Annotated in this window: 95 protein-coding genes, 2 tRNA genes and 3 pseudogenes (1 of these 100 running past the window's edge); 51 read left to right on the top strand and 49 right to left on the bottom strand. The window is 44.5% G+C overall.

What is annotated here, in order from left to right; genetic code table 11:
• Together NBH16_RS06365 and NBH16_RS06360 are read right to left on the bottom strand one after the other, a co-directional pair.
• A protein-coding gene (locus tag NBH16_RS06365; RefSeq protein ID WP_178869909.1) for a metallophosphoesterase crosses the window boundary here: on the bottom strand, positions 1-182 show its 5' portion. It extends 586 nt beyond the left edge of the window; only the first 182 of its 768 coding nucleotides appear in the window; the start codon lies at positions 180-182; its stop codon lies beyond the left edge, outside the window.
• A gap of 1 nt (position 183) precedes the next feature.
• Complete coding sequence (locus NBH16_RS06360; protein ID WP_178869897.1) at positions 184-762, bottom strand: metallophosphoesterase; 579 nt, start codon at positions 760-762, stop codon at positions 184-186.
• 484 nt (positions 763-1,246) lie between these two features.
• On the opposite strand from NBH16_RS06360, the gene NBH16_RS06355 reads away from it, so the two are divergent.
• The 9 genes from NBH16_RS06355 (at position 1,247) to NBH16_RS06315 (ending at position 13,340) form a co-directional block, all read left to right on the top strand.
• Entirely contained in the window at positions 1,247-2,620 is a 1,374-nt protein-coding gene (locus NBH16_RS06355; protein ID WP_178869895.1) for an ATP-binding protein, read from the top strand.
• 20 nt (positions 2,621-2,640) lie between these two features.
• Positions 2,641-3,240 (top strand): hypothetical protein, encoded by a 600-nt coding sequence (locus tag NBH16_RS06350; protein ID WP_178869893.1) that lies wholly within the window; start codon positions 2,641-2,643, stop codon positions 3,238-3,240.
• 13 nt (positions 3,241-3,253) lie between these two features.
• On the top strand, positions 3,254-4,969 hold the full coding sequence (locus NBH16_RS06345) for a hypothetical protein (RefSeq protein ID WP_135947234.1): 1,716 nt from the start codon (positions 3,254-3,256) through the stop codon (positions 4,967-4,969).
• Positions 4,970-5,072: 103 nt separating this feature from the next.
• A complete protein-coding gene (locus NBH16_RS06340; RefSeq protein WP_178869920.1) occupies positions 5,073-5,354 on the top strand; it encodes a helix-turn-helix domain-containing protein in 282 nt (93 codons plus the stop codon).
• A 22-nt stretch (positions 5,355-5,376) separates the two neighbouring features.
• A complete protein-coding gene (locus tag NBH16_RS06335; RefSeq protein WP_178869889.1) occupies positions 5,377-8,205 on the top strand; it encodes a type I restriction endonuclease subunit R in 2,829 nt (942 codons plus the stop codon).
• A gap of 2 nt (positions 8,206-8,207) precedes the next feature.
• Positions 8,208-9,131, top strand: coding sequence for a DUF5655 domain-containing protein (locus NBH16_RS06330; RefSeq protein ID WP_135947237.1), 924 nt, complete (start codon positions 8,208-8,210; stop codon positions 9,129-9,131).
• Between the two features lie 6 nt (positions 9,132-9,137).
• Positions 9,138-10,691 carry a type I restriction-modification system subunit M gene (locus NBH16_RS06325; RefSeq protein ID WP_178869887.1) on the top strand — a complete coding sequence of 518 codons (1,554 nt, stop codon included), beginning with the start codon at positions 9,138-9,140 and terminating at the stop codon, positions 10,689-10,691.
• Positions 10,692-10,710: 19 nt separating this feature from the next.
• Positions 10,711-12,126 (top strand): virulence RhuM family protein, encoded by a 1,416-nt coding sequence (locus tag NBH16_RS06320; RefSeq protein WP_250788238.1) that lies wholly within the window; start codon positions 10,711-10,713, stop codon positions 12,124-12,126.
• A gap of 5 nt (positions 12,127-12,131) precedes the next feature.
• The gene (locus NBH16_RS06315) at positions 12,132-13,340 is read left to right on the top strand and encodes a restriction endonuclease subunit S (protein ID WP_250788237.1); all 1,209 of its coding nucleotides are present in this window, start codon (positions 12,132-12,134) and stop codon (positions 13,338-13,340) included.
• On the opposite strand, the gene NBH16_RS06310 is transcribed toward NBH16_RS06315, so the two are convergent.
• Positions 13,333-13,947 (bottom strand): restriction endonuclease subunit S, encoded by a 615-nt coding sequence (locus NBH16_RS06310; protein ID WP_250788236.1) that lies wholly within the window; start codon positions 13,945-13,947, stop codon positions 13,333-13,335. The two genes, NBH16_RS06315 and NBH16_RS06310, sit on opposite strands and share 8 nt — an antisense overlap.
• A 70-nt stretch (positions 13,948-14,017) precedes the next feature.
• Here NBH16_RS06310 and NBH16_RS06305 point away from each other — a divergent pair, with 70 nt between their 5' ends.
• Positions 14,018-14,500, top strand: coding sequence for a restriction endonuclease subunit S (locus NBH16_RS06305; RefSeq protein ID WP_270616521.1), 483 nt, complete (start codon positions 14,018-14,020; stop codon positions 14,498-14,500).
• On the opposite strand, the gene NBH16_RS06300 is transcribed toward NBH16_RS06305, so the two are convergent.
• Positions 14,493-15,668, bottom strand: a complete 1,176-nt coding sequence (locus NBH16_RS06300) for a restriction endonuclease subunit S (RefSeq protein ID WP_250788234.1) — start codon at positions 15,666-15,668, stop codon at positions 14,493-14,495. The genes NBH16_RS06305 and NBH16_RS06300 overlap by 8 nt on opposite strands.
• A 43-nt stretch (positions 15,669-15,711) precedes the next feature.
• On the opposite strand from NBH16_RS06300, the pseudogene NBH16_RS06295 reads away from it, so the two are divergent.
• Positions 15,712-16,476, top strand: a pseudogene (locus tag NBH16_RS06295) (tyrosine-type recombinase/integrase); the annotation flags it as partial.
• A gap of 335 nt (positions 16,477-16,811) precedes the next feature.
• Here NBH16_RS06295 and NBH16_RS06290 read toward each other — a convergent pair.
• From NBH16_RS06290 to NBH16_RS06275, 4 genes are all read right to left on the bottom strand, one after another.
• The gene (locus tag NBH16_RS06290; RefSeq protein ID WP_230327937.1) at positions 16,812-18,746 is read right to left on the bottom strand and encodes a hypothetical protein; all 1,935 of its coding nucleotides are present in this window, start codon (positions 18,744-18,746) and stop codon (positions 16,812-16,814) included.
• A 6-nt stretch (positions 18,747-18,752) separates the two neighbouring features.
• Positions 18,753-19,733 (bottom strand): DUF4238 domain-containing protein, encoded by a 981-nt coding sequence (locus tag NBH16_RS06285; RefSeq protein ID WP_061315417.1) that lies wholly within the window; start codon positions 19,731-19,733, stop codon positions 18,753-18,755.
• Between the two features lie 208 nt (positions 19,734-19,941).
• The gene (locus tag NBH16_RS06280; RefSeq protein WP_061315418.1) at positions 19,942-20,622 is read right to left on the bottom strand and encodes an HNH endonuclease signature motif containing protein; all 681 of its coding nucleotides are present in this window, start codon (positions 20,620-20,622) and stop codon (positions 19,942-19,944) included.
• A gap of 824 nt (positions 20,623-21,446) precedes the next feature.
• Positions 21,447-21,875: a DUF3408 domain-containing protein gene (locus NBH16_RS06275; protein WP_061315419.1), complete on the bottom strand. Its 429-nt coding sequence runs from the start codon at positions 21,873-21,875 to the stop codon at positions 21,447-21,449.
• 710 nt (positions 21,876-22,585) lie between these two features.
• Between NBH16_RS06275 and mobA the strand changes: the two genes are divergently transcribed.
• Positions 22,586-23,002, top strand: a complete 417-nt coding sequence (mobA, locus tag NBH16_RS06270; protein ID WP_004371349.1) for a conjugal transfer protein MobA — start codon at positions 22,586-22,588, stop codon at positions 23,000-23,002.
• An 87-nt stretch (positions 23,003-23,089) separates the two neighbouring features.
• Here mobA and NBH16_RS06265 read toward each other — a convergent pair whose 3' ends face one another.
• The 5 genes from NBH16_RS06265 to NBH16_RS06245 all read right to left on the bottom strand — a co-directional run bounded on the left by NBH16_RS06265 (position 23,090) and on the right by NBH16_RS06245 (position 28,461).
• Entirely contained in the window at positions 23,090-23,416 is a 327-nt protein-coding gene (locus NBH16_RS06265; RefSeq protein ID WP_196009427.1) for an RteC domain-containing protein, read from the bottom strand.
• Positions 23,417-23,438: 22 nt separating this feature from the next.
• The gene (locus tag NBH16_RS06260; RefSeq protein WP_004371347.1) at positions 23,439-23,672 is read right to left on the bottom strand and encodes a hypothetical protein; all 234 of its coding nucleotides are present in this window, start codon (positions 23,670-23,672) and stop codon (positions 23,439-23,441) included.
• Positions 23,673-23,763: 91 nt separating this feature from the next.
• Positions 23,764-24,744, bottom strand: a complete 981-nt coding sequence (locus NBH16_RS06255; protein ID WP_196009426.1) for a helix-turn-helix domain-containing protein — start codon at positions 24,742-24,744, stop codon at positions 23,764-23,766.
• A gap of 141 nt (positions 24,745-24,885) precedes the next feature.
• Positions 24,886-26,067 carry a DUF4374 domain-containing protein gene (locus NBH16_RS06250; protein WP_006951753.1) on the bottom strand — a complete coding sequence of 394 codons (1,182 nt, stop codon included), beginning with the start codon at positions 26,065-26,067 and terminating at the stop codon, positions 24,886-24,888.
• 18 nt (positions 26,068-26,085) lie between these two features.
• A complete protein-coding gene (locus tag NBH16_RS06245) occupies positions 26,086-28,461 on the bottom strand; it encodes a TonB-dependent receptor (RefSeq protein WP_196009425.1) in 2,376 nt (791 codons plus the stop codon).
• A gap of 201 nt (positions 28,462-28,662) precedes the next feature.
• Here NBH16_RS06245 and NBH16_RS06240 point away from each other — a divergent pair, with 201 nt between their 5' ends.
• Positions 28,663-30,408, top strand: coding sequence for an ABC transporter ATP-binding protein (locus tag NBH16_RS06240; protein WP_196009424.1), 1,746 nt, complete (start codon positions 28,663-28,665; stop codon positions 30,406-30,408).
• A gap of 3 nt (positions 30,409-30,411) precedes the next feature.
• The gene (locus NBH16_RS06235) at positions 30,412-32,109 is read left to right on the top strand and encodes an ABC transporter ATP-binding protein (protein WP_250788233.1); all 1,698 of its coding nucleotides are present in this window, start codon (positions 30,412-30,414) and stop codon (positions 32,107-32,109) included.
• A gap of 159 nt (positions 32,110-32,268) precedes the next feature.
• On the opposite strand, the gene NBH16_RS06230 is transcribed toward NBH16_RS06235, so the two are convergent.
• The 4 genes from NBH16_RS06230 to NBH16_RS06215 all read right to left on the bottom strand — a co-directional run bounded on the left by NBH16_RS06230 (position 32,269) and on the right by NBH16_RS06215 (position 36,326).
• Positions 32,269-33,420, bottom strand: a complete 1,152-nt coding sequence (locus tag NBH16_RS06230; RefSeq protein WP_250788232.1) for an IS256 family transposase — start codon at positions 33,418-33,420, stop codon at positions 32,269-32,271.
• 79 nt (positions 33,421-33,499) lie between these two features.
• Positions 33,500-33,862, bottom strand: a complete 363-nt coding sequence (locus NBH16_RS06225) for a virulence RhuM family protein (RefSeq protein ID WP_006951737.1) — start codon at positions 33,860-33,862, stop codon at positions 33,500-33,502.
• Positions 33,863-33,868: 6 nt separating this feature from the next.
• A complete protein-coding gene (locus NBH16_RS06220; protein WP_250788231.1) occupies positions 33,869-35,071 on the bottom strand; it encodes a site-specific integrase in 1,203 nt (400 codons plus the stop codon).
• A gap of 25 nt (positions 35,072-35,096) precedes the next feature.
• A complete protein-coding gene (locus NBH16_RS06215; RefSeq protein WP_250788230.1) occupies positions 35,097-36,326 on the bottom strand; it encodes a site-specific integrase in 1,230 nt (409 codons plus the stop codon).
• 285 nt (positions 36,327-36,611) lie between these two features.
• On the opposite strand from NBH16_RS06215, the pseudogene NBH16_RS06210 reads away from it, so the two are divergent.
• A pseudogene (locus NBH16_RS06210) lies at positions 36,612-36,791 on the top strand (tyrosine-type recombinase/integrase); the annotation flags it as partial.
• An 858-nt stretch (positions 36,792-37,649) separates the two neighbouring features.
• Here the strand turns inward: NBH16_RS06210 and NBH16_RS06205 are convergent.
• From NBH16_RS06205 to NBH16_RS06185, 5 genes are all read right to left on the bottom strand, one after another.
• Positions 37,650-38,723 (bottom strand): AAA family ATPase, encoded by a 1,074-nt coding sequence (locus NBH16_RS06205; protein WP_250788229.1) that lies wholly within the window; start codon positions 38,721-38,723, stop codon positions 37,650-37,652.
• Positions 38,724-38,725: 2 nt separating this feature from the next.
• A complete protein-coding gene (locus NBH16_RS06200; protein WP_178878809.1) occupies positions 38,726-39,100 on the bottom strand; it encodes a helix-turn-helix domain-containing protein in 375 nt (124 codons plus the stop codon).
• Positions 39,101-39,200: 100 nt separating this feature from the next.
• Positions 39,201-39,959 (bottom strand): hypothetical protein, encoded by a 759-nt coding sequence (locus NBH16_RS06195; protein ID WP_178878807.1) that lies wholly within the window; start codon positions 39,957-39,959, stop codon positions 39,201-39,203.
• Positions 39,960-40,124: 165 nt separating this feature from the next.
• On the bottom strand, positions 40,125-41,243 hold the full coding sequence (locus NBH16_RS06190; RefSeq protein WP_250788228.1) for a tyrosine-type recombinase/integrase: 1,119 nt from the start codon (positions 41,241-41,243) through the stop codon (positions 40,125-40,127).
• Positions 41,244-41,351: 108 nt separating this feature from the next.
• Positions 41,352-42,812 carry a helix-turn-helix domain-containing protein gene (locus tag NBH16_RS06185; protein WP_250788227.1) on the bottom strand — a complete coding sequence of 487 codons (1,461 nt, stop codon included), beginning with the start codon at positions 42,810-42,812 and terminating at the stop codon, positions 41,352-41,354.
• 364 nt (positions 42,813-43,176) lie between these two features.
• Between NBH16_RS06185 and NBH16_RS06180 the strand changes: the two genes are divergently transcribed.
• From NBH16_RS06180 to leuB, 8 genes are all read left to right on the top strand, one after another.
• Positions 43,177-47,271: a T9SS type A sorting domain-containing protein gene (locus NBH16_RS06180; protein WP_250788226.1), complete on the top strand. Its 4,095-nt coding sequence runs from the start codon at positions 43,177-43,179 to the stop codon at positions 47,269-47,271.
• A gap of 3 nt (positions 47,272-47,274) precedes the next feature.
• A complete protein-coding gene (locus NBH16_RS06175; RefSeq protein ID WP_250788225.1) occupies positions 47,275-50,790 on the top strand; it encodes an InlB B-repeat-containing protein in 3,516 nt (1,171 codons plus the stop codon).
• A gap of 429 nt (positions 50,791-51,219) precedes the next feature.
• On the top strand, positions 51,220-52,722 hold the full coding sequence (locus NBH16_RS06170) for a 2-isopropylmalate synthase (RefSeq protein WP_048927576.1): 1,503 nt from the start codon (positions 51,220-51,222) through the stop codon (positions 52,720-52,722).
• 14 nt (positions 52,723-52,736) lie between these two features.
• Positions 52,737-54,134 carry a 3-isopropylmalate dehydratase large subunit gene (leuC, locus tag NBH16_RS06165; RefSeq protein WP_005864399.1) on the top strand — a complete coding sequence of 466 codons (1,398 nt, stop codon included), beginning with the start codon at positions 52,737-52,739 and terminating at the stop codon, positions 54,132-54,134.
• Positions 54,135-54,160: 26 nt separating this feature from the next.
• Positions 54,161-54,748, top strand: coding sequence for a 3-isopropylmalate dehydratase small subunit (leuD, locus tag NBH16_RS06160; protein ID WP_005854475.1), 588 nt, complete (start codon positions 54,161-54,163; stop codon positions 54,746-54,748).
• 2 nt (positions 54,749-54,750) lie between these two features.
• Positions 54,751-56,265: a hydroxymethylglutaryl-CoA lyase-like TIM-barrel protein gene (locus NBH16_RS06155; RefSeq protein WP_008778605.1), complete on the top strand. Its 1,515-nt coding sequence runs from the start codon at positions 54,751-54,753 to the stop codon at positions 56,263-56,265.
• Between the two features lie 20 nt (positions 56,266-56,285).
• Entirely contained in the window at positions 56,286-56,729 is a 444-nt protein-coding gene (locus NBH16_RS06150) for a methylglyoxal synthase (RefSeq protein ID WP_005854477.1), read from the top strand.
• Positions 56,730-56,744: 15 nt separating this feature from the next.
• Positions 56,745-57,806 (top strand): 3-isopropylmalate dehydrogenase, encoded by a 1,062-nt coding sequence (leuB, locus tag NBH16_RS06145; protein ID WP_005854478.1) that lies wholly within the window; start codon positions 56,745-56,747, stop codon positions 57,804-57,806.
• Positions 57,807-57,938: 132 nt separating this feature from the next.
• On the opposite strand, the gene NBH16_RS06140 is transcribed toward leuB, so the two are convergent.
• Positions 57,939-58,760, bottom strand: a complete 822-nt coding sequence (locus tag NBH16_RS06140; protein ID WP_008780061.1) for a tetratricopeptide repeat protein — start codon at positions 58,758-58,760, stop codon at positions 57,939-57,941.
• 158 nt (positions 58,761-58,918) lie between these two features.
• Here NBH16_RS06140 and NBH16_RS06135 point away from each other — a divergent pair, with 158 nt between their 5' ends.
• The 3 genes from NBH16_RS06135 to NBH16_RS06125 all read left to right on the top strand — a co-directional run bounded on the left by NBH16_RS06135 (position 58,919) and on the right by NBH16_RS06125 (position 63,507).
• Entirely contained in the window at positions 58,919-59,764 is an 846-nt protein-coding gene (locus NBH16_RS06135; protein WP_005854480.1) for a mechanosensitive ion channel family protein, read from the top strand.
• A 492-nt stretch (positions 59,765-60,256) separates the two neighbouring features.
• Complete coding sequence (locus NBH16_RS06130; RefSeq protein WP_005864403.1) at positions 60,257-60,586, top strand: hypothetical protein; 330 nt, start codon at positions 60,257-60,259, stop codon at positions 60,584-60,586.
• Positions 60,587-60,852: 266 nt separating this feature from the next.
• Positions 60,853-63,507, top strand: a complete 2,655-nt coding sequence (locus tag NBH16_RS06125) for a DUF6383 domain-containing protein (RefSeq protein WP_122382971.1) — start codon at positions 60,853-60,855, stop codon at positions 63,505-63,507.
• Positions 63,508-63,615: 108 nt separating this feature from the next.
• Here the strand turns inward: NBH16_RS06125 and NBH16_RS06120 are convergent, their stop codons facing one another.
• Positions 63,616-64,440, bottom strand: coding sequence for a hypothetical protein (locus NBH16_RS06120; RefSeq protein ID WP_250788224.1), 825 nt, complete (start codon positions 64,438-64,440; stop codon positions 63,616-63,618).
• A gap of 88 nt (positions 64,441-64,528) precedes the next feature.
• Here NBH16_RS06120 and NBH16_RS06115 point away from each other — a divergent pair, with 88 nt between their 5' ends.
• Entirely contained in the window at positions 64,529-65,959 is a 1,431-nt protein-coding gene (locus NBH16_RS06115) for a CCA tRNA nucleotidyltransferase (protein WP_005854484.1), read from the top strand.
• 129 nt (positions 65,960-66,088) lie between these two features.
• Here the strand turns inward: NBH16_RS06115 and NBH16_RS06110 are convergent, their stop codons facing one another.
• Positions 66,089-68,302 (bottom strand): RelA/SpoT family protein, encoded by a 2,214-nt coding sequence (locus NBH16_RS06110; RefSeq protein ID WP_008780065.1) that lies wholly within the window; start codon positions 68,300-68,302, stop codon positions 66,089-66,091.
• Between the two features lie 176 nt (positions 68,303-68,478).
• Here NBH16_RS06110 and NBH16_RS06105 point away from each other — a divergent pair, with 176 nt between their 5' ends.
• A complete protein-coding gene (locus tag NBH16_RS06105; RefSeq protein ID WP_005854486.1) occupies positions 68,479-69,999 on the top strand; it encodes a DUF4301 family protein in 1,521 nt (506 codons plus the stop codon).
• A gap of 48 nt (positions 70,000-70,047) precedes the next feature.
• Here NBH16_RS06105 and NBH16_RS06100 read toward each other — a convergent pair whose 3' ends face one another.
• Complete coding sequence (locus tag NBH16_RS06100; protein WP_011966673.1) at positions 70,048-71,361, bottom strand: Gfo/Idh/MocA family protein; 1,314 nt, start codon at positions 71,359-71,361, stop codon at positions 70,048-70,050.
• Positions 71,362-71,671: 310 nt separating this feature from the next.
• On the opposite strand from NBH16_RS06100, the gene NBH16_RS06095 reads away from it, so the two are divergent.
• From NBH16_RS06095 to NBH16_RS06070, 6 genes are all read left to right on the top strand, one after another.
• Positions 71,672-72,766, top strand: coding sequence for a PCMD domain-containing protein (locus NBH16_RS06095; protein WP_005854489.1), 1,095 nt, complete (start codon positions 71,672-71,674; stop codon positions 72,764-72,766).
• Between the two features lie 13 nt (positions 72,767-72,779).
• A complete protein-coding gene (locus NBH16_RS06090) occupies positions 72,780-73,562 on the top strand; it encodes a porin family protein (RefSeq protein WP_005864412.1) in 783 nt (260 codons plus the stop codon).
• A 150-nt stretch (positions 73,563-73,712) separates the two neighbouring features.
• Complete coding sequence (locus NBH16_RS06085; protein WP_057317133.1) at positions 73,713-75,161, top strand: Gfo/Idh/MocA family protein; 1,449 nt, start codon at positions 73,713-73,715, stop codon at positions 75,159-75,161.
• A gap of 23 nt (positions 75,162-75,184) precedes the next feature.
• Positions 75,185-76,189, top strand: a complete 1,005-nt coding sequence (locus NBH16_RS06080; protein ID WP_195283820.1) for a sugar phosphate isomerase/epimerase family protein — start codon at positions 75,185-75,187, stop codon at positions 76,187-76,189.
• A gap of 131 nt (positions 76,190-76,320) precedes the next feature.
• Positions 76,321-79,560 carry a DUF748 domain-containing protein gene (locus NBH16_RS06075; RefSeq protein ID WP_250788223.1) on the top strand — a complete coding sequence of 1,080 codons (3,240 nt, stop codon included), beginning with the start codon at positions 76,321-76,323 and terminating at the stop codon, positions 79,558-79,560.
• Between the two features lie 3 nt (positions 79,561-79,563).
• Positions 79,564-79,824 (top strand): GNAT family N-acetyltransferase, encoded by a 261-nt coding sequence (locus tag NBH16_RS06070; RefSeq protein ID WP_005864416.1) that lies wholly within the window; start codon positions 79,564-79,566, stop codon positions 79,822-79,824.
• Here the strand turns inward: NBH16_RS06070 and NBH16_RS06065 are convergent.
• Complete coding sequence (locus NBH16_RS06065) at positions 79,821-80,471, bottom strand: pentapeptide repeat-containing protein (protein WP_005864417.1); 651 nt, start codon at positions 80,469-80,471, stop codon at positions 79,821-79,823. The two genes, NBH16_RS06070 and NBH16_RS06065, sit on opposite strands and share 4 nt — an antisense overlap.
• Positions 80,472-80,618: 147 nt before the next feature.
• Here NBH16_RS06065 and NBH16_RS06060 point away from each other — a divergent pair, with 147 nt between their 5' ends.
• Positions 80,619-81,476 carry an AraC family transcriptional regulator gene (locus NBH16_RS06060; protein ID WP_005864418.1) on the top strand — a complete coding sequence of 286 codons (858 nt, stop codon included), beginning with the start codon at positions 80,619-80,621 and terminating at the stop codon, positions 81,474-81,476.
• Positions 81,477-81,592: 116 nt separating this feature from the next.
• On the opposite strand, the gene NBH16_RS06055 is transcribed toward NBH16_RS06060, so the two are convergent.
• From NBH16_RS06055 to NBH16_RS06035, 5 genes and pseudogenes are all read right to left on the bottom strand, one after another.
• Positions 81,593-82,009 (bottom strand): pyridoxamine 5'-phosphate oxidase family protein, encoded by a 417-nt coding sequence (locus tag NBH16_RS06055; protein WP_227154481.1) that lies wholly within the window; start codon positions 82,007-82,009, stop codon positions 81,593-81,595.
• Positions 82,010-82,024: 15 nt separating this feature from the next.
• A pseudogene (locus tag NBH16_RS06050) lies at positions 82,025-82,462 on the bottom strand (AraC family transcriptional regulator); the annotation flags it as partial.
• 110 nt (positions 82,463-82,572) lie between these two features.
• Positions 82,573-83,382, bottom strand: coding sequence for a helix-turn-helix domain-containing protein (locus NBH16_RS06045; protein ID WP_036613207.1), 810 nt, complete (start codon positions 83,380-83,382; stop codon positions 82,573-82,575).
• Positions 83,383-83,418: 36 nt separating this feature from the next.
• Positions 83,419-84,510, bottom strand: a complete 1,092-nt coding sequence (msrB, locus tag NBH16_RS06040; protein ID WP_005864421.1) for a peptide-methionine (R)-S-oxide reductase MsrB — start codon at positions 84,508-84,510, stop codon at positions 83,419-83,421.
• Between the two features lie 93 nt (positions 84,511-84,603).
• Positions 84,604-85,602, bottom strand: a complete 999-nt coding sequence (locus NBH16_RS06035; RefSeq protein ID WP_005864422.1) for an aldo/keto reductase — start codon at positions 85,600-85,602, stop codon at positions 84,604-84,606.
• Between the two features lie 180 nt (positions 85,603-85,782).
• Here NBH16_RS06035 and NBH16_RS06030 point away from each other — a divergent pair, with 180 nt between their 5' ends.
• From NBH16_RS06030 to NBH16_RS06010, 5 genes are all read left to right on the top strand, one after another.
• Positions 85,783-86,817, top strand: a complete 1,035-nt coding sequence (locus NBH16_RS06030) for an alpha/beta hydrolase (protein ID WP_005864424.1) — start codon at positions 85,783-85,785, stop codon at positions 86,815-86,817.
• Positions 86,818-86,853: 36 nt separating this feature from the next.
• Positions 86,854-87,663 (top strand): helix-turn-helix domain-containing protein, encoded by an 810-nt coding sequence (locus tag NBH16_RS06025; RefSeq protein ID WP_146374962.1) that lies wholly within the window; start codon positions 86,854-86,856, stop codon positions 87,661-87,663.
• Between the two features lie 180 nt (positions 87,664-87,843).
• Complete coding sequence (locus NBH16_RS06020; RefSeq protein WP_034527285.1) at positions 87,844-88,296, top strand: nuclear transport factor 2 family protein; 453 nt, start codon at positions 87,844-87,846, stop codon at positions 88,294-88,296.
• Between the two features lie 12 nt (positions 88,297-88,308).
• Entirely contained in the window at positions 88,309-89,460 is a 1,152-nt protein-coding gene (locus NBH16_RS06015) for a cupin domain-containing carboxymuconolactone decarboxylase family protein (RefSeq protein ID WP_122368793.1), read from the top strand.
• Positions 89,461-89,471: 11 nt separating this feature from the next.
• Entirely contained in the window at positions 89,472-90,530 is a 1,059-nt protein-coding gene (locus tag NBH16_RS06010; protein WP_122368891.1) for an alpha/beta hydrolase, read from the top strand.
• Between the two features lie 52 nt (positions 90,531-90,582).
• Here NBH16_RS06010 and NBH16_RS06005 read toward each other — a convergent pair whose 3' ends face one another.
• The 3 genes from NBH16_RS06005 to ung are packed head-to-tail and all read right to left on the bottom strand — an operon-like array spanning position 90,583 to position 92,287.
• Entirely contained in the window at positions 90,583-90,894 is a 312-nt protein-coding gene (locus NBH16_RS06005) for an MGMT family protein (protein WP_005864435.1), read from the bottom strand.
• The gene (locus tag NBH16_RS06000; protein ID WP_048927592.1) at positions 90,884-91,597 is read right to left on the bottom strand and encodes a DUF169 domain-containing protein; all 714 of its coding nucleotides are present in this window, start codon (positions 91,595-91,597) and stop codon (positions 90,884-90,886) included. The genes NBH16_RS06005 and NBH16_RS06000 overlap by 11 nt, the downstream gene beginning before the upstream one ends.
• 27 nt (positions 91,598-91,624) lie before the next feature.
• Positions 91,625-92,287, bottom strand: coding sequence for a uracil-DNA glycosylase (gene ung, locus NBH16_RS05995; RefSeq protein ID WP_250788222.1), 663 nt, complete (start codon positions 92,285-92,287; stop codon positions 91,625-91,627).
• A 99-nt stretch (positions 92,288-92,386) separates the two neighbouring features.
• Between ung and NBH16_RS05990 the strand changes: the two genes are divergently transcribed.
• From NBH16_RS05990 to NBH16_RS05950, 9 genes are all read left to right on the top strand, one after another.
• Positions 92,387-94,270 carry an ABC-F family ATP-binding cassette domain-containing protein gene (locus tag NBH16_RS05990; protein WP_211738226.1) on the top strand — a complete coding sequence of 628 codons (1,884 nt, stop codon included), beginning with the start codon at positions 92,387-92,389 and terminating at the stop codon, positions 94,268-94,270.
• A 13-nt stretch (positions 94,271-94,283) separates the two neighbouring features.
• Entirely contained in the window at positions 94,284-95,459 is a 1,176-nt protein-coding gene (locus NBH16_RS05985) for an MFS transporter (RefSeq protein WP_250788221.1), read from the top strand.
• Positions 95,460-95,603: 144 nt separating this feature from the next.
• Positions 95,604-95,987, top strand: a complete 384-nt coding sequence (locus NBH16_RS05980; protein WP_008773491.1) for a hypothetical protein — start codon at positions 95,604-95,606, stop codon at positions 95,985-95,987.
• Positions 95,988-96,443: 456 nt separating this feature from the next.
• Entirely contained in the window at positions 96,444-96,827 is a 384-nt protein-coding gene (locus NBH16_RS05975; RefSeq protein WP_005854530.1) for a hypothetical protein, read from the top strand.
• Positions 96,828-96,901: 74 nt separating this feature from the next.
• Positions 96,902-97,294, top strand: coding sequence for a hypothetical protein (locus NBH16_RS05970; RefSeq protein WP_005854532.1), 393 nt, complete (start codon positions 96,902-96,904; stop codon positions 97,292-97,294).
• Positions 97,295-97,436: 142 nt separating this feature from the next.
• The gene (locus NBH16_RS05965; RefSeq protein WP_048927593.1) at positions 97,437-98,336 is read left to right on the top strand and encodes a YitT family protein; all 900 of its coding nucleotides are present in this window, start codon (positions 97,437-97,439) and stop codon (positions 98,334-98,336) included.
• 51 nt (positions 98,337-98,387) lie between these two features.
• Positions 98,388-99,587, top strand: a complete 1,200-nt coding sequence (locus NBH16_RS05960) for a pyridoxal phosphate-dependent aminotransferase (RefSeq protein ID WP_005854538.1) — start codon at positions 98,388-98,390, stop codon at positions 99,585-99,587.
• Complete coding sequence (locus NBH16_RS05955; protein WP_005854540.1) at positions 99,588-100,832, top strand: ABC transporter permease; 1,245 nt, start codon at positions 99,588-99,590, stop codon at positions 100,830-100,832. It begins immediately after the preceding gene.
• A 42-nt stretch (positions 100,833-100,874) separates the two neighbouring features.
• Entirely contained in the window at positions 100,875-101,408 is a 534-nt protein-coding gene (locus tag NBH16_RS05950) for a very short patch repair endonuclease (protein ID WP_121961230.1), read from the top strand.
• Here NBH16_RS05950 and NBH16_RS05945 read toward each other — a convergent pair.
• From NBH16_RS05945 to hisH, 8 genes are all read right to left on the bottom strand, one after another.
• A complete protein-coding gene (locus NBH16_RS05945; RefSeq protein ID WP_250788220.1) occupies positions 101,405-102,568 on the bottom strand; it encodes a glycosyltransferase in 1,164 nt (387 codons plus the stop codon). The genes NBH16_RS05950 and NBH16_RS05945 overlap by 4 nt on opposite strands.
• A 117-nt stretch (positions 102,569-102,685) precedes the next feature.
• The gene (gene lysA, locus NBH16_RS05940) at positions 102,686-103,843 is read right to left on the bottom strand and encodes a diaminopimelate decarboxylase (protein WP_121961865.1); all 1,158 of its coding nucleotides are present in this window, start codon (positions 103,841-103,843) and stop codon (positions 102,686-102,688) included.
• Between the two features lie 62 nt (positions 103,844-103,905).
• Entirely contained in the window at positions 103,906-105,222 is a 1,317-nt protein-coding gene (locus tag NBH16_RS05935) for an aspartate kinase (RefSeq protein ID WP_005854548.1), read from the bottom strand.
• Positions 105,223-105,288: 66 nt separating this feature from the next.
• Positions 105,289-105,966: a cell division ATP-binding protein FtsE gene (locus NBH16_RS05930; protein ID WP_250788219.1), complete on the bottom strand. Its 678-nt coding sequence runs from the start codon at positions 105,964-105,966 to the stop codon at positions 105,289-105,291.
• A gap of 8 nt (positions 105,967-105,974) precedes the next feature.
• Positions 105,975-106,571, bottom strand: coding sequence for a bifunctional phosphoribosyl-AMP cyclohydrolase/phosphoribosyl-ATP diphosphatase HisIE (gene hisIE / locus NBH16_RS05925; RefSeq protein WP_005854554.1), 597 nt, complete (start codon positions 106,569-106,571; stop codon positions 105,975-105,977).
• Between the two features lie 16 nt (positions 106,572-106,587).
• Positions 106,588-107,343, bottom strand: a complete 756-nt coding sequence (gene hisF, locus NBH16_RS05920; protein ID WP_005854556.1) for an imidazole glycerol phosphate synthase subunit HisF — start codon at positions 107,341-107,343, stop codon at positions 106,588-106,590.
• Between the two features lie 17 nt (positions 107,344-107,360).
• Positions 107,361-108,080 carry a 1-(5-phosphoribosyl)-5-[(5-phosphoribosylamino)methylideneamino]imidazole-4-carboxamide isomerase gene (gene hisA / locus NBH16_RS05915; RefSeq protein ID WP_005854558.1) on the bottom strand — a complete coding sequence of 240 codons (720 nt, stop codon included), beginning with the start codon at positions 108,078-108,080 and terminating at the stop codon, positions 107,361-107,363.
• The gene (gene hisH, locus NBH16_RS05910; protein ID WP_008780097.1) at positions 108,077-108,667 is read right to left on the bottom strand and encodes an imidazole glycerol phosphate synthase subunit HisH; all 591 of its coding nucleotides are present in this window, start codon (positions 108,665-108,667) and stop codon (positions 108,077-108,079) included. The genes hisA and hisH overlap by 4 nt, the downstream gene beginning before the upstream one ends.
• A gap of 268 nt (positions 108,668-108,935) precedes the next feature.
• Between hisH and NBH16_RS05905 the strand changes: the two genes are divergently transcribed.
• Both NBH16_RS05905 and NBH16_RS05900 read left to right on the top strand, forming a co-directional pair.
• Positions 108,936-109,009: transfer RNA gene (locus tag NBH16_RS05905), tRNA-Asp, on the top strand.
• Positions 109,010-109,042: 33 nt separating this feature from the next.
• Positions 109,043-109,116, top strand: a tRNA-Asp gene (locus NBH16_RS05900).
• A gap of 810 nt (positions 109,117-109,926) precedes the next feature.
• On the opposite strand, the gene NBH16_RS05895 is transcribed toward NBH16_RS05900, so the two are convergent.
• From NBH16_RS05895 to NBH16_RS05870, 6 genes are all read right to left on the bottom strand, one after another.
• On the bottom strand, positions 109,927-110,334 hold the full coding sequence (locus tag NBH16_RS05895) for a helix-turn-helix domain-containing protein (protein WP_005854563.1): 408 nt from the start codon (positions 110,332-110,334) through the stop codon (positions 109,927-109,929).
• 157 nt (positions 110,335-110,491) lie between these two features.
• Positions 110,492-111,325 carry a DNA-formamidopyrimidine glycosylase family protein gene (locus NBH16_RS05890; RefSeq protein WP_250788218.1) on the bottom strand — a complete coding sequence of 278 codons (834 nt, stop codon included), beginning with the start codon at positions 111,323-111,325 and terminating at the stop codon, positions 110,492-110,494.
• Between the two features lie 87 nt (positions 111,326-111,412).
• Positions 111,413-112,402: a fimbrillin family protein gene (locus NBH16_RS05885; protein WP_250788217.1), complete on the bottom strand. Its 990-nt coding sequence runs from the start codon at positions 112,400-112,402 to the stop codon at positions 111,413-111,415.
• A gap of 43 nt (positions 112,403-112,445) precedes the next feature.
• Complete coding sequence (locus NBH16_RS05880) at positions 112,446-112,910, bottom strand: YybH family protein (protein ID WP_005864625.1); 465 nt, start codon at positions 112,908-112,910, stop codon at positions 112,446-112,448.
• 83 nt (positions 112,911-112,993) lie between these two features.
• Positions 112,994-113,872: an AraC family transcriptional regulator gene (locus NBH16_RS05875; RefSeq protein WP_121961845.1), complete on the bottom strand. Its 879-nt coding sequence runs from the start codon at positions 113,870-113,872 to the stop codon at positions 112,994-112,996.
• A gap of 13 nt (positions 113,873-113,885) precedes the next feature.
• Positions 113,886-115,055, bottom strand: coding sequence for an esterase (locus NBH16_RS05870; protein WP_121961844.1), 1,170 nt, complete (start codon positions 115,053-115,055; stop codon positions 113,886-113,888).
• Positions 115,056-115,343 lie beyond the last annotated feature (288 nt).

Here is a 115,343-nt window from a genome sequence, read left to right as displayed (position 1 = left end):
TGACGATAATTCTCAGATGCCCATTTCCAGAAATTAGCCAAAGGCGCAACTTCGTTTTTCAGATAGAATATATCTCCGGCAAGCACCAGAACATCGCCCGTTACAGGCAATTCATTATGTTTTATCCACCTGCTGTTGTCGCTGAACTCTAAATGCAGGTCGCTCATATATTGTATTTTCATTTTACAGTCCTCCTTTTTCTATTTGTTTGGTTATTATCCTTTTGACCTGTTCAAATGATACAGGTGTAAAATTGTTGTTATCAACACCTACATCGTATTGTGTCGGATAAAGATACTGAAGCCTGTCTGCATCAATACCGGTATTGTTCTTCCGTGTGTGAACGTGCCCGAACAGTTGCCATACATCCTTGTATCCACCATCAAAGCATAGAAAGGGATAATGGTTCAAATATATCCTCTGTTTTCCGATTTCTATGTGCATCTGCATTGCCACATACTCAAATCTGTCAATGTAACCTTGGCGTATATTCTTCAAATCATGGTTGCCCATAATCAGATATATCTTTCCGTTCAACCTGTCAAGGATTTTAGTCCATTCGGCTGAACCGCCAAGACAGAAATCGCCCAAATGAAACACGATATCATCTTGTCCGATTGTATTATTCCAATTGGCTATGATAGTTTCATTCATCATCTCCACATCCTTGAACGGTCTGTTACAGAAACGAATGATATTCCCATGATAAAAATGGGTGTCAGATGTAAAGAACACCTTACTACCGTCAAATTTATAGCTCATTTCTTCTCAATTTATGTGCATCACTGCACGTTAATAATCCGGTTACTAACAGCCCATCAGACGGAAATGGCAGAAGAGCATCGTAAAGGCAACTGTCACAAATGGGCATAACAAAAAAAGTTGGAAAGTTTGGTAAAGACTCTCCAACTATTCAGTTTCTATTCTCTCAAAGTACAATAAAGTACTTGCTATGTTCGCTGGAAAGTATTTACTCTACGAGGTTCAATGCATGAAACATGAACACTCGACACGGATTCTGTGCGTTTATTGCTCAGAATTGCGGTTGTGATTGATAATATGTTCATTCTGTTTCTTTGCATCGTTAATGTTTATATTGTCTCAAAAGCGGTGCAAAATTAGTAAATAAATCCCAATCACACATCATTTTACATTAAATTCTTTTGCCATGCAGAAAATACTTGGCTCAAAATTTTGTGTTATGCTATAAAAACATTATGTTTGCATAGCATAATAAAAGCGTAATATGAACTTCGTTGATAGAATAGAAGAAACAGCACGACTGAGGGATGCTCTTTCAAGAGAGAAGTCCTCGTTGGTCGTAGTGTACGGTCGCAGGCGGTTGGGTAAGTCAACACTTATCAAAAGGGTGTTGTTGGACAGTGATGTATATTTCCTTGCCGACCGTTCCGAAGGGCAACATCAAAGAACTTTGCTTGCAAAGGTGGTAGCACAAGTATTTCCTGATTTTGATAAGCTGACTTATCCGGATTGGGAATCTCTGTTTCGTGCGGTCAATTATCGCACAGACAAGCGTTTCACATTATGCTTGGATGAATATCCATATCTTGTGGAGCAATCCCCGGAACTGCCGTCAGTGTTGCAGAAACTTGTTGATGAGAAGCAGTTGAAGTATAATCTTGTACTTTGTGGTTCATCACAGAATATGATGTATGGACTGTTTCTTGATTCTACTGCACCTCTATATGGGCGTGCTGATGAGATAATGAGACTTACGCCGATACGTTTGCCGTATATTCAGGAGGCTTTGAACCTTGACGCTGTGAGTGCCGTTGAAGAGTATGCTGTATGGGGCGGTGTACCTCGTTATTGGGAACTAAGAGAAAACAGAAACTCACTTTCCGATGCGTTGTGGCACAATATCCTTTCGATAAATGGGACTCTTTACGAGGAGCCGATAAAACTGTTTCAGGATGATGTGAAGGATATTGTCAAGACTTCTACAATCATGTCCTATATCGGCTCCGGTGCAAATCGTCTTTCTGAGATTGCTGCCAGATGTAATGAGCCTGCAACTAATCTGTCGCGTCCGTTGAAGAAACTTATCGATCTCGGATTTTTAGAGAAAGATGTTCCGTTCGGAATTGACGAAAAGAATGCGAAAAAGAGCCTATATAAGATTGCAGACCCATTTATGGCGTTCTATTATCAATTTGTTGTACCAAACCGTTCGTTCATCGAGCTTGGTCGTCGTTTGCCATTAGAACAGGCTTTGGCAGCCCATTTCTCGGAGTATGTGAGTATGCATTGGGAAAAACTATGCAGGGACGCTGTAACGGGAAATATGGTCAATGGAATTGTTTACGGTAAGGCAAAGCGCTGGTGGGGACCGCTTCTCAATGAGGATAAGAAGCCGGAACAAATAGAGATTGATGTGATGGCCGAGTCGCTTGATAAAAAATATTTGTTAGTTGGCGAATGCAAATGGACAAACCAGGAGAATGGCAAACAACTTACAGCCGAGCTTCTCCGTAAAGCCAACCTGCTGCCATTTACCAAGAATTACAATATTCTCCCGGTATTATTTCTTAAGAATGCACCGAAAGATGATGTAAGGAATACGATGTTGCCGGAAAGTGTTGTTGAGTTGATGAAATGAATTGACTAAATTAAAGAACTATGAGTGGAGGATATTTTGATAGGAGCACATACGCAATGCGTGAGATTGCCAATACTATTGAGCGTGATATTGCAAGGGCTTTACAACCAAAGCCGGAGAAAGTTCAAGAGGATTATTGGACTATTTACGAGAAAGATTGCTTTGGCTCATACCATAGTTATAAAGATTTCATGAGTTTTGGGAGCTATGAAGATGCGGAGTCTTTTCTTCTGAGAGATAAAACCATTGTCAAGGCGGAACAAAAATACGCAGACCGACGATTCTTTGATGATGGAGTGATTTTCCAATCGAAAAAGCGATATATGTCAGATGTTCCTGATGACGAACAGATTCCGGTATTGTACTCAATCCATCATTGTTATTATGACCATTATCCGTATAATGCTGATGTATTGGAACTGTCGAATGAGACGATTGATGCGATGAAAGAGGCATATCGGCAAATTCGTATAGCAGAGATATATGCTACTCGTGTAGATTGGATGATGAGTGGCGATGATAGTGAAGAGAGTTTCCGTGAACGTATCAAGGAAGACTTGGAGGAGTTTGAAAAGGAATATGTGTCCAAAGATTGGACAAACTTTTGTGAAGGTGATTAAAAATCTAATTTATATGGCTACAGAGACAAAACGTGTAAAAACCAAGATTTGTTGCTTGGATTTAGATAAGGATTGTTCGGATTACCTCAATGAGAGGTTTGATGTTTATGATGGAAGTTTGGGAAAACCTATTGATGTGTCTGGAAAAAATTACCGGGGTTTGAATTTGTTACTTAATTATAAACTGCCTCAAAATATACATGAGTATGACATATTCATCGAAGATATGGTGAAGTCTGATAAAATTCCGTATAGTATACAAGAGAATACAAGGAAGGAAATCTTGGGAACAAAAGTATACTATTTTGTAAGTAATGCACCTCAAACGGTGTTTGATCCATGTCCATTTGGAAGTTTCGTGTTGAATGAAGATATTCATAAACACAGAAATAAACCTGCAATTAGAATAGCGTTTCAAGCTCCTTATAATTTAGTAGAATATGTTTTTGAGGATATAACTGTTAGTTATTCAGGGCGGAGAGTTGAACACAATAATTACGAACACTTGGGGGATTTTTGTGTGTCTTCTATGGTTGGCTCTGAGGTGAAGTTATGTGAAAGCAATTTATCAAGAATTTTGTTTGAATCTTTCCTTGACGATATCTCCTATTGTCAAGTGTATGAGCATCCAACAAAATGGGATAATGACGGGAAAAGGGTCAAAGATGAGCAATTTTTACCCCTGTTAATGAATAGAGCAGGAGGTATTGTTTCTTACCTTTGGTTAAGCAAGAGCGATATAATTTTGGTGTTGCCTCGAACAAAGAGGAAGCGTGAATTGTTGCAAAAAGTAATGCAAGAATTTGTATTTAAATATTTCTCTGAATATTTTCCGGAAGTGGAAGAGTCATTATGGTTAAATCAGCCAACTTATTATTTACCAAGACAAGAAGAATTGCTTAAAGAAAAAGAGGAGTTAATTGCAAAATATAATGAGAGTCTGGCGGTTTTGGATAAAAGAATAGAAAAGAATAACAATGAATACTCATTTTTGCATAAACTTCTTACAGCAACGGGAGATGAGTTAGTTGAGGCTTGTATAAAATATTTTAAATGGTTGGGGTTTAAAAATGTAATTGATAAAGATAAAGAACTTGATAAAGATTTCAATGAGGAAGATGTTCAAATTGAGACTGAAGACAACGGATTGCTCCTTATAGAAATAAAAGGTATTAATGGAACTTCAACCGATGCTCAATGTAGTCAGATTTTTAAAAATGTTTTTCGAAGAAGAGAGGAACAGCAAAGATTTGACGTTTTTGGCTTGTACATCGTTAATAATGAAAGGGGTGTAGAACCTCTATCAAGAACTATTCCTCCATTTAATCAACAACAGATAAAAGATGCGGTTAATGAAAAAAGAGGCTTGTGCTATACATGGCAATTGTTTAATCTTTATTTTGAGATAGAAGATGGTATCATAAATAAGCAGGAAGTTCAAAGTATGTTATTTGATAAAGGATTGATTGATTTCAGCCCAAAAGTAAGTGAAGTCGCTGTGCCGCATAAGTACTATAAACAGCATACTATAGTTTGCCTGAAAATTGATAATATCAATATCAATGTAGGGGATTATTTCTTCTACAAAGAAGCCGATAGATGGAAGAAAGTGAAAATTTTAACTATCAAGGATGGGGACGAGAATTACCAGACCGTATCAAATGGAAGTTATGGATTTGAACTTGAGGCTCGGTGTCCGAATAATAAAATGCTATACATTCAGGCATAAAATCAGAGGATTCCTTAATTTACAACCTGAAAGTTGTGGATTCCCAATTATTTATAGTACCTTTGTCTGCGATAAGACAAAGGTATTCTGATATTATACAGTGATGGAAGTACAAATTGATGCGTCTTTAGAACAGTCTGAAAATATTATCGCAGATGATGTAGATGCGTGGATGTTGCATTCACAGACTATTGCAACAATTATGTCGAATCGAATGGAGCAGCTCGGTATGACTCAAAAGGCGTTGGCTATGAAGATGAATTGTTCTCAGCAATACATCTCTAAAGTACTGAAAGGACGGGAGAACCTGTCATTGGAAACTCTGTGCAAGATTGAAAAAGCATTGGATATCAAGATACTGAATAGTAATATAAAAGTAAAGTAACCACTCATAATAAGGCAAGGATATGTCAATACAAAGCGAAGCGGCATTGGAAGCCGGACTGATAGCCACTCTTATGCAAATGGACTATGAGTATGTCCAAATCGCAGAAGAGGATAATTTGTATGCCAATTTCAAGCGGCAGTTGGAAATCCACAACCGCAAACGCTTGGAGGAACACGGACGTACCGGGTTTACGGCAGAGGAATTTGAGAAGATTGTCATCTATCTTGAAGGAGGCTCGCGCTTTGAAAAGGCAAAGAAACTTCGTGATTTATATCCGCTTGATACAGCAGACGGACAACGTATATGGGTGGAGTTTCTAAACAGGCAGCAGTGGTGCCAAAACGAGTTTCAGGTTTCCAACCAAATAACCGTAGAAGGACGGAAGAAATGCCGTTATGATGTGACAATCCTTATCAATGGCTTGCCTTTAGTACAGATTGAATTGAAACGTAGAGGAGTGGAGCTGAAACAGGCATACAACCAGATACAGCGTTATCACAAGACTTCGTTTCATGGATTGTTTGACTATATCCAGTTGTTTGTCATCTCAAATGGTGTCAATACCCGTTATTTTGCCAATAATCCAAATAGCGGCTACAAGTTTACATTCAATTGGACTGATGCTCAAAATCATCCATTCAATGAATTGGATATGTTTGCATCATTCTTTTTGGAAAAATGCACGCTTGGTAAAATCATCGGCAAATACATTGTGCTTCATGAGGGTGACAAATGCCTGATGGTGCTTCGCCCATATCAGTTCTATGCCGTAGAAAAGATTTTGGACAGGGTGCAAAACTCCAATGACAACGGTTATATCTGGCATACAACAGGAGCAGGAAAAACGTTGACTTCATTCAAGGCAGCACAGCTTGTATCGGAATTGGATGATGTGGACAAGGTGATGTTCGTAGTTGATCGTCATGACCTCGATACACAGACCCAATCGGAATATGAAGCATTTGAACCGGGTGCGGTTGATAGTACTGATAATACGGATGAACTTGTAAAACGCCTGCAAAGCAATTCCAAGATTATCATCACTACCATTCAGAAACTTAATGCCGCAGTAAGCAAGACATGGTACAGCAGCAAGATTGAGGATATTCGTCATTCCCGTATCGTGATGATATTTGATGAGTGTCATCGCAGTCATTTCGGGGATAGTCATAAGAAGATTATGAAGTTCTTTGACGATGCCCAAATATTCGGCTTTACGGGAACCCCTATCTTTACCGAGAATGCTGTGGATGGTCATACGACTAAAGAAATATTCGGAAATTGTCTTCATAAATATCTCATTAAGGATGCTATTGCCGATGAAAATGTGCTTGGTTTCCTTGTGGAGTATTATCATGCCAATGAAATTGTTGATAACGACAATCAAAGTCGTATGGAAGAAATTGCCAAATTCATTATTAACAATTTCAATAAGTCTACATTTGACGGAGAATTTGATGCGCTGTTTGCCGTGCAGTCCGTACCGATGCTTATCCGCTATTACAAGATATTCAAATCGTTAAAGCCAAGTATTCGTATTGGTGCAGTATTTACCTATGGTGCAAACAGTAGTCAGGATGATGACCAGACAGGTATGGGTACAGGGCAATATGTTAGTGAGAGCGTAGGCGAAGCGGATGAGCTGCAAGCTATCATGGACGATTATAATGAAATGTTTGGTACAGCATTTACTACCGAAAATTTCCGTGCATACTACGATGACATCAACCTGCGTATGAAAAAGAAGAAAGCGGATATGAAACCGCTTGACCTTTGTCTTGTCGTGGGTATGTTCCTTACAGGCTTTGATAGCAAAAAGCTGAACACGCTTTATGTAGATAAGAATATGGAATATCATGGTCTGCTGCAAGCATTCAGCCGTACCAACCGGGTGTTGAACGAGAAGAAACGATTCGGCAAGATTGTGTGTTTCCGTGATTTGAAAAGCAATGTCGATAAGTCTATCAAATTGTTCAGCAACTCAGATAATCCGGAAGATATAATCCGTCCTCCGTTTGAGGATGTAAAAAAGGAATATCAAAGACTGGCGGTAGATTTCTTGCAAAAATATCCTACACCAAGCAGCATAGACCTTTTGCAAAGTGAAAATGACAAGAAGAATTTTGTGCTCGCATTCCGTGATATTATCCGTAAACATGCAGAAATACAGATATACGAAGACTACAATGAGGATGCAGATGACCTTGGAATGACTGAACAACAGTTCAACGATTATAAAAGTAAATATCTTGATATTACAGTTGGGTTTATCGATCCACCGGTAACACCGTCTGTTGTTGCGGAAGATTCTGTGCCTTATGGAAATAGTCAAGGTTTGGAAGATATTGATTTCTGTCTTGAATTGTTGCACAGCGATATCATCAATGTGGCTTACATCCTTGAACTCATTGCGGAACTTGACCCGTATAGCGATGATTATTCAGCAAAACGCCAGCATATCCTTGATACTATGATTAAGGATGCCGGAATGCGAGGCAAGGCTAAACTCATTGACGGCTTTATCCGGAAGAATGTGGATGAAGACAAGGAGAACTTTATGAACGGACGAAATAAGGCTGATGGAACAAATGAGTTGGAGGAACGTTTGAACCAATATATTGTTTCGGAACGCAATAAGGCGGTGAATGATTTGGCCGATGATGAACAAATTTCAGCAGATGTGCTTAATCTTTACATCAAAGAGTATGACTATTTACAAAAGGAGCAGCCGGGAATAATACAGAAAGCCTTGAAAGAGAAGCACCTCGGACTTATCAAAACCCGGAAGGCTTTGACGAGAATAATGGAAAGGCTGCGCAATATAATAAGGACTTTTAATTGGGAGTAGACATGTCAACATATAAAATATATAATGAGCAACTAACGCTTATAAAGGAGAAGCCATTTAAGCTGGAGAAAGAAATTCAAAACATAGTTGAAAAGAATCTCCAGCCACTGCTTGGGCTTGATTTTATTAAAACGGAATTTTCCATTGGTTCTTTCCGTATAGATTCTTTGGCATTTGATTCGGAGAAGAAGTCTTTTGTAATCATAGAATATAAAAGGGATAAGAATTTCAGTGTAATCGACCAAGGTTATGCTTACTTGTCTTTAATGCTAAATAACAAGGCGGAATTCATCTTGGAGTATAACGAATCAAAGTCTGGCATACTCAAACGAAATGATGTGGACTGGTCTCAGTCAAAAGTGTTGTTTGTATCGCCTAATTTTACAACATATCAAAAAGAAGCAATTAATTTCAAGGATTTACCTATAGAACTATGGGAAATCAAACGCTTTACAAATGATACTCTTTCGTTTGAACAGATTGTGAATCGTTCAAGCAAAGAAAGTATTAAAACAGTCTCAAACAACGAGACAATAACAACTGTAAGTAAGGAGATAAAGGTATATAGCGAACAGGATCATTTGGAGAACGTTGAAGATGACTTCCTGAATATATATGCTGAAATTAAAGAATTTTTGCTGTCTTTTGGAGAAGATATTACGATATATCCCAAAAAGAAAACCATTGGTTTCAAGATAGGAGGAAAGGTATTTTGTGATATAGTTATGCAAAACAAGGGCATAAGACTATTTCTAAACGCCAAGAAAGGAACACTCAAAGACCCGGAAGGTATTACCCGTGATGTATCAGAAGTTGGACACTGGGGAAATGGAGCTTATGAGGTTCGTTTTCCTTTGAAAAATGAAACTGAAATAGATTATGTTTTTAACTTGTTACGTCAAACAATAAATAAGAATAAGGAATAAGATATTATGAGCGAAGAATTACAGCAGAAACTCCGTGACCAGCTTTGGGAGGTCGCAAATCGTTTGCGTGGCAATATGTCGGCAAGTGACTTCATGTATTTTACACTGGGGTTCATTTTTTATAAATATCTGTCGGAGAAAATAGAAAAGTATGCCGACAATGCCTTAGCGGATGATGGGGTGAGTTTTAAGGAATTGTGGGAAATGGAGGATGCCGATGCGGTGGAACTGCAAGAGGAGGCCAAGAACCAATGCTTGGAGAATATCGGCTATTTCATAGAGCCGAAATTTTTGTTTTCGTCAATAATAGAGTCTATCAAGCATAAAGAAAACATCTTGCCTATGCTTGAACGTTCTTTGAAGCGTATTGAGGATAGTACATTGGGACAGGATAGTGAAGAGGATTTTGGCGGTTTGTTCTCTGATATAGATTTGGCTTCGCCTAAGTTGGGCAAGACTGCCGATGACAAGAATACGCTTGTCAGCAATGTACTTCTTGCATTGGACGATATAGACTTTGGCGTGGAGGCTTCGCAGGAGATTGATATTTTGGGTGATGCTTACGAATATATGATTTCGCAATTTGCCGCAGGAGCCGGAAAAAAGGCTGGAGAGTTCTATACCCCGCAGGAAGTCAGCCGTATCTTGGCAGAGATTGTTTCCATTGGACATCAGCGTTTACGCAATGTCTATGACCCTACTTGCGGTAGTGGTTCGCTACTTCTTCGTGCTGCCAATATCGGAAATGCTGTTGATATTTACGGACAGGAAAAGAATCCGACAACTTACAATCTTGCCCGAATGAATATGTTGCTGCACGGCATCCGATTCAGCAACTTTAAGATTGAAAATGGTGATACGCTCGAATGGGATGCCTTTGGAGATACCCAGTTTGACGCTGTGGTAGCAAATCCTCCGTTCTCTGCCGAATGGAGTGCTGCCGACAAGTTCAATAACGATGACCGTTTCAGCAAGGCAGGACGGCTTGCTCCACGTAAGACTGCCGACTATGCCTTTATCCTGCACATGATTTATCACTTGAACGAAGGCGGGACAATGGCTTGTGTTGCTCCGCATGGTGTGTTGTTCCGTGGTAATGCAGAAGGTGTTATCCGTCGTTTCCTTATAGAAAAGAAAAATTATGTGGATGCCATTATTGGCTTGCCTGCCAACATCTTCTACGGCACAAGCATCCCGACATGTATTCTTGTGTTCAAGAAGTGCCGCAAAGAAGACGACAATATCCTGTTCATTGATGCCAGCAAGGAGTTTGAAAAAGTTAAGACTCAAAACAAACTCCGAGAGCAGCATATCCAAAAGATTGTCGAGACTTACCGTGACCGCAAGGAAATAGAAAAGTACAGTCATTTGGCTACCTTGAAAGAGGTGGAGGAGAACGATTACAATCTGAATATTCCACGCTACGTTGATACTTTTGAAGAGGAAGAACCTATCGACATCAAGGCTGTAATGGCTGAAATAAAGGAACTGGAAGCCAAGCGTGCTGAGTTGGATAAGGAGATTGAGGTATATCTGAAAGAATTGGGTCTTGTAGAATAAGCTAACGAGTAATTGCAACATGGGAGAAAATGACAATATACCTCAGATGGTTCCATCATTTGAGAATATACTCCGAAAGGACGAGAGCGGAAATGAATATTGGAGTTCCCGTGACCTTTGTGGTGCAATGGGCTATTCTGCTTATTGGAAATTCCAAAGGGTCATAGATAAAGCCATCAAAGTAGCCGGAGAAAAAGGAATGAATGTGGACGAGCATTTCAACCAAGCGGTTGATATGGTCAGGATAGGAAACGGTTCATTCCGCAAGGTAAACATATTCCGTCTCTCTCGTATGGCATGTATGATTATTGCGGAAAATGCTGATGGCAAAAAGTTGCTTGTTCAACAGGCACGAGACTTTTTCTCGCAATCTGTCTCAATGACAGAACTTATGCATAATTCGCTAAGCGCTAATATATTATTGTATAAAACAGCCCAAGGGGAAGCACGTATAGAAGTCATTTTCAACAGCGAAACATTCTGGATGTCCCAGAAAAGAATGGCAGATTTGTTTGGGGTTGATGTCCGCACCATTAACTACCATCTTGGACAGATTTATGAAAGCGGAGAGCTCACCAAAGAGGCAACTATCCGAAAAATTGGGATAGTTCAAACAGAAGGAGACCGGGAAGTGGAGCGTATGCCGCTATTCTACAACCTCGATGCTATTGTAGCGGTGGGGTATAGAGTAAATAGCTATCAAGCTACTCAATTCCGTATTTGGGCAACTTCAGTGCTGAAAGAGTTTATCATTAAAGGATATGCCCTCGATGACGAGAGGCTGAAACAGGGCAAACATTTCGGAAAGGACTATTTTGACGATTTGCTTGAGCGTATTCGTGAAATACGCACCTCAGAGCGCAGATATTACCAAAAGATAACTGACATTTATGCAGAATGCAGTGCGGATTACGACCCGAAATCAGAAGATACAAAGTTGTTCTTCAAGATGGTACAGAATATGATGCACCTTGCCGTTACCCATCATACGGCTGCGGAAATTATCTATCAACGGGCTGATTCCGAGCAACCTTACATGGGACTTACCACATGGAAGAAAGCTCCTGATGGAAGAGTGCAAAAGTCTGATACCATCATTGCAAAAAATTACCTGTCAGATTCTGAATTGTCCCAGTTGAATCTTATCACAACTGCCTTTCTTGATATGGCAGAATCTCGTGCTGCACGTCATATCGTTTCAACTATGGATGATTGGAAAAGGTTCCTTCAACAATATCTTGCAGCGATGGATTACGAGCCGTGCGATACGGCAGGAAAAGTGACACAAGAAGAAGCAAAAGATAAGGCTTATAGTGAATACGAAAAATATAAACTGATTCAAGATAAATCATACATATCAGATTTTGATCGTTTTAATGAGGGTAATGATGAAACTCCATTGCTTCCATTTGATTTGAATCCTACAAAAGAATGACAACTATGGCAATAGATAATAAAGATAAAAAAGTCCTTAATGTTCCCCATTTGAGATTCCCGGAGTTTAGTGGTGAGTGGGAGAAATGTAAGTTCGGTGATATAGCAACAGGATTCGACTATGGTATGAATGCTGCTGCAAAGCCTTTTGATGGCGAGAATAAATATATCCGCATTACAGACATAGATGAAGCATCGTCAACTTATAATGATACGGATATTGTATCTCCTGACGGGACGCTGACAGATAATTATGTGGTAAATGACCGAGATATCCTATTAGCAAGGACAGGGGCAAGTACAGGGAAATCTTATCTATATAGGAAATCTGATGGAAAACTTTATTATGCAGGTTTTTTGATTAGGGCAAATGTGACAGAGCATAATCCATATTTTGTGTTTTCACAATTACATACTCATAGGTATTGGAGATGGGTTTCAATAATGTCTGCACGCTCTGGGCAGCCAGGAATCAACTCACAAGAATATTCTTCCTTTCCTATATTTACGACCTCATTACAAGAAGAAAATAAAATCTCCACATTGTTATCTCTTCTTGATGAGCGCATCGCTACCCAAAACAAAATCATTGAGGATTTAAAGAAACTAAAGTCTGCGATTAGTAAACAGGCATTTGCTCAAAAGCCTAATGGATGGAATAGATTAGACACTTTGTTCTCAAAAGGTAAGGCTGGCGGCACTCCAACTTCTACAAATAAAGAATACTATAATGGAGAAATACCATTCTTGAGTATTAACGATATAACAAAGCAAGGTAAGTATGTCCGATACACGGAAAATCATTTGAGTCGAAGCGGATTAGAGAACTCTTCGGCATGGGTGGTTCCAGAGTATAGTTTAATAATATCAATGTACGCATCGGTTGGCTTGGTAACTATAAATGAAGTACCTATTACTACAAGCCAGGCAATGTTTGCGATGCGGCTCAGAGACAAAGATTTATTGGATTATCTGTACTACTACTTGTCATATTTTAAGTATCGCCACATCCACAAATATCTTGAAACTGGTACACAAAGTAATATTAACGCTGATATTGTTCGCGGAATAATGATTCCAACTTATGGACATAGTCGCAATATGAAAATTGCGTCAACACTGCAAAGCATTGATGCGAAAATCGACAATGAGTTATCTGTACTTAAACTATTCAATAGGCAAAAGAACTATCTTTTGTCCCAGATGTTTATATGAACATCTGGGTAAGGAGGTATTGCTTCTGCATGGTTAACAAGGTTAGTCTTCGCAGCTCATTAATGATGCACTCATCGTATGAGTGTAGTATTTTTGCGACCCAAAGAATGTTATTGCCATTTGAGGAATACGGTAACACATAGTTTTCTACATCCCCTTTACCAATATTCATTTGGGCAGCACCTTGACCACAAGCTATCATACTATTCTCAAATCTTTGAGAAGATAGAATTTGATATAGGAACTCTTGATTTACATTTTTCGCAAGTTGTAACAAACCAACTCGTTGGTTGAGTAAATAGTTCCCATTCTTACAAAGAGAAACACGCCCAACATTACCCGTAAGAGATATTAAAATATCTCCTTCTTTTAATACTTGGTGGTCTTGTATATCGTTCGGCAAGTTGATTATGCAATTGCAATCTTCATCGTTTATATATCGCTCGCCTGGCACATTTGTTATTGTGAGGATTTTCCATTTGCCCAGTGCATTATACTTGCCACTCTGGAATGCGTAACCATTTTTCAATGTCGCAATATTCGACAAGCATATAGTAGTTTCTAACAAATCTTTTCGTGCGAACAAATATTTACTAATCGCAGACATTTCCGTTATTCAATCCTTAATCAAAGGACTTGCAGCACAACTTACACAGTCAGGTACTCCCAATATACGCTTGTGTGATTGCCTTGAATGCCATTCATCCACATTGCAAGAAAATTGCGTATCTGTGACTGGCTCATATCCTGTATATGGTGCAACTGGACTTATTGGCTATACCAACAACTATGCTTATAATGGCGAATCAATTTTAATAGTCAAAGATGGTTCCGGTGTTGGTTCTTTGTCGTATGTTAATGACCATTTTTCTGTAATTGGAACACTCAACTATCTAACAGCCAAAGAAAATTACTCAATTCTTTACCTGTATTATGCACTTATGGCGTTCAATTTCACTCCATATATAACAGGAATGGCTATCCCTCACATCTACTTCAAAGATTATGGGAAGGCAAAATTATTCTACCCATCCATTGAAAAGCGAATAAGGATTGCATCATTGCTACATAACATCGATCAAAAGTTAGTTGCGGAACAAAACCTTGTTATATCACTAAGCGCACAAAAATCTTACCTGTTGCGTATGTTGTTTATATAAACATCATGTGCAATAGATATTGTTTCTGTAAATTCAAGCACCTTAAAAGTTCCTGTTCTATAGACAGTTTTTCCTCTATTGAGGATGTTAAGTTTGTTATATTCTTTTGTTGTGCCATAGATGGTAAAGGACATTTGATATGATTGATGTCCTTAAGATATGCAGTTTTCATTGTTCCCTCTGTAATAATTCTGCTTATTTCTTTTGAGAAGTAAGAAGAAGACATCAGCAAATACAAATACTCTACATTGATATTTGTGTTCGGAACAATGCCCAATATACCTTGCTTGGTACAAACTGGATATTCATTTATAGATATTGCACCTATGGTAGCACCATTGGAGTATATAACAGACTTTGATGGAATAAGCCATGCTGATGATTTTTGCATACCCAGTTCTGTTATAAAGTCTTTATTATTTGTCAGATATTTACAAGACAAGTCTTCAATCTTAATAAATGGAATTGTACCTTCTGTATAATATTCAACTACCGATGTCGTTGGAGTGCCACCTTCACCAGCTTTGATATAGAAAGAAGAAAACGGATAAAGTTTTCCTTTCAAAAGAACTGTCATCAATTCGTCAACAAGTCCTTTGATTAAGGATTGAAGTTTCTCAATGATTTTGTTTTGGGTAGCTATACGTTCATCAATCAACGACAATAATTCCGCTATCCTTTGTTGTTCTACCTCAGTAGGAACAGATACCTGAATCTTACGGACTTCATTTGCGGAAATCTCTAAAAAAGTCGATCCACAAGATTTCCTGATTAAATCCTTTTTCTTTGTTTGTATTAGATAATAAAGAAAATCCGTATTGCACTTTTTTGACACAAGTGATTGGAATCCTTGATTCGTAGCACATTTTCTAAGTGATAGCGAGCATTCTCCGATTGTTGCACGAGTACTTAAAAGTATCGTACCGGAAGGTAAAAGTTTAGCACTAGAATTATTCAACCCTTCTTCTGTTATAGTACGAATACTTAAATCAACGTATTTACTTTTGCCTATCTCAGAAGGTGTAAACCATTGTATTTCTCCATCCCAATATGATTTCACCGTAGTATCAGGAGTTCCTCCACCAATTACATTCGCTAAATCAATTAATGATTTTGAGTTCCATTCCTCCGTAAACTCCGGAAATCTCATATGGGGAACATCGCTCATTATATTTCTCTAATTATAGACATTTATCATTAAATGAAATAATATGAGCAACAAGACAATTAGAGAAATTGTGGTCGCATGGAAAGAGAGCAAGCGACCATTTGTGAAGCAGTCTACAATGGCTGCTTATGTGCTAATCTTGGAGAACCACATCCTTCCCTCTTTTGGAGAGTGTGATTCGCTCCATGAAGAGACTGTGCAGGACTATGTCCTGCGAAAAATCGAGAGTGGATTAAGTGTAAAATCTGTAAAGGACATTCTGATAGTTCTCAAAATGGTGATGAAGTTCGGGGTAAAAAACGAATGGATGGACTATTATGAATGGGACATCAAATATCCGACCATTTCGACAAACAAAGAATTGGAGGTTCTATCAGTAGCCAATCACAAAAAGGTGCTCAACCATATTCAAAACCATTTCTCTTTTGCCGGACTTGGCATTTACATTAGTCTATGTACCGGGCTTCGCATAGGGGAGGTCTGTGCCTTGAAGTGGAGCGACATCAACACAATGGATGGAACTATTACTGTAAACCGCACAATAGAGCGAATATATATTATTGATGGGATACAGAAACATACAGAGTTGGTTATCAATACTCCAAAAACTCAAAATTCCTGTAGAGAGATTCCTATGACAAAGGAATTGCTCGCAATGATGAAGCCTCTGAAAAGGGTAGTCAATGATGATTTTTATATTCTAACCAATGCTGAATATCCGACAGAACCGCGTACCTACCGGAATTATTATACCAAACTAATGGAAAAATTAGGTATCCCAAAACTAAAGTATCATACTGCAAGACATAGAAAATTTCGTAAATATCAACTAACCAATAGATTAGTTTGATTGCCAATAAGGGATGGTAACGATAAGGAAACCAGTGAACTTCTACACTTTACCTCATTTTGCCATTTCAAAGAACCACTTTGTCTGCTGCAAAGATAAGAGTATATCGTGAGAAAAAAGAATTTCCTCTAAGTTATTTTCACAGAGTCGTCTTTTGTATGGCTTTTTGTTTTAGCACAGTCTGTTCTCATGGTAAAGTACAGCCTCAGAAGGTGTATTTTCTGTTTTAGCAAGCATCTTCTTAAATCCCATTTACTTATAAATAAATATGTGTTATGCAAAAGCTTCACTTATTACTCTCCAAAGCCAAAGTCCATAGGAATATAGAAATCTTTAGCATATTCCTCATCAATATCACCAGAACCACCAATAATCTTCATAGGCTTGTCGGAAGTTACCTTGTCAGCAAGATTTTCATTCAAGAACTGCCCCAACAAATCAAGTTCGTCATGAAATGTACTATGATTCGTATTAATTATTTTTCGCATATCAAGATAGGATAAAAACTCATCCTCTGATTCAACAAAATCAGCAACGACCATCAAATCAAACAATGACACAGCCCATGTATCACGGAAATGCTCCTCCATCAAACCAGCAGTCACAAGCTTATCCATCTGTCCAAACAATGAAGAAAAATGTTGGAAGGTTACAGCTATCTTATATATTGGCTTCTTCTTATCAATAATAACTGTTCCTTCTTGTGTGCCAAATTCAGGTTTTGTAGAATTATAAATAAAATCAGCAGCTCTACAGCATTGTTTACATGCCTCAGCAACAGATGCCTTGAACTTACCCTTGGCTCCATCTAACCTAACTCTGTCTTTATAAGAAAGTTCATGGGCTTTAACTTCAATAATATAGATTGCCTTATCAGAAACACCAAGAATATCCAGTTCTGGATTCTTTTTTACCCCTTCCTCCACTATTTTATAATGTACAGAAGGATAAAACGTAACATCTGGCAGAAATGACTTCATGACAGACTTTACTTTACTCTCAATATAAACATCTCGGCTAATCGGAGACGTGTTCTGCTGGAAATTCTTCTGGTAATAGACTCCATTGCGCATCATAAGCTTTTCTGCAATCAAGAACAGATTTCTATGTGGAATCATAGGAGTAAAGCAATAATATTTATCACCATCTTTAACGAACGGCTTCTCAAAAATACTATGACCATTCATAATACTGCCTTTAAATTCGCTTTCTACAAGAAAAGCGGAATTATCACCAAATTTCATAGAAAGAGAATCTAGGACTCTTGTCTCCACCTCGCTTTGAGGATAGACCCAAAATACCATATGAGATCCTCTATAATCATCTGGTTGATACATAAGGAATTGCATGCCATCTTCCGTATGCGGCACATCTGGGTTTGCTTCAAAGAACGCACCAAATATACCTTTTGAGAAATCTTTATTCTCTAATCTAGCTTCATTACCAATAGGTCCAAAAGCCTTTTCTTCCCATTTCACCCACCGATCATGCATCTTTGTTGCACCATAGATAGTATCTTGGCTACATATCTTGCATATAACCCTATTTTCCAGATCCATAAAGAAATCAAATAGTTGGTCAACACTATAGCCGAATTGCTGTTGGTAAAAGGTCGTATGTGGGAAGAACATTTCTTTAAATACTTCATACACATGAACTTGATAACCATCGCCACGAACAGCGATGGTATCCATATGAATCATCCAATCAATAAATTGGGTAGGCTCGTCACCTAATGGCATATCAAGATGCATATAAGCTACAAACAAAGTCTTCAGTTTATCTCTCAAATCCTTTATGACATCATCTGTGGGGGTGTCTTTCCCATCATTGGGTAATGCAAGTCCAAAATTCATAGCATATTCTGCTATCACTTCTGCATTTTCATCCAGACGCATATCTGTGCCATTCATCTGAGCTATAAAGTGCTTTTCAATGTTTGGTAGGTGGTCTAACAAATATAATCCAATGCTTCCAAGTAGCTGAACTGAATCGTATTTTCTAAAATAACCCTCAACTATCTCAATATGCTCCCTTAGAGCAGTTTTAATAGCATCTTTATCTTTAAAGACTTTAAGCAGATACTTGCCCATAGCACGCATTTGCAATTCAAATGGATTTGAAGTATTGGCACATTGCCTAACTACTGTCTTTTTCTTCTTAGCCTTAGGGGGCTGTCTTTTCTTCTTTGTGTGTTTTCTTTTTCTAACCATATGAGTATTTGCCATAAAGTATCAATACTTCCCTAGGCCACTTACAATTTTAGACTTGAAATTAGAGTTGACGAAAATATGATGACCTTCTAATTTATATATCATATCAATAAGTTTAAAGTCCTTCTTAGCACTAAAAACATGTCGTTTAGCATAGAAGTATCTTAACATGTTTTGGCGCCTGATTTCTTTATCAGTTGCAATTGAGAATGTGCAGTCATACTCCTCCTTTTCTTTAAAATACACTCTGTCAAAAACTACTATCATTAGAGTCGGTGATAATGGGAATGTCAACTCTCCTCCATATTGAGCAAGTCCCATATACATAGGACGTGCATTTTTCACATGAGGCTCAACAATAATTGGAAAATCACTTGTATAGAAATCATCATTTTCACTTACGAGAAACATCCATATATTATTTGCTATCGCATTAGCAAAATCCATAAGAGTCTCATCATCTAAATAGGTTAACTGTGCATGGAGAACTGGTGCTTCACATTCTATGTCTATTTCCAGATTATTAATAGATTCATCTCCTTTTTCTTTGGCTAGAAAATATTTCACCATGTCAATTCTTGCTCTCTCCATCCTGAGATAGTCGTCAACTGTTGAATCTTTAAATAGAGGATGTCGAAAAAATTGAGTAACAAGATGCAATGCTAGTTCTCTTTTTTCTTCAAACTGTAAACGGTATTGTTCCTTGCCCGAAATCCATTCGTCCTTTATGACATCTATGGATTGTAAAAGCTGAGAGAGGTTTGGCTCAATTAAATTGGCAAAATGGTCATGCTCTATCGACAATCTATTGAGATTATTCCCGGATTTCTTGTTATTCTTTTCGCCATATGAAACTGAAATAGAGTACATATCATCTTCACAACAGACAGACATCATACTGGCTGGATATACCTTTGATTGCAGCTTATCGTATGTAAAAAGACTCTTGTCGTTATCAGAAAATCTCTTCAGATAGCATCTTGGGATATAGTGTTGTTTCATTATGAATTTACAATAGGTTTAAAATTACACAAAAGAATATGAATAATGAATTTCGATAGGTAATAATTAAGTAGCCTGTCTTTGCAATGGACACAATGCTTTAACGCTTGACATTAGCCTCTACCATATGGTATAAAATACAAAGCTCCAAGCTTACACATTACCACACATATACAAAAATCATATCAAATGCAACTCATTTACTAATCTATTCATCTGCATATTCTGAGAATGTTGAGTAGTTTTTATGTCCTCGCCCTTTCATTTTAGCAAGTGTTGTTTTGTCTATTCGAGTTTGAATATATATTGTTAATTCCTCAAATTTCTCAATTGGTAAATTATAGAGAGTCCTTGTTGGACCTATTTTATATCGTTTTTTTAGATGAGAAGAAAATGCTGCATAGTTCATATTTTCTTTTCCCACCTCATACTCTTTATATTCATTATATCGTTTAATTAGATGTCCGATATAGTTTGCTTTTATCGTATCAAAACCTATACAGCCTTCTGGATATTTTTGTTTTACCGTTTTCTTCGTCTGTTTTATTGAAATATTATTATTGTCCCCGACAATGGCATTTTCTACATTATTGTTAAAGTTTATAATTTTCTCAGAATTACTTTTGTTTGATATCGGAGTGGTTAAAAGCAAAAGTTTCTTTTTGTACACATCAATACTTGTAATATCGCCTTTGGTGATTTTTGAATGACAAGTAGGACAAAGCAAAAGTAAATTCCCTATTTCGTTGTTTGTAGGATTTTCATCTATATGATGAATCTCAAAATGCCCAACATCGTCATTTTGACAAAAAGGACAAACTGATCCGATTTCTTTCTGAAGGATGGCTCTTACTTTTGCCAACTGTGGTATAGCTATTCGTGATTTCATTATACTTTGGGCGAATATATATCAGAAAAGGGGGTAATCTATCTCATAATAAATCTGCGTAATGGGTTATAAACAGCCGAATGAGTTATGAAGTGCAGTAGGTGATGATTTAGCGACCTATCTTCTGCAATGATATACAACGCTTTGCATAACTCGGATAACCCATTGCAAATGGTAATACTATCTACGGAGAAAGACGAAACTTTCTCCGTTTTTTTTCTGACGGCTCTCTATTCAGACAACTGATTATATTTTTCATCTTATTGTTCATTGTTGTGGCAGTCTTACTTGTGAAGACTGCCTTTCATTTTTTCGCTCTGTCCTCTGCCGTGTTCCACTTCACATTCTACTCTATGTATTCGCTTCGGGATCGGTCTTCGTTCTCTTCGGCAAAGGTAGTTCCGGGCTTCTACGGACAAAAAGGTCGAGGCGGCAAGCCGTTTAGACGACAATCTCCACACTTCCATTTCATTGCAGGTAGTATTCTCGCCGTAAAACCTTGTTTGTCCTAAGCCCTACCTTTTTATCGCCTTGAAACGAAAACGACCGACCCGACGGAAATACGCAAAAAAAATGTCGGAAACGAGAGGACAGAGAAAAAGAAAAATTGAAACTCAATCTCCCTCTCCTCTGGAATCCGCATAAAATCAAAAATAATCATTCAAGAAGAACAGATGAAGTAAAGCGGTCGGCAGATTTGCCGACCGCTCCTTTTCTTTTTTATGCTTCGGATGGACAAAGCCCTCCCCAATGAAAAACACTTCGTTACTTTTGACAGTGAGTTGATACGGCTCAAAAGTAACAAAAAGCCATTGCTAAATGCCTCACAACAGCTTCTTGAATTTTATCTCTGCCAATCTGTTGATTTCATCTTTGTAGATCTCAAGATGATGCAGGATGATGTTTTCTACATAGATGCCAATGGTCATATCTCTGTTTCTCATCGACATGACTATCTCCGCCAACGTGTCCTGCAACTCTTTGGCGATATAGATGGTCTTGCGATTTTTCAAAGTGTTGCGACAGATGAAAAGCGACTCATAATCGCCTTTGTCAGCCTTTCGTCTTTCTCTTCTTGGGACTCTTGAAAAATCCTTTGACATAGGTTCGTCATTTGGACGTTCCGATTCAACACACAGCTCTTCAGATTGAGAATGTTTTATCTCACTCTCTTTTCTTTTCATGGGAATACCCTGTGAAATAAGTTCTCGGATGGCAACGGGATCTACCTTGCCGTTTTTGTTCTTTGTCATACTTCCTTAATTTTTATTGTCGTACAATTCACTGTTCATTACGTTGCCAAGATATTTACCGATGGAGATGAATACATCCGTTATCGGAGATATATCCAATAATTGGCTTGTACCAGCAGGGCTATATCCTTTTGTTCATACCCTTTCTGTGGAGATGTTAATTAGCGTCCATCAATACAATCGTTCGATTGTATCTGCTTTCGCACATTCCCACGTTCGAGTGAAAGAATCAAGGATATGTTCTTTGGTATATACCCTCACCTATATCGCTCATCGAAACGTGATGTTATCGAAGACGCACACCCTCACCGACATATTCGACAGTGCAAATATATGGCTCGGTGATGCTGTAATCAGTGTGATTTCCTTTAGTGCGTACTTGTGGCGTCAATTTGGATAGTTGTGGCTTCATATGAGGTAATGGAGTTAGACATGACGCTTAGTAATTTTGCATCCAAGCGGTAAGCCGAAGCTTTCGAGACATAAAGTGCTCTTTTTTGAGTGATACGTTTTCGTCCTTCATGGACAGACTTATTTGCATCGGGCAAATAGCAAGGTATGTTTTATGCAGCACGACTCCGTTTTTGCAGCATAAAACCCTTGCTCTTGCAGAGAGCTGAAAAAACTCCGAAGTCGTTTTTTCTTGGAGGAGAGAATGCCACATTCTGAATGCCGGTTACGCCGTGAAACACTAAAATCCAAAGTAAGAAATGAAAATGAAGAAAATTCGGAGCGCACGCTCCAAAGAGAAGACAGAAAAGCGTGTTTCGGTCAATTTCACGCCGACGGAATACGCTCATTTCCTCACGATGAAAGAGGAAAGCGGTGTGCCAAGTCTGTCACTATTCATCAAGGCAAGGGTCTTTAACGAGACTTTCCGAGTGATAAAAGTGGATCGTTCCTTGCTTGACTATTATCAAAAACTGACGACTTTGTACGGACAATTTCGCAGTGTCGGAGTGAATTACAACCAGACAGTTGTCGCTTTGAAGAGCAACTTTACTGAGAAAAAAGCCTTTGCAATGCTTGCCAAGTTGGAGAAAATGACGTTTGAATTGGCAATAATTGGAGGTGAAATCGTGCAACTCACCCGTGAGTTTCAGGAGAAATGGCAACATCGGCAATAGCCTTTTACTGTGCATTATTATTCCTTAATGAACAAAAATCAGGCTTCCCTCTCATTTCGGGAAGCCTGATTAAGCATTTGAATGCAATTATCGTTTCTTGAACTTTCCGCCTTTCAGGTCACTCTCAACCATTCGTTTGTTCATTTTCTCTCGGAGGTCATCAAGGAAATAGGTGCGACTGTCATCCTTGCGGTGTTTCATGTTCATATAGACGTTGTAGCAGTTCTTGATTTCTACACCCAAGATTTCAGAAAAGGCATCTGCCAATTCTTCTATACCAATTTCACCATCGTTAATACAGCCATAGGTATCGAGTGCATAGAGTGGTTCGACCAAGTCTGTTGCCCTGCCTGTCCAACGGAGTTTCTTCGCAGGTCTGACTGGCAAAGCAGGAAGAAGCCCCTGCATTCGCATCCTCAACAATAGCAACTCTGTGTCAATAACACAGAGCAGTTCCGATACATTTTTTCCCCATTTCGGTTGTTATACCTATTTTTTCAACCATACCTCTTAAATGGAATCGAGTAAAGTTCAATGTGCGAAACAATGAAACAAGATTTTCTTCACTATTCCCCAACTTTATGATTTCTCTGATAAGGTCATCGGTTGCTTCCGTACTTTTATTAGAGAATAGCATCTCAAAAGATGCGTTTTTAATAAGTCTTTTCATATTGCCTGATGGTTTTTGCAGGCAAAGTTCTGAAGATTGTTCAGGGCAAAATAACCCTCAAACGGCAAGTAATATCCCTATTGCATAAAACTCACAAAGAGTCGAGATATTGCTTGGGTTTTATTCTGTGATATTTGCGGAAAGCCTCCGTGAAGTGGCTGAGATTGGCATATCCGATTTTATAGCCTACTTCGGATACAGAGTAAAGACGAGTGGAAAGCAGTCGTTTTGCCCATTCCATCTTTTCGGATAGGGCATACTCGGCAATCGCCTTGCCGATAACCTGCTTGAAGCATTTTTGCAGTTTGGAGCTGCTCATTGCTGCTTCACGTGCCAGTTCGGGAATGCTCGGTACGTTGTTTAAACTTTGTGAAATCCGGCGACGGACACGGAATACTGCTTCCACATCGTTCAAATTCAAGTTGGAAAGAGATTTTACTTCCGAACGCTTTTCGAGTTTTTCAAGGAATATTGTCAGCAGTTCTATTGCCTTTCCGTGCAGATGGAGGGGAGAGAAAGGCGCATCGCTTTTGGCTATCGCCTTGATGCCATCCAATACTTGTTGCATCGCAGGTGTGATAGTCTCGAAGAGATAAAAAGACTTGTCCGACAGGAGCAACCGACCGATATAGGTTTCGTGAGCCGTATCCATTTGCTCTATCCAATCCTTGTTGAAAGTCAATGTGATGTTTTCATACTGCCGTTTAGGCGCGAAAGTCCATTCCGTAGGGATATTGCTCGAAGGCATAAAGATACCGTCAAGTGTATCCACCCCAACCGTTTTCATGCTTGTACCGATAATCTGCTCGTGTTTATGCTCGTTGATATAAAACATCACGGGAATCCATTTCGAGTTTTCCACCGAGCGACGCACCATTGTCATCGGTTCGTATGCCATAAAACTGATGTAGGTCAATGTGAGCCACGGCAACGGGTAGTATTGCTTGAAAAAGCCGCTGCCCACCGAAGGCGGAATGGTAAAACCGTTATCCGTTACCGATGTGCCAAATTGCTCGGCAACCATCTCCATCCAATCTTCAGGCTTATTGATTGCACAAAATTCTATGATCATATCATTATACCTTTCTGCAAATTTACAAATGAACAAGGATAAAAAAGAAGATTTCCTTACACTTTTATCCTTGTTGAATCACATGCTCTATAAAAAAACAAGAGTATTCCTTTTTGAGGGAATACTCTTGCGATATGGGATTTACTCAAACGCGACTAAACTTGAAGGTACTCCCACGGCAGTAACAACGGGTGTTTGCGAGCATTCGCCCGTCTTGGTATTGTAGGTATAGTAGCCCGTTCCGTTATTGCACGTCATACCAAAGACGATGAAATCTTTGTAGCGGGTTATGGCAAAAGAACCGTTACTGTCGGTCATCGGCAAATCGATTTTTTCGATGGTTTTGTTCCAAATGTCGATTTTCACGGGCTGGAAGTCTTTCTTGAGTATTCCGAATTCAGTGTCCGTTACTTTCAGACAACTATATACTATGCCGTTACCTGCATAGTAAGACTTTATCATATATTGCCCGGTCTTGCCCATTCCCTTGATGGTCGTTTTCGACAGGTTGAACAGGTAGTCAGCATCCCATTGGTCGCTTCCCTTGCGGATACGCAGGAATCCTTCCTTATCTGCAACGTTGAAGTTGTTGCCGGCACTGTAAAAGTAGATGTCGCCCCGCTCGTCTATGAATGCATCGGAGTGACGAAACAATCCGACCACACTTGTGCGGCTGTCCTTGATGACCTCGGTCTTTTTCGTTTTAAGGTCAACAACAGCCACCTCTGCCCCCGTCCCCGGTACGGAGGTGTGGGGCGAATTGAGCTGGTTGAGGGCTACATACATCTTTCCGTCTCGAATGACATTGCATCCGGGATCGGGATTATTGTCCTGAACGGCATAAGGCGAGAGGTCGATTTCATCCTCCTTTTGCAACGTAGCGGTATTGATTAGTGCAATCTTGCCCCTTCCGTGCAAAGCAACGTATGCCCGCTGTTCGTCGATGAAGTTGATCTCTCCGGGTTGCGCCATCTGTTCAAAAGTCATCGTACCTGCTTTCTGCAGCTCGCCGTGCACTCCTCTTGTAAACTTGTGTACCTTATCTCCGAATTTCCCTTCGGGCACAAGTACCGTGTTTCCTTTTGCGAATAGATAACACCCAAAGCCGAATTCGAATGCTTTCTTGTTGTCTGTTGCTTGAGGAGTCAAATCGCCGAACGTGCCGACATAAGCACTTTTGTCCACATAATGTACAAAGGCAAAATGCTGTAGCACATCGTTGGGCGTAGGTTTTGGGTCGTCATTCTTGTCGCAAGATGTCAGCCCTATGGAGCCGACCAGCATAGCAGAAAAAGCTATGTTCTTCAATGTTGTTGTTCTCATTCTTATTTATGTTTAGAATTATAAAATACCTTTCGAGAAGACGTATCTGAATTTAAGGTGAAACGTCCGTCCCGCCAACGGCTGACGGAACTGATCCCACACTTCTTTGTTCATCAGGTTGTGGCATTCCAAGGCGATGGAATATTTGTTTTTATAAGTCAGTAACAGACCTATATCATAGACGAAACTGCGAGGAATGCGCCGTTTCTGCAATTCGGTAAGTTCCCAAAAGTAGAAGAACTCTTCCGTGAACTTCCCGTCCCAGAATGCCTTGACATACCAGTTCTTGAACAATCGGTCGCTGTGATATTCCGCTCCGAAGTTGGCAAATAGGTAGGGAATATTCGGCAATCGCAAGCCTTTTGTCGGATTGAGGGCTTGAGTGCCCGGCAAATAGTCCAAGACATCGCGCACATCCTGATAAGTCAGATTTCCGTAGGCATAGAGCGTCGGCGTTATATCCAGTTTCAACTCGGTCTCTATACCCTTGATATGCACCTTTTCCGCATTCACATATCCAGCTGCCATATGTTGTTTCATCAGTTTTATCATATCGCTCACCTGCATATAAAAGCCATTTACTTCAAATTGCAATCGCGACAGTCCGAGTACGCCGTTTTTATCTATCAAGAAGCCCAGATTGAAGTTGTGGCTTTTCTCCGGTTTCAGTCCGGCAGCAGGAAAGGTGATGATACCGTCGCCGAACAACTCTTGCGAATTGGGGAGGCGTATTGCCCGTTGGTAAGATACCTTCAGATGAAAGCCTCTGAACGGTTCGTACTTCATTGCCTCTATCCAGCCGATCTGCGATGTCGTATTGCTCTTTTTTTTCGGAGCCTCAATCATCTCGTATGACGTCAAATCCTCTATCTCGGAGTGGAGATGGAAATACTTTGCAGAGAACATATTCGTCAGTTTCCTGCCGAAGAGTTTCGCCTCCCAAGTCAGTCCCGAAGCGACACTGGTCTTTTTGCTTGGAAATCCTCCGATGACAAAACCAGCATGCTGACTCGCAATGTCATCGCTCGGTTGTCTTCGGGCATAGTTGATAAGCATGTTCAAGTTCAGACTATGATTGGTGGACAATCTGTAATCAAGGTTGAGGCGTTCGTTGATTTCCAAACCTTTGTCGTTCGAGTTGTGAGGGACATCTCCCGTTTCTCCCTGTCCGTTCGGACTCGGATATATGTTTCCCTCGAAATCGTGATTCACCCGTGCCGTATCCACAAAATTGTTCGTTGTATGCGATAGGGAGAAATGCGACTCGAAGTTAAGGCGGTTGTTCAGTACCCCGCTTTTCATCAGCTTGTTTTCGAGCATAAACATTCCTGATTTGTTTTCGGCGTGCTGGATATTCTTCAATACTCCTTGTATCTCATTGAAACGGTTGTAATACCCGAACTCAGTACTAATCTCATCGAACCAAAGTTTTGTGAAAGCGACTTTTCCTTTCAGCATATACGAACGAAAACGGTCGTGGTCTCGCTTTACCAATAGGTTCTCTCTTTCAGGAACTCTAAATGAGTAATCATTCTTTGCCGATGTATAATAACCTCCCGCACCGAGCAGAATACCGCTCTTCGGAAAGTTCTTGCGCGAGAAGACACTTCCCTTGTGTGTCCGGTAAGAACCCAGTTCGTACGAAGCATCCAAATAGTCCGTACTGAACTCCTTCGTGACGATATTGACGGCACCACCCAAGCCATCGCAACCGAAACGTGCAGGGATAATGCTTTTATAGACCTCTATCCGTTCGATAATATCTATCGGAATCTCATCAAGCGAAAAGGCTCCATCCGACGTATTCATCGGAATACCATCCCAAAGAATCTGAATGCGGTTTCCTTCCAATCCGTGAACGATAATCCTCGAACTGCTTCCCAATCCACCTGTCTGCCCGACCTTCAAACCAATGGTCTTGTTCAAGATGGTTTCTAAAGAAACGGAACGACCTTGCAATTCCTTTGCATTTATCACTGAAACCGCTTCGGGCGACTCTCTGATAACCTGTGCTTTTGTTTTTCCAAAGACGACCACATTTGCCAATTCTGTCGATTCCGGACGTAACTTCAGGGTATGACGCTTTTCATTTGCCGTAATTGTGTCGGTAATTGTCTGATAACCTACATAACTCACTCTTAGTACAAGTTTTTGATGGGCATGGATATTTAGTCTCGCCACTCCTTTTCTGTTGGTGGTTGTACCGTTCTTGTACGAAGGATCGTTCAAACCTTTCCATTGCACAGTGGCAAATTCTATACTGTTTCCATTCTCTGCATCAATAACTTTTATTTCGATGGAATGCTGTTGTGCGAACATCGGATAAGCCCACAGCAATAGGATGCTGACGATGAGCACTCTTTTGTATAAATGAACTATTGAGTCGATTGACATATCTTATCTGTTTATGAAAACCCGTGCAAAATTACCCACCTATAAAACAGATAAATAACCCTACTATTCACACTTATACCCCTATTGAGTTTTATATGTGTCAAGTTATCGTTTTCGGGCAGTGTAATGCTCATTCGGGTTATTTTACCCCTGTGCGTCTCCGTACTTTTGCATCTTAGAAAATCAAAACGATACATACATATGAATAAACAAAAAATCAAACCTCTCGATGAGGAACGGGAGAGCCGCAGCCTGCTCTCCAATGCGGTGGTCATACTGCATCTCGTTTTCGGCACACTGCCTCTGCTGCTCGTGGTGGGGGCGGTGGACAGACTGATGAGCGACACGCTCACTTCTACGGCGATATGGATGGTTGGAGCGGCACTGCTGCTGTTCGCCCTGCTTCGCGGCGTGTTTTACGGAACGTCGATCTGGCGGGCGCACCGCTCGGCTTACAACGCCCTCACACGGTTAAGGTTGCGTATCGTGAGCCACTTGCAACGGCTGCCGCTCGGCTTCTTTCAGGAGCGGAAGGTGGGTGACTTGGTGAACATCATCAACCACGACGTGGAGCAAATCGAGATTTATCTGGCACACGGATTGCCCGAAATCCTCTCGGCAACGCTTTTCCCTGCTTTGCTTTGGGTAATTGTTATGGTATTGGACTGGCGGCTGGGACTGTCGCTCATCTCGCTGCTACCGTTGGCATTTCTTTTGCAGATGGCAGTTAAAACGTTTTGGGGCAAGAGTTTCCGACACTTTATGGAAAATACGCAGAAGATGTCGGAAGACCTTCTGGAATATGTGGCTACAATACCAATCATTAAAGCATTCAGCCACGAAGAGACCCGGACAGAGCGAGTTCTCGGAGGTATGCGCGATTATATCCATTGGGTGAAGCGGAGCATGTTCAGCGTTACTGTTCCGATGACGCTCATCACGATGTTCTTGGAGGGCGGTATCGTGGTAATGACCCTTGTCGGGCTAAGGTTGATGAGTTCGGGCGAACTGACCGTAGCACGTTTCATCCTCGCCCTGATATTGGGTGGACTGTTCTCATATTCCTTTGCCAAACTGGCTACGTTCCAGCATTTCAGGATTGTCTATGGTCAATCGTTGGCGAAGGTTCAGTCGATTACCGAAGTACCTGCAAAGGATACGGCAGACAGGGATACGGATGCCATGCAGACCGATGTCTGTTTCGAGCACGTGACATTTGCCTACCCGAATAAGAAAGACTGTGCGTTGTGTGATGTCAATCTGCAATTTCCCAAGGGTAGCCATACGGCTATTGTGGGCGAATCGGGGTCAGGCAAAAGCACACTGGCAAGCCTGATGATGGGTTTCTGGCAACCGCAGTCGGGAACCGTTCGACTGGGCGGCGAGAACCTTGCGGAACTCTCCGAACACAACATTGCCGATTTCTTTTCTATGGTGCAACAAGAGGTATTCCTCTTCAACACGAGCATTCGGGACAATATCCGTATCGGCAAGCCCTCCGCCACGCAAGAGGAGGTGGAAACAGCTGCACGACGTGCACGCATTCACGATTTTATTACGGGGTTACCCAATGGTTACGATACTTTGGCAGGCGAAGCCGGCGTAAAATTCTCCGGCGGAGAGAAACAGCGCATTTCCATTGCACGGATGTTGCTCAAAGACTCGCCGATTGTCATCCTCGACGAAGCCACCGCTGCCTTGGACGGGGAGAACGAGAAACTCATTCAAGAAGCTCTTGATGAATTGCAGCGTAACAAGACCGTCATCACCATCGCCCACCGTCTCAACACCATTCAGGATATGGAACGTATTGTCGTGATGGACAAGGGAAAGGTTGTGGCGACGGGAACACACGGAGAATTGATGGACAACTGCCCACTATATCGCAATATGACGGAAACACAGGAACGGGTAAGCAAATGGCAACTGAAAGAGGAGGAGGTATAAACAATGATACGCAATATATTGAATGAATTGACCGTTCGCGGAGTGCGGCATCTGATAATCTCGGCACTGTTTTTCGTGGTTTATGCCCTTTGCGGAACGGCAATAATGCTTACTGTCCTGTTCCTTATCGACCGCCATATATCGGGCGAAAGTGTTTCGCTCATTTCGGCAGCGTGGATACTCGTTGGTCTGCTGATTTTGAAAACCATATCCAATGCCGTAGCCGATATGAGCAAGCACTTTGCCGGCTTCGATCTCGTGGAGCGCATCCGTGAGAAGATCATCTTGAAACTGAAAATGTTCTCGCTTGGCTTCTACACCAATGAACGGCTGGGCGAGATAAGTACTGTCATTCACAAAGACGTGGACAATATGGAAATGGTGGTGGGGCACCTTTGGACACGGATGTCTGCTGATTTCATCGTGGCGCTGATACTCGGCATCGGGCTGTTCTGGGTGGACTGGCACATGGGGTTGGCGATGATTGCCATCCTTCCTATTGCCCTCTTCTCCTTGTATCGGGGCATCCGTTCGGGAATGAAAGCACAGCAGGAGGCGCAGGACGGTCTGGCGGATATGGTCAGTCTCTTCGTTGAATACGTCAAGGGCATACCTATGCTGAAAGTCTTCGGAGGAAAAGGAATGTTTCGTGACAGACTCGACCACTCTGTTAGTGAATTTGGAGAAAGCAGTAAGAATGCTTCTCGTTTGGCAGCTGTGAGTGTGGGTAGATACACCTTTCTGATAGAATTGGCTTTTGCACTGATGGCAACGCTTGGTCTTTGGTGGACTTGGCGTGGCGAACTTTCCCTTTTCGCTTACCTGATGTTCGTCATCGTATCGAAGGAGTTCTACAAGCCCTTTGTCAATATGGAGAGCCATTGGCTGAACTACATCAAGGTAAAGGACAGCTACGAACGCATTTCCCGTCTGTTGGATGCTCCCGTGATCGTCGATCCCGACCAACCGAAAACGGCGGAACGCTTCGACCTCTCGTTTGATGGTGTCGGTTTCCACTATGAAAAAGAGGGGTTCGAGATGAAAGACCTCACGTTCAACGTACCCGAACGGACGGTAACGGCTCTTGTCGGCTCGTCAGGGTCGGGGAAAACCACCATCACCAATCTGCTGCTCCGCTTCTGGGAACCGCAGGCAGGCTGTATCCGTATCGGCGGAGTGGACATACGGGAAATGGACTACGATTATCTACTCGGCAAAATCAGTGTGGTAATGCAGAACGTCATTCTCTTTTCCGACACCATTGCCAACAATATCAAGGTGGGCAACCGCAATGCCACACAGGGGGAAATCGAGGAAGCCGCACGTCGGGCGATGATACACGACTTCATCGTCAGTCTGCCCGATGGTTACGAAACGAAAATTGGGGAGAACGGTTTGGGACTCTCGGGTGGACAGAAGCAACGCCTCTCCATCGCTCGCGCCTTCCTCAAAGATGCTCCGATCCTCCTTTTAGACGAGATAACGAGCAATGTCGATCCCGTCAATGAGTACAAAATACAGCAAGCAATGTCTGTGCTTATCCGAAAGCGCACGGTCTTGGTCATTGCCCACCATTTGCAGACCATCCGCAATGCCCACCAGATTATCGTGATGGACAAGGGACAGCTTATGGAGAAGGGTATGCACGCCGAACTCGAAGCTAAAGGCGGAATATATTGCAAACTGCTGTCGATGCAGTAAGATCGCTAAAAAAGAACAGGTAGTAAGACGCATTTATCTTACTGCCTGTTCTCATATTCAGGTAGTGTCCGAAAAAGTGTGTAAGCGTAGTTGTTGCTTTTTTACCACAGGGGCATGCCCCTGTGGTAAAAACTTTGTGGTTTTCTTGTTATTATCCATTTATTTGATACTCCGCTCTTGGAAGTAGGGCAACCTCCTAGCATAAGTCCTTTCTGTCATCTCTCGGGCAACAGATCCTAAAAGGAATACGACGGCACCAGCCGAGGGTAAAGCTCCGCGCATACGTAACGTACGCTTATAGCTGCGATTGAGGCGCTCCACCCAGGTCGTGGAGTAAATCATACGACGAACTTCTTCTGGGAATCTCAGATAGGTGAAGTAGCCTATATTGCGAGGGGAAGACAGAGAGAGGAAACTCCTGTAACTCTTACCCCAACGCTCTGCAAATGTACACAATTTCTCAAATGCCTTGATGGGAGTAAGTCCTATATCTCGAATAGGGAATAACTCATCCAACTCCTGTGTCATCTGAGCTTTATCCCTTTTAGACACAACATTAAGGGCTTGTCGTTTGAAATGGACAACACATAACTGATGAGCTGACTGAGGGAAAGCCGAGCAAATAGCGCGTTCAATACCCTGTAAGGCATCTGAGATAATCAGATCTATCCGTTCCACGCCCCGAGTTTTGAGTGCTTTCAACTCCATCTCCCAATTCAACGCTCCCTCTGTGGGATGATTCACCACACAAAGCACCTCGCGACTACCATCAGGAAGTAGACCGAGCATCGTGTAGTAAGCCTCCTTAGAGACACTATCCTCTCGCCGAGTAAAGGCAAACGTTGCATCAATGTACACTGCCAAATAGTGAGGAGACAATTGGCGTTCTAACCACTTGTAGATCTCTGCCTTACTCGTGTTGGACAGGAAGCTAACTTGCTGTTTACTATAGTGATGACCATAGAGGCGTTCGCACACGGCGCCAATATCTTCGCACGAAAGTCCTCGCGTATAAAGTTCATGGAGGAGAAGGGCGCGTTCGCTTTCTTGATGCGAAAGAATGCCCAAAATTAGGGGCTCGAAACTCCCTGAACGAGTACGTGGAATGCGAAGCTCAAAGCTACATCCATAGCCCTGCCATCGACGGGGACGGAAACCATTGCACTGTTCTCCTTTATGCTCTTGGACAAAAAGAGAACGTTCTTGCTTGGAGAAGGTGTTCAATAATATACGAATAAGTTCGTTAATACCTGACTCCGATGATAGCATTTCCGAAATAAATGCCGACTTTTGTGATGTTGTAAGCTCCATTGTTCTTAGTTTGTTTTTCTTGTTACCACAAAGTTAAGAGCTATGGGGCTTACACACTTTTTTAGGACAGTATCCATATTCAACTGTACCATCCACCTTTGCCATAACACACAAGTAGCGGAGGACTTGTTCTCTTCTTTTCGGTCAGTCTTCTGATTATCCATTTACGGAAACTTTTGGCTTGTGGAGAAGCAAAACGAAATGACAGCATCGTTATCATTTCAATATTATATAAATCCACTGCACCACCCTTAAACAATAGCGTTTGCATCACCTCATCTTCTCTGAGTAATCCTTCTTTGAAGATAGACTTGATGTGGCTGTTTACTTTGCCGGAGAATACGCCGAATAAATCGGCTATTTCGCAAGCCGACATCCAAATGGAAGTCGTAGGAACGTGTACGTTCCCATTCTCCTCAATGGTTATGAATTCTCTTTTCATAGTAATTCAATATTCATTGTTTTTTCTTCTTTCGATTAACTTATCCATATCCTCTGCAATCTTCTTCTCTGCAATCTTCGCATAGGTCTGCGTGCTGGTGATGGAGGCGTGTCCCATCATCTTGGCAATGCTCTCCGTACAAATCCCCTCGGAAATCAAGAACGATCCGAAACTGTGCCGGGCTTGATGGTAGGACAGATTCTCTTTGCGTCCGATAATGACGCCCAGTTCGTGTATCTCAAACCACATCATGTCTCTGCTTGGCAAAGGGAAGACCGGCTGCGTGTCATCGGTCGTATTGTACAAATCAAGTATCTGCTCCGCTATCGGATGCAGAGGGATAAATGACTCCACTTTCGTCTTCTTACGGTTGATGCGAATGTATCTTCTATCGTCGGCAGTCCGCCCGATATGGTGTGGATACAGCAGTTGGGTATCGACATAGGCAAGTCCCGTAAAACAGGAGAAGATAAAAGCCCTGCGAGCCAATTCCTTCAATGGGTCATTGGCGGGCAGTTTCAGTTCTAGCAGTTGTTTGAGTTCCGCTTTGCTGATGTGCATTCGTTTGGAGGGCGGTTTATTCTCATACTCCAACTCTTCCAAAGGATTGGCACGGATAATCTCATGGTCTACGGCAAGATATATCAGTCTGTTCAGCCAACAAAGGCAATGGTTGGTCTGCGATGCCCCGAAGTTCTTGTACCGCTTCAGGTATACCTTATATTCCCGTCCGAATTCCTCGGTGATGTCCGAAAAGGCAATGTCCGCCTTGCCTTTCGAGTCCAAGAACTCACGGATATAGCTCTGGTAATACCGAGAACTCCTGTAGGTCGAAGTGGAGTCGATTTCCTTGGAACGGACGGCAAGGCGTTCCCGTTCCCTTTCTCCCATTTGGAGCAGATGGGTAGGAATGACCGCCTGACCTGCTATCCTGTTTTTCAATAGTTCGGCACTGACCACACCCTGCTCTTTGAGCATTTCATCATAAAGCCGCTCCGCATACTTTCGAAACTCTTTCAGGCGGTTGTTCGTCCGCACGTCCGCGGTCTCTGCTTTTTTTGCATTCCATTGTTTGGGATTGCAAGTAATACCCGTGGTTATCGTCGTGCTTTTCCCGTCGATGGAGATTCGGCAAAGTACGGAAGTTGTACCATCCACACGTACCTTGTTGCGATTGATATAGAGTAGTAAAGAAAATGTGCTACGCATAATTCGTTTGTTATCTATGGGGTGTTTATAATATGAGTTTCAAATCCTTTGTCGCTTCGATGTATTTGTCCATATCCTCGAAAAGCTTCTTGGGCGTAACCTTCGCATAGACCTGAGTAGTTTGCAGGTTGGAATGCCCCAGCATCTTGCAGATGGTCTCGATAGGAACGCCGGCTTCCAAGGTAATCAGCGATGCAAACGAGTGCCTGCCGGCATGGTAGGTCAGGTCTTCCTTGATGTCGGCAAGGATAGCCAGACATTTCATGAGGCGGCGCATATTGGGATAGTGCAACATCGGGAAGAGAGTCTGACGGTCGTCATCCCTGTATTTCTCTATCAAGGCAAGGGCTTCGGGCAGCAGCTTGACACAGGCACGAAGCTCGTTTTTCTTGCGGCGGTATTTAAGCCACAGCCCGCCATTCTCATCCGTGAACAGATTGTCACGTGTAACGGAAACGGCATCGGCGTAGGCTGTTCCCGTATAGCAGGCAAAGAGAAAGAGATCTCTTGCCAAGATATGGGAGGCGCGATGTTCGGGGATTGCTAAGTCACGGATTTTCTCGACGGATTCTCGACTTAGGGCTTTCGGCGTTTTTTCCTTTGGTTGGGGAAGACTGAAGTGGGCGAAGAAGCATCTGTCGGCATAACCGTCCTTATAGGCTTTTCGGCATACTTTCTTGACGATAGCCAGATAGTGCCGGCAGGTATCTATGGCAAGTCCTTTCTCGTCCAAGATGAAACTCTGGTAATCGTGGATAAACTGCTCCGTCATCTGACCGAAAGCAACATCTTTGGTGCGAAACTCCTTTTCGATGAACTCTGCCAAGGTTCTCCGGGTATAGATATAGGCAGGATAAGTTCCCTTTGCACGGTCTATCCCGATGCGCTTCCTCAAATCCTCGCAGACAATGTCCGTCATCTCCAGCAGAGTCATCTGTGTTCCGAGACTTCCTTGAAACAGATTCTTGACGCCTTCTGCATCAAAATCGACCTTACGTTCCACCAAGGTATCGAATGCCGTATGGATGGAGAGCATCAGCTTGTCCAGCTTCGCATTGGTCTCCACGGCTTCATGGCTCTTACCTTTCAGACGGCTTTCACGAGGATTCCACAGGTCGGATGTGCAGGAGATTTTGCAACTGAATTGCACCATCGAACGATTGACGGTGATACGTCCCATAATGGGCGCTTTGCCCGACTTGTCGGGTCTGCTCTTTTTGAGGTAGAGCAACACCTTGAATTTCTCTATTTTCATACGCTTTAATTTTATGGGCAAAATTACCCGTTGTTAAAGCGTTCTTTGATAAGCAAAACGTTGTGGAACAGTGAGATAGAACCCATGTCAGAAAAACCTTTCCTTTTTCCGTTACCTCACCACACTAGGGAAACCAACGGATAACGGTTTGGTAACCGAAAGGATTCAATATTCCGTGTTGAACTGCTTTCCTATCATACTCGCAGAATATAGAAAATCGACTAATTCACAACACGTTATCGGTTTATTCTCTATATTCTTCCAAATTCTCAAATGGTAGGTATTTTCCATGGACTCCGCCATAGCTTTGCCACTCGTTGCATAGAAGCCGGATGTGATTACAAGACAGTTAGTGTATTGCTTGGACATTCCAATATCTCAACGACTTTGGATCTCTATGTTCATCCAAATATGGAACAGAAAAAGCGCTGCATTGCAAAAGTATTCAAGTCACTTGGTAAATGACGAATAAAGAGTGGGAGGATATTCAAAGGCAATCCTCTCACTCTCGATTCCAACATGATTGGCGATTTTTGAGTTCGTAAAAGCGAGTCTGCAAATAAGCAACTGGTTGAAATTTATTAGCAAATGTATAACCTTACATTTTACGCAATGGACTGCGTATTTTTTGCGCACTACAAAGAAGATAGGCTATTTCCTATTTTAGGATGCCATTCGGAAGTTGGCAAAATCAATCTTAGGAATCTGGCAGGTTGATGTGGCTAAATTGGCAAGTGTTCGGACAATAGTTCTGTGTTCATCATCTAGTATCTGCATTTATGGTGGCCGACGTTACTCCAGGATACCACTTAAAAGCAAGAACAGAGTTCACAAAAGAGTTCATAAAAGAACTAATAAGGTTCATAAAAGAATTCGTAAAAGCAATCCTGAAATGCGCTTCATAATCGCAAAAGAGCCATATCCTGCTTGCTGGGGGATTGGCAGGTTCTCACGAGCGATTTATCGCTTGGGGTATTGAGTTACCCTAACTCAATAAATGTTGTATAATGGGCAAGCCTAGACGCAATTTAACTAGCAAATTTCGCTTTTGGGCGAGAAAGACGAGGAGAGATGCTGGCGAAAAGAAAAAATGCCCAAATAACGCCTTTTTCTCATTAATCAGCTTGCTGAAGGATTTGGCAATCTCAAACGACCGATTGGTTGCTTGGGGGATTAGGCTACCCATATAAGATAATGTCTGTACAACGGGCAAGCCCAGTCAATGGTAACGACCAGTTCCGTGAATTATCATGAAACCAGTCGTTGCGCTTGAACTTTGACTTATCCCGAATAGACACTTTTAGAATAAAGTCAAGTGGGGGATTAGTAGTGATAATCCGGTATGAACCGATAGATGCCACGGCTTTCCTGAACCACCATCCGTTTGTTCGTGAGAAACTTAATCAGCTCTACAATCTTGTTGTGATTCAATTTCGTTCCTGCCAGTTCGTAGGCAGTGGTCAGTTCTTCTTCCAGAGCCTTATATCCCGAAATAGTTTCTCTTCCCTCAAAAGCTAGTTCGAGAGCTTTGCGATGGATGGCTTCGTGGATATCCTTATAAGGGGAGAACGGTTCCTGTTTGGGACGACCTGCACTCTTCTTTGTCGGCACATAGTCCGGCAGAAGTTCGGGAAGCGATTGGTCATTGATGCAGAAGGCGAATGGCAGGAAGTCCTTTGAGCGGGTATGCACACTTTCCACTTTGCTGATGTTGCTGTCGTCCTTGTCTTTCTCGATTTGGATGACCGTTTCCGCTTTGTTATTGATTTCCGTGCCAATATGCCCACGGGCATTTTCATCGCTTTTGTTCTGGTGAAGGATGGTGTGAAGATGAATCTGGTATTCGTCAGTCCACTGCATAAGTTTGGATATTACACATGTGGCTTCACTCGGTGAATTGATGTCATAAACCAAGTCACGGATTCCGTCAATCACCACGAAGCCGAGACCCTCAATCTGACTGATGGCATCGTCTATGATGGCCAAACGCTCCTTCGGATTGAATTTACGTAGAGCGAGAAAATAGAAACGGCCGCAATCCTCATTGGCCGGCAACTCTGCCAGTTTCATGATACGATGCATCACAATCATACAATGGTTCTGACTCTGCTCGGTGTCAATGTAAAGGATGCGGTCCTTTCCTTCTGGGAAGTCCGTTGTGTAGTTAAGGACTTCCTTTCCGGACAAAGCAGCTGCCACCATAGCAGACACATTGAAAGTCTTTTTGCTTTTAGCCTTGCCTATGGATGCGCTGAAATTTCCCAATGTCCCGACAGGCACTCCTCCTATTTTCAGAACTTCCGGTTCCTGCTTGTACTCCTTTTCCAAGCTGAGCATGGTATCTTGCCATTTTACTGTGACCTGAGCAAGATCTTGAATGGGTGTTGGCGTTTCCATACTCACCAGTTTTTAGGGTTAGGCTTGCGACGATGTGAGGAATACATCGCTTCGTTTTCTTCCTCATAGGTGAGAGGTACTGACGTTTTGCGTGATGCTTCCAGCCATTTGTCGAGCTCGTCACGATAGATATAAAGGTGCTTTCCTTGTTTGATTACCGGAATGCTGTCCTTCTTTATCTTGTAATAAAAGGTGGAGACCGGCATTTTCAGATAAGTACAGGCTTCCTGTACCGTCATAGGTACATGCAGATTCTCCTTTGGTTCGCTTTGACGGTTAAGATTGTCCCTAAGCAAATTTTCCATACTTGCGATTCGCTCGCATAGTTCGCCTACCACTTTCGGCAGGTCGTTAAAAGTTAACTCAGTTGCAGTCATATTATCAATAATTTAAATTAATATGCTGCAAACCAACAGAATGAAATCTTGCAGAAATTCGTCAGCCGGAAGAATGATTACCGTCTGCACGGTTTAATTCTCAAGTATTGTTATGAAAGCGGAAATCCCCTTTGTCCGGCACGTCAATAGGGATGTCGCAAGGGACATTAACACGCAAATTGGCTTCCAGATATTCTATATCAGCGTTTCGCAATTCGTATGGGAAAGATGATTTGATAAATATCGCCCTGTCGCGACGGGAGACTCCAAGCCGTTCTCCGATATTCCAAGCCAAATGTCTTAAAGATGGAGAACTGAGTTTCGCTTCTTTCGTTGAATGGATTGGCTGGCAGTCTGTCCCCCGATTTTCGGCAAGACACTCGATATTGTGGAATAACGTGCTGATATTCTCCTTTGACAGATATTTCGAGGTCTTTTCCACCACATATTCACGGATGGCTATCATGGTATCTCTTTTCCGCTTCACCTCTTTCAGCTGCTCTTCCACGAGAATACTCTCATATTTTTCCAAACTGTCAGGTATTTGTTCCAGTATAACCGGTTGAGTCTCGGTTATAGAATTATTTGAGCTAACCTCTTGCGAACAGTTATTTTGTACTCGCTCATTTATAGCACTATTGTTAATACTCTTATAAAGCCCTGCCATTACTTTGCGGAATACGGCAAAGGTCAAAATGAGCATTACCAAAGAGATAATAAAAATGGTGACATCAAACAGGATATAGTGATTGAACTTTTCACCAAGATTGTATGCGGTGAGTGCTGAGAGTGAAACGATTACCACGCATACCAGACTACTGATGTCCGCGGTTTTCTGAACTTGTACATTATTCTCCATATAGTTGTGATTGTTTACAATTTGCAGGACAAAGTTCAGCACTAATTTCCATATAACCATAAATACTAATGGTTGTTGGACAGATATTTATAAATAATTATGGTTAGAATATGAATCATACTCAGAAATCATACTCTAACCATATAAAAACGGTGTTTATGTCCGTTAGCCCTTACGAATCAGGGAGATTTTATTGCTGGCTTTTCGCTTGTTGCTATCCACCACTTTCATGTATCGTTGGATAGTGGTGATGCTTTTGTGCGCCATGATACTTTGAATGGTCCGGATGTCCGTTCCGGCAGCCGCCTGCAAGGTGGCAAATGTTCTCCGGTACGAGTGGAACGTGATATTTTTGGTGATACCGGCAGTTCGAATCCACTCTTTCATGGGGTACTGTGTCCAGCATCTTTTCAGTCCTTTGAATACCAGTCCTGTCTTTTCCGGGGAATAGCCGATTAATTGCAAGGCCTCATCACTAATGGGGATGATATCTTCTGTCTTTGTCTTTTGAGTGACAGTATATACGCATTTGCCTCCGGCTGCAAAGTCAACGATTTCTTCCCACCGCAATGTGAGAATATCGCTGATTCTCAGACTTGTCAGGCAAGAGAACAACGAGGCGGTTTTCAGTACCGGTATCTTGCAAGGCGTTTCTGCCAATCTGTACAGTTCTTCTACGCTGAGATAATCTTTGACTACATCTTCCGGTTCTATTTTCTCCAAGAAATCGTTTACATTGGAGTGAATCAACTTGTTGCGATAGAGTATTTTGAGGAATCCTCTGAATGTGGACCAATAGCCCACGGCTGAATTGCGTGATATGGGACGCTCCGGACGTCTCAGTTGCTTCGCATTGAGCAGATACTCCCTGAACTTGTTGCATAAGTCCACATCAATCTCCTCGAATGAGCATTTACCACCCACGAAATTGCAGAAATGCAGATAGACAAACTCCCATTTCTGGTCGTGTTTGCGGAGTGTCTTTTTATAATAGGCAAGGAAATCTCCTTTCATCTTGCTCTTGTCAAAGAAATCATACCGTTCATTGACGATGGATTCAAAACGTCGGCATCGGATAGCTTCCGCCTTTTCCGACATGACGGCATTAAAGTTCTGTTCCCGTTGGTTCTTTGGATTGGCATAAATGTAGATGCCCAAAGATTCATGACGGATTACCTTCATACTCTCTTTGTCGCGATAACCGGGATAATAATCCAGATAGAACGACAACATGTTTTTCTTTAGAGGTCTTGTCCTCAATGTTACAGTTTTACATTCGTGCATAATGATATGTTTTTATAATTGGTGATTAATCTGTTGCAAACCAATACAATGAAACAATGCTGATGACTGCCATTGCTGAAAATGATTCTTGTCTGTGCAGAATAATTCTCAGATGACGGATTTTTCAGCCATAACCTTGTCAAAATCCTCTTTCAGCAGGAACATCGACTTGCCGTTGTGCATCTTCCGTATGCTATTGTACCTCGCATAATTGTAGACATCATCCCTGCGAATGCCGTATTTTTCCATCGCTTCGGTTACGCTGTAATACTTTTCCCGTTGGTCGAAGCCACCGTTTTTGATGATGTCGATATGGTCTTTGGAATACTGGACTTTGCCATATACGACACGAGACGGGATTTTATGGCGATACACAAACGAACATCGAGCATCTTTGCTCATGCCGTAGATTTCTTCCATTTGTTCCGCACTAATCCATTCCTTGATATTGTCAGCCGCTTTGTACTTGGCAAAGAATCGGTCAACTGACAGTTGCTCGTAATAGTTGAACCCACCATGACTGATTTTAGGGATGTCGTTTTCACGGCACAGCCTGCAAATGGTTTTCCTGTTCATCTGATAGGTCGTCGCAATTTGTTCGGATGAGTAATAGCCTTCGGGGATTACAAAAGTCTCTTTCGGCCGGTCGCATTTCTTTTCCCGTTTCTTGGGTGTATATGTTCCATCGCGATGCTCAATATAGACTTTGTCAAACTCCGAACGCAGCACCATTGTCCGGCTACCTTGCTTGAATCGCTTGATGTCGTACTTGTTGACATAGTAGCTGATATTAATCTTGGTAAGTCCGTATTTCTCGGTGATTTCATCGTAGGTATAGTAGTCGGGATTCAATTTGTCCTGTTTTTCTTTGATGGCGTCTATATGGGCACGGGAATAATACACCTCGTGGTGGCGGTTGATTCGGGGGATATTGTGCCGCAAGGCAAAGGTGACAACTGCATTACGGCTCATACCGTATTTGTCCATAACCTGCTCCGGAGTATAGTAACTCGCTGGATTGATTTCCTCGGCAAGGTCAGCGAAGTATTTGTCTATAAGACTGCGGTTGTAGAACACCCGATTACCCTCCTCAATCTTCGGAATGTTATACAGCTTGCATCTGCGGTAGAGGGTTTTCTTTTGGATTTGGTACTTCTCCAATACCTCATTCGTGGTGTAATAGAGTGCGGTCTGCTTCCTTCCATAACTCCGTTTCTTATAACCGGGTGCATCATCAAACATTTTTTCAATGTCAGACTTGCGGATAATGGTACGCCCACGAAGTTGTAAAGCCCGGATGATTCCGACAGCCATGTGACGGTAGATGGTCGCACGGCTGATACCTAAAAGGGTAGCGGCTTCGGCAGGGGAGAGATACAACTTGCTTCCCACGATGCCGACTTCCTGCATAGGCTGCTCATTTTGCCGTTCCTCGTATTCCTGTAACCTTTGCTTCCGCTTCTTCTCTTTGTACGCTTTTTCATTGCACGATTTGCTGCAATAGCGTGTTACCATCGTGTGCGCTATAAATGGTTTGCCGCACCACTGGCATTTTCTCTGGATTTCCATATATTCGTCGCCTTTAATTTCGTCGATTCTGTCTCAACGCGTCTCACAATTTCTCACAGCGTCTCACACTGTGTCTTCTATAGCGGTTTGGCACATTCTCATAGCGTCTCACATCGTGCCTAAGATGTCGCTATGATGAGTGCGAAGTGTCCGTTTATTTATTCAGCGGTAGAATTATGGTACAAAATGATGCTGGAAATTCGCAACCAGTCAGAATTGACTGAAAACTACATAAAAAGAAAAGCCGCTGGCTATCAGCGACTTTCTTCTAATTAGCTATGGTTGTTTATGGCTGCTTACAAGCCATCACTTCCCGGACGAGAAGTTGACGGACTATGGATATAGCGTTGGGCTTCGTCTGCAAATGAATAGCTCGAAGGAGTGCGAGGCTGGCTATACCGTGAAAGTGTACAGCTCGCGAGACATGAGCACGGCTGCTTTAGTCTCCACCGGGCAAACGATACGATTTATGCTGGGTGATAAGGCTCCCACTATGGGAGAGTTGTTGCGTACATCCGGTGATTTGAACGAGGATATCCCTTTTGCGATCAACGTGACGAAGGCGGGTTTCCTGCAGGGGCAACACGCTAAGATGAAGATTTATCTGAATGGCCCTTCTGAAGGCTTGACCCTTTCCGGGCAGAACCTAAGTAAAGAGACTGGTCTATATAATGAGCCCATATACGTATTAGATATCCCTTCCTTCTCCGCTACGCAATTCACGTTGATGGCTCACGCCACGGAGGAATGGAACGGAACGGTTCAAGTGGATATTTGTGATGCGGACGGCAATAGGGTAGGGTATGGTAGCCAAGCACCGTTCGCTTTCCCAACCAATAACTCGCAGGACGATATAGCCGCCTTGAAAGCGATCGCCGAGGCCAATCCGCTGAACTCGGACTTGCAGAACTTCATCTCCAACAAGGAGTACCTGAAAGACAGGACGCAGGGTGATGGCTATAACGTGGGCGTGACATGGAATGAAGAATCCACGAGCCGGGTGAAATCCTTCTTTATCAAAGACTATAGAACCCGTACGGTTTCCAAGTTGGATTTATCGGCGTTATCCGGACTGGAAGAGTTGGATTTGGATGGTACCCAAGTTGAGAAATTGGATCTGTCGAAATTGACGAGACTGCGGAACTTGGGGTTGAGTGGTAATAATTCGCTTACTTGGGCTACGGTGACGTTGCCTACTCCGTTACCTCAAAATTTGAACGTTTATGGTTTTACTACAATCAAGGCTGGTACGCAAGTAGACAATAACAATGCTTACGCCGCAGCAGGTACGGAGATCGATCTATCCGCTTACGCTACGGCGGGTGGCGTGAAATCGGTATATCAATGGTACCTTATTGATCGGGCTACTGGTAAACGGACGAAAGCGACTATGCCGGCGGTATCCGGCAAGGAAGGTGCTTTCGTCTTTACCGGAAAGCCGGGTGAATATTATATGTGTTCGATTACCAATTCGAATTACGGCAATTGGTGTATGGAGACACCCCAGATCAAGGTAGCCCGTAACTCGGACAACTACTCCCCTGCAGACATCGCCGGATTGAAGAAGTTGGCTGCCGATAACCCGAATATCACCCAATTAAAGGAGTTCGTGGATAGCAAGGGCTGGGAACGCGAGAATTGGAACTCGTATCAAGACGTGATCCGTACGGACTGGAGCACGGACGAGGTCGGCCGGTTGACACATCTAGCTATTGAGTTTGATTGGAGCTCGAAGGATACGATCTCTCAATTAGACCTAAGCGCTTTCACCGAGCTGAAGTATTTCGATTGTGAGAATTTCATGAATATAGAGAAGCTGGATCTATCGAAGAATACGAAGCTGGAGCACCTGCATGTATATAGTAAGAATCTGGAGTCTCTTGACCTATCTAAATGTCCGGAACTGCAATATTTCGGATTTGGCACGCGATACACGGGCGAGGGATCTTACCAAAAAACGAAGTTGGCGAGACTGAACTTGACTGGTTGCTCGAAGTTGACGGAGCTTTACCTAGAGCATTTATCTTTGACTTCGTTGGATATCTCTTCCTTTAAGCGATTAAATAGGCTGACGATCGAGTATTGCCCAGACTTAAAGGTACAAGGCTTCGATAAGGCTACAAGCTTGACTTATGTGGCCTTGCCGCATACGAAGCAGTTCGCAGATCTGATAAAGAACTTGCCGGCGTTTATCCGTCATCTATATTTGCAAAATACGGAGTATGAGCTTCCTTCTGCGCAAGAGGGAAAGAATCTGGAGTCGTTGGGATTGCCGGAGTATCTGGAAAGTTTCGATCTGGCCCAGTATCCGAGCTTAAAAAACATGACGGTAGGGCATGGGCAATCTCTCTTGAAATATACGGGCTTGAAGAATTATCGGCAAAATGTAAGTTATGATGGACGAAGTGTCTTCCAGCTTACTTCTCCCTCCCATCCTGGAGATAAATATTGGTTCGAGAACGGCGATACGATCGACCTCTCCTCGGAGGCCGTGATCGATGGTATAGAGACCGTATTCTTGTGGGTAAACGCCAAATATAGGACAGAGGAGAAAGAGGCATTGAAGCCCGTGCTAAACCGTCCGGGTGTATTCGTGCTGGATAGCAAGGAGGAAAAATATGGAGACTATTATTGTAAACTGATGAATCCGAAGTTCTGTGAGATCACGGAGATCACTTATTTCTCCGGCTGGCAGATCGAGACCTCGCGCATCCATGTGGAGACCACCGTACCCCAAGTATTCGCCGAAAGCGACGTGGCTACCTTGGTACGTATCGTAGACGCTTCCAACAACAAGGCGTTGAGCGAGTGGTGGAGCAGTGGCGCATGGCAGACGAACGAGAACTCACAGTACGCACAAGCGATCTGGAACGATGAGAACCCCCGCCGCTTGACACATTTATATATGTATCAAATGGGCAATAACTTCGCTAAGGAGGTGGACCTATCTGCCTTGGATAAGCTACAAGAGTTGTCGCTTTACGGCAACCGGGTGGAGAAACTTACCTTGCCGAAGAATAATACCGTATTGCGCTCCTTGATGCTTGCCGGCAATACGCCGCTTTCTACCTTGATCGTCTCTATGTATCCTGCCTTGGAGTATCTGGATGTGGCCAATACTGGCCTAACGGCTATCGACCTGTCTAACAACAAGAACTTGAAAGAGCTATTCTTGAACTGGACGATGATTGAGGCGATGGACGATGAGATCGCCGCTCAATTGATCTCCTATGGCGTGCCGATGCCTACTATGCGGATCGACTTGGCCAAGTTCCCTGTGTTGAAGGCTTTATGCGCCTCTGGATCGCTCTTGGAATTTACCGGCGTGGAGAACCCGCGGCAATTGGAGTCTGCCGATGGTCTCGTGACGTTGCCGGTCGGTGAGGCCCGTGTGGGCGGTTTTGCGGCCTATGGAGAGACTATCGATCTTTCCGCGCAAAAGACCGTGGGAACTTCCGCCTCTCGCTTCGTTTGGACGGTTGGTAGCGATACGATTGCGCATACGGAGAATCGTCTCACGATCACGGACGATCTGCCCGCTAACTATCAAGTGGCTGGTCTCGTAACCAATCCGTTATTTCCGGGCTGGACAGTCCAATATGGAGCATGGATCTACACCTGCGACGGCGACGCGAACCTCGATAAGTCCGTGAACGTGCAGGACGTGACGGCTACGGTAAGCTACATCTTGAAAGACAAGGATAACATGATCCCCAACTTCGGTTTCGCCGAGGCGGACGTGAACTATAATAATAATGTAGAGATCGCTGACGTGATCGGCATCGCCAACATCATTCGCGACGAGCCGATTACCAAGGCCAGTGCGCTGCGTTCCGAGGCTGAGGCTCCCGTACAAATGGAGCTCGACGCTGACAACTTCCTGACCATGAATAGCCAAGTGCCGGTAGCCGGTATCTATCTGGAGTTGGTGGGAGCTATCGACGAGATCCCGTTATTGGGCGACGCCGCCAAGTTCATGCAGGCTTCCAGCTTGAACGGGGATACCTTGCGTGTGATCGCTTATAGCTTGGATGGCCGTACGATTCCTTCGGGCAAGAGCCGTATCATGCGTCTGCCGGCGGGCGTTACCTTGGTAGGGGCCTCCTTCTCCGACGCGAGGGCTAACAGCTTGAGGTCCGGTGGCGACGCGATCGTAACCTCCAATGCCCCGATCGAGGCGATCAGCCGCTTGGAGGCCGTCTCCAACTATCCGAACCCGTTCCGTGGCAGCACGACCTTCTCTTATCAACTGGAGGAACCCGCCCAGACGGTTATGATCCATGTATTCTCCGCGAACGGTGCGTTGACTGCGGTACTGAACGGTTTGCCCGGCGAGGTAGGCGAGAACCGCTATACGGTTGCCCTTCCTTTACCGGCGGGCGTTTACTACTACCGCTTGACGGCGAAGACAGGCCATGGTGTGAAGGCAAGTAATACTAACATCTTTATCTGTAAGTAAATTATGAAAGTGAATCATATAAAACAATTATTCGTAGCCCTCTTCCTGCTGTTATCAGCGGGAACGGCTACCGCCGCCCAGTGGAAATTGGCGAAGACGAACCTGAACGCCGCTGGTAGCAAGGATACGCTCACCTTGAAGGTATCCGATAATACGGTAGATTTCTCCTCATTCCAAGTGGATTTCACCTTGCCGGCGGGCGTATTGCTGAGCGGTACGCCTATCCTCGGCGAGCTGGCGGACGATCATGCGCTCACGTGGAGCAAGCGCACCGATGGCAGCTTCCGCTGCGTGGTATACAGCGTGAGGAATACCGAGATGAAGGCCCCGGGTGCCGTGCTACGCATTCCGGTAGAGCTGGCGGTCTCTTTCGTGGAAGGGACGTTCACGGCGAAGAACGGTCTCTTGTCCGACAAGGCATCCAAGGGACAGCCAGTCACGGATCTCACCGCTACCTTGACCTCTCATAAGGAAAAGGCCAAACTGGTCGTGAACGTATCGGGCTTGGAACAGGTGGTCAATACGGAGAAAGCCGCTGTATTGGACTGTAAGACCATCCCGGCGACCCTTCCTGATGGCAAGACCTTGACGATCGGGTACTATAAGGACGAGAAATGCACAGAAGTCGCAGGCGAATCAGACCGGAAGCAAGAAGGCATCTTCTTTGTCAAGGTATCCTATCCGGAAGACGCTGAATACGAGGCTTTCGAGCAAATCTATACCATGAGCCTGACAAGCAAGAAGGCTATCGCCGAGGGCGACATCACTCCCCCGACTGCCGCAAGCATCAAGGCGGGCCAATCGCTTTCAACCTCCTTGCTGTCCGGCGGTAGCGTTACAGATGAGGGATATCTGGTAGCCGGTACCTTCGCTTGGACATACGGAAACACCGTGGTGCCGGCAGGTACGCATGAGTACTCCGTGACGTTCTATCCGGATAACTCTTCTTATTACAATACGGCGGCGTTGTCCGTGGCGGTCAAGGTAGACACGACCTATAAGGTCACCGCTGTACAGACAACGGGTGGTGCCGTAAACGTATTAGGCAAGGCTGAGGATAACGTGTATGTAAAGGGTCAAAAGATCTCCTTGGTAGCGACCCCTCTACCCAACTATCAGCTTTCAAGCTGGTCGATCGCGGGCGAGAGCGTAGACTTGGGCAAGAAAGACACGCTCACGGTTACGGTAGGTGCGGATCGAACCTATAGCGCCAACTTTACCCCGATCCTGCATAAGGTATCTATCGAGACATTCGGCGATGCCAGCGGCGACCTTAAAGTGACCACGCCGGACGATCAGGCGGCGGATGGGCAGAAGCCGGTCTCAAATGGTGATGAATTGCAGCAAGGCTCGATCCTACAGATTGCGGCAATCCCGAGCGTGAACACCCAGCTGAAATCATTGCAGATAAACGGGGAGTCGCTCAAGGGCGACAAGGTAACGCTGACCGGGCCTTTGACGATCAAAGCCGTATTCGAGCCTAAACCGGTCAACATGGCCCTTGTCACCCTCGAAAAGAAGAACATGGAGCACGGCTCTATCTTATTATATAAGGAAGACGGTACGCTGATCACTTCCGGCTCTACCGTAGCGGTAGGCTCGAAGATTCGGGTAATCTCCCTTCCGGATGCCGGGTATAAGCTGGAGGGTAACGTCGGTCTGTCCGGCGTGACAGGACCCGGCACCGACAATCTATGCGCCGTGACCGGCGATATCACGTTGGTAAATGCCTCTTTCGTTGCGAAAGGATATGCTGTGACCGCCTCCGCCGTAAGCAGCAACCCGAGCCAGACCGCCTCCGGTACGATCACCTTGAGTAAAGAGGGTGAGGATGGTAGTTGGACTGAAGTAGGCAGTGGTGAAGAACTGGCATATGGAACGAGAGTGCGCATAGCTAAAGCGGAAGGGCAAGCCGGCGCAAGCTTGCTTACCATCTTGGCGAACAGCAAGGAAATATCCCAGAGTGATATCTTGACCGTAACCGGCCCCTTGACCGTGACGGCCGTGTTTGACCATCGGGTGAAGATCAAGAGGGAATATATCCTTTGGCCGTATCAGGAATACTACTACAGTGGCGTATCCCGCCCCTTCACGCCTTTCGCCTCGCAGACTTACGCAGGCTTCTCGTTCGATGTCAAGTATAAGATAAATGACGGTGAGGAAACTTCGACGGCTATTGATGCGGGCGATTATACGGTCGTATTGAGGCGTGCCGAGGATGGCTTGTATGAGGCGTTTGAAGAGATCTATCCGGATCCTAATAAGCCGGATGAAGGACGTGTAGGCTTGAAAATTAAAAAGTCTAAAGTGACGATAACGAAGGCTCCTACATCGCATGGAGCGAATCCTGGCACTCGACCGGGTACTGAGTTCGTGAATATTATATCAGAGACGAAGGATAATGTAACGACATACAAGATTACACCGAAAGGTGATGCTCTTAAGAATTACGAGGGTACGACTATTTACTATTATTCAACGAATCCTGTTGTGAACTTCTCTTTAGGTAATAGCACTCCTGTTTTACGTTCGAGTAATGGATCGCAACCGGAGGGTGTGAGGATTACGAATGGTGGTCTTCCTTGTGATTTGAATGATATTCGAGCAGGGGTAACGATCACATTGGAGGCTGTTGCGCCTGTAGGTCAGCACTTCGTTGAGTGGTCAGACAAAAATAGTGACAATCCAAGGGTATACCAAGTAACGGGAGATGTCGAGATTTATCCTATATATGCTCCTAAAGATGAATACCCAGCGTGTACATTGGCTAAGTCATCTGAATATAATGGCATGGCACAAACCGTGGAGGTAAAAGGTAGTGATACTTCTTGCGTGATCTCTTTCTACCAGAATGAAGAAGATTGTAATGCCGAGGTTAATAAAGTGCCATTGAAGAATCCGGGTACATATTATGTACGTGTTGATCGTCCGGAAGATAAAACTTATAAATCTTATACGAAGGTGTTTACTTATGAGATTACTTTGGGTACACCTACGGTTACATGGCCTGCGGCTTCCGATATATTGTCCGGTCAAAAACTATCCGAGTCTGTTTTACAAGGCGGTCACGCCGGTATCGTAGCCGGAACATTCGCTTGGAGCGATCCGGATAAGGAGATTACCGAAAAGGGAATGCAAGAGATTGCCTTCACGCCGACCGATCCGAATTATAAGCCGGTTAGTAGCAAGATAGAGGTGAAGGTTGTCTCCTCTACCTCTTCCTCCACCGATCCGGAAACCCCGGTCATTCCTGTGGATCCCGTAGACCCGGAGAACCCGGACGTGCCTACCGGCGTGGAGTCCATCGAGGAGGGTATGAGCCTGTATACGGCCAACCAATCCATCTTCGTGGATATGCCGCAGGAGGTTGCCTTGAAGGTGGTTGACGTAGCCGGTATCGTTATTTTCGAAGGAAAGGTTTGCGGCAAGATGGAGATTCCGGTAGGTCATGCCGGTGTCTATTTCTTGAAGTGTACCGCTCCAGATGCCTCGTTCGTGAAGAAGGTCGTGGTTCGTTAGCGCGAGCCGTTTTTATCGTATCATAACACTGCCCATCATAAGGTCTTTATGATGGGCATCGTAAGCAGCTTATACTGCCCATCGTTACGACCTAACGATGGGCAGTGTTATTTAGTAACAGATGTAATTGTTTATCTTACGTTTTATAAGAAATATCCTGTAAAAAACTTCGAATTATATTTGGTGGTATCAAAAAAGGCCGTATCTTTGCAACGTTCAAACAAAAACAATAAAGACAAGAACAATGACACGCAACTTGCAAAATAGTCTCATTATTTCTCTAAACATTATTCTACTCTGGGAACGGGATAGGAAGTGAGACTGTATGCTTTGCGAGCATTACGATAGATGAAAGAGCCTTTCTCACTTCCTTGTGAGAGAGGCTTTTTTAGTTAGTATAGGATATTAGTAAATTAAGAATATAAGATTATGTCAGACAGATTATTTATTTTCGACACCACCTTACGTGATGGTGAACAGGTTCCGGGATGCCAGTTGAATACAGTGGAAAAGATTCAAGTAGCTAAGGCATTGGAACAGCTAGGTGTTGATGTGATCGAGGCTGGTTTCCCTGTCTCCAGTCCCGGGGATTTTAAGAGTGTGGTTGAGATCTCAAAGGCCGTGACTTGGCCGACCATCTGTGCCTTGACCCGTGCGGTGGAGAAAGATATCGACGTGGCAGCCGAGGCGTTGAAATTCGCTAAGCGAGGACGTATTCATACGGGTATCGGTACTTCTGATTCTCATATCAAATACAAGTTTAACTCCACGAGAGAGGAGATTATAGAGCGTGCGATCGCCGCCACGAAATACGCTAAAAAGTACGTGGAGGACGTAGAATTCTACTGTGAGGATGCCGGGCGTACGGATAATGAATATCTGGCCCGTGTCGTGGAGGCCGTGATCAAGGCCGGGGCTACCGTAGTGAATATCCCGGATACGACAGGATATTGCTTGCCGGATGAGTACGGGGCGAAGATTAAGTATCTGATGGAACATGTGGATGGCGTACATAACGCTATTCTTTCCACTCATTGCCATAATGACTTGGGTATGGCTACCGCGAATACCGTACAAGGCGTGTTGAACGGAGCCCGTCAGGTGGAGGTAACCGTAAACGGTATCGGTGAGCGTGCGGGTAACACGTCATTGGAAGAAGTCGCCATGGTTTTCAAGAGCCATAAAGAACGTGATATCATCACCAATATCACGACGAATAAGATCTATAGTACGAGCCGTATGGTTTCTAGCTTGATGAATATGCCGGTACAACCGAATAAGGCTATTGTCGGACGTAACGCATTCGCTCACTCCTCCGGTATCCATCAAGATGGCGTTTTGAAGAATGCGCAAACCTACGAGATCATCGATCCGAAGGATGTGGGTATCGATGATAACGCGATCGTATTGACTGCTCGTAGCGGTCGTGCGGCGTTGAAGCATCGCCTGCATGTTTTAGGTGTGGATCTGGAGCAGGAGAAATTGGACAAGGTGTATGATGAGTTCTTGAAACTGGCCGATCGTAAGAAAGATATTAATGATGATGATGTTTTGATGTTGGTCGGAAAGGATCGTACGGCCACACACCGTATTAAATTGGAATATTTACAGGTAACTAGTGGTGTTGGAGTACAATCAGTCGCAAGTATTTGTTTAAATTTGTCGGGAGTAAGAAAATACGAGGCCGCGGCTGGTAACGGTCCGGTTGACGCAGGCATCAAGGCGGTGAAAAAAGCCATTAGTAATAGTGACATGACGATTCAGGAATTCTTGATTCAAGCCATTAATAAAGGTAGCGATGATACGGGCAAGGTGCATATGCAGGTAGAGTATAACGGGGCTACCTATTATGGGTTCTCCGCGAATACCGATATTATCGCCGCTTCCGTGGAGGCTTTCGTGGACGCCATCAATAAGTTTATAGTAGACTAAAAATAGACAAGACAATGAGCAAGACATTATTTGAGAAAATCTGGGACAAACACGTGGTGGACACGTTGCCCGACGGAACCATACAATTGTATATCGACCGTCTGTATTGTCATGAGGTGACTAGCCCGCAGGCTTTCGCCGGATTACGTGCACGTGGATTGAAGCCCTTCCGTCCCGCGCAAATCACTTGTATGCCGGACCACAATATCCCGACATTGAACCAAGATAAGCCTATCGAGGACCCTATATCCAAGAATCAAGTGGATACCTTGGAAGAGAATGCGAAGTATTTCGGCTTGACGTATTACGGTCTTCAACATCCGAAGAATGGTATCATCCATGTGGTAGGTCCGGAGACAGGCTTGACGCAGCCGGGTATGACGATCGTTTGTGGTGACTCCCATACTTCTACGCACGGTGCCATGGGCGCTATCGCCTTCGGTATCGGTACGAGCGAGGTGGAGATGACCTTGGCTACCCAATGTATCATGCAGCGTAAGCCGAAAACGATGCGTATCACGATCGATGGTGTACGCAAACCGGGCGTTACGGCGAAGGACTTTGCTTTATACATTATTAGTAAGATGAGTACCAGCGGTGCTACGGGCTATTTCGTAGAGTACGCTGGCGAGGCGATTCGTAATACGACCATGGAGGAACGTCTGACGATCTGTAACCTTTCGATCGAGATGGGTGCCCGTGGCGGTATGATCGCTCCGGATGATGTTACTTTCGATTATTTGAAAGACCGTGAGTTTGCCCCGAGAGGCGAGGAATGGGAGCGGAAGGTGAGCGAGTGGCGTCAGCTGTATAGTGATCCGGACGCTAAGTTCGATAAGGAGATCGTTTTCCACGCCGAGGATATCGACCCGATGGTTACGTACGGTACGAACCCGGGCATGGGTATGAGTATCAGCAAAGATATTCCCTCCTTAGAAAGCGTGCCCGAGGCAGGCCGTATCTCTTATAAGAAGTCTTTGGATTATATGGGCTTCAAGGCAGGCGAGTCTATGTTGGGTAAGAAAGTGGATTATGTCTTTTTAGGTAGCTGTACGAATGGCCGTATCGAGGATTTCCGTGCTTTCGCCTCTTTGGTGAAAGGAAAGAAGAAAGCGGATGATGTAACGGTTTGGCTGGTTCCCGGCAGTTGGCAGGTAGAGCGGGAGATTCGTGCCGAGGGGATCGACAAGGTTTTGGCCGAGGCCGGCTTCGTCCTTCGTCAACCGGGATGTTCCGCTTGTCTGGCGATGAATGAGGATAAGGTTCCGGCGGGTAAATATGCGGTCTCCACTTCCAACCGTAATTTCGAGGGCCGCCAAGGACCGGGTGCTCGCACCATCTTGGCGGGGCCGCTTGTGGCCGCCGCCGCCGCTGTGACAGGTAAGATCACGGATCCGAGAGAACTGATGTAAAGACTAATCTAATAAAGTAGCATAAGATGAAAACAAAATTCAATATAATCACAAGCACTTGCGTGCCTCTTCCTTTAGAGAACGTGGATACCGACCAGATTATCCCAGCCCGCTTTCTGAAAGCGACTACCAAGGAAGGGTTCGGCGAGAACTTATTCCGGGATTGGCGATATGATAAGGAAGGTAATAAGATCGAATCATTCGTCTTGAACGATCCTACGTATAGCGGAAAGATATTGGTAGCGGGAAAGAACTTCGGTTCCGGTTCCAGCCGTGAGCATGCGGCTTGGGCGATCGCCGATTACGGTTTCCGTGTCGTGGTCTCCAGTTTCTTCGCCGATATTCATAAAAACAACGAGTTGAACAACTTCGTGCTACCGGTTGTTGTGACTGAAGAGTTCCTCGCTGAATTGTTCGATTCGATTTACAAGGACCCGAAAACTGAGGTCGAGGTAAATCTACCGGAGCAAACGATCACGAACAAGGCTACGGGCAAAAGCGAGCATTTCGAGATCAACGCCTATAAAAAGGATTGCCTGATCAACGGATTGGACGATATCGACTATTTACTGGCAAATAAATCAAAGATAGAAGCCTTCGAGGCAGCACGCTGATTATGATAGAAATAATGGATACAACCCTCAGAGATGGGGAGCAAACTTCGGGCGTCTCCTTCGCCGCTCACGAGAAGCTCAGCATAGCGCAAGTGCTGCTGAGCGACTTAGGCGTGAACCGGGTGGAGATCGCCTCCGCCCGTGTGTCGGACGGAGAGTTTGAGGCCGTGAAGCGTGTAGCCGCTTGGGCCGCCCGTTCCGGGAACCTAGACAAATTGGAGGTCTTGGGTTTCGTGGATGGTACGGTCTCTCTCGACTGGATTGAATCCGCAGGTTGCCGTGTCGTGAACTTGCTTTGCAAGGGCTCTTATAAGCATGTCACCGAACAGCTTCGAAAGACTCCCGAGCAACACGTTGACGATATTCGTACGGTCGTATTGGAAGCGGCGAAACGGAAGATCGACGTGAATATCTATTTGGAGGACTGGTCGAACGGTATTAAGCATTCCCCGGATTACGTATTCTTGGTAATCGATGCGTTGAAAGGACTTCCGATCTGCCGTTTCATGCTCCCGGATACCTTGGGAGTCTTGAATCCCGGAAATACCTACGAGTATTGCAAGATGATGGTGGACCGCTACCCGGATTTACGGTTTGACTTCCACGCGCATAACGACTATGATCTTGCCGTAGCGAATGTATATTCCGCCATCCGTGCGGGTATCAAGGGAATCCATACGACCGTGAACGGTTTGGGAGAGCGTGCGGGTAACGCTCCTTTGAGTAGCGTACTTGCCGTTATCAAGGACCAGTTGGGAGAGGAGACGAGCTTGAGGGAGGAAAAGATAAACAAGGCTAGCCGTTTGGTTGAGACCTACTCCGGGGTGCATATCCCGCCCAATAAGCCGATCATCGGAGAGCATGTGTTTACGCAATGCGCCGGTGTCCATGCGGACGGCGATAGCAAGAACAACCTGTATTGCAACGACCTGCTCCCCGAGCGTTTCGGACGGGTTCGCGAGTACGCTTTGGGCAAGACCTCCGGAAAAGCGAATATCCGCAAGAATCTGGAAGCGCTCGGTATCGACATGGATGAGGGCTCGATGCGTAAGGTTACGGAACGGATCATTGAGTTAGGGGATAAGAAAGAAATGGTTACCCCGGAGGATCTTCCTTATATTATCAGCGATGTGCTTCATCATGATAATGCGCTGGAGGATCAGAAAATACGGATCTTGAACTATTCCTTATCCTTGGCCCAAGGGCTGAAACCGGTGGCTACCTTGAAGATCGAGATCAATGGCGAGGCTTACGAGGAATCGGCTTCCGGTGATGGCCAATACGACGCTTTCGTTCGTGCCCTACGCCGGATTTATTCCCGTTTGAACCGCCCGTTCCCGATGTTGACGAACTATTCGGTATCCATCCCGCCGGGAGGACGTACGGATGCGTTCGTGCAGACGGTCATCAGCTGGAATTATGCCGGGGTCGATTTCAAGACTCGTGGCCTGGACGCTGACCAGACCGAGGCGGCGATCAAGGCGACATTGAAGATGCTGAACAAGATAGAGGATTAATAATTAAAAAGGTAAAGGGTATGAAAAAGTTAACTATCGCGCTTGTAGCGCACGACAATCGTAAGGCGGAAATGGTAGAATGGGCGGTACATAACGCTGAGTTCTTGTCTCACCACCATATTGTTTGTACGGGTACGACCGGAAATTTGGTTCGTAAAGCTCTCGAGGAAAAAGGGGTGAACGCGGATATTGCTTGCATGCATTCCGGTCCGATGGGAGGCGATGCTGAGATTGCCGCTATGGTTGTCCGTAAGGAGATCGATTTGGCGGTCTTTTTGATAGACGACTTGAATCCGCAACCGCACGAGGCCGACATCCAGATGTTGCTTCGTCAGTGCCGTGTTCATAACGTACCTATCGCTTGTAACCGTTATAGCGCCGACTTGATGATTACAAGTACCCTGTGGGATGATGACACGTATTTCCCCACGGAGCCTAAGTATGTACATTTTAACAGAGAATAATAACAAACATTTACGATGAAACTGAATATAGCAGTACTTCCCGGAGACGGGATCGGACCAGAGATTTCCGTGCAAGGCGTGGAAGTAATGAGTGCCGTTTGTGAGAAATTTGGACATGAGGTTCACTATGAGTATGCCCTTTGTGGCGCTGACGCGATCGATAAGGTAGGCGATCCTTTCCCGGAGGAGACCTATCGGATTTGTAAGGATGCCGACGCTGTTCTTTTCTCGGCTGTGGGCGATCCTAAGTTTGATAATGATCCGACAGCGAAAGTACGCCCGGAGCAAGGTCTTTTGGCGATGCGTAAGAAGTTGGGCCTGTTCGCTAATATCCGTCCGGTGCAGACCTTCAAATGCCTATTGCATAAATCGCCGTTGCGTGCCGAATTGGTGGATGGCGCGGATTTCTTATGTATCCGTGAGTTGACCGGTGGTATGTATTTCGGTGAGAAATATCAAGACAACGATAAGGCATACGATACGAATATGTATACCCGCCCGGAAATCGAGCGTATCTTGAAAGTGGGCTTCGAGTATGCGATGAAACGGAATAAGCACCTGACGGTTGTTGACAAGGCGAACGTACTTGCCTCTTCCCGTCTATGGCGCCAGATCGCTCAAGAGATGGCTCCTAGCTATCCGGAAGTAACGACAGACTATATGTATGTGGACAACGCCGCTATGCGTATGATCCAAGAGCCGAAATTCTTCGACGTGATGGTAACCGAGAATACGTTTGGTGATATCTTGACGGATGAGGGTTCTTGCATCAGCGGCTCTATGGGCTTGCTGCCTTCCGCTTCTACCGGAGAGAGCACGCCGGTTTTCGAGCCGATTCATGGCTCTTGGCCGCAGGCGAAAGGGCTGAATATTGCGAACCCCTTGGCGCAAATTCTTTCAGTAGCGATGTTATTCGAGTATTTCGACCTCAAAGAAGAGGGAGCCTTGATCCGTGAAGCCGTAGACGCTTCCCTCGATGCGAATGTCCGTACGCCGGAAATCCAAGTGGAAGGTGGAGCGAAATATGGAACGAAAGAAGTGGGTAGTTGGGTTGTCAATTATATCACGGAAAAGTAGTATAAATGGGCCGATTTCGCACCAGTAGTGGCGCAGGCTCACACGTATAGTGGCATCGGCTCACGCGAGTAGTGGCGTAGGCCAATACCACTACTCGCGTGAGCCGATGCTACTATACGTATAAAAACAACCTTAACGAGCCATCTTCATCAACTCGTCGATAGTCGTTTTATCATATCCCATATCCTCAGCTTTCTTGAAGTCTAAGGCGGCCGATGCCTTCTCATATTGGGCGAGTTTTACTTTGCCTCGCAATACATATAAAGCGGCTGTCGGGGTACTTTCCACGAAAACACGATTGATATCGGCCATAGCCCGGGCGTTCTTGCCCATCATGAAGTATAGATCGGCACGGCCTTCGTATAAGATCCATTCACGGGGCATCTCGCTGATCAAGTAATTAAAGATGCGTTCGCTCTCATCGTAATTCCCCCGTAGCTTTTCGAGAATCGCGTGTCCCAGACGTCCTTTCACGGATTTTTCGTTTACTTCCAGTATCTTATCGAAATCCTGCTCGGCCAAAAGATAGTTCTTATGTTGTAAATGAAGCATTGCCCTGCAATATAACGCCTCTTGATGATGGGGGTTCAAGATTAACAGGGCATTGTAATCGTTCGTCGCTTTTTCTATCTCACCCATTTCCGTATATAAGCCGGCACGATTTTCCAGTATGGCCTCATTATTCGGATGGCGGCTTAGGGCGGCGGTATAGGAGAGAAGGGCATCTTCCAGTTTCCCTTGTCTGCGCTGTATCGTCCCGAGATTCATGAGCAAGGCGTAGTTGTTGGGGTTTCCCGGTTCGAGGCGCATGGCGGCTCGTAGGCTCTCTTCGGCGGAGACTAAGTCGTTCTTGTCCAAGAAGTCAAAACTTTTCTCGACAAACTTCTCGTATGTCTGAGCGTGGCCATAGCCTATTGAAAGGAAAAGGGCGGCGAGTATCGCAAGGATTTTCATGCTGTCGAATTTAACGTGTTATTTGATTGATCGCAAAGCTACGTAATTATTTCATGGTTTTACCAGATTAAAAAAACTTTATACCTTTGCTACATTTCATAATATTTTGGAAGATCAGATTGTTATATAATTAATAGATTAATTAAAATAGAAGAGATATGGTATTATTAGCAGCTGTAGAAGCGAGTTCTAAATTAGAGGAAGCTATCAGATCCTTGGTTGAGCATGGCTCCCAATTGGGTTTTACGATTATTAAAGCCCTTATTGTCTTCTTGGTGGGACGATTGGTTATAAACTTACTTAATAAACTGGTTCGGAAGATATTGAGCAAACGGGATATCGATCCTTCTGTCAAGACTTTTGTCGGCAGTTTGGTGAATGTCAGTTTAACCATTTTATTGATTATTTCAGTCGTAGGGGCGTTAGGCGTTCAAACTACGTCGTTTGCCGCCTTGTTGGCTTCCGCCGGTGTCGCTGTCGGTATGGCATTGAGCGGTAACCTGTCAAACTTTGCCGGTGGATTGATCATCCTTCTTTTCAAGCCTTATAAGGTGGGTGATTATATAGAGGCGCAGGGCGTTGGCGGTACCGTGAAAGAGGTCCAGATGTTCCATACCGTATTAGGTACGGTTGATAATAAGGTCATTTATATACCGAACGGCTCTTTGAGCAGTGGCGTTGTGACTAATTTCAGTAACCAGACGACTCGCCGTGTAGACTGGACTTTTGGCGTGGAATACGGCAGCGATTATGAGAAAGTAAAGCAAGTGATAGAGTCTGTATTGGCGAAGGATTCCCGCATCTTGTCCGAGCCGGCCGCTCCGTTTATCGCCTTGACAGCCTTGGCGGACAGCAGCGTAAACGTGGTGGTACGTGTTTGGGTAAACAGTTCCGACTATTGGGGCGTGTATTTCGATATTAACAAGAATATCTACGCGACCTTCAATGAGGTAGGTATCGGTTTCCCATTCCCGCAACTTACCGTACACCAAGCGAAGGATTGAAGTTCGTGATAATCTATGACTTGTCCTTAAAAGGAATCTCTTTGTTCAAAAATCTTTGAGTTTCGTTAGATGTGCGGTTATTTTATAGATGGTTGAACAAAAAGATTTATCTTTGTGAATCGCAAATTAGAGATTAGACACAGAGTGTATACGATATTACGGAACTTTATTTTATTACTTTAGTATTTTTATTTGATTATATTTAAGTAGAATGATTTAAGGCTCATCCTTATATAGATTAAGGGTGGGCCTCGTTTTTTATAGTAGTGTGTAGAGATTCCACACTCTCGTGGGGAAATTTTCCACATTCCACGGTTTGTTCCACACTTTGGCAACCGAATGATTGATTCTTCGCTTTTGGTTAATTGTCGGATTTACAACTTATTATTCTCTTGTCGTTTTTTAGGGTGAGTTTTGGCACGGAGATTGCACCCTATACTGCGAATTTATGATGTAAGAGAAAAAAGGTTTAGGTATTTAGGTTTTTAAGGTATGAAAAAGATTGTTTACGGGGTTATTGTCGCTTTATGTGGCTTATTTATTGCCCCTGATGTAGAAGCGCAAGCCGGGATGGTCGGTAGCGCTAAGGAAACAGTGGCACAGGATAAATTTTATCCGATCGAGGTAACTGATATGCCCCAAGTATTGCGTGATGCGGTAAATACTTCCTATGAGGGATGTATGGTGAAATCAGTTGAGGTGTCAAACAATAGCACGTTTGTGAAGTATAAGGTAGTATTACTTTCCAGAAATGGTAAGATATATAAGGTTTATTTCGATGACAGAGGTCATGTCGTAAAAGAACATGCTTATTTCGAGTAAGCCTGTGAAGATATTTATTGAGTAGATTAGATTTCCAGCCGTTTTGCCTGTGAAGGTGGAGCGGTTTTTCTCCAAAATATATAGTTTCATGATATTACTATATAAATACACTGTTTACATTTTTAGTAGTATAGTCGTCCTGTTCGTGAGAATAGGACGATTTTTGTTATAAGACGCTAAATCGATTGTTAATCTCATACCCCCTCAAAACCTTTTCTAAACAACCCCTGTTTAGACTGTGATTAATAAATAAAATCTATTTGATTATGGACAAAAAATGTACTCTTATTGCTGCGGCCCTGATGGTTGCGGGCGTATTCTCGGCTAATGCTCAGTCGAGTACGACCGTTCCGGAGGCTCAGTGGAAAGCCGGTAACTATTATTATTTAAAGACAGGTTCTTCCGTTTTGTCTTTAAGTGGTGAGAAAGCCGACTCAGTAATTGTTAAAACTTTGGCGTCAGACGCTACCAAAGCCGCTATTGATTCTGCCTTGTGGCAAATCACGAATGCGGGCACGACTCCTGCTGGTCCTGTGTATCAATTCAAGAACAAGAAGACACAGGCCGTTTTGTCGTTTGCGGCTTCATCTACGGCAAAGCCTGTTATCACATCGGGCGTGAATCAGTGGACATTCTCTGACGCTGCCGGTGGTAGCGCTATTCAGGCTTATTTCGGAAACAATCAAATCTTGGCGTTGGATGTAGCTGGGACAGACTTGAGCTTAGGTTCTTCTGCCTCTTCTACGAAATTTACCGTAGAGGCTCCTAGCGACGCTATGTATTTGAGCGCAAGTGAGCTGGGGGATGGTTTCCAAGTCTTTCAATTGACGTTTGGAGGAAATTATCAAGGAAATATCTTCGAGGGTAAGAACTTGATAGCGAAGAATACGGCGGCTCCCGCTACAGGCGCTATTGCGAACGCTAAATATGTGACCTTGCAGATCCAAGGTGACCAAGTATTTAGTGATGGTAAAGCAAAATACTTAGGTGTCGATACATTGAAGAATGTGATAGCCGGTGCTACCGGTGTATATGGGGCTAAGTTTACGGCTGACTCCACCTATGACGCTAGTGGCTTGCATACACTGGGTAACGCTGATTTCCAGAAATTCTATTTCACGATCAACTTGAAGAACGATGCTTTGGCTATGTATGCCGCTGCCGCTCCGACCGTGAACGCAAGTCCGATGACCTCCGTTCCGAACGTACGTGTCGTATATGCCAGCGTGATCGAGACGAAAGCCTTGACCGTATCTGACTTGCAGTCGGGTTCTACTCAACCTGCTCAAGGAGCCGCTCCTGTTATTACCGTAACGAAGGGAACTCCTTCTACGATCGCTACAGGTACAGGCGTATACTTCTTGAAGAGTGCGAGCAAGGGCGATAAGGGCGGACAATACGCTGTCGCTTACGATAAGAGTGCCGCTTCCGATAAATTGGTAACTGCGGCAGGTTTCAAACCTTCTATTTATCAACCGAAGGGACAATGGTATATCAAGGAAAACAACGGAATGTATTCGGTTGTAGACCGTAATACGAATACGACTATTATTTCTAACGAGGAGATCTTCGCCGTTCAAGGTATGGCCAATACCTATACATTTGGGGGTAGCACCGATTCTATTACGGTGGAATATCAAGCGAATGTGGATTTAAAGGATAAATTCTTGGGTACTCGTCACTTCTCTGCGGAGGAACTCGCCGATAATGGTTATGTATTGAACTTGATCTCCGGTACTCCGGGCGTAGACGATCTGTATGCGTTTACTTCAGATTCCGTATTGATGATTAAATCCGGTGACGCAGCGAACGCAGCCGCTCTTCGTATCGTGGTTAGCCAAGATTCCGTACAGAATGTAACGGATGGTTTAGGTGCCCGTGCTTTAGGTGATACCTTGTATCATGCGACTTATATGTTGAAAGAACGTTTCAGCAATGATTTGGTTGCCAGCGAGAATGGTGGGCCGTTGAAATTATCTGATTATACCGCTCCGTTGGAATTCGTATTCAATACGGCTACGACCGGTGGCAAATACCAGATGGCTACAAGGGTAGGCGCGACCACTCAATATGTCTTTATGAACGTGAATACGGCGAACCTGATCCTTTCCGATAAGGTTAACTACTTCGACTTTGTCGCTGTAGAGGCTCCGGAGTACGCTTCTATCGACAATTCTCACAAGCGTTTCGGTACGAATGGTAAGTTCTTGACGATGAATCCGCTGAATTTCTTCGCCGAAGTGAAGAACGAAGGCCAAGATATCTTGAAGTCAACTTATGAGACTGACAACTTCTCTTTGTGGGTTCAAGAAGCCGATACCGTGATCGCTGGTAAACCGTTGTATTTCATCACGACATCGATCTATACGCCGGAGACAACTACCAAAGCTGTTTCTCCTCGCTACTATATGGTATCCTTGCGGGATTCTAACGAGACATTCGTTAGCAATGGCGCTACTTACTACCGTGTAGGCTTCAGCGATAAAGCGAATATCGTTCCGTCTTTGGATAACAACGCTTTGTTCGCCTTCAAGACAACTCAGGATGGTGGTTACTTATTGGAGAACCAGAAAGAGCTGAATCGCACCGTGGCTGCGGGCGAGTTGAAGACTCCTTATGTAGGTGTGGTAAACAATGTTGTGGTAATGTCTAATGTTGGCGTTCCGTTCACGATCGAGAATGCTCCGACTCCGGTTTCCAACGAACAATTGGAAGAGGTTGCCAGCTTCACGGTAATCGCTGGCGAGGCTAGTGTTACGGTCTTGAACGCGGCAGGCAAGACGGTTACATTGTCTAACATCTTAGGTCAGACCACCGCTTCCGCTATCGCTTCTTCAGATAACTTCGTGATGCCGGCATCGAAAGGCATCGTGGTAGTTTCCGTTGATGGCGAGACCGCTCAGAAGGTAGTCGTTAAATGATGAATAACTGATAGTGGATATCAGTTTGTATACTAACACCGGGATTCCTACTGTATGGTAGGGGTCCCGGTGCTTTGTTTATAGGTAGGCCATTTGTATGGAGGAATTCTACTCCTCCAGTTTATTCTTTAGATAAGCGATCTTCTTCTCTGATTTCTCTTTCAAGGTGTTCATGCTCTTGATATCGCTTAATACGGTGGCGAGGTTGAAGGTGTTGACGATCGCTTTCTTGTCGGCGTCCGCCATATATATAATGTAAGGCTTGCCTCCCGTGTATTCCACCTTGATCCGCTCTTTCTCGTTATCGTAGATGAACTTGACGGCATCGACGCAGTGCTCCCCCTTGTAGGTCACTACCTCCGTGGTGCTTCCCATATCCTTGAAGCGGTAATTCAGTCCGCCGTCGTACGGGATGGAAGCGGTCTCGGCGAATTGGCCGTCTTTCAGGCTCAGCTTGATTCCCGTATGCTCGATGGGGCGTCCGCCGTAATATACGCTGGCCAGATACATCTCGCCCTCCTCGTTCACGCCGCAACGTACGTAACAACGTTGCACGTTGCGCTCGATCGTCTGCTGTTTCCAGATATAATTGCCGATTTCCTCGTAAACGGAATCCTTCTCGAAAGCGAAGCCTTTCTTCAATCCCTCTACTTCCTCCAGCTTGATCGGGAGTAAGCTGTCGCAGAAAGCGATGTTTCGCTCCGCCTCCTTTACTTCTACTTGGCGCATAAGCGTTAATCCCTGCTTCAGTACCTTTACTTCCTTGGGATAGAGTGCCCGGATACTGTCTATCTCGTTCTTCGCCCCGAAAAACTCGTTATTCTCGTACATGGCCCGGGCCTTGTCCAAACGGGTCTGAGCCGCTTTCTCGTCTCCGTTACAGCCCGTTAAAATGGCGGCAATGAGCGTTATACAGATCGCTAACTTTTTCATATCTTTCTCGTTCAATGTATTTGATACCGCAAAAGTACATGAAATTTGATTATCTTTGCGCTCTTTATTGGATTTGGAATACATAAATATGTATATAAACGAGGAAGAGATAGTAAATCATATATCCGCGAAGCCTTTCCATTTGATATCGGAGGCGGCGGAAGAGCTAGGTGTTGAGGTATATGTAATAGGCGGATATGTGCGGGATATTTTCTTGAACCGCCCATCTAAGGATATAGATGTGGTAGCGGTTGGCAGCGGTATCGAGTTGGCCAAACGGGTGGCCAAGAAGATCGGGCGTGGTGCTTATCTTTCTGTCTTCAAGAATTTCGGGACGGCGCAGGTGAAAGCCGGCGATCTGGAGCTGGAATTCGTGGGGGCAAGGAAAGAATCCTACAGCCATGACAGCCGTAAGCCAGTCGTGGAAGATGGCACTTTGGAGGATGACCAGAACCGCCGGGATTTCACGATCAACGCCTTGGCCCTTTGCCTGAACAAGGAGCGTTACGGAGAATTGGTCGATCCCTTCGGCGGGTTGGAGGATATGGACGAGCTTACGATCCGTACGCCTTTAGACCCGGATGTTACTTTCAGCGATGATCCGCTCCGGATGATGCGCGCGGTTCGTTTCGCCACTCAATTAGGTTTCTTTATCGATCCCGATACCTTCGACGCCATCATCCGCAACCGGGAGCGTATCTCCATCATCTCCAAGGAGCGTATCGTGGACGAGTTGAACAAGATCGTCCTCTCGCCAAAGCCCTCTATCGGTTTCGACTTGCTGGATAAATGCGGACTGTTGCCATTGATTTTCCCCGAGCTTTGCGCCTTGAAAGGTGTGGAGACCAAGGAGGGGATCGGGCATAAGGATAATTTCGCCCATACCTTGATGGTGCTGGATCGTTTGAGCAAGACTTCCGATAATCTATGGCTGCGTTGGAGCGCCCTCTTCCACGATATCGCCAAGCCTGCCACGAAGCGTTTCGACCCTCGCTTGGGATGGACGTTCCATAATCATAATTTTATCGGTGAGCGGATGATCCCCGGTATTTTTAGGAAGATGAAACTCCCGATGAACGAGAAGATGAAGTACGTGCAGAAGATGGTAAGCCTGCATATGCGTCCGATCGCCTTGTCGGACGATGAGGTGACGGATTCGGCGATCCGCCGTCTGCTGTTTGACGCGGGAGATGATATCGACGATTTGATGAAACTGTGCGAGGCCGATATCACGAGCAAGAACCCGGAGAAGGTTCGCCGTTTCTTGAACAACTTCCGTAAGGTGCGCGAGAAGCTGGCCGATATAGAGGAAAAAGACCGTGTCCGTAACTTCCAACCCCCGGTATCCGGCGAGGAGATCATGGAGACGTTTGGCTTGGCTCCCTCCAAGCCTGTCGGCGTGCTGAAAGAGGCGATCAAGAACGCCATCCTCGACGGCGTGATCCCGAACGAGTATGAGGCGGCCCGGCAGTTCCTAATACAACGTGCGGAGAAGATGGGGCTGAAGCCGATTCTGTGATCCGGGTATAGTCACAAGACCCAGTCTTACAGTTGGCACAGTCCCCTGTACGAAGTACTGCGGTACTTCCTAGAGGGTACTGTAGTACTTCGTGCAGAGTACTACGGTACTTCGTGCACAGTACACTGTCTAAGAATTTAATCGCTCTACCGCTTTCACGCCGTTTACCGCCTTGATCTTTTTCGTCAGCAAGTTTAATGCGGTCGTATCTCTTACCAATACGGTAAAGTTACCTTGGAATAATCCGTCTACCGAGTTGATGTTTAAGGAGCGAAGCGTGACGTTCGATTCTTTTCCGATCACGGAGGTGATGTTGGTGACGATCGCTATATCGTCTCGTCCGATCACCCGCAACGTAACCGTATAGCCATTGTCTCCCTTGCCGCTCCATTTCGCGCGGATGATCCGGTAACCGAAGCGGCTGAACATCTCTTGGGCGTTCGGGCAATCCATACGGTGGATCTTGATACCCTGCGTGGAGACGAAACCGAAAACCTCGTCGCCATAAATCGGGTTGCAGCATTTGGCGAGTTTATATTCGATACCCGTCAGGTTCTTGTCGATCACCAAGACATCCTTGTTTGTCGATATCTCCTCCACCGGAGTCATCGTCACGAATTCCTCTGCGCTACGCACCTCGGTACGCTCGTTCGTCTCCGTCTCCTTGCGGAAAGCCTCCAGATATTCGTCGATTACTTGGTTGGGATCGAGGCGTTCCTCGGCGATCTCGATGTAGAAGTCCGTGACGGTCTTGAATCCTTTCTTCTTGATATAGCGCATCATGGTCGGCTCGTCCATGTCGATCTTCCGGTTCTTGAAGCGGCGCTGCAACATCTCTTTGGCGAATTCCACGGCCTTCACCGTCTCCTCCTTCAAGGCCTGCTTGATCTTCACACGGGCCTTGGAGGTGACGACGAAGTTCAGCCAATCCCGCTTCGGGCTTTGGGCGGGCGACGTGATGACGGATACGCTATCGCCGTTGTTCAAGGTGTATTTGATCGGAACGTTCTTCCCGTTCACTTTCGCCGACACGCATTTGCTTCCCAGCTTCGTGTGGATGGCAAAGGCGAAATCGAGGACCGTCGCTCCCTTGGCCAGCTTGATAAGCTCGCCGGTAGGCGTGAAGACGTAGATCTCATCCTTATATAGATCCATCTTGAAATCCTGCATCAAGTCGAGCGGATTATTCTCCTTGGCCTCCAAGGCGGCACGTACGGTATTCAAGAACTCGTCTAGCCCGCTCTCCGCTTTCACGCCCTTGTATTTCCAATGCGCCGCTAGGCCTCGCTCGGCGATCTCATCCATCCGCCTCGTACGGATCTGCACCTCTACCCATTTATTTTGCGGGCCCATCACCGTGATGTGCAAGCTCTCGTAACCGTTGCTCTTCGGGATAGAGATCCAGTCCTTCATACGCTTCGGGTTGGGCTGGTACATATCGGTGACGATGGAGTAGACTTGCCAGCATTCCGAGCGTTCCTTCTCCAGCGGCGTATCCAATACGATCCGGATAGCGAAAAGATCGTAGATACCCTCGAATTCCACCTGCTGCTTTTTCAGCTTGTTATTAATGGAATGTATGGATTTGGTACGCCCCTTGATATCGAACTTGAATCCTGCCGCTGCCAGCTTCCGCTTGATCGGGGCGATGAACTCGGCGATATAAGCGTCACGGGAACGTTTCGTCTCATTCAGTTTCCGTTTGATGAAGTCATACTGTTTCCTGTCCGTGTATTTCAGGGAAAGGTCTTCCAGCTCGCTCTTGATCGTATATAAGCCCAACCGGTGGGCGAGGGGAGCGTACAAATAAGAGGCCTCGGTAGCCAGCCGGATACGATCATCCTCTTGCATCTGTTTTCCCATACGCATGAGGCAGAGGCGGTCGGCGATCATAAGCAAGATCACACGTACGTCCTCGGCAAACGAGAAAAGCAAATGATGGAAATTCTCCGAGTTGACGGCGGTGTTCCGGGCATACAGGTCGGAGGTCTTCAAGAGGCGACGGATGATCAAGGTCACGTCCGCTCCGAATTTCTGCTCCACTTCCTCTATCGTGATCGCTTTCTTCAATACCGGGCGGTATAATAGGAGGGCGATGACCGAGGTGCGTTTCAAGCCAATCTCCAAGGTGGCGATCAAGGCCGTGTCAATATTTCGCAATAAACCGTTGATACCATTCTTATCCCTGCCGTAGCAATCGAGGGCGACAACCCGCTTCATCAGCTCCTTCATCTTTCGGATATCTTCCCTCTCGAGGAAAGAGTAAAGGTTTCGTAACAGGAGCCTGTATTTGGAGAAGAACAGCTTCTTTTCCTCAGACGTAAAGAATCCAATTGTATCCATAGTTATATCATTTTTATTGCCCGGTTGAGGACAAACCGCAAAACATGCTGTAAAAATACTTTTTTCTATGGAATTTCAACATGTATCTTGCGGTTATTTTATACATTTGCGATACACATAGCGCATAAGTGCCCTGTGGTGTTACTGATGAGATTATTCACATTAAATACTATACTATGTTAAACGCAAACGATTTAGAACAGCTGAAAGCCAAAGGAATCAGCGAAAAACAGATTGAAGAGCAACTCGCTTGCTTCGTAAAAGGTTTCCCTTTCCTTGAGATAGCGGCCTCCGCTTCGGTAGAAAAAGGTATTATGGTAATATCTAAAGAGGAACAGGCTTCTTATATGGATGCTTGGGACGCTTATCTGGCTAAAAACAAGAAAATCGTAAAATTCGTACCTGCCTCCGGCGCTGCTAGCCGTATGTTTAAGAATCTGTACGAGTTCCTTTCTGCGGATTATAAGGAACCGATGAACGCTTTCGAGAAGAAATTCTTTAGCGAGATCGAGAAATTCGCTTTCTATAAGGCTTTGGACAAGAAGTGCGTGGAGAATACAGGGAAAGATATTCCTGCGTTGGTAGCCTTGGGCGAGTACAAGGAGGTGGTATCCAATTTATTGGAGCCGAAAGGCTTGAATTACGGACAGCTACCGAAAGGCTTGTTGCTTTTCCATAAATATGCCGATACGGTTCGTACGGCGATGGAAGAACATTTGGCCGAAGGCGCCATGTACGCCAAGAATAACGCCGGCGAGGTGAATATCCATTTCACGGTATCTCCGGAGCATCAGGCTTTATTCGAGCAATTGGTTGCCGATAAATCTGGCGAGTACGAGGAGAAGTTCTCTGTGAAATACGATGTCTCTTTCAGTATCCAGAAACCGAGTACTGATACGGTAGCGGCCGCTATGGATAACACGCCGTTCCGCGATAAGAATGATAAGTTATTGTTCCGTCCGGGTGGGCATGGAGCCTTGATCGAGAATTTGAACGATGTGGATGCCGACGTGGTATTTATCAAGAATATAGATAACGTGGTTCCGGATAGCTTCAAATGCTCTACGGTTATCTACAAGAAGGTGATCGCCGGTGTCTTGGTAACATTGCAGGAGAAAGCCTTCAGATATCTGGAACAGATCGAGACCGGCAAATATACCCATGCCGAGGTAGAGGAGATGATTCATTTCTTGCAAGACGACCTATGTATCAAGAACCCGGATACGAAATTACTGGAAGACGCCGAGTTAATCCTGTATATCAAGAGCAAACTGCTTCGCCCGTTGCGTGTATGCGGTATGGTGAAGAATGTGGGCGAGCCGGGTGGCGGTCCGTTCCTTGCGGTGAATCCGGACGGTACGGTTTCCTTGCAGGTGCTTGAAAGCTCCCAGATCGATATGAGCGATCCGGCTAAGAAGGCGATGTTTGAGAAGGGTACTCACTTTAATCCCGTGGATTTGGTTTGCGCCGTTAAGAATCACAAGGGAGAGAAATACAACTTGCCGGATTACGTGGATAAGAATACGGGCTTCATCTCTTATAAGAGCAAGGATGGCCGCGAATTGAAAGCGCTGGAATTGCCGGGCTTGTGGAACGGTGCCATGAGCGACTGGAACACGGTATTCGTAGAAGTTCCTATCGAGACATTCAACCCCGTGAAGACGGTGAACGACCTGTTACGCCCCGAACATCAATAAATACCCAGTTGTAGAGACGGGGCGTGCCCCGTCCCTACAACTAGATCCTTATATTTTCGGTAATTCCCACGGTGCCCTGTATTCCTTGCACAATAGTTTATCCGCCTCCGTATCATGGAAACTCTTTCCATCCCACGATAATTTCTTACCCGTGCGATAGGCTATATTCCCTAATTGGGAGAACTTGGCGATATGCGCCCCGATCTCTACGCTGGCATTGCAATTCCGGTTCCGGCTCTTGATACATTCCAAATGATTCTTCGCATGCAAATTCAAGCCACCCTCTCCGTATGACTTCTTCAAGGGAACAGCCTCCATGCGGGCCTGTCCGTTTACCTTTTCCGGAATAACCTCCCAGCCGCCACGATCGATCACCAAGGTACCGTTCTCGCCAACGAATCCTAGGCCATGATTCCGTCCGTAGGCCCCGTCGTCAATGCCGATCGCATGATCCCACATAACGGTGAAGTCCTTGAATGTATAAATGGTTTGCAATAAGTCCGGGGTCTCGCAAGCGTCATCCGGATAACCAAATTTACCTCCGGAAGCCATGATAGACTCCGGTGCGGTGACGTTCATGCCATACAATGCGTAATCCAGTAAATGTACGCCCCAGTCCGTCATCAAACCTCCCGCATAATCCCAGAACCAACGGAATGTGAAATGAAAACGGTTCCGATTGAACGGACGTTTCGGGGCCGGCCCCAGCCACATATCATAGTCCACTCCGGCGGGCACCGCCTCGTCCGGCTTGACGGGGATAGAGGGGCACCAACCTTGATAAGAGAATACACGTACGGTGCGTATCTTACCCAGCTGTCCGCTATGTACGAATTGCATGGCGTCCTGCCAATGCGGATCGCTACGTTGCCATTGGCCTACCTGCACGACCCGGTTGTATTTCTGCGCCGCCCGTACCATGATGTTACATTCCTCGATACTATTTCCCAGCGGTTTCTCACAATACACATCCTTCCCGGCTTGGCAAGCGGATACCATTTGCAGGCAGTGCCAATGATCGGGAGTACCTACGATTACGAGATCGATATCCTTATTGTCTATCAATTTACGCCAGTCTTTATATAAATGCTTTACTTTCTTCCCGGTGATCTTCTCGGTCTCTGCCGCCCGATTATTCAATACGTTCTCGTCAATATCCGACAAGGCGATACACTCTACTTCCGGATTACGAAGGAACGCTTTCAGGTCTTCGAATCCCATGCCGTTACATCCGATAAGCCCGACGCCTATCTTATCGTTTGCGCCCACACCAGCGCTCCCGGCTTTAATGAAAAAAGGACTGATGGTAAGTCCGGCACCGAGCAAAGCGGTCTGCCGGAGAAAATCTCTTCGAGTTGTCATGGTATTACTATTGATTTAAAGTATTTGCAATATTAAGCGAAATCCTTTACAATCGCAAATGATAATAGCTTTTTAACTACTTACTTAGTCGATGAAGTATATATCCTATGGCACTTGAAGTATATATCCTGTGGTACTTGAAGTATATCTGTCCGGTAAGGTTGGTATTGTAAGGATATGTACCATTGCGTCTTTGTAAAAAAAGTTATTAAAAGATATAGGGATGCGATATTGGAGAATATAGTTTAACTTTGTGCATTATGTTCACCCTAAAAGGGCGATGTGTTGTATATAATATAATGTATAGAGTATGACTTTGCGAAATTTGCTTTTCTGTTTTTTTATGGTGATGATCTCTGTTTCATGTATCCGGGAGGAGGCGCCCAATGCGGAAGCGGATATCTTGTCGTGTACGGTGGATGGCGATATATTGAAAGCCGAGCCGGAGATCGACAACGAATCCGTGACACTGACCGTGAAAAGTGACGCCGATATTACAAACCTAGCCCCGGTATTCACCTTGACTCCCGGCGCTACTATCACTCCGGCTAGTGGTTCCGCTTTTGATTTTACGACGCCGAGAACCTATACGGTAACTTCCGAGGATGGTCACTGGACAAAGACTTATACGGTGCGTTGTATCGTCTCCGGCGTAAGCACGGAATATCATTTCGAGCATATAACGATGGAGCCGAAGAATGGACGTTACCAGATATTCTATGACTTTACATCGAATGGAGATTCCGTGACTTGGGCGAGCGGGAATGCCGGATTTGCCTTGACCAATAATAAATTGGAGCCTTTAGACTTCCCAACCATGCAAGACGATAACGGATATGTCGGTAAATGCGCTAAGTTGGTGACCCGCAGCACGGGTAGTTTCGGTAGCGGATTCGGTATGCCTATCGCCGCGGGAAACCTTTTTATCGGTACGTTTGATTTGCTGAACGCTATTCCGGACGCAAGGAAAGGCACGAGATTGGGACGTCCTTTCGATCATGTGCCGACTTACTTGAGTGGTTATTATAAATATAAAGCGGGAGAGTCGTATAAAGTGAATGGCGAGGAGGTAAAAGGTAAGAAAGACCAATGTGATATCTACGCCATCTTCTATGAGACGGATGAGAATGTGAAATATTTGGATGGTTTCAACGGGCTGACAAGCCCGAACCTGATATCCGTTGCCCGGATCAGCGATCAGAAAGAGACGGATGAGTGGACGCGTTTCTATATCCCGTTCGTGGCTAAGCCCGGTAAGGTGATCGATAAGGATAAGCTGGCGAAAGGTGGTTATCAGTTATCCATAGTCTTCTCTTCGAGTTTGAAAGGTGATGTCTTCGAGGGAGCGGAAGGTAGCACGCTTTGGATCGATGAGGTTGAGATAATCCAGTCCGGTGAGAACTAAAAAAACAGAGGATATGAAAAGATATATAGTATTAATAGGTATACTGTGCTTGTCGGGTGTCGTTACGTTGAAGGCGCAGCAGGAAAGAAACCAAGGAATAATCTGGTCTTCCCTAAGGGGATTGGAATATACGGTAAAGGCCGGTATCAATATCGGCGGAACCGCTCCGGTGCCATTGCCTCGTGAGATTCGTGCGATAGATAGTTATCGCCCTACGCTTTGTGTCTCGATAGAGGGCGATATCAAGAAATGGTTCGGCGAGAGCAAGGAATGGGGTATGATGATCGGTCTCCGTCTGGAGAATAAAGGTATGGAGACAAAAGCGACGGTTAAGAATTACAGCATGGAGATCATTGGCTCCGGTGGCGAGAAGCTGAAAGGAAACTGGACCGGCGGCGTGCAGACGAAAGTGGAGAACACTTATTTCTCGATACCGGTCGTGGCTCTTTACCAATTGAATAACCGGGTGAGTTTCTCGGCGGGACCATTTGTCTCGTTCGCTACAAACCGGAACTTCTCCGGCTACGTATACGACGGATATCTGCGTGAGATCAATCCTACCGGTACGAAGGTGGAGTTTTCCGGCGACAACCGTGCTTCCTATGATTTCTCGGATAACTTAAGAAAGTTTCAGTGGGGAGCGCAGATCGGTACAGAATGGAAAGCGTTTAAGCACCTTATCGTATACGCTGACTTGACATGGGGATTGAACGATATCTTCCAAAAGGATTTCGATACGATTACCTTCGGGATGTATCCGATCTATCTGAACGTAGGCTTCGGATATGCGTTTTAGGAATTGATATGAATCAAAATAAGGCTATCCCGGACAAGGATAGCCTTTTTTATTAAAAGATTATTATGGAAATAAATTATTTTTTATAACTTTGGGGCAATAATTCTCAGACCAAGTTACATTTTATCTTATATTATTAACAAAATTACCATGAAAGAAAACACTAAGAAGGGCGTAAGCCGTAGAGAGTTTTTGGGTCTTTCCGCACTAGGATTGGCTAGTTTAACAATTCTTCCCAGTTGGGCCATGAATGGCGTTCGTATCGCTCCGAGCGATCGAGTCGTTTTAGGTTTTATCGGCCTAGGTCAGCAAGCATTATCAGACTTTAAAGGATTTGCCGCATGTCCGGGCGTACAGGTTGCCGCATGTTGTGACGTGGACACGATGAAAACAGAGCGTTTCAGAAGACGTGTCGCTGAATGGCAAGCCTCAAAGGGAATGAACCAACGTTGTGATCAATATGAGTTTTACGAGGATTTGCTGGAGCGTAAGGATATCGACGCTATCGAGGTCGCTACCCCGGACCATTGGCATGCCTTGGCTACGATCCATTCTTGCCAGTCCGGAAAAGACGTGTATTGCCAGAAACCGTTGGCTTATACGATCGCTGAAGGTTTGGCTATGGTAAAAGCCGTACGTAATAATAAACGTGTGCTTCAAGTAGGTAGCCAGCAACGTTCCAGCAGAGAGTTCCAAGCTGCGATCGATATGGTTCAGAATGGAGCCATCGGTCATATAGAGAAAATATATGCACGTGTAGGTGAGCCTCCTACGCCGCTGAGCTTGCCGGAAATGCCGGTTCCCGCTAATTTGAACTTCAATCAGTGGATGGGTCCGTTGAACGATCCGAAGATCCATTATCATCCCGATTTATGTCCTCCTATTTCTCTGGACCCGGAAGAGAACGAGAAACTATGGGGTGCATGGCGTTGGTATCAAGAGACCGGTAATGGTTATACCGCTGACTGGGGCGCTCATATGTTCGATATCGCCCAAGCCGCTATCGGTATGGATGGCTCTGGTCCGGTAGAGTTTACACCTAAGGGATACAATGGCACGCAATATTCAACCATGCGCTATGCGAATGGTATCGTAATGACTGAACAACCTTATTTGGAGGATAATCCGGATGCGCAGGGTATTAAGTTTGTTGGTGATAATGGTTGGATCGAGGTAGCTCGTGGCTACATCAACTGCTCTGATCAGTCTAAGATCCCCGCCGACTTGAAGAATTTGATCGAGAAGCGCCCGAGAATGATGACTCCGGAAGAGCGTAAGAAGATGTATGAGGAATATATGAAGAAGCTGAAAGACAGCAAAAAGAAGGGTAACGATGCGGGTAATTATGAGACTAGTGCTCCGCATATGCAGAACTTCATCGACTGCGTTCGTTCACGTGAGAATCCGATCGCACCGGTTGAGGTAGGTTGCAGTACGAATACGCTTTGCTGTTTACAGAATATTGCCCGTGAGCTAGGCCGTCCGGTTAAATGGAACCCGGCTACATTAAGCTTCGGTAATGATAAGGAGGCGGCTTCCCACCGTTTGTACTGGTATCAATATCGCAACCCGTATTCATTGCCTTATTTCTGTAAATAAGCCTATTTAAATAGAATGGTGTTATGAGTAACAGACGGGATTTCTTAAAAAATATATCTCTCTTTACCGCTGGTGGATTGCTGGCTGGTAAAGCCGGTTCCGTAAATGCGGCGAACGCTGCGTTGGGAGTTGTGGATGAGGTCCATGCCAGCAAAGAGATTGGCTTGCAGATCTATTCTTTATCCCAAGAATTATATAAAGGTGACGTGGCCGCTAATCTTCGGAAGGTGAAGGATATGGGATACTCCAAGCTGGAGTTGGCGGGTTATGGTAAAGGCGCTATCGGAGGTGTTCCTATGATGGACTTCAAGAAAATGGCGGAAGACGCAGGCTTGAAGATCATTAGCTCGCACGTGAATCCAGTCGACGCATCTATCTCTGACCCTTTTAAGGCTATGATTTTCAAATACTCGAAGGAGGTTACCCCAAAGATCATGGAGTATTGGAAAGCTACGGCTGCCGATCATGCGAAACTAGGCTGTAAATATTTGATCCAGCCGATGATGCCGACGATTACTACGCACGATGAGGCTAAACTTGTTTGCGATATTTTCAATCAGGCCTCGGATGTTATCAAGGCGGAAGGTATCGCCACTGGTTTTGGCTATCATAATCATAATATGGAGTTCAATCGGGTCGCGACGAAAGAGCAACAGGAGAAGGTGAAAGGAAATCCTTTCGCCGCTTTCATGAAAGTCGGAGACCAGATTTATGACTTGATGCTGAAAGATACGGACCCGAGCAAGGTTTACTTCGAGATGGATGTTTATTGGACTGTCATGGGACAAAACGATCCTGTCGAGTATATGCAGAAACATCCGGATCGTATCAAGGTATTACATATCAAGGATCGTGCCGTATTCGGCCAAAGTGGTATGATGAACTTTGAGATGATATTCAAGCAAATGTATGCGAACGGAATCAAAGACTATTTCGTAGAGTTGGAGCAGATGCCGGACGGACGTACTCAATTTGCGGGTGTGAAGGATTGCGCCGACTATTTGATCAAGGCTCCTTTTGTAAAATGAAGTAACAATCGATAGATCGTAAGCCTCGGGGTTAATAGACTCCGGGGCTTTTTTATTAGATGAAAGGCAACATAAACGGGTCTATTTTGTTTTTATAAAAAGAAGTTTATATCGCAAAAATCAAGGAAAGGATGAGTTCTAGGATAAGGAAGATATTGAAACATACGGTGATCGCTGTTTTATCGCTGGCTGTATTGTTCCTAGTTTTGAATCTTTTCCTGACAGGTCGTTTGGAGCGGTACCTGAAAAGAGAACTGATAGAGCGTACGGCGAATGCTACGGATGGTTTTTATCGCCTTTCTTTCGATAAGCTTTCTATTAGCTTCTTCAAGGGAGAGCTAAGGTTAGAGGGTATTTCATTGGAGCCGGACTCTAAGGTCTTTGAACATTGGGCCGCCTTGGATAGCTTGCCCGATACCTATGTAAGTACCCGGATTGAGGTGATAGATTTTAAGGGAATTAATTTGGTATGGCGTTGGAATTACCGGCAACTCCATTTCAATACCTTTGAGATCCGCTCGCCGGAGGTTCGTGTATACGGTTCTTCCGGATCAAACCCGTTAGTTTCCGGACTGGCGGCAGATACGGTAGAGCATGCCGAATCGAAGACCTTGTACGAGGTGATCTCTCCATACATAGATGCCCTGAGCGTAAAGACCTTGAACTTGGAAAATGCCAGTATCTCTTATAATGTGGAAAACCAAGTCTCGCCGATTATCTATACGTTGAATAACGTAAGTTTCCATGCGTATGGTTTTATGTTGGATTCTACCTCTTCACGGAGCGGGAAGCTGTTGTATTGCGATAACTTCGATTTTGTCACGAACCAGCCGCAAACCTTGTTGGTAAATAATGATTTTAAGTTGGAGACGGATAGTATATGCCTCAGTACCCAAGATTCCATTATCTATATCCAAAAAATCCAATTGCTTCCGCAAGAATTATTGTGGGGGGAGACCAATCGGAAACCAACGAATTATCTGGAAGGGAAGGTACAAACCGTAGAGATACAAGGGATTCACTTTAGACGGGAAGAAGCCTTGAACTATTTGTCCGCCCGTAATTTTGAGATACAATCTTCGGATATTAAGGTGTATGACTTGACTCGGGAGAAGAAGCAGGCGAATGCCGATGCGGATTCTTTGGTGCAAGCCTTATCGTTATATGATGTGATCTCTCCGGTACTACATAGTATATCCGTGGATCAAATACGAATAGAGCGAACCGCACTTCACTATTCCTTAGCCTTGAAAGGGCAGATAGAGGACTTCTCGATCCCTGAGTTTAATTTCCATGCGGAAGGTCTTCTGATCGACTCCTTGGTAGCTCCGGGCGAGGAACTGAATTATTTTCGTTCCATTGCGTTTGAGGCGAATGATATACAAGGGATCATGAGGGCTCGTAATCATCGGTTCGATATTAAGCGTTTGGCGATGAATACGGCCTTAGGCTCGTTTCATATAGATAGCATGCGACTACGTCCGTTGTCGGTCCGCTCCCGTAATGATTATTTGTCGGGAAGTATCGATACGATCCGGATAGACGGGTTGGCGTACGACAAAGGTGTTAGCGCAGATTTACTGAAGGTTCGGTCGCCTCGCTTGGTTTATTATAAAACGCCTTCTGTTGAATCTCCGGATAAAGGAAAAAGCGCATCTGTAAATAGCCGTGTGGATGTGGAAAGTTTGTTAAATCCTTTCCTTCAGTATCTTTCCATCCGTAAGATCCAGATTCAGAACGCAAATGTGACATTGGAGGATCGTGAGATAAATGACACGACCCGGTACCGACTCAACGGCCTTAATTTCTTTGCTACGAATTTCTTGGTGGATGAGCAAACGAACCGGAGTGGGCAATTGTTTTTCAAGTATGATCATTTTGGTCTTAGTTTCCGGGATTTCGATAACTATTTACCGGGGAAGGATCTGCGTGTGACTATAAGAAAAGGTTCGCTATCCACCGTAAACGGCTCTTTCCGTCTACAGGATGTGACTTTGGCTGCTAAAAAAGACTCGATACGTTTTTCAACCCCATTGATTTCTTTAACGGGAATCCGGATTCCCAAGAATAGCATCTATCAGATCGGGTTTGACCGATTTGATTTATCCGATGGTGATTTTTCTATGTCTTGGGGATCGGATACGACAATATTGCGGACTGAGAGCCAAAAGGATATCCAATTGGCTTTGGAGAATGTGTTTGTGGATTTGAAGAAGAAGACGTTTCAATTAGGTGATCTTCAGCTACAGACGAAGGATATCGATATACCGTTGGATAACGGCTTCTACCATTTGAAAATCGGGGGGCTGGATTTGAGAGAGTCAGGTTTGAGGTTGGATCACGTACATTTAGTCTCGCCTTATTCTAAAATGGAATTCGCTTATAAACAGCCTAAGCATCAAGATTGGTTTGACGTGAAGGTTGGGAACGTGAGATTGACCGACGTGGATATTCCCGGATATTTCTCAACCAAGGAATTACATGTGGGAGGGCTCTGGATAAACGATGTCTTATTACAAAACTTAAAGAACCGGAAGATCCCGGTGGAGCCTCATATCGTCCCGATGATTTATGAGGGTTTGCAAAAGGCTCCGGTCCGTTTCAAGATAGATACGGCTTCCATTGCCAATTTCTCCGTGGTTTATGAGGAATTGCCTGTTAAAGGTGACAAACCCGGTAAGCTTTATTTTACCGATATGAACGGCCAATTCTCAGGATTGACCAATATCGTTTCCTATCCGGAGCAATTCATCAGATTGCATGCGGACGGGAACCTGATGGGATCGGGGCATTTCACGGCTACATGGCAACTCCCCGTGGATTCATTATATGACCGCTTTCTATTGGATGCCCGTTTGGATAGCCTAGACTTGCTTTCCTTAAATGAGATCATAAAACCTCTGGCGCCGGCGGAAGTAGTGAGCGGTTGGGCACAGGATGTGGTCTTTCATATGGATGCCTCAAGCCGGAAAGGCCGGATACGGTTAGACTTCCCGTACCGGAAATTGAAAGTGGCTTTATTGAAAGAGAAAGACGGAGAGACCACACAAAAAGGTTTCTTGTCGAGATTGGCGAACTTAGTTCTACGGGATAATAATCCGGCTCATCCGGAGCGAAAAGATAGTAAATTGCGTAAGGTCGATATGGAAATTGTGCGAGATCCGTATCATTCCACGTTTAACTATCTATGGCAGATGCTAAGACCAGCCTTGGTGGAATCAGTTGGAGTCTCGAAAAAAGAACAGGATGCGGCCTTGAAAGTGGCAGGTTTCTTCACGAAGGTAAAGCGCTTTTTCGGTCTCGATAAAAAGAAGGATAAGCGGGAGGAGATTGATACAAATAATAAGGAAATAGAACCTTTAAAAGAATAAATAATGGAATATACAGTAAATCACTATCCGGAGAAACATCGTTTCGAGGTAGTAGAAGACGGCTTGACAGCCTATGTGGAATATCGTTTAAGAGGAGATGCCTTGGACATTATCCATACCATTGTCCCAAAAAACTTGGAAGGGCGTGGGATTGCGGCGACTCTTGTTGAAACAGCTTATAAATACGCAAAGGAACAGGGGTTGCGCCCTTTGGCTACCTGTTCCTATGCGGTTGTGTGGTTAAAACGCCATCCGGAGTTTTAATCCTTGATCGTAATACCTAACATTCTAGCGATGTCCAGTGCTTGTAAGGAGGTTACGGTAGCACCTTTCAACTCTCCTCCGGGAATCGAGCCAATACGTATACCGGCGATCTCGGAGGAAGTAAGATCGATCCCTTTCAAAGAGGTCCGGTGAAACTCGGCCTCTACTAAATTACAATGTTCGAATTCTACGTTCGTAAATTGGCAATTGTCCAATCCGCCTCCTCGTAAAAAGCATTGATTAAAAGATACGTTCCGGAGTTTGCTCATGGAGAAGATTACATAATCTCCTTTGCAATCCCGGATGGTAGTATGATTAAAGATCGATTCGGAGAAATTCGTTCCGGTAAGTTTACATCCAATGAACTCTACCCGGTAAAAGCCACATCCGGATAAATTTATATTTGATAGATCACAGTTCTTAAATACCACATCGCTAAACTGAGATTTACGATAATTGCAAGCAATGAAACCACAATTGGTGAATAAGCAGGAATTAACGGATAGGTTCTGTTTAGATACGTCCTCGACGCATAATCCATTGAAAGAACATTCCGCAAAATCATCCTCTTGTCTGGATATACAATCCATCCAGTCCACATCCTCCCGTAAGTTTTTTACCAATCTAGGCGCTGTTATTTTCAACATGTTATTGTTTCCTATTTTAATTTAGATGGTAAAGATAACGGATTTGGGCTAAATAAACGATATCTTTACTTTATAGTTCATTTTAGCAATATCGGAAAAGTGTGTTCGGGATAATTCTTCTACTTTTGCCTTGAAATCCTAAGAATCATGCGAATAAAGACAACGACAAAGACAGAGTATCAACAACGTATCAATGTATTGGTTGAATACATAAATAATCACTTAGGCGAGGATATCGATCTAAATAAGCTGGCGGAGATATCCGGATTCTCTCGTTGGCATTTTCATCGGATCTTTGCGGAGTTCTTAGGGGAACCGGTTGGTACGTTTATCGTTAGGATGCGGGTTGAGACGGCCGCTCGGCTTTTGCGTTACACGGAAATACCTGTCAAGGAGATCGCCTATAAGGTAGGATATGACGTACCCTCTTCTTTGTCTAAGGTTTTTCGCCAGTTTTATGGGATTTCTCCAAATGAATATAGAAACAATAAAGATTATGTAATTATGGAGCCGAATAGAATAATGCCCGATATGGAATTGAAGGTCGAGGTAAAAGATTTACCCGGCAAACAAGTAGCCTACATTCGTCTAAACGGAGGGTATAAAGAAATCGATTATCTGGGAACTTGGATGCGCTTGCTCCAATTCGCCAAGGAGCAAAACATCCAGCCATTGAGTTTTTCACCGATCTGCTTGTACCATGATGATCCGAAAGTGACCTCACCGGATAAGCTGCGTACCGATATTTGTATGGAAGTCGCTCCTTCGGTTTGCCCTAAAGGGGAGATTGGTACGAAAAAGGTATTGGAAGGGCGTTTTATGGTCGCTCTTTATAAGGGAACTTATCAGCAATTAGGGGCTGTGTATGATACGCTTTACGGCAAATATCTCCCCGAGATGGGTCTTTCCTTACGAGAAGTGCCTAGCGGCGAGATCTACTTGAATGATCCTCGTAATACGAAGCCGGAGGATTTATTGACTCAGATTTATGTGGCGGTAGAATAATAAGAGCTAGAGAGGTTTCTGAAGTGAATAAATGAATTAATCTTGATTGCCGTCTTCTATAATTAGCGGCAATCAAGATTTTTAATATTTTAGATGCGATAGTATGATGTGATAACTTATATACTTGCTTTTACAAATTCATTATCGATCCAATAAGTCGCTTCTTCGGAAGTGAATTTCAATATACAATAGCTCGGATCTATTACTCCTCCAGGGAAATGAGCGAACATCCAGTCAGACCAAAGGGCTTTCTTGATTTCCATATCGGAAACGATCTCGACCTTACCCGTTAACACGATACTGTCTCCTCCTTTCATAAAGCAAACTCCGGCTTTCGGGTTGAGTTGGAATTGTATTGTCTTATCAGAGAACGTGCCTGTAGAGAACCATATTTGGGAAATACCATCCGCTTTTATTTTTCCCATAGGAACCGGACGGGGATAACCCTCTTCCGTAACAGACGCGAGCATAGCGGTATCACATTCCGTTAATATGGAAATTGCTTTTTCCTCGATTAGCTTGAGGTCTATCATCTGGACGGGTATACATAAATCGATCATACATTTATCTTGTGGATGTTGATCGAGGGGGATGCTTTGATAGATCTCGAATGATTTGCCCGCACAAGGTTTGCATTGGTGTTTGGATGTAAGCGTGTACATCAAGCTCCATGCGGCGGGTATTTCATCCGTTCCTATCTCAAAATGCCCGATCGCATAAAGTCCTCCGGATAATAATCCTTTTGAGATCTCATTTTCTCCCTCTACCTCTTGAGGCACTGTTAAACCGATATCCACACTTAACTCCTTTCCTTCGTGTTGGTAAACTGATATAAGTTTATTTGCTGGACCGGTTATAAGTCCTTTTGGCCCGGCCCATTGCATAAGCTTTCTGATAGAGCTTGGGATAAAGCTTATATCTCCTTGATGATGAAGATACACGATGTGTGTAGCTTGTAGTTCTTTTAGTTCAAAAGTGTAATTCATAAGATTCTTATTTGTAAAAGTTCAATAGTGCAAACATACGGAATGACTATTCTTTCTGGTTGTAAAAAAACGACTTTTTATGTGATAGATTCTTGCGATTTTATTTTTAATCAAATATAAGTAAGCGGTTCATCCGCAGGATTTGGTAAAGTAAGGAAGTAAGAGGGAACGTCTCCCGCTAAACGCTTGAATTCTTTGATAAAGTGGGAATGGTCATAGTAGCCGCAATCTAAGGCGATGCTGCTTAAGTCCGTGTGTGGGGCGTTCCTCAGTACTTCTATGGCATATTGGAATTTTATGATCCGGCTGAATTCTTTGGGAGTATATCCGGTGGCATCCTTGAACTTACGTTGGAAATGCCGCTGGCAAATGCAAATCTTGTCGATCAAGTTTTGTACGGGTAGCTGTCCGCAGGACTGTTTTATAAATGAGGTGGCGTATATAATTTGTCTGTCTACTTGAATGGATTGGGTGAGAAGGCGTATAAGATAGCCTTCGATAATGCGGATACGGACGGAATCGTCCGGCTGTTCGCAAAGCATCTCGGCAAAGGAATTATCGAATAAAAGGTTAATATCTGAAGACTGGATGCGAAGATCGGCAAACTGTCCCAAAGGCTCATTCGTGAAAGCTGCCAGCCCACAGGGTTGGAAACGAACTCCTAGCATATGTAGGGAATCTGTCGTAGCGGTAAGATTGGAATAAGACCTCATGGGACCGACAAAAAAGGAACGATAAGGCTGCATGATCATTTGATGCTCATCCGCGGGAATTGTCATATTCCCGATGGAAAAGATGAAATCCGTGCAGCCGTCCGCTAAAATCTTAAAGCGTGTTCCTATTTCCGCATAACCTTTAAACACCCAAAACTTATCGATGAAGGGTGCTAAAAGGGCGCATGGGGTAAATTCTCGATACATACGATTTTATTCAAATAGTAGATCCTATGATTTGTTTTATTTCTTTTCCAAAAGATACATATAATCGCCATAACCTTCTTCTTTCATTTTTGCTTTGGGAATAAATCTCAGGGATGCGCTGTTGATGCAGTATCGTAATCCGCCCTTATCTGTCGGACCATCATTAAATACGTGTCCCAGATGTGCGTCTCCTGTTTTACTGCGCACCTCTATCCGTTTCATGCCATGAGAATTATCGGTATTTTCCATAACAAGGTCTTTATCTATCGGTTTTGAGAAGCTAGGCCACCCACAACCGGAGTCGAACTTATCTGTCGATATGAACAAAGGCTCTCCTGTGGTGATATCTACGTAAATACCTTCACGCTTTTCGTTCCAATATTCATTTTTAAATGCTCTTTCCGTGGCATTTTCTTGTGTTACCGCATATTGCTCGGCCGTCAGTTTGGAGCGTAGTGTCGTATCATCCTGTTTCTGGAATTTCTTTTCAGAAAGGGGCTTGCCGGTCGTTTTCTCCTTATTTGCTTTACGTGCGAAATCGAATAGTTCCGGACTTATATGGCAATAACCGTCCGGATGTTTGCCTAAGTAATCTTGATGATATTCTTCTGCCGGATAGAAATTAACTAATGGCTCCACCTCGACAACGATGGGCTTGGAGTACTTTTTAGCCAATGTCTCTATAGCCTCTTTGATGATAGGCAGATCGGCGGCGTTGGTGTAATAAATGCCGGTACGGTATTGTGATCCTCTGTCATTACCTTGCCGATTGAGACTTGTAGGGTCTATGGTCTTGAAGTATAGTTCTAACAATAGTTTTAAATCGGCTTGTTGAGGATCGTAGCTTACTTCTACTGTCTCGGCAAATCCGGTATTGTCGTTACATACCTGTTCGTAGGTTGGATTTTTGATGCTTGTTTTACCGTTGGCATAACCCACTTGGGTACTAGTAACACCATTGATTTGTTTCATGAAATGTTCTGTTCCCCAGAAACATCCTCCGGCAAAAAAGATTTTACTTTGTGCATTCATTTTAGTTGTTTTAGATAGTTGATCACTCATTTTTGTTTGTGCGATTACTAAACCGCTTGCCAATAGCAAAACGATAGTCAAAATTACATGTTTCATCTTATATATATATTATTATATAACCAAAATATTAAGAAAATGGTTTCAACTAAAAGTCGTATGCCTTCATGCGGAGGATTATATGCTTGGCTATTATTTGATTTTTGTCCCACCGAATACCTCGCTCATATCCATATGGTCAAGAGCCGTGTCTATCTGATTGATCTCGGCGGGATTTATCTTTATATCCACAGCTCCCGCATTCTCTTTTAGCCGGCAGAGATGACGAGTTCCGGGAATAGGAACGATCCACGGCTTTTTTTGTAGCATCCAAGCTAGGGATATTTGTGCGGGAGTAGCATGATGCTCATCGGCCAGATGGTTTATGAGATCTAGAAGAGGCTTGTTCTTCTCGAAACTTTCTTTTTTGAATTGCGGCATAGTTGCCCGGTAATCATTTTGAGGGTTGAATACGCTTTTGACATCATAGCAAGCGGAAAGTAAACCGTTTGCCAATGGCGAGAAAGCAACGAAGCCAATGCCTAATTCCTCTAGAGAGGGGAAAAGGTTTTCATGCCAACGTGCCATCATGGAATAACGATTTTGTATGGCGGTTATAGGACAGACCTTATGCGCACGGCGAATATAGTCCTCGCCCGCCTCTGATATACCCCAATGCAATACTTTGCCTTCCTTGATCAAGTAGGCCATCGTGTCAGCTACCTCTTCCGGTTCTACTTGGGGATCTATGCGATGCTGATAGTAAAGGTCAAGATGGTCTGTCTTAAGTCTGGCTAAAGAACCTTCCACGGCTAAACGAATCGACTTCGGTTTAGAATTCGGGATAAGGGGATAAGGGCCACATTCGCTAGACTTATCAAAAGTGAGTCCAAACTTAGTAGCGATCACGATTTTATCACGAAATGGCTTTAAGGCATCGCCTAAAAGCTCCTCATTGTCATGAGGATTCGTGTTTGTACCATATACTTCGGCCGTATCGAAGAAGGTATATCCCATATCAACGGCGAGGGCAAATAATTCCGTCATCTCTTTTCTGTCGGCAGGTGCGCCATAAGCATGGCTCATACCCATGCAACCCAATCCTATAGCTGAGACCCTAAGTCCGCTTAATCCCAAAACTCTGTATTCCATATTTATTTATATTTTATCTGAGCGCAAAGTTGGGAAGAAGTATCTCCACCGGTGTAACAACAATTGCGGATATAAATACAATTATTTCGGTTTTCTGTAAAAATGGTGATACAATCCGTAATCTGTATTCATTCTGTATGATTGGGTAAATGTATCTTAGCGGTCAAAAAATAACAGAATATGAAGAGTAAAATTATTGTAGTTTTATTAATTATGAACATGGTAATAAGTGCTTCCGCACAAAATCAGAATCAGTATGGATTGGTATATCGCGATGCGATAAGTGAAAATGTGGTTGGAAAAGTAACTATACATCCTGTCTCGTATGAGGTTGGAGGTATAGGGGTAGTGGCGAATGTCTATACTCCTGCGAATTATGATTCCTCAAAAGAGTATGTAGCTATTGTTGTTGCTCATCCTAATGGGGGCGTGAAAGAACAAGTTGCGGGTCTCTATGCGCAACGGCTGGCAGAGCTTGGATATATAACTATCGCTGCCGATGCGCGTTATCAAGGAGCAAGTGGTGGTGAGCCTCGGAATACAGATCGTCCGGCCAACCGGATAGAAGATATTCATGGTATGGTGGATTTCATATCTCAATATCCGGGTGTAGATGCCAGTCGTATAGGTGCGCTTGGTATTTGTGGCGGTGGAGGTTACACGCTTGGGGCTGCACAGGGTGATAAACGGATAAAGGCGGTCGCTACACTCAGCATGTTTAATTCGGGGCGTGTACGTCGTAATGGTTTTCAGGATTCCCAGATAAATACCATACAACAACGTTTAACCCAAGCGGCTGAGGCTAGAAATGAAGAGGCCAAAGGCAAAGTTCTATACACGGGTGAGATGAATATCTCCGATGAGGAGGCGGCGAAACTACCGTTTGCCCTATATCGTGATGGTTATGAGTATTACTTTAAAACCCATGCTCATCCGAATTCGACATTTCGCTATACCATGAGCAGTTTATTGGATCTTATGACTTGGGATGCTACGGATCATATCGACTTGATCGACCAGCCTTTGCTATTGATCGCCGGAAGTGATGCCGATACAAAATATATGTCTGACGAAGCTTTTGAAAAGGCTACCGGAACAAAAGATAAAGAGATGTATCTTATTCCAGGAGCGGAGCATATCAAAACTTATTTTGTCCCGGAATATGTGAATCTAGCGGTAAATAAAATGAAAGATTTCTTCGGGATGAAATTGTAATTTGATTAAATTTGTACGATCTAAAATGGGGGTATCATGAAATATGACAAAGATAGTGTTATTATCTCTGATAGTCTGAATGGGCTTGGGACAGATATTTATAAAGAGTATCTGTCTCATGCCTTGTGTTTGGGTGGAGCATGTAAATTCGAGTTCAATGGAAATCCATTCGAGTTACATGAAGGGGATTGTATGATTGTGCGTAAAGGAAAACTGGTTGAGAAGATCACCCCATCTGCGGATTTTAAGGTTAAAGTCATTTATGTCACTCCCCAATTCATTGAGCTTTGTACTCCCCAGAGTAATTATGGAATGAAAGGCCAGTTATCTTTGTTCCTGAATCCTGTGATGCGTCTGGATCGCGAGCAACAGGATATCTGTAAGAAAGATTTCGAGAATATAGAGTATAGGTTTAACAATGAAAACCATAATTTTTATCGTGACATAATGATTAATGTGATCCAGACAATGATTCTGGATTTCTTCGATTTTCACTCACATATTTATGGGGAGGAGAAGATCTCGGCCCAATATGCCTCCATTATGAGTAAGTTCCTGCAAATGCTGGAAGATGGGGTTTATCGCCAGCATAGAGACGTTACATACTATGCCTCGGAATTATGCGTGACGCCGAAGTATTTATCGGAAGTGACGAAAAAGGTGAGTGGCTATGCGGCAAATTATTGGATTAACCGTTATACGATATTGGATATATCACGGCTTTTGCGTGATAAGTCATTATCTTTCGTTTATATTTCCGATTTGTTTGGTTTCTCTTCTCCCTCTTATTTCAGCCGTTATGTGCAGCATAATTTAGGTATAAAGTCCTCAGATTATAGGGAGTGACCTTGTAAGCTAGCTTCACTCCTTTCCTTTTCGGTAAAATTTGTAGTTGACACCGACTTTTTTGTATTGTCTCAAAACTCCTTTGGTCGTAACTTCGCAACGAAGAATAGGTATAAATAGATGATGGAAAACTATTTATATATAATGTATAATCAAATTAATAAAGCCATGCAAAAAATTATGAGATCATTATTTATCGCGACATTGTTGTTGGTATCGATGGGAATGGGTGCCTATGCGCAGGAAACAAAAAAGACATTTACTCCGGAACAGCAGGAGATGATAGATTTGTCTAATGCGAAATGGAAATGGATGTCAGAAAAAGATGTGGATAAGCTCGACGCCCTCTTCCACGAGAACTCTATGTTTGTACATATGGGTGGTTCGTGGGGTAAGCAGCCGGAGCTTGATGTGATCCGTACGGGAAACATACATTACAAGCATGCGGAGATACATGATGTAGATGTTAAATTCGCCGGTTGCGCCGGAATCGTATATAGCCGTATTCATCTTAATTCGGTAGTTGGTGGTAGGGAGGTCAGGTTCCCTTTCATCGTGACTGAGACGTACGTGAAGGAAGACGGACAATGGAAACTTGCTACCTTAGCATTTACTCGTACGGTAGGAGAATAATGATAAATACATATGAATATGAGACAGAACTTTCTAATCCGGCTTTTCTGCCTATGTTTGTTCCCGGTTTTCACCATGGCGCAAAATATGGATAATTTCAGACAACCGTACCCCTTGGGTACTAAGTTGCCGGAAGCGTCCGCGAAGAACTTCATTGGTCAGGCGTATATCGCTCCGATTACGGTTAATAGGGAGCTGAATGTCCCAATGTCTAATGTCACTTTTGAGCCTCGTTGCCGGAATAATTGGCATTATCATAAAGGGGGGCAGATACTTGTCGCGTCAGCAGGCATAGGCTACTATCAGGAAAAGGGGAAACCGGCCAGAAGATTGTATCCGGGGGATATCGTGGAAATTGCGCCTGACGTGATTCACTGGCATGGGGCGGCTCCGGATAGCTGGTTTGCTCACGTTGCCGTAAGTTGCAATCCTCAAACGAATGAGGCGGTGTGGCTCAGTCCGGTGGGAGAGAAGGAATATCAAGAAGCGACAAGCCAAGCGGAGAATGTGTATGCCGAAGCAAACCGGGTATTGGAAGCCAGGGAACAAGCCATTGTCTCTATCGCGGCGTACACGGGCAAGGGAGACTTGGCGCATCTGAGACAGGCGCTTGTGAAAGGACTTGAATCCGGTATGACCGTTAATGAAGTAAACGAAGTACTAATACATGCCTATGCTTATTGTGGATTTCCTCGCAGCTTAAGAGCCATACAGACATTTATGCAAGTCATTGAAGAGAGAAAAAACATGGGAATTAAAGATGTAGAGGGTCGTGAAGCCTCTGCTATCGAGGACGGTGGGAGTCGATATGAGCGGGGACGGGATATTCTGGCGGAAATATCGGGTACGTCTGCTTCTGTCCCTAAAACCGGATATGCGGTATTTGCCCCGACGATCGAACGTTTCCTCAAGGAACATCTGTTCGCGGACCTTTTTGAGCGCGACTTATTGACATATAGGGAGCGTGAATTAGCGACCGTGTCTGTATTGGCAGGCGTTGGCGGTGTTGAACCTATGGCTTACGGCCATATGTCAATTTGCTTGCATCTGGGTATTACGCCAGAGCAACTTACGGCTTTGCTAAATATCGTAGAGATAAACCTAGGGAAAAAGAGTTCAGATCCATTACGTGATGTGCTCGGACAATTAACGGATAAAAAATGAATCAGAAGAATATGAAGAAGATTTTATTATTAGCATTATTAATACCCGTGTTTGGAATGGCAGATGCCCAGGATTTGGTGATCGCTAAACAAGGACATTTCTCCGTAGGAGGACAAACCATACAGCGTCCGGGTACGTATGACAACAGTAAGTTTGTCGGTTGGGCTACCCAAGTCGAGACCGGGCAGAGCTATCGTGCGGATCATGCTTTCGTAGATTTCCAAGTTCCGGCCCATGCGAAAAAATTGCCTTTGGTTTATGTTCATGGTTATGGTGGCTCTGGGATATGTTGGCAAATGACACCCGATGGGCGGGATGGTTTCGCTACTCTCATGTTATGCCGGGGATATAGCAGTTACGTGATGGATCTTCCCGGTCGTGGCCGTGCCGGAAGGACATCTGCTACGACTACGGTCAAGCCGCTGGCCGATGAGATGTTCTGGTTTGACATCTGGCGTATCGGGATTTGGCCGGAATATAACAAAGGTGTGCAGTTTCCGTCTGATTCAGCCTATCTATCGCAGTTTTTCCGGGAGATGACGCCCGATATCAGTGATCACAAACAAGATGTACCGGCAATCAATGCCTTGACGGAAAAAATAGGGGACAATATCCTTGTAACACATTCGGCGGGAGGTTTCCCGGGATGGATGGCCGCTATACAAAATCCGAATGTCAAGGCTGTCGTTTCATATGAGCCGGGTGGCTATGTGTTTCCCGAGGGGGAGGTGCCCGATCCGATCGCCGGACTTACCGGTGGGGCGACTGGAGTAGCTATTCCTATGGAACAGTTCTTGCGACTTACCCGGATTCCAATCGTAATGTATTTCGGTGATTATATTCCGGAGACTCCATCAGAGAATCTTGGTGGCGAGAATTGGCGTGTACGTCTGCAAATGGGACGTAAATTCGTGGAGGCCATAAATAGGCATGGGGGAAACGCGACCTTAGTTGAGTTGCCCAAGATCGGTATTTATGGTAATACCCATTTCTTGATGCAGGATTTGAATAATGGCCAACTAGCGGATCTGCTGGGCGAATGGTTGGAAAAGAATGATCTTGGCAAATAGCATTGGGAATGGTTCTTTTAAGAACTTGCTGATTTTACATTTTGTTATCGGATTAGATAATCGGTAATATATCCTCCCAAATATGTTTCTTCAAGTCAACGCAGCCATTCTTCTTGAAGGTAATGCCTTCTTTCTCCAATAATCCCCGTTGTTCCGCCCAGTTGGGAGCTAATCTGCCTTGGCTGTTTACCACCCGGTGGCAAGGCAGGTTCAGTTCTTTCGGGACGTTGAACATTGCCTGCCCTACCATACGGGAACATTGTGGCCTTCGGGCGAGCTTGGCTAGCTGCCCGTAGGTAACCACACATCCTTCTGGTATCTCTCTGACGATGTTATAAACTTCCGTATAAAAATCAGCCTTCATTGATTCTGGTTTTTATTTTCGCCCATGCGTGTGTATCGTATAGGGAGGAGTTACGCATTGTCTGATACATCGTCTTGAAACGTGACATCGGGATCGTGAGACTTAATAAGTTGCTTTCCACATATGGTCGGACCGAGGGATCGAAGAAACCAAGGAACGTGCGGTGACCTCCTTGTCTATTTTCGTTGACAGTGAGCGTGATGGTGGAGCTGCAACCGGAACCAAATGGTGTGGAGACGGCATCCGGATTATTGTTGTCGAAAAAGGTCCAAGTAATTAACCCTGACAAGATATCCGGAGTTGCGAGGAACAAAAGCCCCTCTACCTTTTCAAACGAGGTTAATCGATCGATCCTTGCGAAATGGAGGTATGGGAGGGAGGACCTTTGTACGTTCATGCCTTTTATACCCTCGACTACCATTTCCGGAGTTTGCTTATATCTCTCTTTTAAAGAGACAAAATTGGGGACATGCTCTGGCATAGGGGTGAATCCTGTATAAAACTTTCCACCTCCGCAGCCAACGCTATCTCCGTTCATACTGATAATCTCGCCTTGCCTAATAGCGGGAAGGGCCTTGAATAAACAGCCTTGTGTCTGCTTTAATTCTCCAAGTAGAGAATCGGAATACCAGAAAGCGATCGGCAATTCCGCCTTTAGAGAAAATGCTTCGTAATAATTGTTGATGAAAGTTTGAATATCCATATGCGATTGATTTAGGTTGATTTATACTTACCAATCGATTTCCGGGATGCCTTTACCCCGTAAGAAATCATTAGCCTTACTGAAATGCTTACAACCGAAGAAACCATATTCGGCGGAGCGGGGAGATGGATGTACGGTCGTTAGGACCAAATGCTGGCTCGTATCGATAAGGGAAATCTTGGCTTTTGCGTAACTACCCCATAACATGAATACTAGATTTTCCCGTTCGTCGCTTAATTTCTTGATAACGGCGTCCGTGAATGTTTCCCATCCCCTGTTCCGGTGCGAACCTGTTTGGTGGGCACGGACCGTGAGGACGGAATTCATCGGAAATACGCCTTGGCTTACCCAACGATCCAAATTCCCGGAGGAAGGGATCGGTTTCCCAAGATCATCGTGGATCTCTTTGAATATATTCATCAAGGAGCCGGGAATCGCCACGCCATCGGGTACCGAGAAACAGACCCCGTAGTATTGCCCCGGATTTGGATAGGGGTCTTGTCCCAAGATAACGACTTTAACCTTCTCGAACGGGCATGCGTTAAATATATGGAATATCTGAGGCCCGGGAGGAAGTACGTGCGCTTGCTTATATTCGTTTTTGACAAATGTCACCAATTGCTCGAAATAAGGCTTGTCAAATTCTTCTTGCAGACGTTTTCTCCAACTTTCATCTATTCTAACATTCATGGTGTTTTTCTTATTCTTCCACCAAAGGTACGGAGAAAAGCTTAAAATTCGAGGATTTTGTGTAAGTTTGCCTTCCGATTTGAATTTAAATAAGAAAACATGATAAGTTACCTTCAGATAGATAAGCTGACCAAGAGCTTCGGTGATTTGGTTCTTTTCGAGGATATAACGTTCGGAGTCGCACAAGGACAGAAGATCGGGTTGATCGCTAAAAACGGGACGGGTAAGACTACCTTGTTGAATATTATCGGTGGTAAGGAGGATTACGACTCGGGTGAGGTGGTTTTCCGGAAAGACCTGCGGGTCGGGTATTTGGAGCAATCACCTTCTTATCCGGAAGAACTGACCGTGCTACAGGCTTGCTTCCACTCGAAGAACGAGACTGTCCGGTTGATCGCTGAGTACGAGGAGGCGATGGCGAAAGAGGATCATTCGAATCTGGAGGACATCCTTACCCGTATGGATAGCTTCAAGGCGTGGGATTATGAGCAAAAGGCGAAACAAATCCTCGGGCAGTTGAAGATTCATAACTTCAATCAGAAGATCGGGGAATTGTCCGGAGGACAGTTGAAACGGGTAGCCTTGGCGAATGTCTTGATCACGGACCCTGAATTGATTATCTTGGATGAGCCGACGAACCATTTGGATCTGGAAATGACCGAGTGGCTGGAAGATTATCTGAGCCGGGCCAATATCAGTATCTTGATGGTGACGCACGACCGTTACTTCTTGGATCGTGTTTGTAGTGAGATCATCGAGATCGATAATAAGCAAATCTATTCGTATAAAGGTAATTATAGCTATTATTTGGAGAAACGCCAAGAGCGTGTCGAGGCGATGAACGCCGACGTGGAGCGTGCGAAGAATCTTCTCCGTACGGAACTGGATTGGATGCGCCGCCAGCCGCAGGCACGGGGCACGAAAGCGAAGTACCGTATCGATGCCTTTTATGAGCTGGAAAAGAAAGCGAAGCAACAACGGGATACCGGAAAGGTGAACTTGGACGTGAAGGCTTCTTACATCGGTTCGAAGATTTTCGAGGCGGTGAATGTAAGCAAACGTTTCGGTGATTTGAAGATTACGGAGGATTTCAACTATATTTTCGCCCGTTACGAGAAGATGGGTATTGTCGGGAATAACGGTACGGGCAAATCTACCTTTATCAAGATGCTGATGGGGGAGGTGGCTCCCGATAGCGGCCATTTCGATGTGGGCGAGACCGTTCGCTTTGGCTATTATAGTCAAGATGGTTTGAAGTTCGATGAGCAAATGAAAGTGATCGACGTGGTGCAGGCGATCGCCGAATACGTGGATTTGGGTAACGGACAGAAGATGGGAGTGTCCCAGTTCTTGAACTATTTCCTGTTCACGCCGGAGAAACAGCATAATTACGTTTATAAATTGAGCGGTGGCGAGAAGCGTCGCCTCTATTTATGTACGGTATTGATGCGTAGCCCGAACTTCTTGGTGCTTGATGAGCCGACCAATGATCTGGATATCGTGACCTTGAACGTATTGGAGGAATACCTTCGTAACTTCAAGGGGTGTGCTATCGTGGTTTCCCACGACCGTTACTTTATGGATAAGGTGGTAGATCACCTGCTGGTTTTCTGGGGTAACGCTGATATCAAGGATTTCCCCGGCAACTATACGCAGTACCGGGATTGGAAAGATGTGCAAGACCAACTGGAAAAAGAGGCGGAGGCTGCTTTGCAAGCGAGACAAAACCCGGCTCCGGAGAAACCGTCTCGTCCTGTCAATGAGCAAAAGAAAAAACTCACTTTCAAGGAACGGAAAGAGTTCGAGGCCCTAGAGGAGGAGATACCGGCTTTGGAGGCGGAGAAGGCGGAGTTGGAGACTGCGATGAGCAGTGGTACTTTGTCTACGGACGAGCTCATGGCTAAATCTCAACGGATCACCCAAGTCATGGAAGAGATCGACGAGAAAACGATGCGTTGGCTGGAGTTGAGCGAGCTGGCATAAGTAATAAAGAGGAATGAGCGAGACTAAACCTGTACTTTGGAACCGGAATTTCGTCCAATGTTGTATCTCTTACTTCTTGATGAATTTCGCCTTTTATATGTTGATGCCTACTATGCCGGTCTATCTGGTGGAAGAGTTGGGCATCAGCACGTCTGAGGTGGGGATGGTCTTGTCTAGCTATACGATCGGCTTGCTGTGCGTGCGCCCGTTCTCGGGGTATCTGGTAGATTGTTTCTCGCGCAAACCGTTATATGTATTCGCCTTCACGATATTCGCCTGTCTGTTTGCCGGTTATTGGTTTGCGATGACGGTCTATACGATCATGGCGGTTCGTTTCATCCAAGGCGGGTTCATGGGACTGACCTCTGTTTCCGGCAATACGATTACGATAGACGTAATCCCTTCCAAGCGAAGGGGAGAAGGCATGGGCTTTTACGGATTGACGATCAATCTCGCCATGTCTTTGGCTCCCTTGGTGGCGGTGGGGCTATACGACCGGCATGGTTTCTTCTGGATCATAGGGGTCGCTTTGGTGATTGCGTTGGTCGGGATCGGCTCCGTCGGGCTGATCCGTTATCCGAAACGGGAGAAAGTGCCTCGTCCGGCCTTCTCGTTGGATCGTTTTATCTTGGTAAAAGCGCTTCCTGCGGCCTTGGCCTATTTGCTGGTCGCTATACCTTATGGGATGTTGCTCTCGTTCGTGGTATTATATGGCAAAGAGATCGAGGTGCCGAACCCCGGCTATTTCTTTATATGTATGGCGATCGGTGTAGGGACGGCCCGTTTGATTTCCGGACGGTTGGTGGATCATGGCAAGATCCATGTCGTGTCCATCGTATCCTTGGTCTCTTTGGCGATCTCGTTTTCCGTGTTCGCTACCGTACATACATCGTTTGTCTTTTTCGCCTGCGCCTTGGCGATCGGTATCGGTTTTGGCGTGAGTGTACCGGCTTTCCAATGTCTTTTCGTGAATGTCGCTCCGCACCATATGCGCGGTACGGCCACTTCTACCTACTTGACCTCTTTCGATTTCGGGATGGGGATCGGGATGTTATCCGCCGGCTTTATCGCTACCCGTGCCAATCTGGCTACCGCCTACGGAGTCGGGGCGGTTTGTTGCCTTCTTTCCTTATTCGTCTATATCCGCTTGGTAAAAGCCTCGTACGAGAGGAATAAGCTGATCCCTTGATCCGCTTGATTCCCGGTTTCGTCTAAACCTACGGCGTACTTCGTCGATTCTTCCTTTTCTAGCGGGAAACCTCACCCTATATTTGTATCAAAGATCACAGAGAAATAGGTTTTTAAGGTTTAACAAATGAAAGGAATAGGTAGTATGAAACGTTTAGTAATGGCTATGTCAGCCTTGTTGGTAAGTGTGACAATGAGTTTCGCGCAGGAATCGAGCTTACATAAAGAACCGTTTGTAGTCAATGTGGGCCAATTGGTAAGCTATCTGGAATTACGTCCCAGCCAGATTAATGAGGTAGCGATGATCAACGATTATTTTAGGGAAAAGCAAAGCGAGGGCTTGAGGGGAAGTCATAAAATGCGGGATAAACGGATGCGGCAAGCCGTATTTGGCAACTTAAAGTTGATGAAAAAGGCGTTAAGCACCGATCAATATCGGAAATACGTGGCTTTGATCAACGTAACGAACAATAATAACCGGATGACGAGCGGGCTTTCCTTCCCCGATGTTTATCTAGCCGATAAATAAGTAAAGGATAGATGTAAAGTATCAAGCTATTGCATAAAAAGTATCTTGTGACTGTATCTATTCTATAAACCACGTCGTGGTCTGTATAGATCATGTCGTGGTTTTTATAGACCACGCTGTGGTTTGTATAATCCACGACGGAGATTATAGAATAGATATGGTATCGTATAAGAATACAGCTAGGCTTGTATAAGAATATATCTAGGCTTTTGTTTGTTTATAAACGGTGTCTATGATGAAATAGATAGTGTTTATTGTAATATATATTACAAAATGATTGCTATATGCCTTGATATATATCAATAACGTCAATTGTTTGCAAAAATTAACCGTATTGAAGAACAATGTTATAAAACATACTGTTATATTTGCAGTAACAAAAAGAGAAAGATAGAAGATGCGGAAACGCCGCATTTATTAGTTAAGGTCTTAGTTTAGGTTTAAATTTTAGGTATTATGAGACGTTTAGGTATGATGGTAGTCGCTTTAATGATGGTAGCGACAATGAGCTTCGCTCAAAAGGTTAGTGATTCAAAGAGTATGAGTTTCGATAAGCTAAGCAGATATTTGCAGCTTGACGCAAACCAGATCGCTGAGGTGTCAGAGATTAATACTTACTTCGAGAATCAATTAGGTCAACCCCTGTCTGCGGAAGCGCTTTGCAATAACGCAAGACCGGAAGAAACTCGCAACGCATTGTTGTGTAATTTGAAACTGATGAAACGTGCATTGACTAAAGATCAATATCGTAAATATGTAGCGTTGATTAATGTGACTCGCGCTAATCAGGAAGATAAGGTTTCTAATCCGCTTTTGGACAGTTATTTGGCTGAGAAGTAATTAAGCCAATGTGATTGGGCTATGTGTTTTTAAGGTTTTTGTTTAGGTTTAACAATTTAAGGTTTTTAGGTATTATGAAACGTTTTGGAATGGCAGTCGCAGCCTTATTGATGTGTGCGACAATGAGCTTCGCTCAGAAACCGAGTTTGAGTAGAGAACCGTTTGTGGTGAGTACAGAAAAGTTAGCAAACTATTTGCAATTGACTCCGAGCCAGTTGGACGAGGTAGCTAACATCAACGAATATTTCATCGAGATGCAGAATGCGAGCGTAAAGGCTAGCGCTAAATTGCAGGATAAGAAAATGTATCAAGCGGTTTACGGTAACTTGAAGTTGATGAAGAAGGCTTTGAGCCCGGATCAATATCGTAAGTATGTTACTTTATTGAATATCACGAACAATAACAACCGTACGCTGGGTGTTAATACGTTCCCGGAAGTGTACTTAGCGGATAACGCAAGTAAGTAATTTATACTATATAAGAGTGTGTCCCCCCACTATTTCCTGTCAAAAGGTAAATAGTGGGGATACTTTTTTTTAAGGCTTGCGTATAAATCGAAGAAGATTGTGTAAGTTTGCGGCGTTTTACAAATAACGCTTAATTCGAGTCATGACAACACAACAACTATTAGTCCCTTCTAATGCTACTTTGAAGAGAAATGTAATGGACTACTCCTTAATCGTGGTAGGTTCATTTTTGCAGGCACTTAGTTACGTGCTTTTCCTAGCGCCTTACAAAATCGTACCGGGAGGTGTGTACGGTATCTCTATCGTAATCCACTATGTGACGAAAGATTTGTTCCCGTTCTTCCCGGATGGTTTGCCGATGGGTGCGACGGCGCTTTGCTTCAATATCCCGTTGCTGATTTTGGCGATGAAAAAGATCGGATTGTCTTCCGGCCCGAAGACGATCGTCACTTTCTTGCTGATCTCTATATTTACCGACTCATTATCTTATTTCCTTACCGATCCATTGGTGGAGAACGATGCCTTTATTGCCGCCTTTTACGGTGGAGCTATTTTAGGCTTGGGCGTTACCTGTATTTTCCGGGCGCAAAGTACGAGTGCCGGTACGGATGTATTGGCACGTGTGATCGCTAATGACTCCAACTTGAAGGTTAGCAATATGATCATCGTATTGGATTCCGCGGTCGTATTGTTGGGCTTGATCGTGTTTAAGGATTGGGCGGTACCTTTGTATTCTTGGTTTACTATTTTCGTATATGGAAAGATCGTGGAGATGTTCCAGACGGAGAACCCGAACCGTGCTGTCTTTATCGTTTCCCGAAAGACAAAGGAAATGCGTGATTTGATTGTCGATAAAATGGGTATGAGAGGAACATTTATCCATGGTAAAGGCATGTACGAGGGACATGAGACCGAGATTATCTTTACGATTGCCGAGCGTAAGGACATGCCCCGCTTGAAAGATGAGGTAAAAGAGATCGATCCGAATGCTTTTGTATCTACGATGCACGCTAGCAAAGATTCGCCAAGACCGGGTATTTGATTAATAATTTTACTATCTTTGCCCCTCAAAACGAATAAATATAAGATAGTAATGCCCAACATCTCACAAAGAGGAGTCGAAATGCCCGCTTCCCCGATCCGGAAGCTGGCTCCATTGGCCGATGCTGCCAAACAGAGAGGAGTTCATGTGTATCACCTGAATATCGGTCAGCCCGACCTTCCCACTCCGCGAGCGGCACTCGATGCGATCCGTAATGTCGATCGTACGGTGTTGGAATATAGCCCTAGTCAGGGATATCGCAGTTATCGCGAGAAGTTGGTTGGATATTATAAAAAGTATGATATTAATCTTACGGCTGACGATATTATCATCACTACCGGTGGTTCGGAGGCTGTTTTGTTTGCCTTCTTGAGTTGCTTGAATCCGGGTGATGAGATTATCGTACCGGAACCTGCTTATGCTAATTATATGGCATTCGCTATCTCGGCAGGAGCCGTGATCCGGACAGTGACGACTACGATAGAGGAAGGATTTTCTCTTCCGAAAGTGGAAAAATTCGAGGAGTTGATCAATGAGCGTACCAAAGCGATCCTGATCTGTAACCCGAACAATCCTACGGGTTATTTGTATACGCGTCGTGAGATGAATCAAATCCGGGATATCGTAAAGAAATATGATCTTTATCTTTTCTCGGATGAGGTATACCGGGAGTTTATCTATACCGGTTCCCCGTATATCTCGGCTTGTCATCTGGAAGGTATCGAGCAGAACGTGGTATTGATCGATTCTGTCTCCAAACGCTATTCGGAATGCGGTATCCGTATCGGTGCGTTGATTACGAAAAATGCCGAAGTGCGTAGTGCCGTCATGAAGTTCTGCCAAGCTCGTTTAAGCCCGCCTTTGATCGGACAGATTGCGGCCGAGGCTTCTTTGGATGCTTCCGAGGAGTATGCCCGTGAGACTTATGACGAGTATGTGGAACGGCGTAAATGCTTGATCGATGGCTTGAACCGTATTCCCGGCGTTTATTCTCCCATACCGATGGGCGCTTTCTATACGGTGGCTAAACTTCCGGTGGATGATGCCGATAAGTTCTGCGCTTGGTGTCTGGAAGAGTTTGAATACGAGGGTCAGACGGTCATGATGGCACCGGCGTCGGGTTTTTACACGACACCGGGACTTGGTAAGAATGAGGTCCGTATGGCCTATGTCTTGAAAAAGGAAGATCTGGCGAAAGCTTTGACGGTGTTATCAAAGGCGCTGGAAGCTTATCCGGGAAGAATGTTATAAATGAATTTAGAGCTATTTATCGCCAAAAAGATACATTTCAGCAAGGAGGGGGATCGTGAGGTTACTCCTCCCGCTGTTCGTATTGCCATGATCGGGATCGCCTTGGGATTGGCGGTGATGATTCTTTCGGTGGCGATCGTGATAGGCTTTAAGAAAGAGGTCCGGAACAAGGTGATCGGTTTCGGCTCGCATATCCAGATCACGAATTTTGATAGTAATTCTTCCTATGAGTCGCAGCCGATAGCGGTTAGCGATACTTTATTGAATGCGCTCGATGCATTCCCGGGTATTCGCCATGTCGAGAAATTCGCAACGAAGCTCGGTATCTTGAAGACTGACCAAGATTTTCAAGGGATTGTCTTGAAAGGGGTGGATACGGATTATGACTGGACTTTCTTCAAGGATAATTTAAAAGAGGGCGAGATCTTTACGATCCAGCCGGATAAGAACTCTACGGATGTTATTATTTCCAAGTATTTATCAGATCTGCTAGGACTAAAGGTTGGGGATTCTTTCCTGACTTATTTTGTGCAAGACGATGTGCGTGCCCGTAAGTTCACGATCACGGGGATTTATGAGACGGGTTTCCTTGATTATGACAAGATGTTCGTAATTGCTGATATTAAGCAGATACGTCGCTTGAACGGTTGGGATAAAGATCAAGTAAGCGGACTGGAGTTGCAAGTGGATGACTATGATCGTTTGGACCAAGTGGCCGAGGATATTTATTTCGATCTGACGGAACGGCAAGACCGAAATGGCAATACGTTTTACGCCCGCTCGATCAAGGAGTTGAACCCGATGATCTTTAATTGGCTGGATGTGCTAGACATCAATGTGGTGGTTATCTTGGCGCTGATGCTTTCCGTCGCAGGGTTTACCATGATCTCCGGATTATTGATCATAATCTTGGAACGTACCAATATGATCGGAATCCTAAAAGCCTTGGGACAAAATAATAACAGTATTCGCAAGATCTTCTTGTATGTCTCTTTCTTCTTGATCGGCAAAGGAATGTTGTGGGGGAATATCATCGGTATCTCTCTTTGTTTGCTTCAATCTCATTTCCATATTATCCAATTAGACCCTTCTATTTATTATTTGGATGCCGTGCCTATCGATCTGAGTCTATTTTCACTGTTCCTTTTGAATATAGGGACATTGGCCGCCTCCATGTTGATGATGTTAGGACCTTCCTATTTGATTACGAAGATTGATCCGGCCAAGAGTATCCGTTTTGAATAAAAGCCGTATCTTTGGCATACGTTCTAGTTTTGCCGGATTGATATGACAGATCTTATCTCTAAAGAAAAGCGTAGCTATATCATGTCTATGATTAAGGGCAAGAATACAAAGCCCGAGATTATAGTCCGTAAATACCTGTTCCATTGTGGCTTTCGCTTTCGTGTGAATGTAAAGCGCCTTCCCGGTACCCCTGATATCGTATTGCGTAAATATAAGACCGCTATCTTCGTGAACGGCTGTTTCTGGCATGGGCACGAGGGTTGCCCTGAATTTCGTCCTCCCCGTACCCGGGTAGAGTGGTGGACCGAGAAACTAAACCGGAATAAAGCCCGGGATGCCCGTGTACGTGAGGAATTACGAGCGATGGGCTGGAATACGATGGTGATCTGGGAATGCCAGCTTAAGCCCAAAGAACGGCAAGCTACTTTAGAAAATGTCGTCCGTTTATTGGAAAAGACGTATTTGGAATCTACTTACCAAGCAAAGTTTACCCCAGCCTACCCGCTATTAGAGGAGGAAGAACTTCCCAAAGTGGCGGAAGAAGAGATATCCTATGAGAGTGCTCATCATTATTAATTCTCCAACCGGAACGTATAATCCTTCCTACTTCTGAAAAGCCGGTAAATACGGACATATCCATTGAATATGGGTTGAATAAACTCCAACAGGAATAACCAACCGATAGTAGGGCTTTGTTGAAGCATTCGAGCCGATTTGCCGAAAACGATTGCCTTGATTATAAAACGTATCAAATATAATAATATGGCGATCAAGGAGATTAGCCAGTTACCCTGTAGTCCGATCACGACCGTAGCGATAACCGATGCTTGGAAAAGGTAGAAACAAGTGGATTCGAGATGATAGAATGTCAAGGCGCTTCCTTTGTAATACCGTTGAGTGGCAGCACGGGAAACCTTCATCTCTTTCCAGATTCCAAAACGTTCGATTTGATCCATTTCCGTTAGGCTGTCCGGGGTATAAATTACTTTCGTATTCTCCTTGGTCGAGGCTTCGTTGATGAATAAGTCATCGTCTCCCGCATGCAAGTTCAAGGATTGGTAGTAACCTTTATGCTTGAAGAATAACTCTTTCCGATAAGATAAATTTCGTCCGTTTCCGGTATATGGGTGATGGGAGAGGGCGGAAGATAGATAACGTAAACCCGTCAACAAGTTATCATAGGCGATCAACTTATGAAAGAATCCCTTGTAGTTGCTGTATTTGCAGTAGCCCAAGACAATACTGGTCTCGGGTGTGTATCCACCAACCATGGCGGATAACCATTGATCGTTGAGCGGTTGGCAATTCGCCTCCGTGAATAGAAGAATATCGTATTTGGCCGCTTTCACACCTAAGGTAAACGCCAGTTTACGGCGGCTTAGGTAGCGAGCGTCCGAGGGGACGTAAGTATGATACAAATGTTTATACTCATTTTGAAAGAACTTTAGCGTATCGTCGGTATCGTCGCTCGAGCCATCGTTGATAACGACTACCTGATATTCAGGGTAATCTTGTGTAAGTAACGCAGGAAGGTGTTTCTTGAGGTTCTCAGAATCATTTTTAGCGTATATGATGATGGATACGGGGAGTTTATTACCTTCCTCTAAGGTATCATCCGTTCGTTTTGACGCACGTAAAGGGCGGGCATAAGCGATCAGATAATAAAGAGATAAGATAACGAACCCTATCAAAGAGATCCCCAAAAGGAAAAGCTCTGTAGTATTGAGTAGAAACATAATAATGTACCAATGTATTAAATGTCAATGTGCTAAAACGACAATATACCAATGCGATACCTAAAACGTATTCGCATGGGTATATTGGTATAGTAGCGAAGCGCTATTACCTCTTTATTATATCGTATCGGAATAATAGGCTTTCGGTAAATGACGGCAGTTGTATTGGGAGGCCATGACCTCGCCATAAGCGCCGGCGGAACGAAGGGCGATCAAGTCGCCACGATGAGCCTTATTCAACTCTACATCCTTACCGAATACATCCGATGACTCACAGATCGGGCCCACTACATCGTAAGTCTCTACTGCCTCATCGCTGCTGATGTTCTCGATACGGTGATAAGCGTCGTACATCGCCGGGCGGATCAATTCCGTGAAACCTGCGTCAAGGATAGCGAATTTCTTCGTCTCTCCTTCCTTGACATATAATACCTTAGAGATTAATGTTCCGCATTGAGCGACGATCGAACGTCCCGGCTCAAAATGTACCTGTTGACCCGGACGTACTTGAAGCAGTTTATGAATGGCCGCGAAATAGTTATCGAAAGCCGGGATCGATAAATGATTCGGGTGATAGTAATCGATACCTAATCCACCTCCGAAGTTCAGGTTCTCCACCGTAACCCCGTGAGCTTCCAGTTCTTCCTGTATCTCGTTGAAACGAATTACCAAATTGCGGAAGCTAGACATATCCGTGATCTGTGAACCGATATGGCTATGGATACCGATCAACTTCACATTCTTCATCTCCTTTAATTTATCCAGTACGCCTCCTAATTGGCTAAGGTTGATACCGAATTTATTTTCCTTCATACCCGTCGTGATCTTGGCATGTGTATGGGCATCCACTTCCGGGTTGATACGAAGGGCGATAGAGGCTACTTTATTCTTGGTGGCCGCCAGCTCATTGATGATTTCCAGCTCAACGGCAGATTCCACGTTAAAGCAGAAAATATCATTGTCCAGTCCTAGGTTGATCTCCCAATCCGCTTTGCCAACACCAGCAAAGACAATCTTATCGGCAGGAAAACCGGCATCTAAAGCTGCCTGTACCTCGCCGCCACTTACGCAGTCTGCGCCAAGGCCGTTTGCCGCTATGATGGAAAGGATACGGGGATTGGCATTCGCTTTCACGGCATAATGCACGTGGTAACCATATTTCCCGGATTCGGTTTTTACTACGTCTAATGTGTCTTGCAATAGCTTGACATCATAATAATAAAAAGGCGTAGAAAGCTGCTTGAACTTTTCTACAGGAAATGTTCCTTTGAGCATATTATACGAAATTATATAAAGATAAATAAGGGCAGTCTGTAAAAGGCTGCCCTCGTTTGTTTTTATTTGTTGTTAAATAAATGATCGCTTAGAGCTTGCAGCGCTCTCTGCTTGTCCGAGGCCTTGATCAGCAAGGAGACGTTGTAGTTGCTTCCTCCGTAGGAGATCATACGGACCGGGACATCCTTCATAGCTTGTACGATACGAGCCTCGAAGCCGATGTTATCCCATTCTAGGTCGCCAACCACGCAAACGATAACCATATCCTCGTCTACGGTCACGGTTCCGTACTTCTTCAAATCGTCAACGATCTCTTCCAGATGCTTGCGGTTATCGATCGTAACGGAGACACCCACTTCGGAAGTCGTAACCATGTCGATCGGAGTCTGGTAGTTCTCGAAAGTCTCGAATACCTTACGCAAGAAACCTGTAGCTAGCAACATACGTCCGCTCTTGATCTTGATAGAGGTAATATTGTCTTTGGCGGCGACCGCTTTGATCTTACCTTTTTCGATAGCGTTTGAGATCAATGTACCCGGAGCGTCCGGCTGCATTGTATTTAGCAAACGGACCGGGATGTTGTTCAATTTAGCCGGTAATATACAAGTCGGGTGAAGGATCTTGGCTCCGAAATAAGCTAACTCGGCAGCTTCCTCGAAATGCAATTGACGGACTGGAGACGTTCCCTGTACGATACGAGGGTCGTTATTGTGCATACCGTCGATGTCTGTCCAGATCTGGATCTCTTCCGCACCGATAGCCGCGCCGATTAAGGATGCGCTATAGTCGCTACCACCCCGTTGCAGGTTATCGATCTCGCCGTAAGCGTTGCGGCAGATATAACCTTGTGTGATGTATAGATCAGCATCCTTATTATCAGCGAGTAATTTTACCAATTTCTCTTTGATATAGACAGGGTCCGGTTCCGCGTTCTTATCCGTACGCATATAATCCAAAGCCGGGATCAATACGGATTTCACGCCGCATTCGTTCAAATAAAGATTCATCATACCCGTAGAGATCAACTCTCCTTGCGCCAAGACAACCTTTTCCTCGAATAAGGTAAACAGATCCTTCGTGAACGTACGGATATATTCGAAATGAGATTTTATCAGTTCTTTGGCCTTCTGTTTATATTCCTCGGTGCTGTATAGTTCCTCAACATGGCCCATGTATTTCATGGCAAGCTTGTTGATGATCTCATTCGCTCCGTCTGGGTTCTTTTTGTACAGGTAGTCGGAAATCTCGACTAACGAGTTGGTTGTACCCGACATGGCTGACAATACAACGATCTTACGGTCTCCCGTGATCAGTTTCGCTACATCTTTCATTCTCTGTGCAGATCCCACAGAAGTACCGCCAAACTTTAAAACTTTCATCTTCTTTTGTTCTATATTAAATTGTTTTCTTTTTCAATCGAATGCGACCGCAAAGTTACAAAAAAATTATTCTCTGACATCACTTAGACAGGCATTCTCGCATTTTACTATGCGGGCAGGATAATTATGCACGATCGTATAGTTATGAGTGGTCATAATCACCGCCGTTCCCTGCTGGCAGATGTCGTGTAAGAGTTGTACGATTTGTCCGCTCGTCTCCGGGTCCAAGTTGCCGGTCGGCTCATCCGCCAGTATCAACTTGGGGTTGTTCAGAAGGACACGGGCAATAACGATACGTTGTTGTTCCCCGCCGGATAGCTCATGCGGCATTTTATAGCCTTTGTCTTGCATGCCTACCTGACGGAGCACGTTGTCTATCCGTTCCTTGATCTCGCTTTTCTTTTTCCATCCGGTGGCTTTCAGCACGAATTCCAGATTCTTGGAGACGGAACGGTCGGTCAACAATTGGAAATCTTGGAAGACGATACCTAGTTTCCTACGCAAATAAGGGATATCCTTCCGCTTCATCTTGGTGAGGTTGTAATCCATGATACGTGCCTCGCCTCGCAAGATCGGTATCTCGCAATACAAGGACTTGAGCAGGCTGCTTTTACCGGAGCCTACCTTCCCGATCACATATACGAACTCTCCGTTACGAAGCGTGAGGCATGCGTCGTGTAATACCCTGTTTTCCTCACGGCATATCTCCACGTTCTCTAATTTGAGTAGAATATCTTCTTCCATAGAATTTATCAACCTTTATGTCTTTTCTTTAATTCACGGGCGAGGTCTTCCAGACGAAGTCCCTTGCTTGTCAATAATACGATTAAGTGGTAAACCAAGTCGGATGCCTCATAGATGAAGCCGTCTTCGGTTCCGTTGGTCGCCTCGATAACGGTCTCTACCGCTTCTTCGCCGACTTTCTGGGCCATGCGATTCACGCCTTTCTGGAATAAGGTAGTCGTATAGGAACCTTCCGGCATTTCTTGACGGCGACGCTCGATGAAGTTCTGCAAGTATTTCAAGAACATGATATCCTCTACGTTCTTCTCGCCGAAACAAGTATCCGCTCCCGTATGACAAACCGGTCCGGCTGGAATCGCCTTGATCAATAATGTATCGTTGTCGCAATCCGCCGTGATGCTAACCACCTGCAACGTATTTCCGCTACTCTCTCCCTTCATCCACAAACGGTTTTTCGTGCGGCTAAAGAATGTAACCTTACCCGTACTTACTGTCTCATCATAAGCTTCTTGATTCATGAAGCCCAACATTAATACCTTACTAGTGTTGTTGTCTTGTACGATAGCGGGTATTAATCCGCCCATTTTCTCGAAATCTAATTTCATCTTTATATATAATGTGTTATATCCTTACATTGATCCCCTCGTCCTTGAGGTATTGCTTCAAGTCGCCTATCCGTATCTCGCCGAAATGGAAAACGCTGGCCGCTAAAGCCGCGTCCGCTTTCCCATTGGAAAACGTATCCCGGAAATGTTCCATCTTTCCCGCTCCACCGGAGGCGATAACCGGGATATGCAACGTATCGGCCAAGGTAGCCAGAGCGTCGTTCGCGTATCCGTCTTTTACGCCATCGTGCGTCATACTGGTGAAAAGGATCTCGCCGGCGCCACGGCTTTCCGCTTCCGAGGCCCATTGAAACAAATACTTATCCGTCGGGACACGCCCTCCGTTTAGATAGCATAGCCAGTCATTGTTCTCAAAATTAGCGTCGATAGCGACTACGCATACCTGACTACCAAAGTTCTTGGCGATCTCCTCGATTAATGCCGGGTTACGTAAAGCCGCCGAGTTGATCGAGACCTTATCGGCGCCAGCGCTAAGCAAACGATCCACGTCCTTCAATTCGTTGATACCTCCACCCACGGTAAAAGGGATGCTGATATGGGCCGCCACTTGTTTTACCAACTCGGTGAAAGTCTTTCGCCCCTCGTGTGAGGCGGTAATATCCAAGTACACTAATTCGTCGGCCCCTTCACGGCTGTACTGGGCACCCAACTCCACGGGGTCTCCAGCGTCGCGAAAGTTCACGAAGTTGATGCCTTTTACGGTCTTTCCATCCTTTATATCCAGACAGGGAACAATTCTCTTGGCTAGCATATATCTATTTTATTATTTCAAGTAAAACGAAGTAAATCTTTCAACTGGATCTTCCCTTCATAAATGGCCTTGCCGAAAATGACAGCGGGAATCCCAGCCTCAGATAATTTCTCAATATCCTCGATCGAGCTTACGCCACCGCTCGCTATGATATAAAGGAAGGGGATCTCGTCCCGTATCTCTTTATATAAATCGATAGCCGGGCCTTGCAGCATACCATCCCGTGCGATATCCGTGCAGATCACCTTGGTAATCCCCTTGTCGTAATATCCTTTGATAAAAGGAATCAACTCCTGGCTGGTCGTTTCCTCCCAACCACTGATGGCGATCTTCTTTTCCTTGGCATCGGCCCCTAATATGATTTTCTCGCTACCGAACTTGCTGATCCAAGAGGTGAACATTTCCGGGTTCTTCACGGCGATACTGCCCCCGGTTACCATCTGGGCGCCGCTTTCGAAGGCGATCTCCAGATCATCCTCTTGTTTCAAGCCCCCTCCGAAATCAATGATCAAGGAAGTCCGGGTCGCTATCCGCTCAAGGATACGGTAGTTGATGATGCGTCCTTCACGGGCTCCATCCAAATCTACCACATGCAAACGCCGGATGCCGTTACCCTCGAACATCTTGGCCACCTCCAGAGGATCTTCGTTGTAAACCTTCTTGGTCGCGTAATCTCCTTGCGTCAACCGGACGCATTTGCCATCTATTATATCTATAGCGGGAATAAGCTCAATCATATCTTTAAAAAGTTTTTCAATATAACCTCTCCTACCGATCCACTTTTTTCCGGATGGAACTGTGTTGCGTAGAAGTTGTCCTTATGTAAAGCGGCGCTGAACGGAAGGATGTAATCGGTCGTAGCCGCCGTATATTCATTTACAGGTACATAATAACTATGTACGAAGTAAACAAATTTGTTCTCCAATCGCTCATTGAATAGGCCGCTTTTAACGTTTGTCAAGGTATTCCAACCCATGTGAGGAACCTTGTCCTCATGCTTTTGCGGAATAAAACGTTTTACTTCCGTAGGGAAGATCCCCAAGCAATCTGCGTTTCCCTCCTCCGAACGCATGCACATCAATTGCATGCCGAGGCATATCCCGAGTACCGGTTGCTTTAGGTTCAAGATCACCTGATCCAATTTATGCTCCCTTAAATACTCCATGGTCGTGAAAGCTTCACCTACTCCGGGAAAGATAACCTTATCCGCTTTATTTAATAATTCCGGATCAGCCGTGATGATCGGGGTAACGCCCAACCGCTTCAAAGCGTAATCTACCGAGTAGATGTTTCCGGCATTATATTTAATAATGGCAACGTCCATTGTTGTTAAGCATTTATATTGAGTCGCAAAAGTAACAAATTATCATTACATAATTATGAATGGCGATTGAAAAGTTCCAAAATGAAATGTATTTGTGATAAACTGGTGTGATCGGGAAGGGGAAATAAAGAAAGGGACGATCGCTTATGTGGACCTATGGAAAGAATATTTCAGCGAAAAGTTGATTTTTTTTACTCCAGCTATTGCAGGTTTAAAAATAATACTTACCTTTGCACCGCAATCGAGAGAGATAGCGATAAAGAAAAGAGGTTCGGTAGTTCAGCTGGTTAGAATACATGCCTGTCACGCATGGGGTCGCGGGTTCGAGTCCCGTCCGGACCGCCTCTTTTTCAAAATTATTATTGATTATAAAATGGTTCGGTAGTTCAGCTGGTTAGAATACATGCCTGTCACGCATGGGGTCGCGGGTTCGAGTCCCGTCCGGACCGCTTTCAAAGAAAGCAAAATAAAGTAAAGCTCTGTAATTTAAAGATTACAGGGCTTTTTCTTTTTCCTCACTTATCAAGAATGACGGCTCACCTGCAAAACTCTATGTTTGTAAAACACTCGCAAAAGCAGGGGGCGGCAATCTGTTTTGCGGTTGGCTTCAATGATGTTGTAAGCGAAAATGCGATAACCTTGACGTTTTGTTTGAAAATCCGGGATTATGATGACAGGGCCTTTTTGCTAATAGAAGAAATAGGGGGTGCTTTATGGTCAAATTATCCATTTTACCCTGTTTTTTTGTATGAATATCTCTATTAGGAGACGAAAGTAATGGGATTAGGTAACGCGAAAGCCAGTGTTAGGCAACGTTACCGTATGTGTTTGGCGATACATACGGTAGGAATTGGGTACGCAACCTATAGAAATGGGCGACGCATCTGTATGAAAAGCACCTTTCTCCTGCATAAATATGAGATAGGATGAATTAATCTCGCTAGAATGAAAGGGTGTATTTAAGCAAAGTGCTATAATACAATTGATTGCTGATATTTTTTCTCGTATTTGGTAACAGTATGTACCTTTGCCCGGAAAAAACGATTCTCCGGGGCTTCAGATTACATATTGTCATATTGTCAATTTGAGCGTATTACTTATCTTTTGAGCCCCTACCGTTGTAGAGACATATGCTATATATCCTACTATCCTGATAGAATCTTAAAGTTTCCATTTCGAGGGGATGAGACGCAGCACGCTACGTCTCTACAACAAGGCGACAAATTATATATATTAGCTGCGATTTGCTGGGACAAATCTTACATCTTGTCCTTTACTATTTCCTTCAGTAATTCGATTACGCTGTCTTTCTCTTTTAGCATTCGCTCATATAAGGCGTTTTTCTCGTTGTATAGTTCGATAACTTTATCGATCGGATTGAATGTCGGATTATTAAATATTGAACCTGCTTTATCATATAAGGTGCTAGAGACAATATTAATAGACGCAGCGTTATCAAGTTCCGTAATGGCTTCCACCGGAATGTTCAAGGCTACGGCGATCTTATCCAAGATCTCCTGTTCCAGCGTCTCTTTTTTCTCATAGCCAGAGAGGGTAGCCTGCGATACTCCTATTTCTTCCGCAAGAACGTCTTGGTTTACATTACGCCATTCTCTCCACCGGCGTATATTAGCCCCATGATTGCATTTCTTCGCTGTCGTTTGCATTGCTTAATTAGTATATAATATTCAATTAGACAAAAGTATGAATTTAATTTGGGTGATGCTTGTTTGATAGAGTAATATTTTATCTGTTGGAGATAAATATATTATATGTATCATTGCGATAGGACGTATTCCGATCCCTGCTTATGCGGATCTATTATTAATTTACCGCACTAGGCTGGCAATGCGGGCAATAGTAAATGCTGCCTCCGAGGTAAGCCTCTTTCTGTATCCGTTCGCCGCAGATGGGGCAAGGGTCATGGTAGGTGTTCTTCGATAGGATCGTGCGGTAATTGCCTAAGGCGCCGTATAGATCCTTCTCCGTATCCCGGCCTCCTCGGCGAGTCATCTCTTCCAGCGTGGATTTCACGGTGTTGAAGAGGCGGTCTATATCCTCTTCTGATAAAGTCGATATTTTTCGTTTCGGGGAGATCCGGGCATTGAACAAGATATCTTGGCAAACTCCGTTGCCTAGGCCCGGAATACGTTGCTCGGTGGCGAGCAGCGCCTTCGCGGATATATCTTTCTTGAGATTCCGGATGAGACTGATAAAATAGGCTTTATCGAATCTCTCGTCCAACGGACATAGCTTATGGATGCTACCTTGGTAATAGGGATTGTCAAACTCGCCTTTGAAAGCGTAGATGGAACCATACATCGAAACCGTGAAAGCTAGGAACGAGTCGTCCTCGAATACGATCATAAGCTGATATTTCTTCGGGGCCTTTTCCGCGGAGGTATAATAACGCATATTGGTTCCGTCTCCGATTAAGAGGTGGGTATCCGCGTCCATAAGGATGTCCACGAATGCGCCATAGCCTTGGGCGCCTAGGACCGTTCGTCCTACCAGCCTATTGGAGTATTCCGCCGGATCGCCATTATAGAACGTGAAACGGTGAGGACTGTTCGACTCGATAACATGCGCTATCCGTTTACCCTTTAGCGTTTCGCTAGCCTGTTTGCCAATGGTGGCGGATTCGGGAATCTCAATCATATTCGTGTTGTTTTTAGAGGTGACGGGGTAAATATAGGCATATTTTCCGTACCAATATTCATTGATACGGAAAATAGGAACCGGGCTTTAATTCTGGGTCGGATAAAGAGGCTTTCCTGTCTCGTCCACATCTGTCCAGTCTTTTACGTTGACACTGGCCAAAGTGACCGAATTACCGTTGATTACCGCTTTAAATAAATAAGAGTTTCCCGCTTTCAACTCGCCATCCGGAAGAGGGATCTGGGTGGTATAGGTGCGGGTACTGTTTTCATTGTCGGCGGATATTTCCAACGTGAGAGTCATGGGAGCCGTATGTCTTATCGGCAACATGATATATTGGGCGGTTAATCCGTTTATCCCCATCTTATCCGCTTTCCCGAAAGCGGTGGCGGGAGTGATGATACCTGTGCCCAGATCCATGGTAGCCCCAACCACGGGAGGAGTGATCATGGCGGAGACCAATTGGTTGATCGTGATACCTTCACCGCCGGTTAATTCAACTACGACTTGGGTAGCCACATGCCCATAAACAATTGGTATATTGATTTGGGAGCTATTTACATCCTGTTGTATGGCGCTCCACCAAAGATAATCGATACCGTTGAAGAGGGGGTCGGATACGCCACTCGTGAATGTCGGGGGGATCGTGGAGAAATTGTCGGATACGGCGTAGAAATTATAAGTGCCATTGGAGAGAAACATTTTATATCCGTCACTTCCTGTTAACACCCCGGGAGATGAGGTAATGTAAAGGCCTGACGCCTCGGGGCTTCCCTTGGTTCCTGCGCTGCTGTCGAAGACATAAACCCTGCTTTGTATCCCTTTATTCATGGGAGACATGGAACGTAATAGGTTCCGGCCCTCCACGGAGGCGTTGAAGGTCACCAACGTACTGTTTCCCGGGTCCTCGTTTCCCGAAGAGCCGTTCGGGGTTGTTCCATCCTCAAAAATAATCGTGTTCTTGTTGCATCCGGCGAGGAGTAACAGGAACATCGTGCTAAATGTAAGCGCATTTGCCGCTTTCAGTAAATTCCGTATCATATAATTTGTGTTTAGTGAATAGTCTATATAATACATTTTACGAACCGTTTTGGTTTAGAAAGCGGCAAATGTTTTAACTTTAATCTAGCGGTTTCACGTAAGACCAGTGGGTTTGTATGATCTTCCATTGGTTGTCGGGGTTGCGTCTGTAAACCTCGGTGCAGTTCCATTTTATTACCTTGTCGGATAAGTAGCTATCAAGGTTGAAGGTGAGTACCGCTATGTTTTGCGCGACTTGTACGACCGGGCGGATCATGTCGAAATGATCTGCCGGAGGAAGTTGCATACCTTTATAATAAGTGCGCAGTTGTTCCAATCCCTCTATTTTCGTCTCTAGGGAAGGATCGAAGTAAATCACGTCGGTGTCTGAAAGCTCTACGAATGCCATCGGGTCGGTCGAGGCTAGAGCCTCTTTTTCAAGGGAGATGATCATCTCCGGGATGTTCTCGTTTAATGTTTTGTTCTCCATATTCTTTTGTTGTGCGTTAGCGGATAACGTGCTTCCTAATATGAGAGCCGCTATCCATGATTTGTATTGTCTCATGATGCTTTATTTATTGATAGAGGCAAAATTAGACATACCGAATGGAGTTCGTATAATACTTATAAAGGAGGAAATAGTACTTTTTACGGTTTTGTATTCCTGCGATAGTTTAGCGGGGTCATGTTTGTTTGGGAACGAAATAGACGGATGAAATAGGATGGATCCTCGTAACCTAGAGCTTCCGTTATGGCGGATATAGGCAAGTCCGTATAAGTCAATAGCCGTTTGCTCTCGATCAGTATTTTGTTTAGGATGTATTGTTTAGCGTTGATGCCCGTAGCGTTTTTCACGATCTCATTCAGGTAGTTCGGGGTGATGCAAAGCCGATCGGCATAGCTCCGGATGGAATGATCTTGCTTGAAGGAATGGTTTACTAACTCGATAAATCGGTCTACATAGATGCTTTTAGATCGGGCGTTTGTGTCTGGAGGTAAAGCGTTCGAGTTAGAATATAGCCTGTTGAGCAACATTAATGTCTCGTACAACAAGGCCCGGAGCAAGTGTTTGTCTTTCGACTGATAGTTCTTGATCTCTTTATCGATCTCCGAGATCAACTCGGAGATGCGGGCATAGGCTTTCTTGTCGAGACTGAGCTTGGAAGACCGTCTTTCTGTATGGAAATAAGAGAGGTTCCGGAGAAATGCCGGATCATTGAAAAAAGAGAGCAGGAACTCTTCCTCAAAGATAAGAGCGAATCCGTCTTGTATCGTTTTATCGTCCCATTTACGTATTTCCCCGGGCCGGGTAAAGATAATATCTTGAGGCTTTACCCGGTTCGCTTGATGATCGATAAGGAATTCTCCCTCCCCGCTAGTGATCAATGTTATATCGTAATACGTCAATATATGTACGGGTTGTTCCTTGAGATACTTCTTGATCGTGTTCAAGGGAACGACGTCGATAAGTAGCTCATCGCCGTATTTGTGTTTATAGAAGTCGTATTGCGGTATATTATGATTCATCTGCTCATATTTTTTATTTGAAAAGCATAGGAGCGAATTGGAGGAGATAAGCCCGCCAATTGGCCCAGATATGCCCTCGGGTGGATTCTACGTACTGGTATTTCATACCTAGGCTATCCATTCGCTGGCGGAATTGCTGGTTTGCGTCGTATAAGAAATCGGTCTTTCCGATACCGATCCAGAACAATTGATAACCGGATCTCTTGAGGTTCCCTAATTTCTCGTCGAGATTCGTGTACATCGGGCTATTCGGGTCTACACCATTGGCGCTGAGTCCAGCGGAGAAAAGTCCTATATAGTTAAAATAGTCCGGATAATTCAATGATATATATAATGTATGGAAACCACCCATCGAAAGTCCGGCTATGGCTCGGTGTCGCTTATCCGGGATCGTACGGTAACGGTTATCGATGAAATGAATGATCTCGGTGAAACTCTTCTCGTACGAGCCATCCTTATAACCGGGGAAGCTGTTGCTCATGGCCGGCTTGTAATTCAGGTTATCGGATGTTTCGCCGGGAGCGGCCTGTTTACTGGGATTACCGTTTGGCATAACGACAAGCATTGGCTGTATCTTGCCTTCGGCAATCAAGTTATCCATGATACGGGCGGTACGGCCAAGCTCCAGCCAAGCGTTCTCGTCGCCGCCACTGCCATGTAACAGGTACAGAACGGGATAAGACTGGATGTTCTTATCGTAAAAAGGAGGCGTATAAACGCTAAGTCTTCGTTCGCTCCCGAGAATGTCCGAGTGATACCAAGTGGTTGTAACATTGCCATGAGGTACGTCACGTACTTGATAATAATCGCCATTTCCCCCGTTGATATAGAACAGGCTGAACAAGGTGCCTACGTCACGGCAAGAGAATGGGTTGTTTGGGGCGATGTTATAAATACCATCTATATTTAAACGATAGGTGTACATTTCGGATGGCAGTGGGGGAGTCGTATAGCTCCATGTACCGTTTTTCCCTTTCGTCATCTGGCCATTGCCCTCGTTGGCTTCCCAGTCTCCTTTTACGGAGACGGACTTCGCTTTTGGGGCTTCTACATAGAAAGTAACGCTATTGTCTGGGTTGATCACGAGAGGTTCTACCTTATCGGTCTTGAATCCTACGTTCTGTTGGGCGAAAGCCATGGATAGAGGCAGTAAGAGAGCCGCGAGTAATGCTAGTCTTTTCATTTTATCTATACGGTTTAAAGAATTAAGTTATAAAGACAAATATACGATTTATTTCGGAAAAATAGAAGTTATACTTACTTGGCACTTGTAGTATATCTTTTTGGGTAAAGTAAGTATATCTTCTTTAGTACTTGCTGTATATATCCTTTTCTGATTAGGATGATTCTTTGACTATGCCTAAATTTACTTCACAGATTTTACTGTTATTTTCTAAGGTACTTCACATCTTAGAGAAGCTTCTCCTGAAAAACTTCACAGGGTTGAAAGTTGTTTCCTGAACCGGTTCAC

This window comes from Parabacteroides sp. Y3-G-102, assembly GCF_023656845.1.
GTDB classification, from domain to species: Bacteria; Bacteroidota; Bacteroidia; order Bacteroidales; family Tannerellaceae; genus Parabacteroides; species Parabacteroides distasonis.
This window is presented reverse-complemented; position numbering and strand designations above follow the sequence as displayed.

Bases quoted from the DNA above. Each gene is read 5' to 3' on its own strand.
- NBH16_RS06005 (WP_005864435.1), bottom strand. From the start codon at position 90,894: ATGAAGGCTGATTTTTATACGGAAGTTTATAACATCGTCAGAGAGATA.
- NBH16_RS06260 (WP_004371347.1), bottom strand. From the start codon at position 23,672: ATGAAAAGACTTATTAAAAACGCATCTTTTGAGATGCTATTCTCTAAT.
- NBH16_RS06035 (WP_005864422.1), bottom strand. From the start codon at position 85,602: ATGGAATACAGAGTTTTGGGATTAAGCGGACTTAGGGTCTCAGCTATA.
- NBH16_RS05985 (WP_250788221.1), top strand. From the start codon at position 94,284: ATGAGCGAGACTAAACCTGTACTTTGGAACCGGAATTTCGTCCAATGT.
- NBH16_RS06240 (WP_196009424.1), top strand. From the start codon at position 28,663: ATGAATAAACAAAAAATCAAACCTCTCGATGAGGAACGGGAGAGCCGC.
- NBH16_RS06155 (WP_008778605.1), top strand. From the start codon at position 54,751: ATGATAGAAATAATGGATACAACCCTCAGAGATGGGGAGCAAACTTCG.
- NBH16_RS05935 (WP_005854548.1), bottom strand. From the start codon at position 105,222: ATGAAAGTTTTAAAGTTTGGCGGTACTTCTGTGGGATCTGCACAGAGA.
- NBH16_RS05930 (WP_250788219.1), bottom strand. From the start codon at position 105,966: ATGGAAGAAGATATTCTACTCAAATTAGAGAACGTGGAGATATGCCGT.
- NBH16_RS06320 (WP_250788238.1), top strand. From the start codon at position 10,711: ATGGGAGAAAATGACAATATACCTCAGATGGTTCCATCATTTGAGAAT.
- NBH16_RS05980 (WP_008773491.1), top strand. From the start codon at position 95,604: ATGAAACGTTTAGTAATGGCTATGTCAGCCTTGTTGGTAAGTGTGACA.
- NBH16_RS06150 (WP_005854477.1), top strand. From the start codon at position 56,286: ATGAAAAAGTTAACTATCGCGCTTGTAGCGCACGACAATCGTAAGGCG.
- hisF (WP_005854556.1), bottom strand. From the start codon at position 107,343: ATGCTAGCCAAGAGAATTGTTCCCTGTCTGGATATAAAGGATGGAAAG.
- NBH16_RS06290 (WP_230327937.1), bottom strand. From the start codon at position 18,746: ATGGCAAATACTCATATGGTTAGAAAAAGAAAACACACAAAGAAGAAA.
- NBH16_RS06130 (WP_005864403.1), top strand. From the start codon at position 60,257: ATGAAAAAGATTGTTTACGGGGTTATTGTCGCTTTATGTGGCTTATTT.
- NBH16_RS06180 (WP_250788226.1), top strand. From the start codon at position 43,177: ATGAATAGCTCGAAGGAGTGCGAGGCTGGCTATACCGTGAAAGTGTAC.
- NBH16_RS06170 (WP_048927576.1), top strand. From the start codon at position 51,220: ATGTCAGACAGATTATTTATTTTCGACACCACCTTACGTGATGGTGAA.
- hisIE (WP_005854554.1), bottom strand. From the start codon at position 106,571: ATGAAATTAGATTTCGAGAAAATGGGCGGATTAATACCCGCTATCGTA.
- NBH16_RS05880 (WP_005864625.1), bottom strand. From the start codon at position 112,910: ATGAGACAATACAAATCATGGATAGCGGCTCTCATATTAGGAAGCACG.
- NBH16_RS06110 (WP_008780065.1), bottom strand. From the start codon at position 68,302: ATGGATACAATTGGATTCTTTACGTCTGAGGAAAAGAAGCTGTTCTTC.
- mobA (WP_004371349.1), top strand. From the start codon at position 22,586: ATGAAAATGAAGAAAATTCGGAGCGCACGCTCCAAAGAGAAGACAGAA.
- NBH16_RS06225 (WP_006951737.1), bottom strand. From the start codon at position 33,862: ATGAAAAGAGAATTCATAACCATTGAGGAGAATGGGAACGTACACGTT.
- NBH16_RS06275 (WP_061315419.1), bottom strand. From the start codon at position 21,875: ATGACAAAGAACAAAAACGGCAAGGTAGATCCCGTTGCCATCCGAGAA.
- NBH16_RS06340 (WP_178869920.1), top strand. From the start codon at position 5,073: ATGGAAGTACAAATTGATGCGTCTTTAGAACAGTCTGAAAATATTATC.
- NBH16_RS06280 (WP_061315418.1), bottom strand. From the start codon at position 20,622: ATGAAATCACGAATAGCTATACCACAGTTGGCAAAAGTAAGAGCCATC.
- lysA (WP_121961865.1), bottom strand. From the start codon at position 103,843: ATGCTCAAAGGAACATTTCCTGTAGAAAAGTTCAAGCAGCTTTCTACG.
- NBH16_RS06200 (WP_178878809.1), bottom strand. From the start codon at position 39,100: ATGACTGCAACTGAGTTAACTTTTAACGACCTGCCGAAAGTGGTAGGC.
- NBH16_RS05990 (WP_211738226.1), top strand. From the start codon at position 92,387: ATGATAAGTTACCTTCAGATAGATAAGCTGACCAAGAGCTTCGGTGAT.
- NBH16_RS06115 (WP_005854484.1), top strand. From the start codon at position 64,529: ATGTATATAAACGAGGAAGAGATAGTAAATCATATATCCGCGAAGCCT.
- hisH (WP_008780097.1), bottom strand. From the start codon at position 108,667: ATGGACGTTGCCATTATTAAATATAATGCCGGAAACATCTACTCGGTA.
- NBH16_RS06255 (WP_196009426.1), bottom strand. From the start codon at position 24,744: ATGATCATAGAATTTTGTGCAATCAATAAGCCTGAAGATTGGATGGAG.
- NBH16_RS06230 (WP_250788232.1), bottom strand. From the start codon at position 33,420: ATGGAGCTTACAACATCACAAAAGTCGGCATTTATTTCGGAAATGCTA.
- NBH16_RS06325 (WP_178869887.1), top strand. From the start codon at position 9,138: ATGAGCGAAGAATTACAGCAGAAACTCCGTGACCAGCTTTGGGAGGTC.
- NBH16_RS06060 (WP_005864418.1), top strand. From the start codon at position 80,619: ATGCGAATAAAGACAACGACAAAGACAGAGTATCAACAACGTATCAAT.
- NBH16_RS05890 (WP_250788218.1), bottom strand. From the start codon at position 111,325: ATGATTGAGATTCCCGAATCCGCCACCATTGGCAAACAGGCTAGCGAA.
- NBH16_RS06235 (WP_250788233.1), top strand. From the start codon at position 30,412: ATGATACGCAATATATTGAATGAATTGACCGTTCGCGGAGTGCGGCAT.
- NBH16_RS05955 (WP_005854540.1), top strand. From the start codon at position 99,588: ATGAATTTAGAGCTATTTATCGCCAAAAAGATACATTTCAGCAAGGAG.
- NBH16_RS06195 (WP_178878807.1), bottom strand. From the start codon at position 39,959: ATGGAGAATAATGTACAAGTTCAGAAAACCGCGGACATCAGTAGTCTG.
- NBH16_RS06030 (WP_005864424.1), top strand. From the start codon at position 85,783: ATGAAGAGTAAAATTATTGTAGTTTTATTAATTATGAACATGGTAATA.
- NBH16_RS06265 (WP_196009427.1), bottom strand. From the start codon at position 23,416: ATGCGAATGCAGGGGCTTCTTCCTGCTTTGCCAGTCAGACCTGCGAAG.
- hisA (WP_005854558.1), bottom strand. From the start codon at position 108,080: ATGATTGAGCTTATTCCCGCTATAGATATAATAGATGGCAAATGCGTC.
- NBH16_RS05965 (WP_048927593.1), top strand. From the start codon at position 97,437: ATGACAACACAACAACTATTAGTCCCTTCTAATGCTACTTTGAAGAGA.
- NBH16_RS06125 (WP_122382971.1), top strand. From the start codon at position 60,853: ATGGACAAAAAATGTACTCTTATTGCTGCGGCCCTGATGGTTGCGGGC.
- NBH16_RS06085 (WP_057317133.1), top strand. From the start codon at position 73,713: ATGAAAGAAAACACTAAGAAGGGCGTAAGCCGTAGAGAGTTTTTGGGT.
- NBH16_RS06080 (WP_195283820.1), top strand. From the start codon at position 75,185: ATGAGTAACAGACGGGATTTCTTAAAAAATATATCTCTCTTTACCGCT.
- NBH16_RS06010 (WP_122368891.1), top strand. From the start codon at position 89,472: ATGAAGAAGATTTTATTATTAGCATTATTAATACCCGTGTTTGGAATG.
- NBH16_RS06185 (WP_250788227.1), bottom strand. From the start codon at position 42,812: ATGGAAATCCAGAGAAAATGCCAGTGGTGCGGCAAACCATTTATAGCG.
- NBH16_RS06090 (WP_005864412.1), top strand. From the start codon at position 72,780: ATGAAAAGATATATAGTATTAATAGGTATACTGTGCTTGTCGGGTGTC.
- NBH16_RS06055 (WP_227154481.1), bottom strand. From the start codon at position 82,009: ATGATAGACCTCAAGCTAATCGAGGAAAAAGCAATTTCCATATTAACG.
- NBH16_RS06015 (WP_122368793.1), top strand. From the start codon at position 88,309: ATGAATATGAGACAGAACTTTCTAATCCGGCTTTTCTGCCTATGTTTG.
- ung (WP_250788222.1), bottom strand. From the start codon at position 92,287: ATGAATGTTAGAATAGATGAAAGTTGGAGAAAACGTCTGCAAGAAGAA.
- NBH16_RS06120 (WP_250788224.1), bottom strand. From the start codon at position 64,440: ATGAAAAAGTTAGCGATCTGTATAACGCTCATTGCCGCCATTTTAACG.
- NBH16_RS05970 (WP_005854532.1), top strand. From the start codon at position 96,902: ATGAAACGTTTTGGAATGGCAGTCGCAGCCTTATTGATGTGTGCGACA.
- NBH16_RS06075 (WP_250788223.1), top strand. From the start codon at position 76,321: ATGAGTTCTAGGATAAGGAAGATATTGAAACATACGGTGATCGCTGTT.
- NBH16_RS06330 (WP_135947237.1), top strand. From the start codon at position 8,208: ATGTCAACATATAAAATATATAATGAGCAACTAACGCTTATAAAGGAG.
- NBH16_RS06000 (WP_048927592.1), bottom strand. From the start codon at position 91,597: ATGGATATTCAAACTTTCATCAACAATTATTACGAAGCATTTTCTCTA.
- NBH16_RS06100 (WP_011966673.1), bottom strand. From the start codon at position 71,361: ATGACAACTCGAAGAGATTTTCTCCGGCAGACCGCTTTGCTCGGTGCC.
- NBH16_RS06245 (WP_196009425.1), bottom strand. From the start codon at position 28,461: ATGTCAATCGACTCAATAGTTCATTTATACAAAAGAGTGCTCATCGTC.
- NBH16_RS06215 (WP_250788230.1), bottom strand. From the start codon at position 36,326: ATGAAAATAGAGAAATTCAAGGTGTTGCTCTACCTCAAAAAGAGCAGA.
- NBH16_RS06220 (WP_250788231.1), bottom strand. From the start codon at position 35,071: ATGCGTAGCACATTTTCTTTACTACTCTATATCAATCGCAACAAGGTA.
- NBH16_RS06360 (WP_178869897.1), bottom strand. From the start codon at position 762: ATGAGCTATAAATTTGACGGTAGTAAGGTGTTCTTTACATCTGACACC.
- NBH16_RS05895 (WP_005854563.1), bottom strand. From the start codon at position 110,334: ATGCAAACGACAGCGAAGAAATGCAATCATGGGGCTAATATACGCCGG.
- NBH16_RS06250 (WP_006951753.1), bottom strand. From the start codon at position 26,067: ATGAGAACAACAACATTGAAGAACATAGCTTTTTCTGCTATGCTGGTC.
- NBH16_RS06350 (WP_178869893.1), top strand. From the start codon at position 2,641: ATGAGTGGAGGATATTTTGATAGGAGCACATACGCAATGCGTGAGATT.
- NBH16_RS06135 (WP_005854480.1), top strand. From the start codon at position 58,919: ATGGTATTATTAGCAGCTGTAGAAGCGAGTTCTAAATTAGAGGAAGCT.
- NBH16_RS05885 (WP_250788217.1), bottom strand. From the start codon at position 112,402: ATGTATTATATAGACTATTCACTAAACACAAATTATATGATACGGAAT.
- NBH16_RS06065 (WP_005864417.1), bottom strand. From the start codon at position 80,471: ATGTTGAAAATAACAGCGCCTAGATTGGTAAAAAACTTACGGGAGGAT.
- NBH16_RS06025 (WP_146374962.1), top strand. From the start codon at position 86,854: ATGAAATATGACAAAGATAGTGTTATTATCTCTGATAGTCTGAATGGG.
- msrB (WP_005864421.1), bottom strand. From the start codon at position 84,510: ATGAAACATGTAATTTTGACTATCGTTTTGCTATTGGCAAGCGGTTTA.
- NBH16_RS05950 (WP_121961230.1), top strand. From the start codon at position 100,875: ATGACAGATCTTATCTCTAAAGAAAAGCGTAGCTATATCATGTCTATG.
- NBH16_RS06315 (WP_250788237.1), top strand. From the start codon at position 12,132: ATGGCAATAGATAATAAAGATAAAAAAGTCCTTAATGTTCCCCATTTG.
- leuB (WP_005854478.1), top strand. From the start codon at position 56,745: ATGAAACTGAATATAGCAGTACTTCCCGGAGACGGGATCGGACCAGAG.
- NBH16_RS06175 (WP_250788225.1), top strand. From the start codon at position 47,275: ATGAAAGTGAATCATATAAAACAATTATTCGTAGCCCTCTTCCTGCTG.
- NBH16_RS05960 (WP_005854538.1), top strand. From the start codon at position 98,388: ATGCCCAACATCTCACAAAGAGGAGTCGAAATGCCCGCTTCCCCGATC.
- NBH16_RS06335 (WP_178869889.1), top strand. From the start codon at position 5,377: ATGTCAATACAAAGCGAAGCGGCATTGGAAGCCGGACTGATAGCCACT.
- NBH16_RS06140 (WP_008780061.1), bottom strand. From the start codon at position 58,760: ATGAAAATCCTTGCGATACTCGCCGCCCTTTTCCTTTCAATAGGCTAT.
- NBH16_RS06070 (WP_005864416.1), top strand. From the start codon at position 79,564: ATGGAATATACAGTAAATCACTATCCGGAGAAACATCGTTTCGAGGTA.
- NBH16_RS06045 (WP_036613207.1), bottom strand. From the start codon at position 83,382: ATGTATCGAGAATTTACCCCATGCGCCCTTTTAGCACCCTTCATCGAT.
- leuC (WP_005864399.1), top strand. From the start codon at position 52,737: ATGAGCAAGACATTATTTGAGAAAATCTGGGACAAACACGTGGTGGAC.
- NBH16_RS05870 (WP_121961844.1), bottom strand. From the start codon at position 115,055: ATGAAAAGACTAGCATTACTCGCGGCTCTCTTACTGCCTCTATCCATG.
- NBH16_RS06205 (WP_250788229.1), bottom strand. From the start codon at position 38,723: ATGGAAACGCCAACACCCATTCAAGATCTTGCTCAGGTCACAGTAAAA.
- NBH16_RS06020 (WP_034527285.1), top strand. From the start codon at position 87,844: ATGAGATCATTATTTATCGCGACATTGTTGTTGGTATCGATGGGAATG.
- NBH16_RS06310 (WP_250788236.1), bottom strand. From the start codon at position 13,947: ATGTCTGCGATTAGTAAATATTTGTTCGCACGAAAAGATTTGTTAGAA.
- NBH16_RS06105 (WP_005854486.1), top strand. From the start codon at position 68,479: ATGTTAAACGCAAACGATTTAGAACAGCTGAAAGCCAAAGGAATCAGC.
- NBH16_RS05945 (WP_250788220.1), bottom strand. From the start codon at position 102,568: ATGTTTCTACTCAATACTACAGAGCTTTTCCTTTTGGGGATCTCTTTG.
- NBH16_RS06190 (WP_250788228.1), bottom strand. From the start codon at position 41,243: ATGCACGAATGTAAAACTGTAACATTGAGGACAAGACCTCTAAAGAAA.
- NBH16_RS06285 (WP_061315417.1), bottom strand. From the start codon at position 19,733: ATGAAACAACACTATATCCCAAGATGCTATCTGAAGAGATTTTCTGAT.
- leuD (WP_005854475.1), top strand. From the start codon at position 54,161: ATGAAAACAAAATTCAATATAATCACAAGCACTTGCGTGCCTCTTCCT.
- NBH16_RS06345 (WP_135947234.1), top strand. From the start codon at position 3,254: ATGGCTACAGAGACAAAACGTGTAAAAACCAAGATTTGTTGCTTGGAT.
- NBH16_RS06095 (WP_005854489.1), top strand. From the start codon at position 71,672: ATGACTTTGCGAAATTTGCTTTTCTGTTTTTTTATGGTGATGATCTCT.
- NBH16_RS06300 (WP_250788234.1), bottom strand. From the start codon at position 15,668: ATGAGCGATGTTCCCCATATGAGATTTCCGGAGTTTACGGAGGAATGG.
- NBH16_RS05975 (WP_005854530.1), top strand. From the start codon at position 96,444: ATGAGACGTTTAGGTATGATGGTAGTCGCTTTAATGATGGTAGCGACA.
- NBH16_RS06355 (WP_178869895.1), top strand. From the start codon at position 1,247: ATGAACTTCGTTGATAGAATAGAAGAAACAGCACGACTGAGGGATGCT.
- NBH16_RS05875 (WP_121961845.1), bottom strand. From the start codon at position 113,872: ATGAATCATAATATACCGCAATACGACTTCTATAAACACAAATACGGC.